The 111,244-nt window shown below is 62.3% G+C and carries 110 protein-coding genes and 3 tRNA genes (2 of these 113 running past the window's edge); 53 read left to right on the plus strand and 60 right to left on the minus strand.

The window, feature by feature from the left end:
- The 3 genes from gltB to hemE form a co-directional block, all read left to right on the plus strand.
- Window positions 1-1,115, plus strand: partial view of a glutamate synthase large subunit gene (gene gltB, locus R6G97_RS11320; protein ID WP_182817000.1) — the end only. Its footprint begins 3,331 nt before the window's first position; only the last 1,115 of its 4,446 coding nucleotides appear in the window; its start codon lies beyond the left edge, outside the window; it ends in the stop codon at window positions 1,113-1,115.
- Between the two features lie 123 nt (window positions 1,116-1,238).
- Window positions 1,239-2,657, plus strand: a complete 1,419-nt coding sequence (locus R6G97_RS11325) for an FAD-dependent oxidoreductase (RefSeq protein ID WP_043208574.1) — start codon at window positions 1,239-1,241, stop codon at window positions 2,655-2,657.
- A 238-nt stretch (window positions 2,658-2,895) separates the two neighbouring features.
- Window positions 2,896-3,960, plus strand: a complete 1,065-nt coding sequence (hemE, locus tag R6G97_RS11330; RefSeq protein ID WP_043208573.1) for a uroporphyrinogen decarboxylase — start codon at window positions 2,896-2,898, stop codon at window positions 3,958-3,960.
- Between the two features lie 121 nt (window positions 3,961-4,081).
- Here hemE and R6G97_RS11335 read toward each other — a convergent pair whose 3' ends face one another.
- The gene (locus R6G97_RS11335; RefSeq protein WP_102081437.1) at window positions 4,082-5,326 is read right to left on the minus strand and encodes an MFS transporter; all 1,245 of its coding nucleotides are present in this window, start codon (window positions 5,324-5,326) and stop codon (window positions 4,082-4,084) included.
- Window positions 5,327-5,448: 122 nt separating this feature from the next.
- Here R6G97_RS11335 and R6G97_RS11340 point away from each other — a divergent pair, with 122 nt between their 5' ends.
- Window positions 5,449-6,342, plus strand: a complete 894-nt coding sequence (locus R6G97_RS11340) for a LysR family transcriptional regulator (protein WP_043208570.1) — start codon at window positions 5,449-5,451, stop codon at window positions 6,340-6,342.
- Window positions 6,343-6,396: 54 nt separating this feature from the next.
- Here R6G97_RS11340 and R6G97_RS11345 read toward each other — a convergent pair whose 3' ends face one another.
- The 17 genes from R6G97_RS11345 to R6G97_RS11425 are packed head-to-tail and all read right to left on the minus strand — an operon-like array spanning window position 6,397 to window position 21,231.
- Entirely contained in the window at window positions 6,397-7,623 is a 1,227-nt protein-coding gene (locus R6G97_RS11345) for a beta-ketoacyl-ACP synthase (RefSeq protein ID WP_317848104.1), read from the minus strand.
- Complete coding sequence (fabG, locus tag R6G97_RS11350; protein ID WP_102081438.1) at window positions 7,623-8,351, minus strand: 3-oxoacyl-ACP reductase FabG; 729 nt, start codon at window positions 8,349-8,351, stop codon at window positions 7,623-7,625. The genes R6G97_RS11345 and fabG overlap by 1 nt, the downstream gene beginning before the upstream one ends.
- A complete protein-coding gene (locus tag R6G97_RS11355; RefSeq protein WP_197852711.1) occupies window positions 8,344-8,814 on the minus strand; it encodes a hotdog family protein in 471 nt (156 codons plus the stop codon). Before R6G97_RS11355 ends, fabG begins: the two co-directional genes overlap by 8 nt.
- The gene (locus R6G97_RS11360; RefSeq protein WP_317848105.1) at window positions 8,811-10,004 is read right to left on the minus strand and encodes a beta-ketoacyl-[acyl-carrier-protein] synthase family protein; all 1,194 of its coding nucleotides are present in this window, start codon (window positions 10,002-10,004) and stop codon (window positions 8,811-8,813) included. Before R6G97_RS11360 ends, R6G97_RS11355 begins: the two co-directional genes overlap by 4 nt.
- Window positions 10,001-10,486 carry a hypothetical protein gene (locus R6G97_RS11365; protein WP_317848106.1) on the minus strand — a complete coding sequence of 162 codons (486 nt, stop codon included), beginning with the start codon at window positions 10,484-10,486 and terminating at the stop codon, window positions 10,001-10,003. Before R6G97_RS11365 ends, R6G97_RS11360 begins: the two co-directional genes overlap by 4 nt.
- On the minus strand, window positions 10,483-12,810 hold the full coding sequence (locus R6G97_RS11370) for an MMPL family transporter (RefSeq protein ID WP_442800215.1): 2,328 nt from the start codon (window positions 12,808-12,810) through the stop codon (window positions 10,483-10,485). Before R6G97_RS11370 ends, R6G97_RS11365 begins: the two co-directional genes overlap by 4 nt.
- Complete coding sequence (locus R6G97_RS11375) at window positions 12,794-13,396, minus strand: outer membrane lipoprotein carrier protein LolA (RefSeq protein WP_043208558.1); 603 nt, start codon at window positions 13,394-13,396, stop codon at window positions 12,794-12,796. The genes R6G97_RS11370 and R6G97_RS11375 overlap by 17 nt, the downstream gene beginning before the upstream one ends.
- On the minus strand, window positions 13,393-13,818 hold the full coding sequence (locus R6G97_RS11380; RefSeq protein WP_043208556.1) for an acyl-CoA thioesterase: 426 nt from the start codon (window positions 13,816-13,818) through the stop codon (window positions 13,393-13,395). The genes R6G97_RS11375 and R6G97_RS11380 overlap by 4 nt, the downstream gene beginning before the upstream one ends.
- A complete protein-coding gene (locus R6G97_RS11385; protein ID WP_182817006.1) occupies window positions 13,811-15,355 on the minus strand; it encodes an HAL/PAL/TAL family ammonia-lyase in 1,545 nt (514 codons plus the stop codon). The genes R6G97_RS11380 and R6G97_RS11385 overlap by 8 nt, the downstream gene beginning before the upstream one ends.
- Window positions 15,336-16,274: an LpxL/LpxP family acyltransferase gene (locus R6G97_RS11390; protein ID WP_317848107.1), complete on the minus strand. Its 939-nt coding sequence runs from the start codon at window positions 16,272-16,274 to the stop codon at window positions 15,336-15,338. The genes R6G97_RS11385 and R6G97_RS11390 overlap by 20 nt, the downstream gene beginning before the upstream one ends.
- Entirely contained in the window at window positions 16,271-17,005 is a 735-nt protein-coding gene (locus R6G97_RS11395) for a glycosyltransferase family 2 protein (protein WP_317848108.1), read from the minus strand. The genes R6G97_RS11390 and R6G97_RS11395 overlap by 4 nt, the downstream gene beginning before the upstream one ends.
- Window positions 16,998-18,677, minus strand: coding sequence for an AMP-binding protein (locus tag R6G97_RS11400; protein ID WP_317848109.1), 1,680 nt, complete (start codon window positions 18,675-18,677; stop codon window positions 16,998-17,000). The genes R6G97_RS11395 and R6G97_RS11400 overlap by 8 nt, the downstream gene beginning before the upstream one ends.
- Window positions 18,674-19,219 carry a hypothetical protein gene (locus R6G97_RS11405; protein WP_090343318.1) on the minus strand — a complete coding sequence of 182 codons (546 nt, stop codon included), beginning with the start codon at window positions 19,217-19,219 and terminating at the stop codon, window positions 18,674-18,676. The genes R6G97_RS11400 and R6G97_RS11405 overlap by 4 nt, the downstream gene beginning before the upstream one ends.
- Window positions 19,216-19,470, minus strand: coding sequence for an acyl carrier protein (locus R6G97_RS11410; protein ID WP_070091934.1), 255 nt, complete (start codon window positions 19,468-19,470; stop codon window positions 19,216-19,218). The genes R6G97_RS11405 and R6G97_RS11410 overlap by 4 nt, the downstream gene beginning before the upstream one ends.
- Window positions 19,471-19,479: 9 nt before the next feature.
- On the minus strand, window positions 19,480-19,752 hold the full coding sequence (locus tag R6G97_RS11415) for a phosphopantetheine-binding protein (protein ID WP_043212500.1): 273 nt from the start codon (window positions 19,750-19,752) through the stop codon (window positions 19,480-19,482).
- Window positions 19,721-20,539: a lysophospholipid acyltransferase family protein gene (locus tag R6G97_RS11420; RefSeq protein WP_317848110.1), complete on the minus strand. Its 819-nt coding sequence runs from the start codon at window positions 20,537-20,539 to the stop codon at window positions 19,721-19,723. The genes R6G97_RS11415 and R6G97_RS11420 overlap by 32 nt, the downstream gene beginning before the upstream one ends.
- Window positions 20,515-21,231, minus strand: coding sequence for a beta-ketoacyl synthase chain length factor (locus R6G97_RS11425; RefSeq protein WP_317848111.1), 717 nt, complete (start codon window positions 21,229-21,231; stop codon window positions 20,515-20,517). The genes R6G97_RS11420 and R6G97_RS11425 overlap by 25 nt, the downstream gene beginning before the upstream one ends.
- Before the next feature lie 308 nt (window positions 21,232-21,539).
- On the opposite strand from R6G97_RS11425, the gene R6G97_RS11430 reads away from it, so the two are divergent.
- Complete coding sequence (locus R6G97_RS11430) at window positions 21,540-22,313, plus strand: ParA family protein (protein ID WP_043212506.1); 774 nt, start codon at window positions 21,540-21,542, stop codon at window positions 22,311-22,313.
- Here R6G97_RS11430 and trxC read toward each other — a convergent pair.
- The 7 genes from trxC to betI all read right to left on the minus strand — a co-directional run bounded on the left by trxC (window position 22,310) and on the right by betI (window position 33,764).
- Window positions 22,310-22,744 (minus strand): thioredoxin TrxC, encoded by a 435-nt coding sequence (trxC, locus tag R6G97_RS11435; RefSeq protein WP_043212507.1) that lies wholly within the window; start codon window positions 22,742-22,744, stop codon window positions 22,310-22,312. The genes R6G97_RS11430 and trxC overlap by 4 nt on opposite strands.
- 102 nt (window positions 22,745-22,846) lie before the next feature.
- Entirely contained in the window at window positions 22,847-24,307 is a 1,461-nt protein-coding gene (gene selO, locus R6G97_RS11440) for a protein adenylyltransferase SelO (RefSeq protein ID WP_317848112.1), read from the minus strand.
- 160 nt (window positions 24,308-24,467) lie between these two features.
- A complete protein-coding gene (gene mscK, locus R6G97_RS11445; RefSeq protein WP_043212512.1) occupies window positions 24,468-27,776 on the minus strand; it encodes a mechanosensitive channel MscK in 3,309 nt (1,102 codons plus the stop codon).
- A gap of 35 nt (window positions 27,777-27,811) precedes the next feature.
- Window positions 27,812-29,554, minus strand: coding sequence for a potassium/proton antiporter (locus R6G97_RS11450; RefSeq protein ID WP_043212513.1), 1,743 nt, complete (start codon window positions 29,552-29,554; stop codon window positions 27,812-27,814).
- A gap of 263 nt (window positions 29,555-29,817) precedes the next feature.
- A complete protein-coding gene (gene betA / locus R6G97_RS11455) occupies window positions 29,818-31,515 on the minus strand; it encodes a choline dehydrogenase (protein ID WP_043212515.1) in 1,698 nt (565 codons plus the stop codon).
- Between the two features lie 81 nt (window positions 31,516-31,596).
- Window positions 31,597-33,069 carry a betaine-aldehyde dehydrogenase gene (betB, locus tag R6G97_RS11460; protein WP_102081447.1) on the minus strand — a complete coding sequence of 491 codons (1,473 nt, stop codon included), beginning with the start codon at window positions 33,067-33,069 and terminating at the stop codon, window positions 31,597-31,599.
- A gap of 38 nt (window positions 33,070-33,107) precedes the next feature.
- Complete coding sequence (gene betI / locus R6G97_RS11465; protein WP_070571690.1) at window positions 33,108-33,764, minus strand: transcriptional regulator BetI; 657 nt, start codon at window positions 33,762-33,764, stop codon at window positions 33,108-33,110.
- A 419-nt stretch (window positions 33,765-34,183) separates the two neighbouring features.
- Here betI and R6G97_RS11470 point away from each other — a divergent pair, with 419 nt between their 5' ends.
- A complete protein-coding gene (locus R6G97_RS11470) occupies window positions 34,184-36,187 on the plus strand; it encodes a BCCT family transporter (RefSeq protein WP_070571689.1) in 2,004 nt (667 codons plus the stop codon).
- A gap of 58 nt (window positions 36,188-36,245) precedes the next feature.
- On the opposite strand, the gene R6G97_RS11475 is transcribed toward R6G97_RS11470, so the two are convergent.
- From R6G97_RS11475 to gpmI, 5 genes are all read right to left on the minus strand, one after another.
- Window positions 36,246-36,644 (minus strand): hypothetical protein, encoded by a 399-nt coding sequence (locus tag R6G97_RS11475; protein ID WP_070571688.1) that lies wholly within the window; start codon window positions 36,642-36,644, stop codon window positions 36,246-36,248.
- Window positions 36,645-36,731: 87 nt separating this feature from the next.
- Window positions 36,732-37,496 (minus strand): divergent polysaccharide deacetylase family protein, encoded by a 765-nt coding sequence (locus R6G97_RS11480; protein WP_317848113.1) that lies wholly within the window; start codon window positions 37,494-37,496, stop codon window positions 36,732-36,734.
- An 8-nt stretch (window positions 37,497-37,504) separates the two neighbouring features.
- Window positions 37,505-38,830: a S41 family peptidase gene (locus tag R6G97_RS11485; protein ID WP_043212530.1), complete on the minus strand. Its 1,326-nt coding sequence runs from the start codon at window positions 38,828-38,830 to the stop codon at window positions 37,505-37,507.
- A gap of 79 nt (window positions 38,831-38,909) precedes the next feature.
- Window positions 38,910-40,193, minus strand: coding sequence for a murein hydrolase activator EnvC family protein (locus tag R6G97_RS11490; protein WP_090343308.1), 1,284 nt, complete (start codon window positions 40,191-40,193; stop codon window positions 38,910-38,912).
- A 168-nt stretch (window positions 40,194-40,361) separates the two neighbouring features.
- Window positions 40,362-41,897 carry a 2,3-bisphosphoglycerate-independent phosphoglycerate mutase gene (gene gpmI / locus R6G97_RS11495; RefSeq protein ID WP_317848114.1) on the minus strand — a complete coding sequence of 512 codons (1,536 nt, stop codon included), beginning with the start codon at window positions 41,895-41,897 and terminating at the stop codon, window positions 40,362-40,364.
- A gap of 202 nt (window positions 41,898-42,099) precedes the next feature.
- Between gpmI and R6G97_RS11500 the strand changes: the two genes are divergently transcribed.
- Genes R6G97_RS11500 through secB form a run of 3 tightly spaced genes read left to right on the plus strand, consistent with a single transcriptional unit; the run spans window position 42,100 to window position 43,291 of the window.
- Complete coding sequence (locus tag R6G97_RS11500) at window positions 42,100-42,513, plus strand: rhodanese-like domain-containing protein (RefSeq protein ID WP_043212541.1); 414 nt, start codon at window positions 42,100-42,102, stop codon at window positions 42,511-42,513.
- A 2-nt stretch (window positions 42,514-42,515) separates the two neighbouring features.
- On the plus strand, window positions 42,516-42,770 hold the full coding sequence (grxC, locus tag R6G97_RS11505; protein WP_043212544.1) for a glutaredoxin 3: 255 nt from the start codon (window positions 42,516-42,518) through the stop codon (window positions 42,768-42,770).
- Between the two features lie 38 nt (window positions 42,771-42,808).
- A complete protein-coding gene (gene secB, locus R6G97_RS11510; protein ID WP_043212546.1) occupies window positions 42,809-43,291 on the plus strand; it encodes a protein-export chaperone SecB in 483 nt (160 codons plus the stop codon).
- A 91-nt stretch (window positions 43,292-43,382) separates the two neighbouring features.
- Here the strand turns inward: secB and trmL are convergent, their stop codons facing one another.
- The gene (gene trmL / locus R6G97_RS11515; protein ID WP_043212548.1) at window positions 43,383-43,844 is read right to left on the minus strand and encodes a tRNA (uridine(34)/cytosine(34)/5-carboxymethylaminomethyluridine(34)-2'-O)-methyltransferase TrmL; all 462 of its coding nucleotides are present in this window, start codon (window positions 43,842-43,844) and stop codon (window positions 43,383-43,385) included.
- Here trmL and R6G97_RS11520 point away from each other — a divergent pair.
- Window positions 43,843-44,280 carry a hypothetical protein gene (locus R6G97_RS11520; protein WP_043212550.1) on the plus strand — a complete coding sequence of 146 codons (438 nt, stop codon included), beginning with the start codon at window positions 43,843-43,845 and terminating at the stop codon, window positions 44,278-44,280. The two genes, trmL and R6G97_RS11520, sit on opposite strands and share 2 nt — an antisense overlap.
- A 246-nt stretch (window positions 44,281-44,526) precedes the next feature.
- Here the strand turns inward: R6G97_RS11520 and ntrC are convergent, their stop codons facing one another.
- The 3 genes from ntrC to glnA all read right to left on the minus strand — a co-directional run bounded on the left by ntrC (window position 44,527) and on the right by glnA (window position 48,806).
- A complete protein-coding gene (ntrC, locus tag R6G97_RS11525; RefSeq protein ID WP_102081450.1) occupies window positions 44,527-45,963 on the minus strand; it encodes a nitrogen regulation protein NR(I) in 1,437 nt (478 codons plus the stop codon).
- Window positions 45,960-47,045 (minus strand): nitrogen regulation protein NR(II), encoded by a 1,086-nt coding sequence (glnL, locus tag R6G97_RS11530; protein ID WP_090343303.1) that lies wholly within the window; start codon window positions 47,043-47,045, stop codon window positions 45,960-45,962. Before glnL ends, ntrC begins: the two co-directional genes overlap by 4 nt.
- A gap of 354 nt (window positions 47,046-47,399) precedes the next feature.
- Window positions 47,400-48,806 carry a type I glutamate--ammonia ligase gene (glnA, locus tag R6G97_RS11535; RefSeq protein ID WP_043212556.1) on the minus strand — a complete coding sequence of 469 codons (1,407 nt, stop codon included), beginning with the start codon at window positions 48,804-48,806 and terminating at the stop codon, window positions 47,400-47,402.
- 489 nt (window positions 48,807-49,295) lie between these two features.
- On the opposite strand from glnA, the gene thiI reads away from it, so the two are divergent.
- Together thiI and typA are read left to right on the plus strand one after the other, a co-directional pair.
- Window positions 49,296-50,750, plus strand: coding sequence for a tRNA uracil 4-sulfurtransferase ThiI (gene thiI, locus R6G97_RS11540; RefSeq protein WP_043212559.1), 1,455 nt, complete (start codon window positions 49,296-49,298; stop codon window positions 50,748-50,750).
- A gap of 127 nt (window positions 50,751-50,877) precedes the next feature.
- Window positions 50,878-52,698 (plus strand): translational GTPase TypA, encoded by a 1,821-nt coding sequence (gene typA, locus R6G97_RS11545; RefSeq protein WP_043212561.1) that lies wholly within the window; start codon window positions 50,878-50,880, stop codon window positions 52,696-52,698.
- A 165-nt stretch (window positions 52,699-52,863) separates the two neighbouring features.
- On the opposite strand, the gene R6G97_RS11550 is transcribed toward typA, so the two are convergent.
- Window positions 52,864-53,268 (minus strand): YkgJ family cysteine cluster protein, encoded by a 405-nt coding sequence (locus R6G97_RS11550; RefSeq protein ID WP_043212564.1) that lies wholly within the window; start codon window positions 53,266-53,268, stop codon window positions 52,864-52,866.
- 180 nt (window positions 53,269-53,448) lie between these two features.
- On the opposite strand from R6G97_RS11550, the gene R6G97_RS11555 reads away from it, so the two are divergent.
- The 5 genes from R6G97_RS11555 (at window position 53,449) to R6G97_RS11575 (ending at window position 58,794) form a co-directional block, all read left to right on the plus strand.
- Complete coding sequence (locus R6G97_RS11555) at window positions 53,449-55,899, plus strand: glycogen/starch/alpha-glucan phosphorylase (RefSeq protein WP_317848115.1); 2,451 nt, start codon at window positions 53,449-53,451, stop codon at window positions 55,897-55,899.
- 242 nt (window positions 55,900-56,141) lie between these two features.
- Window positions 56,142-57,152 carry a class 1 fructose-bisphosphatase gene (locus tag R6G97_RS11560; protein ID WP_317848116.1) on the plus strand — a complete coding sequence of 337 codons (1,011 nt, stop codon included), beginning with the start codon at window positions 56,142-56,144 and terminating at the stop codon, window positions 57,150-57,152.
- 3 nt (window positions 57,153-57,155) lie between these two features.
- Window positions 57,156-57,752: a DUF924 family protein gene (locus R6G97_RS11565; protein ID WP_090343300.1), complete on the plus strand. Its 597-nt coding sequence runs from the start codon at window positions 57,156-57,158 to the stop codon at window positions 57,750-57,752.
- A gap of 218 nt (window positions 57,753-57,970) precedes the next feature.
- A complete protein-coding gene (gene bamE, locus R6G97_RS11570) occupies window positions 57,971-58,225 on the plus strand; it encodes an outer membrane protein assembly factor BamE domain-containing protein (RefSeq protein ID WP_043212571.1) in 255 nt (84 codons plus the stop codon).
- Window positions 58,222-58,794 (plus strand): lipocalin family protein, encoded by a 573-nt coding sequence (locus R6G97_RS11575; protein ID WP_043212575.1) that lies wholly within the window; start codon window positions 58,222-58,224, stop codon window positions 58,792-58,794. Before bamE ends, R6G97_RS11575 begins: the two co-directional genes overlap by 4 nt.
- Window positions 58,795-58,868: 74 nt before the next feature.
- On the opposite strand, the gene R6G97_RS11580 is transcribed toward R6G97_RS11575, so the two are convergent.
- A complete protein-coding gene (locus R6G97_RS11580) occupies window positions 58,869-60,233 on the minus strand; it encodes a formimidoylglutamate deiminase (protein ID WP_317848117.1) in 1,365 nt (454 codons plus the stop codon).
- Window positions 60,234-60,379: 146 nt separating this feature from the next.
- Here R6G97_RS11580 and hutC point away from each other — a divergent pair, with 146 nt between their 5' ends.
- The 7 genes from hutC to R6G97_RS11615 all read left to right on the plus strand — a co-directional run bounded on the left by hutC (window position 60,380) and on the right by R6G97_RS11615 (window position 67,621).
- Complete coding sequence (gene hutC / locus R6G97_RS11585) at window positions 60,380-61,090, plus strand: histidine utilization repressor (RefSeq protein ID WP_177343683.1); 711 nt, start codon at window positions 60,380-60,382, stop codon at window positions 61,088-61,090.
- Window positions 61,087-61,659 (plus strand): HutD/Ves family protein, encoded by a 573-nt coding sequence (locus R6G97_RS11590; protein ID WP_043212582.1) that lies wholly within the window; start codon window positions 61,087-61,089, stop codon window positions 61,657-61,659. The genes hutC and R6G97_RS11590 overlap by 4 nt, the downstream gene beginning before the upstream one ends.
- A gap of 203 nt (window positions 61,660-61,862) precedes the next feature.
- Complete coding sequence (gene hutU / locus R6G97_RS11595) at window positions 61,863-63,077, plus strand: urocanate hydratase (RefSeq protein WP_317848118.1); 1,215 nt, start codon at window positions 61,863-61,865, stop codon at window positions 63,075-63,077.
- 11 nt (window positions 63,078-63,088) lie between these two features.
- Window positions 63,089-64,246, plus strand: a complete 1,158-nt coding sequence (locus R6G97_RS11600) for a CaiB/BaiF CoA transferase family protein (RefSeq protein WP_256664383.1) — start codon at window positions 63,089-63,091, stop codon at window positions 64,244-64,246.
- Window positions 64,247-64,248: 2 nt separating this feature from the next.
- Window positions 64,249-65,394 carry an acyl-CoA dehydrogenase family protein gene (locus R6G97_RS11605; RefSeq protein WP_043211791.1) on the plus strand — a complete coding sequence of 382 codons (1,146 nt, stop codon included), beginning with the start codon at window positions 64,249-64,251 and terminating at the stop codon, window positions 65,392-65,394.
- Between the two features lie 101 nt (window positions 65,395-65,495).
- Entirely contained in the window at window positions 65,496-66,902 is a 1,407-nt protein-coding gene (locus R6G97_RS11610; RefSeq protein WP_043211799.1) for a purine-cytosine permease family protein, read from the plus strand.
- A 74-nt stretch (window positions 66,903-66,976) separates the two neighbouring features.
- Window positions 66,977-67,621 carry a TetR/AcrR family transcriptional regulator gene (locus tag R6G97_RS11615; protein WP_102082268.1) on the plus strand — a complete coding sequence of 215 codons (645 nt, stop codon included), beginning with the start codon at window positions 66,977-66,979 and terminating at the stop codon, window positions 67,619-67,621.
- Between the two features lie 155 nt (window positions 67,622-67,776).
- On the opposite strand, the gene R6G97_RS11620 is transcribed toward R6G97_RS11615, so the two are convergent.
- A tRNA-Val gene (locus R6G97_RS11620) sits at window positions 67,777-67,853 on the minus strand.
- A gap of 201 nt (window positions 67,854-68,054) precedes the next feature.
- On the opposite strand from R6G97_RS11620, the gene R6G97_RS11625 reads away from it, so the two are divergent.
- A complete protein-coding gene (locus R6G97_RS11625; protein ID WP_043211788.1) occupies window positions 68,055-69,338 on the plus strand; it encodes an NAD(P)/FAD-dependent oxidoreductase in 1,284 nt (427 codons plus the stop codon).
- Window positions 69,339-69,439: 101 nt separating this feature from the next.
- Here the strand turns inward: R6G97_RS11625 and R6G97_RS11630 are convergent, their stop codons facing one another.
- Window positions 69,440-70,171, minus strand: coding sequence for a peptidase C39 family protein (locus R6G97_RS11630; RefSeq protein WP_317848119.1), 732 nt, complete (start codon window positions 70,169-70,171; stop codon window positions 69,440-69,442).
- Between the two features lie 157 nt (window positions 70,172-70,328).
- On the opposite strand from R6G97_RS11630, the gene R6G97_RS11635 reads away from it, so the two are divergent.
- The gene (locus R6G97_RS11635) at window positions 70,329-70,505 is read left to right on the plus strand and encodes a hypothetical protein (protein ID WP_167358087.1); all 177 of its coding nucleotides are present in this window, start codon (window positions 70,329-70,331) and stop codon (window positions 70,503-70,505) included.
- A gap of 120 nt (window positions 70,506-70,625) precedes the next feature.
- Here R6G97_RS11635 and R6G97_RS11640 read toward each other — a convergent pair whose 3' ends face one another.
- A complete protein-coding gene (locus R6G97_RS11640) occupies window positions 70,626-71,378 on the minus strand; it encodes a TerC family protein (RefSeq protein ID WP_043211783.1) in 753 nt (250 codons plus the stop codon).
- Between the two features lie 25 nt (window positions 71,379-71,403).
- Window positions 71,404-71,643 carry a hypothetical protein gene (locus R6G97_RS11645; RefSeq protein ID WP_043211781.1) on the minus strand — a complete coding sequence of 80 codons (240 nt, stop codon included), beginning with the start codon at window positions 71,641-71,643 and terminating at the stop codon, window positions 71,404-71,406.
- Window positions 71,644-71,779: 136 nt separating this feature from the next.
- Here R6G97_RS11645 and nhaR point away from each other — a divergent pair, with 136 nt between their 5' ends.
- The 3 genes from nhaR (at window position 71,780) to R6G97_RS11660 (ending at window position 74,790) form a co-directional block, all read left to right on the plus strand.
- Window positions 71,780-72,673 carry a transcriptional activator NhaR gene (gene nhaR, locus R6G97_RS11650; protein ID WP_102082266.1) on the plus strand — a complete coding sequence of 298 codons (894 nt, stop codon included), beginning with the start codon at window positions 71,780-71,782 and terminating at the stop codon, window positions 72,671-72,673.
- A 145-nt stretch (window positions 72,674-72,818) separates the two neighbouring features.
- Entirely contained in the window at window positions 72,819-74,030 is a 1,212-nt protein-coding gene (gene sstT / locus R6G97_RS11655) for a serine/threonine transporter SstT (protein ID WP_043211776.1), read from the plus strand.
- A 112-nt stretch (window positions 74,031-74,142) separates the two neighbouring features.
- The gene (locus R6G97_RS11660) at window positions 74,143-74,790 is read left to right on the plus strand and encodes a YceH family protein (RefSeq protein WP_317848120.1); all 648 of its coding nucleotides are present in this window, start codon (window positions 74,143-74,145) and stop codon (window positions 74,788-74,790) included.
- Between the two features lie 2 nt (window positions 74,791-74,792).
- Here the strand turns inward: R6G97_RS11660 and R6G97_RS11665 are convergent, their stop codons facing one another.
- The 12 genes from R6G97_RS11665 to R6G97_RS11720 all read right to left on the minus strand — a co-directional run bounded on the left by R6G97_RS11665 (window position 74,793) and on the right by R6G97_RS11720 (window position 87,382).
- Entirely contained in the window at window positions 74,793-74,984 is a 192-nt protein-coding gene (locus tag R6G97_RS11665; protein WP_043211771.1) for a hypothetical protein, read from the minus strand.
- Window positions 74,985-75,155: 171 nt separating this feature from the next.
- Window positions 75,156-76,718 (minus strand): alkyl hydroperoxide reductase subunit F, encoded by a 1,563-nt coding sequence (ahpF, locus tag R6G97_RS11670; protein WP_043211770.1) that lies wholly within the window; start codon window positions 76,716-76,718, stop codon window positions 75,156-75,158.
- Between the two features lie 126 nt (window positions 76,719-76,844).
- A complete protein-coding gene (gene ahpC, locus R6G97_RS11675; RefSeq protein WP_043211767.1) occupies window positions 76,845-77,408 on the minus strand; it encodes an alkyl hydroperoxide reductase subunit C in 564 nt (187 codons plus the stop codon).
- Between the two features lie 138 nt (window positions 77,409-77,546).
- Complete coding sequence (locus R6G97_RS11680) at window positions 77,547-79,991, minus strand: fimbria/pilus outer membrane usher protein (RefSeq protein ID WP_317848121.1); 2,445 nt, start codon at window positions 79,989-79,991, stop codon at window positions 77,547-77,549.
- An 8-nt stretch (window positions 79,992-79,999) separates the two neighbouring features.
- Complete coding sequence (locus R6G97_RS11685; RefSeq protein ID WP_043211765.1) at window positions 80,000-80,734, minus strand: fimbrial biogenesis chaperone; 735 nt, start codon at window positions 80,732-80,734, stop codon at window positions 80,000-80,002.
- A gap of 56 nt (window positions 80,735-80,790) precedes the next feature.
- Window positions 80,791-81,321, minus strand: coding sequence for a fimbrial protein (locus tag R6G97_RS11690; RefSeq protein ID WP_317848122.1), 531 nt, complete (start codon window positions 81,319-81,321; stop codon window positions 80,791-80,793).
- A 198-nt stretch (window positions 81,322-81,519) separates the two neighbouring features.
- Complete coding sequence (gorA, locus tag R6G97_RS11695; protein ID WP_317848123.1) at window positions 81,520-82,875, minus strand: glutathione-disulfide reductase; 1,356 nt, start codon at window positions 82,873-82,875, stop codon at window positions 81,520-81,522.
- Between the two features lie 97 nt (window positions 82,876-82,972).
- Window positions 82,973-83,812 (minus strand): UTP--glucose-1-phosphate uridylyltransferase GalU, encoded by an 840-nt coding sequence (gene galU / locus R6G97_RS11700; RefSeq protein ID WP_043211760.1) that lies wholly within the window; start codon window positions 83,810-83,812, stop codon window positions 82,973-82,975.
- Between the two features lie 48 nt (window positions 83,813-83,860).
- Window positions 83,861-85,222 (minus strand): UDP-glucose dehydrogenase family protein, encoded by a 1,362-nt coding sequence (locus R6G97_RS11705; RefSeq protein ID WP_317848152.1) that lies wholly within the window; start codon window positions 85,220-85,222, stop codon window positions 83,861-83,863.
- Window positions 85,223-85,316: 94 nt separating this feature from the next.
- Window positions 85,317-86,231, minus strand: coding sequence for a c-type cytochrome (locus R6G97_RS11710; RefSeq protein ID WP_317848124.1), 915 nt, complete (start codon window positions 86,229-86,231; stop codon window positions 85,317-85,319).
- Window positions 86,228-86,881 carry a c-type cytochrome gene (locus R6G97_RS11715; protein ID WP_232092076.1) on the minus strand — a complete coding sequence of 218 codons (654 nt, stop codon included), beginning with the start codon at window positions 86,879-86,881 and terminating at the stop codon, window positions 86,228-86,230. The genes R6G97_RS11710 and R6G97_RS11715 overlap by 4 nt, the downstream gene beginning before the upstream one ends.
- 141 nt (window positions 86,882-87,022) lie before the next feature.
- On the minus strand, window positions 87,023-87,382 hold the full coding sequence (locus R6G97_RS11720; protein WP_090344578.1) for a hypothetical protein: 360 nt from the start codon (window positions 87,380-87,382) through the stop codon (window positions 87,023-87,025).
- 163 nt (window positions 87,383-87,545) lie between these two features.
- On the opposite strand from R6G97_RS11720, the gene R6G97_RS11725 reads away from it, so the two are divergent.
- The 8 genes from R6G97_RS11725 (at window position 87,546) to csrA (ending at window position 93,312) form a co-directional block, all read left to right on the plus strand.
- Complete coding sequence (locus tag R6G97_RS11725; protein ID WP_043211751.1) at window positions 87,546-87,848, plus strand: DUF1883 domain-containing protein; 303 nt, start codon at window positions 87,546-87,548, stop codon at window positions 87,846-87,848.
- A gap of 8 nt (window positions 87,849-87,856) precedes the next feature.
- The gene (locus R6G97_RS11730; protein ID WP_090344575.1) at window positions 87,857-88,027 is read left to right on the plus strand and encodes a hypothetical protein; all 171 of its coding nucleotides are present in this window, start codon (window positions 87,857-87,859) and stop codon (window positions 88,025-88,027) included.
- 30 nt (window positions 88,028-88,057) lie between these two features.
- On the plus strand, window positions 88,058-89,131 hold the full coding sequence (locus R6G97_RS11735) for an NAD(P)H-dependent flavin oxidoreductase (RefSeq protein ID WP_043211749.1): 1,074 nt from the start codon (window positions 88,058-88,060) through the stop codon (window positions 89,129-89,131).
- Window positions 89,132-89,252: 121 nt separating this feature from the next.
- Window positions 89,253-90,011, plus strand: coding sequence for a molybdate ABC transporter substrate-binding protein (modA, locus tag R6G97_RS11740; protein ID WP_317848125.1), 759 nt, complete (start codon window positions 89,253-89,255; stop codon window positions 90,009-90,011).
- On the plus strand, window positions 90,011-90,691 hold the full coding sequence (gene modB / locus R6G97_RS11745) for a molybdate ABC transporter permease subunit (protein ID WP_043211743.1): 681 nt from the start codon (window positions 90,011-90,013) through the stop codon (window positions 90,689-90,691). The genes modA and modB overlap by 1 nt, the downstream gene beginning before the upstream one ends.
- A gap of 1 nt (window position 90,692) precedes the next feature.
- Complete coding sequence (gene modC / locus R6G97_RS11750) at window positions 90,693-91,784, plus strand: molybdenum ABC transporter ATP-binding protein (RefSeq protein WP_317848126.1); 1,092 nt, start codon at window positions 90,693-90,695, stop codon at window positions 91,782-91,784.
- A gap of 57 nt (window positions 91,785-91,841) precedes the next feature.
- The gene (locus R6G97_RS11755; RefSeq protein WP_317848127.1) at window positions 91,842-92,852 is read left to right on the plus strand and encodes a DNA topoisomerase IB; all 1,011 of its coding nucleotides are present in this window, start codon (window positions 91,842-91,844) and stop codon (window positions 92,850-92,852) included.
- A 262-nt stretch (window positions 92,853-93,114) separates the two neighbouring features.
- The gene (gene csrA / locus R6G97_RS11760; RefSeq protein WP_043211735.1) at window positions 93,115-93,312 is read left to right on the plus strand and encodes a carbon storage regulator CsrA; all 198 of its coding nucleotides are present in this window, start codon (window positions 93,115-93,117) and stop codon (window positions 93,310-93,312) included.
- 66 nt (window positions 93,313-93,378) lie between these two features.
- Here csrA and R6G97_RS11765 read toward each other — a convergent pair whose 3' ends face one another.
- From R6G97_RS11765 to R6G97_RS11775, 3 genes are read right to left on the minus strand one after another with little or no spacing between them, the layout of a single operon-like run.
- A complete protein-coding gene (locus R6G97_RS11765; protein WP_043211733.1) occupies window positions 93,379-93,738 on the minus strand; it encodes a response regulator in 360 nt (119 codons plus the stop codon).
- 12 nt (window positions 93,739-93,750) lie between these two features.
- The gene (locus R6G97_RS11770; RefSeq protein ID WP_090344566.1) at window positions 93,751-95,196 is read right to left on the minus strand and encodes an ATPase domain-containing protein; all 1,446 of its coding nucleotides are present in this window, start codon (window positions 95,194-95,196) and stop codon (window positions 93,751-93,753) included.
- A gap of 9 nt (window positions 95,197-95,205) precedes the next feature.
- Window positions 95,206-96,363 (minus strand): two-component system sensor histidine kinase NtrB, encoded by a 1,158-nt coding sequence (locus tag R6G97_RS11775; RefSeq protein WP_043211728.1) that lies wholly within the window; start codon window positions 96,361-96,363, stop codon window positions 95,206-95,208.
- Between the two features lie 215 nt (window positions 96,364-96,578).
- Here R6G97_RS11775 and R6G97_RS11780 point away from each other — a divergent pair, with 215 nt between their 5' ends.
- The 3 genes from R6G97_RS11780 (at window position 96,579) to R6G97_RS11790 (ending at window position 97,498) form a co-directional block, all read left to right on the plus strand.
- Entirely contained in the window at window positions 96,579-96,791 is a 213-nt protein-coding gene (locus tag R6G97_RS11780; RefSeq protein ID WP_090344564.1) for a hypothetical protein, read from the plus strand.
- Between the two features lie 107 nt (window positions 96,792-96,898).
- Window positions 96,899-96,983, plus strand: a tRNA-Leu gene (locus R6G97_RS11785).
- 101 nt (window positions 96,984-97,084) lie between these two features.
- Entirely contained in the window at window positions 97,085-97,498 is a 414-nt protein-coding gene (locus R6G97_RS11790) for a DoxX family protein (protein WP_043211726.1), read from the plus strand.
- A 24-nt stretch (window positions 97,499-97,522) separates the two neighbouring features.
- On the opposite strand, the gene R6G97_RS11795 is transcribed toward R6G97_RS11790, so the two are convergent.
- The gene (locus R6G97_RS11795; protein ID WP_043211724.1) at window positions 97,523-97,711 is read right to left on the minus strand and encodes a hypothetical protein; all 189 of its coding nucleotides are present in this window, start codon (window positions 97,709-97,711) and stop codon (window positions 97,523-97,525) included.
- A 249-nt stretch (window positions 97,712-97,960) separates the two neighbouring features.
- On the opposite strand from R6G97_RS11795, the gene R6G97_RS11800 reads away from it, so the two are divergent.
- Together R6G97_RS11800 and R6G97_RS11805 are read left to right on the plus strand one after the other, a co-directional pair.
- Window positions 97,961-98,635, plus strand: a complete 675-nt coding sequence (locus R6G97_RS11800; RefSeq protein WP_317848128.1) for a polysaccharide lyase family 7 protein — start codon at window positions 97,961-97,963, stop codon at window positions 98,633-98,635.
- A 334-nt stretch (window positions 98,636-98,969) separates the two neighbouring features.
- A complete protein-coding gene (locus R6G97_RS11805) occupies window positions 98,970-99,515 on the plus strand; it encodes a hypothetical protein (RefSeq protein WP_043211720.1) in 546 nt (181 codons plus the stop codon).
- A 208-nt stretch (window positions 99,516-99,723) separates the two neighbouring features.
- Here the strand turns inward: R6G97_RS11805 and R6G97_RS11810 are convergent, their stop codons facing one another.
- Window positions 99,724-100,053, minus strand: a complete 330-nt coding sequence (locus R6G97_RS11810) for a hypothetical protein (RefSeq protein WP_090344558.1) — start codon at window positions 100,051-100,053, stop codon at window positions 99,724-99,726.
- A gap of 856 nt (window positions 100,054-100,909) precedes the next feature.
- Between R6G97_RS11810 and R6G97_RS11815 the strand changes: the two genes are divergently transcribed.
- Window positions 100,910-101,887, plus strand: a complete 978-nt coding sequence (locus R6G97_RS11815; RefSeq protein ID WP_317848129.1) for a fimbrial protein — start codon at window positions 100,910-100,912, stop codon at window positions 101,885-101,887.
- Between the two features lie 416 nt (window positions 101,888-102,303).
- Here R6G97_RS11815 and R6G97_RS11820 read toward each other — a convergent pair.
- Both R6G97_RS11820 and sohB read right to left on the minus strand, forming a co-directional pair.
- Window positions 102,304-102,377: transfer RNA gene (locus tag R6G97_RS11820), tRNA-Cys, on the minus strand.
- Window positions 102,378-102,531: 154 nt separating this feature from the next.
- Window positions 102,532-103,551 carry a protease SohB gene (gene sohB, locus R6G97_RS11825; RefSeq protein ID WP_090344554.1) on the minus strand — a complete coding sequence of 340 codons (1,020 nt, stop codon included), beginning with the start codon at window positions 103,549-103,551 and terminating at the stop codon, window positions 102,532-102,534.
- Window positions 103,552-103,746: 195 nt separating this feature from the next.
- On the opposite strand from sohB, the gene R6G97_RS11830 reads away from it, so the two are divergent.
- The 6 genes from R6G97_RS11830 (at window position 103,747) to R6G97_RS11855 (ending at window position 108,800) form a co-directional block, all read left to right on the plus strand.
- Entirely contained in the window at window positions 103,747-104,457 is a 711-nt protein-coding gene (locus R6G97_RS11830) for a histidine phosphatase family protein (RefSeq protein ID WP_197852964.1), read from the plus strand.
- Between the two features lie 55 nt (window positions 104,458-104,512).
- Window positions 104,513-104,830 carry an SCP2 sterol-binding domain-containing protein gene (locus R6G97_RS11835; RefSeq protein WP_317848130.1) on the plus strand — a complete coding sequence of 106 codons (318 nt, stop codon included), beginning with the start codon at window positions 104,513-104,515 and terminating at the stop codon, window positions 104,828-104,830.
- Between the two features lie 197 nt (window positions 104,831-105,027).
- Window positions 105,028-106,095, plus strand: coding sequence for a phosphotransferase family protein (locus R6G97_RS11840; protein WP_317848131.1), 1,068 nt, complete (start codon window positions 105,028-105,030; stop codon window positions 106,093-106,095).
- A gap of 18 nt (window positions 106,096-106,113) precedes the next feature.
- Window positions 106,114-106,881 carry an SDR family oxidoreductase gene (locus R6G97_RS11845; RefSeq protein WP_043211707.1) on the plus strand — a complete coding sequence of 256 codons (768 nt, stop codon included), beginning with the start codon at window positions 106,114-106,116 and terminating at the stop codon, window positions 106,879-106,881.
- 131 nt (window positions 106,882-107,012) lie between these two features.
- Window positions 107,013-108,086: a PAS domain S-box protein gene (locus R6G97_RS11850; RefSeq protein ID WP_317848132.1), complete on the plus strand. Its 1,074-nt coding sequence runs from the start codon at window positions 107,013-107,015 to the stop codon at window positions 108,084-108,086.
- Between the two features lie 15 nt (window positions 108,087-108,101).
- Window positions 108,102-108,800, plus strand: a complete 699-nt coding sequence (locus tag R6G97_RS11855; RefSeq protein ID WP_197852962.1) for a YoaK family protein — start codon at window positions 108,102-108,104, stop codon at window positions 108,798-108,800.
- On the opposite strand, the gene R6G97_RS11860 is transcribed toward R6G97_RS11855, so the two are convergent.
- Complete coding sequence (locus R6G97_RS11860; RefSeq protein ID WP_090344543.1) at window positions 108,801-109,151, minus strand: hypothetical protein; 351 nt, start codon at window positions 109,149-109,151, stop codon at window positions 108,801-108,803.
- Between the two features lie 116 nt (window positions 109,152-109,267).
- On the opposite strand from R6G97_RS11860, the gene R6G97_RS11865 reads away from it, so the two are divergent.
- The 4 genes from R6G97_RS11865 to R6G97_RS11880 all read left to right on the plus strand — a co-directional run.
- A complete protein-coding gene (locus R6G97_RS11865; protein ID WP_043211697.1) occupies window positions 109,268-109,558 on the plus strand; it encodes an RcnB family protein in 291 nt (96 codons plus the stop codon).
- Between the two features lie 163 nt (window positions 109,559-109,721).
- Window positions 109,722-109,940, plus strand: coding sequence for a hypothetical protein (locus tag R6G97_RS11870; protein WP_232092072.1), 219 nt, complete (start codon window positions 109,722-109,724; stop codon window positions 109,938-109,940).
- Window positions 109,941-110,019: 79 nt separating this feature from the next.
- Window positions 110,020-110,412 carry a glycine zipper domain-containing protein gene (locus R6G97_RS11875; RefSeq protein ID WP_043211693.1) on the plus strand — a complete coding sequence of 131 codons (393 nt, stop codon included), beginning with the start codon at window positions 110,020-110,022 and terminating at the stop codon, window positions 110,410-110,412.
- 141 nt (window positions 110,413-110,553) lie between these two features.
- A protein-coding gene (locus tag R6G97_RS11880; RefSeq protein ID WP_317848133.1) for an SLC13 family permease crosses the window boundary here: on the plus strand, window positions 110,554-111,244 show its 5' portion. It continues 1,139 nt past the right edge of the window; 691 of the gene's 1,830 nt are visible here — the first part of the coding sequence; it begins with the start codon at window positions 110,554-110,556; the stop codon falls past the right edge of the window.

The raw sequence follows: 111,244 nt of genomic DNA on the forward strand, positions 1-111,244 counted from the left end.
ACTGCGCTACCGGCGTTGCCACCCAGAACGACAAGCTGCGCAAGGACCACTACATCGGTACCGTCGACATGGTGGTGAACTTCTTCACCTTCGTCGCCGAGGAAACCCGTGAGTGGCTGGCCAAGCTGGGCGTGCGTAGCCTGGGCGAGCTGATCGGGCGTACCGATCTGCTCGACATCCTGCCAGGCGATACCGAGCGCCAGCAGTACCTGGACCTGTCGCCGCTGCTGGGCAGCTCGCACATTCCGGCCGACAAGCCGCAGTTCTGCGAAGTCGACAAGAACCCGCCGTTCGACAAAGGCGAGCTGGCCGAGAAAATGGTCGAGATGGCCCTGCCGGCGATTCGCGATCTTTCCGGTGGCGAATTCAGCCTGGACATCTGCAACTGCGACCGTTCCATCGGCGCGCGTATCTCCGGCGAGATCGCCCGCCTGCACGGCAATCAGGGCATGGCCGGTGCGCCAATCACCTTCCGCTTCAAGGGCACTGCCGGCCAGAGCTTTGGCGTGTGGAACGCCGGTGGCCTGAACCTGCACCTGGAAGGGGATGCCAACGACTACGTGGGCAAGGGCATGACCGGCGGCAAGCTGACCATCGTGCCGCCTGCCGGCAGCCCGTTCGAAACCCAGCACAGCGCCATCGTCGGCAACACCTGCCTGTATGGCGCCACTGGCGGCAAGCTGTTCGCCGCTGGCACCGCGGGCGAGCGCTTCGCTGTGCGTAACTCCGGCGCCCACGCTGTGGTCGAGGGTACCGGCGATCACTGCTGTGAATACATGACCGGCGGCTTTGTCTGCGTCCTGGGCAAGACCGGTTACAACTTCGGTTCTGGCATGACTGGCGGCTTCGCCTACGTGCTCGACATGGACAACACCTTCGTCGACAAACTCAACCACGAGCTGGTGGAAATCCAGCGCATCAGTGGTGAGGCGATGGAGGCCTACCGCAGCCATCTGGCGCGGGTCCTTGGCGAATACGTGGAAGAGACCGGCAGCGAGTGGGGGCGCGAGCTCTCGGAGAACCTGGACGACTACGTGCGTCGCTTCTGGTTGGTCAAGCCCAAGGCCGCCAACCTCAAGCAACTGTTGTCCAGCACCCGTGCCAACCCGCAGTAAAAGCAGCTGCAAGTGGCGAGCCTCGAACTGCAAGTTGAAGCGGTTCGAGGTTCGCCCGGCTTAAGTGATCGTCTTGCGGCTTGCAGCGCTTAGCTTGCAGCTGCTGTTAAGAGGTTTTGAAAAATGGCTGAACGTCTGAACAACGACTTCCAGTTCATCGAAGTGGGCCGTAAGGACCCTAAGAAAAAACTGCTGCGCCAGCGCAAGAAGGAGTTCGTGGAGATCTACGAACCCTTCAAGCCCCAGCAGTCGGTCGAACAGGCACACCGTTGCCTGGGTTGCGGCAACCCGTATTGCGAGTGGAAGTGCCCGGTGCACAACTTCATCCCCAACTGGCTGAAGCTGGTCTCCGAAGGCAATATCCTGGCGGCGGCGGAGCTGTCGCACCAGACCAACACCCTGCCTGAAGTGTGCGGTCGTGTGTGCCCGCAGGACCGCCTGTGCGAGGGTGCCTGCACCCTCAATGACGGCTTCGGCGCGGTGACCATCGGCTCAGTGGAGAAGTACATCACCGACACTGCCTTCGCCATGGGCTGGCGCCCGGACATGTCCAAGGTCAAACCGACTGGCAAGCGTGTCGCAGTCATCGGTGCAGGCCCGGCGGGCCTGGGCTGCGCCGACGTGCTGGTGCGTGCGGGCGTGACTCCGGTGGTGTTCGACCGCAACCCTGAAATCGGTGGCCTGCTGACCTTCGGTATCCCCGAGTTCAAGCTGGAAAAGACCGTGCTGAGCAATCGCCGCGAAGTCTTCACCGGCATGGGCATCGAGTTCCGCCTGAACACCGAGGTGGGCAAGGACATCACCATGGAACAACTGCTCGCCGAATACGATGCAGTGTTCATGGGCATGGGTACCTACACCTACATGAAGGGCGGTTTCCCAGGCGAGGACCTGCCGGGCGTGCATGACGCGCTGGACTTCCTGATCGCCAACGTCAATCGCAACCTGGGCTTCGAGAAGTCGCCGGAAGACTTTGTCGACATGCAGGGCAAGAAGGTGGTGGTGCTTGGCGGTGGCGACACCGCGATGGACTGCAACCGCACCTCGATCCGCCAAGGTGCCAAATCGGTGACCTGCGCCTATCGCCGCGACGAGGCCAACATGCCGGGTTCGCGCCGCGAGGTGAAGAACGCCAAGGAAGAGGGCGTGAAGTTCCTCTATAACCGTCAACCCATCGCCATCGTCGGCGAGGACAAAGTCGAAGGCGTGAAGGTGGTCGAGACCCGTCTTGGCGAGCCGGATGCCCGTGGCCGTCGTAGCCCTGAGCCGATTCCAGGCTCCGAGGAAATCTTGCCGGCCGATGCCGTCGTGATCGCGTTCGGCTTCCGTCCGAGCCCGGCGCCGTGGTTCGAGCAGTTCGACATCCAGACCGACAGCCAGGGCCGCGTGGTGGCACCGGAGAAGGCCAAGTTCAAACACCAGACCAGCAACCCGAAAGTGTTCGCCGGTGGCGACATGGTGCGCGGTTCGGATCTGGTGGTGACGGCGATCTTCGAAGGCCGCACTGCAGCTGAAGGCATTCTTGACTATCTCGGCGTCTGATCCGTCAGTGGGGCTGCTTTGCAGCCCTATCTCGGCCAAAGCCGCTCCCACAGGTACAGCAAGGTCTCGATAAGGATGTGAGACGTGTGGACCTAGGCGACGAAAGGCCGCCCCCGAAGCATTTTTGTATACAAAAATGCTTGATCTACGGCACTCAATAGACAAAACGCATGGCCTTGGCCGTGCCTTTTGTGTCGGCGTCTGAGAAAATGCCCGCACTTTTTTGCTGGATGCCGACATGACTGCCCTGAAGAACGATCGTTTCCTGCGTGCACTGCTCAAGCAACCCGTAGACGTCACCCCGGTCTGGATGATGCGCCAGGCCGGTCGCTACCTCCCGGAGTACCGCGCCAGCCGCGCCAAAGCGGGGGACTTCATGAGCCTGTGCATGAACCCGCAGTTCGCCTGCGAGGTCACCTTGCAGCCGCTGGACCGCTACCCGCTGGACGCGGCGATCCTCTTCTCGGACATCCTCACCATCCCCGATGCCATGGGCCAAGGCCTGTACTTCGAGACCGGCGAAGGCCCTCGCTTCAAGAAGGTCATCAGCACCCCGGCCGACATCGAAGCGCTGCCGATCCCAGATCCGCACAAAGACCTTGGCTACGTGATGGATGCCGTCAGCACCATCCGCCGTGAGCTCAACGGCCGCGTACCGCTGATCGGCTTCTCCGGCAGCCCTTGGACCTTGGCCACCTACATGGTCGAAGGCGGTTCGTCCAAGGACTTCCGCAAGACCAAAGCCATGCTCTACGACAATCCCCAGGCCCTGCATCTGCTGCTGGACAAGCTCGCCCAGTCGGTCACCAGCTATCTCAACGGCCAGATCCAGGCCGGCGCCCAGGCCGTGCAGATCTTCGACACCTGGGGCGGCAACCTGTCGGCGGCGGCCTACCAGGAATTCTCCCTGGCCTACATGCGCAAGATCGTCAGCGGCCTGATCCGCGAGCACGAAGGGCGCAAGGTGCCCGTTATCCTGTTCACCAAAAACGGCGGCCTGTGGCTGGAAAGCATCGCCGAGGCCGGCGCCGACGCCTTGGGCCTGGACTGGACCTGCGAGATCGGCGATGCCCGTCGCCGGGTCGGTGACAAGGTCGCTCTGCAGGGCAACATGGACCCGACTGTGCTGTATGCCAAGCCCGAAGCCATCCGCAAGGAAGTGGCGCGGATCCTGGCAAGCTATGGCCATGGCAGCGGTCATGTGTTCAACCTGGGCCATGGCATCACGCCTGAAGTCGACCCGGAACACGCTGGTGCATTCATCAACGCCGTGCACGAGCTGTCGGCGCAATACCACGCTTGAGTTCGAGTATGGCCGCCTGCATCTGCTGATGCAGGTGTGCCAGCGGCTGCCTTGCAGTCGTCGCAAGGCCGAACAGCTCCAGGCCAGGGTCGAATTGGCGCTGGAGCCGGTTTGCGCGGTTTCAGGCAGGGGTCTTGGAAGGCAACCGGCTCAAATGCAGGGCCACCAGCAACGCCACGACCAACAGGCTGCCGATGAACAGGCCGATGCCGTTCCAGCCGGCCTGGTGCCAGAACACGCCACCGGCGGTGCCGGCGATGCTCGAACCTGCGTAGTAGCTGAACAGGTACAGCGACGAAGCCTGGCCCTTGGCCTTGAGCGCCCGGCGTCCTATCCAGCTGCTGGCCACCGAGTGGGCGCCGAAAAAGCCGAAGGTGAACACCAGCATGCCCAGGATCACGATCACCAGCGGGCTGGTCAGGGTCATCAGCAGCCCCGCGGCCATCACCACGATACTCGCCCAGAACACCTTGCGCCGACCCAACCTGTCGGCCAGGGCGCCGACCTGCGCGGAGCTGTAGATACCTGAGAGGTACACCACCGAGAGCAGGCCGACCAAGGCTTGGTTCATGTGGTAGGGCTCGGCCAGCAGGCGATAGCCGATGTAGTTGAACAGCGTGACGAATGCACCCATCAGCAGGAAGGCTTCGAGGAACAGCCAAGGCAGCCCGGCGTCCTTGAAGTGCATGACGAAGCCATCCAACAGGCTGCGCGGATTCAGCGGCTGGGAGCGGAAGTTACGCGACTCGGGCAATACCTTCCAGAACACCAGCGCCGCCATCAACGCCAAGCCGCCGATGGCCAGCATTGCCGTGTGCCAGCTGACGAAGTCGATCAGCACGCCCGTGATCAACCGACCGCTCATGCCGCCAATGGCATTGCCGCCGATGTACAGGCCCATGGCCAGACCGATGTGTTGCGGGTGGATCTCTTCGCTCAGGTAGGTCATCGCCACGGCCGCCAGGCCGCTCAGTGACAGGCCGACCAAGGCGCGGGTAGCGAGCACCAGCTCCCAGCTAGGCATCACTGCGCTGGCCAGCGTCGCAAGCGCCGCGCACAGCAGGGCGAAGACCATGACCGGCTTGCGCCCGATGCGGTCCGAGATTGGCCCTGTGACCAGCAAGCCGAAGGCCAGTGTGGCGGTGGAGACCGAGAGCACCAGACTGCTTTGCGCCGCATTGATGGAAAACTCCCGCGACAACAACGGCATCATCGGCTGCACGCAGTAGAGCAAGGCAAAGGTGGCGAAGCCGCCGCTGAACAAGGCCAGTACGGTCTTCATGAAGGCGGGGGTGCCTTTCTCTATCCAAGCGTCGTTCAGGACGGGGTCAGGCTCAAGGGATAGCGGGGCGACGGCGGATTTCACGGCAGGGTACCTCGGGCGCGGGGCCGGCGTTGCGATGGAAAAAAGCATATAGCTGGCTAATGATTAGATCCAATATATTGTTCGACCTGTTTAATAGGTTCTGCGACTGATTCGGAGGCTTCATGGAACTGCGCCATTTGCGGTATTTCATCGCCGTGGCTGAAGAACTGCATTTTGGACGCGCGGCCCAGCAACTGGGGATTTCCCAGCCACCTTTGAGTCAGCAGATCCAGGCCCTGGAGCAGGAGCTTGGCGCGCGCCTGTTCGAGCGCACCAATCGGCGGGTGGAACTGAGCGAGGCCGGGCGCTTGTTTCTCGAAGAGGCGCGTCAGGTCCTGGCGCAGGTGGAGAAGGCTGCCGATGTCGCCCGGCGGGCGCAGTTGGGCGAGTTGGGCGAAATGAAGATCGGCTTCACCTCATCGGCCCCCTTCACGTCAAAAATCCCCAAAGCATTGCATGCGTTCCGCCAGCGGTTTCCGGCGGTACACCTGAGCCTTCGGGAGATGAGCAGTCGGGATGTGGCCGAGGCGGTGTTCGACGAGTCCATCGAAGTCGGCCTGATGCGGCCGATGCCCTTGCCGGAGGGGTTGGTCGCCACCGAGTTGTTCAGCGAGCCGCTGGTGGCGGTGATCAATGCCTCTCATCCGCTGGCCCAGGGCAATGAGCAGGGGCTGTATATGGAAGCCTTGGCCCATGAGCCCTTCGTGTTCTTTCCGCGTAGCTACGGCAGTGGCCTGCATGCGCAGTTACTGAGCCTGGCGCGCCAGGCTGGGTTCAGCCCGCATTTTGCCCAGGAGGCAGGGGAGGCGATGACCATCATCGGGTTGGTGTCGGCGGGGTTGGGGGTGTCGGTATTGCCGGCGTCGTTCCAGCGCATGCGCATCGACGGGGTGGTCTATCGCACATTGCTGGACGAGGGCGCGATCACGGCGGTATGGCTTGTCCAGCGCCAGCTCGGCGGATCGGCCATGGCCCGTGCCTTTGCCGAGTTGTTGACGCAGCAGGTACTGGATTGAGGATGAATGCGGTCTGCGCGGGTAAACCCGCTCCCCGAGGAATCCGTGCAAGCCTCAGCGCCAGCGCCGGAAGATCAACGAGGTGTTCACGCCGCCGAAGGCAAAGTTGTTGTTCATCACATGCTCGTGGCTCATGGCGCGCATGCCCCCGCGCAGGTAATCCAGCTCGGCGCAGCGAGGGTCGATGTCATCGAGGTTCAGGGTGTGCACGTACTGGTCGCGATTCATCATCTCGATGCTGAACCAGGACTCAAGTGCGCCGCAGGCGCCCAATGTGTGGCCAAGGAAGCTTTTCTGGGAACTGATCGGCATGCGCGGGCCGAACAGCGCGTGGGTGGCCAGGGTCTCGGCGATGTCGCCTTGTTCGGTGGCAGTGCCATGGCCGTTGACGTAGCCAATGGCCTCGACGGGCAGGCCGGCATCTTCGAGCGCCAGCTCCATCGCCCGGCGCATGGTCACCTGCTCCGGGCGGGTGATGTGCTGGCCGTCGGCGTTGCTGCCAAACCCTACGATCTCGGCGTGGATATGCGCGCCCCGGGCCAATGCATGCTCCAGCTCTTCCAGTACCAGCATGCCGGCGCCTTCACCCACCACCAGCCCATCGCGTGCGCAGTCATAGGGGCGCGGCGTCAGGGTGGGGGTGTCATTCTTAAGGCTGGTCGCGTACAGGGCATCGAACACCATCGCCTCGCTGGGGCACAGCTCCTCGGCACCGCCAGCCAGCATCAGCGGCAGGCGCCCGAACTTGATTGCTTCATAGGCATAACCGATACCCTGGCTGCCGCTGGTGCAGGCGCTGGATGTCGGGATCAGGCGCCCGGTCAGCCCGAAGAAAATGCTGATGTTGGCGGCTGTGGTGTGCGGCATCATGCGCACGTAGGAGTTGGCATTGAGCCCGTCGGCCTTTGAATTGAGCAACATGTTGCCGAAGGCCTTGATCTCTTCGGTGCTGCCGATCGATGACCCGCAAGCCACGCCCATGCGTCCATCGCGGATGCTCGGGTCGTCCAGCAGCCCGGCATCGGCCAGGGCGCGTTCGGCTGCGGCGACCGCCAGCCTTGACACGCGTCCCATGCTGCGCAGTTGCTTGCGTGTCCAGTGCCCTGGCACTTGGAAGTCATCCACAGGGCCGGCCAGGCGAGTGTTGAGTTCTTCGAAGCGGTCCCACTCGTCCATGCGCCGGATACCACTGCGATTGGCGGCGAATTGCCGGGCAATGCTGTCCCAGTCGCTGCCCAGGGCAGTGATGCCGGCCATGCCGGTGACCACAACGCGACGCATCAGCATAGCCCTCCGTTGACGGCCAGTACCTGGCGGGTGATGTAGGCCGCTTCGTCCGACATCAGGAAATTGACCGCGCCGGCCACTTCCTCCGGGGTCCCCATACGTTGGGCAGGAATCATCTTGAGCAGTTCATCGACCGGTACCTGTTCATCGAGCATGTCGGTGTCGATCAGCCCCGGGGCCACGCAGTTGACCGTGATGCGGCGCTTGCCCAGCTCGATGGCCAGAGCCTTGGCGGCACCGATCACGCCCGCCTTGGAGGCGCTGTAGTTGACCTGGCCGCGGTTGCCGATCAGGCCGGATACTGAAGTGATGCAGACGATGCGACCAGGTGCGCGACGGCGGATCATGGGCATCATGAGCGGGTGCAGGACGTTGTAGAAGCCGTCCAGGTTGGTCCGCATGACCTGGTCCCAGTCGTCTTCACTCAACGCAGGGAATGCGCCATCGCGGGTCAGTCCGGCATTGCACACCACTCCATAGTAGGCCCCGTGAGCTTCGACGTCCTCGCCCAGGATGCGGGCGCAGGCCGCCCGGTCGGCGACGTCGAACTGCAGGATCCGCGCCTGACGCCCCAGCCCACGCACCTGTTCGGCGACCGCCTCGGCCGCGTCGCGGCCGCTGCGGCAATGCAGCACCAGGTCGAAGCCTGCGCGTGCCAGGCGCAGGGCAATGGCGCGGCCGATACCGCGGCTGGAGCCGGTGACCAGGATGGTGTCAGTCATGGGGTGTTTCCTCGGGTGCCGCTTCGGCCAGGTAGCCAGTGGCCTGGGGCGGACGGTAGACGTTCAGGCGCGCGCTGGCATGGAAACCCTCACCGCGCAGGTGACATTCGAACACGCCCATGCCGCTCTCGTCTTCAAGCGATCGCAGGGCATGGATGCGCAGCTCGGCGCCGGCGGGGAACTGCGCCACATCGCATTCGAAGCGACGGGTACCCAACAGAAAGCCCATTTCCACCGCACGCCCGGCGCGGCGAGCCTGGTACCCAGCATAGGCGGCCACGCTCTGGGCCATCAGCTCCAGGCCCAGCCAGGCGGGCAGGCTGCCGTCGGCGCGGTTGAACTGACCGCCCGGGCGGACCGTTGCACGGGTATGGATCTGTTCGTCGTCGCAGCTGTCGATGCGGTCGATGAGGATCATATCTGCGGCATGCGGCAGCAGTTCGGCCAGTGGCCAGGTGTTCATGGGGCGTCTCCGAGAATCAGGCTGACATTGTTGCCACCGAAGGCGAACGAGTTGCTCATCAGGCGGCGCGGCCCCTGCGGAGGCAGGCGTTGGCTGCCATCGACCAGGTTCAGGGCCGGCAACCGGGGGTCGCACTGGCCATCCCAGACATGAGGCGGCAACAGGCCCTCTGGGTTGTGCCGGCTCAGGGCAAGCCAACAGAACGCCGCTTCCAAGGCGCCGGCGGCCCCCAGGGTATGGCCGGTCATGGGCTTGCTGGAGGAGCAGGGCACGCGATCGCCGAACAGACCGTGCACGGCGAGGCTCTCCATGGCGTCGTTGTGGACGGTGGCGGTGCCGTGCAGGTTCAGGTAGTCGATCTGTGCAGGCGTTAGGCCGGCATTGTCCAGTGCTTTGCCCATGGCCTGCAAGGCGCCCTTGCCGGTGGGCTCTGGTGCTGAGATATGAAACGCATCGCAGCTTGCGCCTGCGCCGAGCAGGGCGATGCCTGGCCCGTCGCCTGCGCGTTGGCGGGTCATGAGAAACAGGGCTGCGCCCTCGCCGATGTTGATACCGTCGCGGTTGGCCGAGAAGGGATTGCAGCGCTCGGCGCTGACGGCCTCCAGCGCGCTGAAGCCGTTGAGCGTCAGGCCACACAAGGTATCCACGCCTCCGCACAGCACGGCATCGCACAGGCCCAGGTCGAGCAGGCGGCGGGCACTGAGCAACGCTCGGGCACTGGAGGTGCATGCGGTCGACAACACATAGGCCGGGCCTGACAGTTGCAGCCATGCGGCCAGGAATGTGGCCGGTGCGCCGAGGGCTTGTTGAGCGTAGTCGTAGCTATCCGGGAAGCGGCCGGTGCGCACGTACTGCGCGACGCCGTCGCTGCCTTCGGCGATCCCCGAAGTGCTGGTGCCCAGCACCACGCCCACGCGCTGTGGGCCGTGGCGTTCGATGGCGTGGCGAATGGCAGGCTCGATTTGCAGTGCCGCGCTATAGAGCAATTGGTTGTTACGGCTTTGGTGACCGGGCAATGGCAGCTCGGGCAGAGGGCCTGGCACGGCCCCGACGGGCAGACGGCGTCCGGCTACCCAACCCTCTTGCGGCTGCATGCCGCCGCAGTCGCCGGCAAACAGTGCGCGGGCAACCTGGGCTTGGCCGTGGCCGAGGGCGCAGACCAGGCCCAGGGCGTCGAGGAAGGCGGTCATGGCGTGTTCTCGCTGGGCAAGGGGGTGACTAGATAACGCAGGCCCTGGCCGAGGTTCAAGGTGAAATCATCCGGATCCTGGTAGTCCACCTGCCAACGCGTCTTTAGCGAACGCCGCTTTCCGTACTGGAGGGCTTCGGGATAGAGCTGTGTCAGCTGCGCCTCTGGGGTGAGCGCGAAGAGCAGGGCGGCGAACAGTTCGCGGGCGGCCGGGTTGGGGGGCAGCAGACCGTCTGCGTGCCATTGACGGCCGTCGAACAGTTGGCGCGCCTGGGGAATGCCCATCAGATCGAGCAACGACCAGCGCAAGCGGCCCTCCTCTCGCTGGATCACCAGCAGCCAGTCCTGGCGCTGGCCATCCTGTTCGCGTTGTACATGCAACTGACGAGGCAACTGCAACTCCGGCAGCCGCTCAGGCAGGGGGGCTCGACCGGTGCAGGCGCCGAGCAGCAGGCAGGCCAGCAGAATCCACAGATGTTTCATGGTTGCCGAGGCCCTCCATCGTTGGCGCCGGCCCAGGGCGCCAGGAGAAAACTGAACACCAGGCCCAGGCTCACGGCCATGCCGAAATTACTCACTGCCGGGGTGCTGGAAAGCGCCAGCAAACCGAACGACAGCCACGTTGTGAGTGCTGCCAGCAAGGTACCCAGCAGGCTGACGGCACTGCCGCCGACGCGCTCATGCATCAGGATTGCATAGTCCACGCCGATGGCGGTCACCAGCAGCAGGCCAAACAGGCTGAACAGGGTCAGCGGTTGTCCCAGCCAACCAAGACTCGCCAGGCTGCACAACGCCGCGAGCAGCGGCAGGGCGACGATGCGCAGGGCGCTGCGCAGGCCGAACGGCAGCATCAGCACCATCCCTATCAACGCGCACGACAGCAACTTGAGTTCGGCGGCACTGACCTGAGTGGCGGTGAACAGCTGGTTGAGCTCGCCTAGGCGATCGACCAAGTGTACGCCGGGCAGGTCCTGTGCCTGAAGGCGCAACAGCGAGACATCTGTATGGCCTTGCAGGCTAACGATCGCCGCCACGCCCTGGCCGTCCTGGCCCAGCCACAAGGGGCGCCAGGCTTCGCCCAGCGGCCCCTGCAGGGCCTCGTCGATCGACAGCGGTGCCAATGTCTGCAGTTGAGCGATCTCCGTCTGCAAGGCCTGCTCGGGCACACCAAGGGCCAGCAATGGCTGCCAATGCCCGGTCAACTGCAGCAGGGCGTGCCGCACTTGCTGCTGCGTCGCTGGGCTGGTCACCAACTGGCTAAGGGACAGGTAGCCCTTGAGCTTGCCCAGGTCGACCAACTCATCGAGCTTGCCGCTCAGCGTCTGCAAGCGGTCGAGCAATTGGCTCTGGTTATCGGCACGCACCAGGAAGAACTGGCTGGTCGGCTGGTAGCCAGTGATGCGCGCCACGGCCTGGGCCTGTTCGAGCAGTTGCGGTGGGGCGCTGATCCACTGGCGGATGTCGTTGCGGCTTTGCAACTGCCACAACCCGGCCACACAGAACACCAGCAACAGACCGAGCAGCATGACGCTGGGCACTTTGCGCAGCAGGCGCTCGCGCAGGTCGGTCAGGGCCTGGGCCACGCGCAGCGGCCAGGGGGAAGGACGCAGGTCCATGTGCTGCAACAGCGCAGGCAATAGGCAGACGGCGCACAGGTAGGCACCCAGCAAGCCTGCGGCGGAAAACGCCGCGATCTGGGTCAATGCCGGGAACGGCGTGAAGGCCAGGGCCAGGTAGCCGATGCAACTGGTCGCAAGGCTCAAGGTCATGCCGGGCAAGGTCAGGCGCAGCGCCGTCCAGCTGTGCCAGGGGCGCAAGCTCCAGCCCTTGGACAGGTAGTGCAGCGGGTAGTCCACCGCCACGCCGATCAGGCTGGCCCCGAGCACCAGGGTCATCACGTGCATCTGGCCGAACAGCGCGACGCAGGCCACCGAGCCGAACAGCATGCCGACCGCCACCGGTACGAACGCCAACAGAGCGCGCCAGCGCCGCAGGGCCAGCAACAGCAGCAGGAAAATGCCCACGGTTGCCCCGCCGCCCACCCAGGTGATCTCCCGGCTGGCCTGGCGTTGACCGGCGGCGGCGTGCAGCAGGCCGCTGGCCGCCAGCAGCTGGGCGCCTGCCTGGTCGGCCTGCCGACGGGCCTGGGCGAGCAACGCCTCTACTTGCAAGGGCAAGTTCAGGTCGAAGGCGTTGCCCACGGTGCGCGCGCGCAGCAGCACCCAATGCTTGCCGTCCGCTTCGGCCACCAGCGCGCCGCTGGCGGTGTCGAGCTGGACATTGGCGGGCCTGGGCTGGCTGGCCTGGATGCGTCCGCTCAGGCCCAGCCAGTCGTCCTGGCTCGAGACCAGGCTCAAGCCCGCAAAGGGGTCGACCAGGCTCTGGACGCGTTGCTCGATGAAGGCGTCGGGCTGTTCGGCCAGTTGCTGCCGGTCAGCGGCCGAGAGCATCGCCAGGCGGCCTCGCAGTAGCTGCGCACGCACCGCCTGCAGGTCGGTGTGCAGGTTCCACTGCACCTTCTCGAACAGGCCGCTGGCCTGCCACCGGGTGGCCAGGCCCTCGGCCAGGGCAAGGGCTTGTTGGCGATCGGGGTGGCCAACCAGCACCAGCATTTCGCGGTTCAGCGGCGCCTGCATGCGTTGTTCGGCGCGTTGCACCAGCGGGTCCTGGGGCGCGCCAGGCACCAGGGTCATCAGGTCGGAGGACAGGGGCGCACCGCGGTGCCACTGCCAGGCCGCGAGCGCGAGCATGGCCAGCAACAGGGCGAGAAACAGGCGCGGCAACAGGCGTTCAATCGGCAAAGTCACGACGCTCCGAGTCGCTCAAGGCGCTGGCACCGCGGCTGTCCTGCATGCGCAGGACCGTGCTGTCGCCCTGGGTTTCGGCCAGCACGATGCGTTCGACGAAACGCCCGCCGGTGATATCGATGCGGGTGAAGATCTGCTTGAGCAACATCGAGCGCGGCGTCAGGCGCAGTTGCCAATGCTCGGCGTCACCGCTCAGGCTCAGCTCGAAGTCCCGTTGCAGGCCGCTGCTGTCGCCTTGCAGGACCGCGAAGAACAAACGGTTCTGCTGTGCTCCGGCGCTCTGGCTGGGCAGCGGTTGCCAGCCACCCGGATCACGACGGGCGATGCCGCTTGCGTCGATGCGGTAGTCCTGACGCAGCGGGGTGCGCAATAGCCAGAGCAAGCCATGGTCGCGTGCCAGGACGAAGCGGCCCTGGCTCGTCAGCGGTTGCGCCAGGGCACGCAGGTGTTTCTCCTGCACGAAGTTGCCGCTGACCACCGCTGGCGCGCTCAACTGCTTTTGCAAGTCGGCCAGGTCGAAGGCCATCGCCATCGGGCTTGAAAGCAGCATCAGCAATACCGCCAGCAAGCGGTGCAAGCGGTTCATGGCAGCACCTTGGCCACGGCATCGAGCATCACCTGGGGCGAGGCCAACTGCATTTCGCCGCTCTCGATGTGCACCGCGACCTGTACGGTGCTGGCGCGGGTCATGCGTTCACCGGTGTCTGCGTCGCTGATCAGGTAGTGGATTTTCAGGCGGCTTTCCCATTCCACCAGACTGGCGCGGACCTTCAGGCGTTGGCCGAAGGTGGCGCCACGGATATAGCGCAACTGCAAGTCGATCACCGGCCACATGTAGCCGCTGGCCTGCATGCGCCGATAGTCTTGCCCGAGGCGTTCGAGCAGCGCGCAGCGGGCGACTTCGAGGTATTTCACGTAATGGCCGTGCCAGACCACGTGCATGCTGTCCACGTCGAAGAAGGGCACGACGATCTCACTGTCGACATGGAACACGCCGGGGTTACGCATGCAGCCTCCAATGGCGTTCGCCGATGCGCGTCAGGCACAGCCGCAGTTCGTGTTCCAGGGCGCGGTCTTCGATGACCGGGGCGAAGTCCGCCAGCAACGCCTGGTGCATCTGCGCAAGGGCAGGCGGCAGCGGGGCGGTAACGGCTTGGCGGCCGCGCAGCCAGACGCCCTGGTTAGCGGCCAGCAAGGTAGCGGCGGCGACCTGTTCGGTCAGTTGCAGAACGCGCAGCGCGTCCCGGGCGGCGATGGTGCCCATGCTGACTTTGTCCTGATTGTGGCATTCGGTGGAGCGCGAGAACACGCTGGCCGGCATCGTTTGCTTGAGCGCCTCGGCGGTCCAGGCGCTGGCGCCGATCTGCACGGCTTTGAAACCATGGTTGAGCATGGCCCGGTCGGCCTGGGCCCCGGAGAGGTTGCTGGGCAGGCCATGGTTGTAGCGGGTGTCCACCAGCAGGGCGAGCTGGCGGTCGAGTAGGTCGGCGACGTTGGCCACCAAGGTCTTGAGGCTGTCCATGGCAAAGGCGATGTGCCCGCCATAGAAATGCCCGCCGTGCAGCACCCGCTCGGCATCGCCATCGATGATGGGGTTGTCGTTGGCACTGTTGAGTTCGGTCTCGATGAAGCTGCGCAGCCAGCCCAGGCTGTCGGCCAGAACGCCCAGCACATGCGGCGCGCAACGCAGCGAATAGCGGTCCTGCAGGCGGTGCAGGGGGGCGGCTGGGGCGTCGAGGGCCAGGTCCTGGCGCAGCCAGGCCGCGACTTGGTTCTGGCCTGGGTGCGGCTTGGCGGCGAACAGGCGTTCGTCGAAGTGCTCGGGGTTGCCTTGCAGGGCGATGACGTTCAGCGCAGTGATGCGCGTTGCCAGATGCAGCAGATAGTCGGCACGGGCATAGGCCAGGCAAGCCAGACCAGTCATCACGGCGGTACCGTTCATCAGCGCCAGGGCTTCCTTGGGGCGTAGCACCAGTGGCTGCCAGCCCAGTTCGCGGTGCACGTCCGCGCTGCTGCGGCGCACGCCCTGGTACATCACGTCACGCTCGCCCGAGAGCGCGGCGGCGACGTAGGAGAGCGGCGTCAGATCGCCGCTGGCGCCCACCGAGCCTTCTTCGGGAATCAGCGGCAGGATGTCGTGGGCGAGAAAATCGCGCAGGCGCTCCAGCAGCTCCAGGCGCACGCCAGACATGCCATGGCTCAGCGAGCGCAGACGCGCCGCCAGCACCGCACGGGTGGCGGGCGCATCGAGCAACTGTCCCAGGCCGCAGCCATGGAAGGTGTACAGGTGGCGCGGCAGGGCCTCGACGTGCTCCAGGGGCACGGCCACCACGCAGGAGTCGCCGTAACCGGTGGTGACGCCGTAGATCACCCCTTCCTTGTGCAGCAGAGTATCGAGAAAACGTGCGCCGCGGGCGATGCGCTCCCGGTACTCGGCGTCGGCCTGCAGCAAGGGGCGGGCGTGGCGTTGGCTGAGGGCAAGGATGTCCTCGATGGCCAACGGCGCTTCGCCGAAGGTCACGGACTCATGCGGATGCGTCGTCATCGTCGCTCCAGAAAGGGTAGAAGTTGAACCATTGGTCCGGCGCCTGCTGGCAATAATGACCCAGGCGGGCGGCATAGCGACCGGCCCATTGGGCGATCACCTGCTGGCGCTGCTCGCGGCGCCAGTGCAGTTCCTCGGCAAAGGGCTCCAGGGTGATCCGGTAGCGCCCGTCCTGCTTGAGACAAAACAGCAGGTTGACGGGACACTTCAAAAGGCCGGCCAGCAGCCAAGGGCCCTGGGGAAAGGCCGCCGGATAGCCGAGGAAGTCCACCTCGACCGTACGGGCGCCATGCAAGGGGATGCGGTCGCCGGCAATTGCGAGCCATTCGCCGCGCTCCAGGCGCTCGGAGAGCTGCAGCATGATCGCCGGGTCCAGCTCGCTGACCTGGATCAGCCGCAGGTGGCTGGCGCCGGCCTCGCCGAGCAGACGGTTGAAGCGTTCGGCGTGGCGGGTGTGCACCAGCACGTTCATGCGCACCTGCTCTCCCAGTTCGGCAAGGGCTCGGGACACCTCCAGGTTGCCCAGGTGCGCGCCCACCAGCAATTGCCCACGTGCGCCGCGCAGTTGCTGGCGCAGTTCGCTGGTGTCGCGGATCTCGATGTCTTCCAGGCGCAGCCTGCCGTTCCAGGCATCGAGTTTGTCCAATAGGGCTTCTGCAAAGGCCATGAACTGGCGAAACACTCGCCAGTGATTGGGCGGCGGAGTTCGGCCACCACTGCATTGCCACAAACGCTGCTGGTATTGCCAGGCACTGCGCCGGGCCTTGCGACCGAACAGGAAGAAGTACAGCACGATGGCATGGATCAAGGGGCTGAGCAGACGACGACCGAGCAGGCGCGCCAGCACGGCGGTGAGTTTCATCAACCAGAAACTGCCGCGTTCACTTTGCGCCGCCCAATGCTGCGATCGGTCGCTCATCGACGCCACCTGCGCCAGAGGATCATCGGCGCACGCAGGAGCATGCCGACACACAATCTGGCGTGCATGCGCGAAATCAGAACGTTGTCATGGAGCAGACGAAAATGCGAGACGCCGTCGGCGGGGTAGTGCACCCGGGTCGGCAGCCAGCGCATCGGTTGCCCACGCCACGACAGGCGCACCAGGATTTCGGTGTCGAAATCCATGCGCCGGCCCAGGCGCACCGAGTCGATCAGCGCCAGGGTCGGCGGCAGGGGATAGACACGAAAGCCGCACATGGAGTCCGGAATGGCCAGGGATAAGGTGTTGATCCAGACCCACACGTGGGTCAGGTAGCGGGCGTAGAGCCGGCCCTTCGGGACACTGGCGTCGTACTGTGGATAACCGCACACCAGCGCCTGGGGCTGGGCACGCGACAGCGTCAGGAAGTCCCCGACCGCTGTCAGGTCGTGCTGGCCATCGGCGTCCACTTGCAGGGCATGGCTGAACCCCAGCCGCGCGGCCTCGCGCAAGCCGGTCATCACCGCGCCGCCCTTGCCCTGGTTCAGGTCCAGGCGAACGAGGAATGTCTGCGGCTGCTGCGCCAGCTCGCGCAGCACCTGGGTACAACCAGGGTGACTGGCATCGTCCACGAGAATGCAGGGCAGCCCGGCACGCAACAACTCGGCGACCACCGTGGGCACGGCGCGCTCATGGTTGTACACCGGAATGACCGCACAGGGATTATGCACCGGCGTGCTCCAGGAGGATGCGGCCACTGGAACAGGGCTGCTCGCCGTTGGCGTAGGTGAAATAGAGCTTGCCGCGCTCGGCGTCGAAACGAAGCGTCAGCTCGATCTCGTCTCCGGGGCGGACCAATTGCTGGAACTTCAGCACTTCCATGCCGGCAAACCGATGCCCGCTGGGAATCAGCGGCGCGGCGAGGTCCATGGCCCAGTCGATCTGCACCACACCCGGCAGAATAGGGGTGCTTGGAAAGTGGCCGGTGAAGCAGGCCAGATCCGCTGGTACTGCCAGTTTCACGCGCAACTGATGGGCGTCCTGCAGGGTATCGAGGACCTCCGGCGCATTACTCCTGGGCGCTGCCAGCAGGGCCTGGATCTGCGCCTGGGGCAGCTTGCCCTGGGCATTGAGCGGCAGTTGGCGCACCAGGCGCCAGCGCCGGGGCAGGGCCACGGCTTCGCAGTGCTGGGCCAGGTGCTCGCGTAGCGCCTCGATCAGGGCACGCCGCCCATGGTTGCGCAATTGGTGCAGCCCCAGAGGGGTGAGTACCAGCAAGACGCCGAGGAAGGCACGGCCTTGCTCGACCATGCCCAAACGCGCCTCGCTGACCCAGGCATGGGTGCACAGGGCTTGCTCCAGCCTGGGCAGGGCGATGCGTTTTTCTTCGAGCTTGACGATCCGGTCCAGCCGCCCGAGCAGGCGTACGCGTCCGTCGGCCTCGATGTGCGCTGCATCGGCGGTATGTTCCACGTGCCCCTCGGGCAGGTAGGGCGAGCTCACGCACAGGGCACCCTCGGCCGACAGGCTCAAGACCACGCCTGCGAAGGGCGACCAGCGCTGCTCCCCTTGGCGCCAGGCGATGCCGCCTGTCTCGGAGCTGCCGAGGATTTCCACCGGCCATTGCCCCAGGCGCTGCTGCAAGCGCTGCGCGGCATCGCCGGGCAGTTCGCCGCCCGATGAGAACACGCAGCGCACCTTGGCCAGGGCCGTCCAGTCCAGATTGTCGCCCATGCGCTTGAGCAGGGCGGGGCTGGCGACCCAGGCAAAGGCTGGCTGGGCCAGGCTGGCGCGTTGCAGGTCTTCAGGGAACGGCACCTGACGCCGCAGGAAGCCGCGCCCGGCGCACAGCGGCCAGAGCACGCGGAACAGCAGCCCATAGATGTGCTGCGAGGCGACACTGCCGATGATCCAGGCGTCGCCCAACGCGGTGCCCCATTGCTGCTCCAGGGCGCGTACCTCGTTGGCCAGCTGGCGCAGGGTCTTGCCGATGAGCTTGGGTTCGCCGCTCGAGCCCGAGGTGCACAGGCCGATGCGGCATTGGTCCGGATCGAGGTCGACCGGCGCCAGCGGGGAAGTTTGCAGCGACGCCAGGTCGAGGTCGCCGGGCTGATCAGTGAGCCACAGGTCGACCTGGTCGTTCCAGCGCAGCCGGGTCTGGGGCTGCAGGTCGGCGGGCAGCAGGACCTGGACGCCTGCGCGCCAGGCACCCAATAGCGCGATGGCCAGGTCGGCGGCGTCTTCCAGATGCACCGCCAGACGGCGCACGCCCCGCTGCTGCAGGCCCGCGGCCAGGCCCAGGGCGGCATTTCGCAGCCCTTCGTGGTCCAGGGGCGGCTCCAGGGTCACTGGGCGCGCGGTCGTCAGTGGGCGCAACAGGTGCTCGGGATCGATCCAGTTCATGAGCGTCCTCGCACATGGTGTCGTGTCAGCCATTCGGCAGCGAACAGCACGCCCATCGCCAGGTACGCGATCAGGCCGTTGTACAGCGTCCACCAGGTCAGTGGCGCCCAGAGCGTGAGCCCGGCGGCGATCACGCCATTGATCACGAAAAACAGACTCCAAACCTGCGTCACGCGCCGCGTATAGGCGACGGCCGCAGGCGGCAGGTCAGGTTCGCGCAGGCGTGCCATGCGCTCGACGACGGGCGGGCCGTACTTCAGGCTCGAGGCGAACAGGGCCAACATGAACGCATTGACCAGTACCGGGTACCAGCGCAGCAACTGCGCGCTGTCACTCAAGGCCAGCACAGCGCAGAACGCCAGGGCCACGGCGGTCATCCCCAGGTCGCCTGGCCTGCGCGCCGTGCCAACGGCGCGGGCCAGCCAAAGGGCAGCGAGCAGCAAGGCGAACTGCCAGGGTGCGAACCGGGCCAGGCCGAAGTACACGGCGAAGGGATAAAGCACCCCGGCGATGACCAGAGCGAGGCCGAACAGGCGTTTCATGCTGCGGTGTTGACCAGGCGGAAGACCGCTTCGACCACGTCATTGACGGTGCGCACCGACTTGAAGTCCTCGGCGGTGATCTTCTTGCCGGTCTGGCGCTTGATGTGATCGATCAGGTCGATGGCATCGATGCTATCGATTTCCAGATCCTGGTACAGGTGGGACTCCAGGCTGATGCTGGCCGGGTCGAGCTCGAACAGCTCGACGAGGGCGTTGCGCAGGAGGTTGAAGATGTCTTCGCGGTTTTGCATGGTGCGGTCTCAGGCGGCCTGACGGGCAGTGACGAATGCTGCCAGGGTGGCGATATTGGTGAAATGGGAGCGGGTGTCCTTGGCGTCGGCGTCGATCTTGATCCCGAAACGTTTCTGCAAGGCCAGGCCGAGCTCCAGGGCGTCCACCGAGTCCAGGCCCAGGCCCTCGCCGAACAGGGGTTGTTGGTCATCGATGTCCTGGACGTCGATGTCTTCCAGCCCCAGGGCGTCGATGATCAATTGCTTGATATCACGGTGCAGGTCTTGCTGTGGATCGCTCATCTTCGGCGAGCTCCTTGATGAAATACTGATGCAGGTAATCGTGGAGGCGTCGAGAGGCCACCGGTGCCGGGCCCAGCGCAGCGAACGAGGCGGGGTCGATATCGGCACCGACATGTAGACGAAAATGCACGCGTCGGCGCGGAATGCGGTACCAGGGCTCATGTTTGGTCAGGGTGCTGGGGCTGACGCTGATGGTCACGGGTGTAATGATTTTCGCACCGCGCAAGGCGATCGCGGCGGCACCGCGATGAAAGGCCGGGGCCTGGCCGGGCGGTGTGCGGGTGCCCTCGGGGAAGATGATCAGCGGCTGTCCCTGGCGCAGGGTGTCGGCGGCGGTTTCGAGCATCTGCACGCTGCCATCGTTGCCGATGTAGCGTGCCTCGCGCACCGGGCCGCGGGTGAAGGGGTTGTCGAACAGGCTCTGCTTGACCACGCAATTGGCGTTGCGGGCCAGGCCGATTAGAAACACCACGTCGATCAGCGATGGATGATTGGCGATGATGAGCTGCCCCGGACGGCCCAGACCCTCGGCTCCGACGACCTCGTAGGTGAGCACGCCGCTGACCCGCATGAAACGTATGAACCGCCAGAACAGCCAGCCGATGGTTCGGCGGGCGCGTTGCTGGTGGCGTTCGACGCCACCGGGCAGGCAGGCGAGCAGCGGAAACACCAACACGCGCAGGCACAGGCTGCCCACACCGAACAGGGCAAAGCTCAGTGCGGTCGCCACCAGGCGCCAGGGGTAGGCATCCCGTGGCTTGTTCACGCGAGCCGTTGCCAGTTCCATGAGCGTTGCTTTCCTGGGTGGGTGAGCCTGGACTGGTCGGTCAGCAGGGCGCGCAGCCAGCCCAAGGCGTGGGGCAAGTTGCCAGTGACGGCTTCGCTGCCTGGGGTCAGGTCCAACTGCCATTGCTCGCCAGGGGTCAATAGCAGCCCTAGGGCATAGGAGAGCGGTACGTCGCTGATCCAGGGCGCATAAGCCGCTGGCGGCAGTTCTTCGGCAACGATCAGCAATACGGCCGGCGCGCCTTCATGGAGCAGGCCGGCCGCCTCGACGAGGCCATGTTCGAATCCGTCGTCGGCCGCGGCCAGGGCGGTCATTTCGCAGCTCTGCCCACGCAGGATCGACCACAGGCCGATCACCGCATTGTGCACCGAGAGGCTGAACTGGGTGGGCGAGAGCGGCTCGCCCTGGGCGAGGTCGCTGAGGATGGAGAAGGTGCGCGGGGTTTCACCATGGCGCGAGACGTACACCAGCGGCAGCGATTCGTACCCCTCGGCAAGCGGCCAGCCGACAGCGAACGCCATGCGTGCCAACGGGCTCAGGCGCCGGCGCTGCAAGGCCGGAAGGAAGGACACGTCCGGCACCTGGCTGTCGCCTGGCGACACGGACTCACCGTTGGCCCAGGCACGCCAGTCGGCAGGCGTGTGCAGACCGGGGGCCCAGGCGCGCCATTGGCTGATGTTGAAAGTGATCACGATGTGCTTGTTTCCCGCCCTGCGGGCGACCTTTGGCGTCGGAGTGGCTCGGAGCGGCCTGAGGGATTCACACTCGCCGAGTGGCGCGCATTATCCCGGTGCAGGGGACCGCTAGCAAATACGCCTTGGACAATGACCAATGAACAACGCTCTGGCTAGTCGACCCGCTCCGATCGATTACCCGCGGTTTCCGATGAACGGTTACGAAGGTTATCGGCACCGGGGTAGGAAAGGTTGAGCGGGCGGTACTGGTCATTGTCGCTCGCCGGACACATACTCGGGCATTCGTTGATACACGGAGGTCTTCCATGCGGCGCGTGGTGTTCAATCAGAAAGGTGGCGTGGGCAAGTCGAGCATCGCCTGCAACCTGGCGGCGGTCAGTGCCAGTGAAGGCTATCGGACCCTGTTGATCGACCTGGATGCCCAGGCCAACTCCACCCAGTACCTCACCGGGCTGACCGGCGAGGACATTCCCATGGGCATCGCCGACTTCTTCAAGCAAACCCTTTCCAGCGGGCCCTTTGCCAAGAAGAACAAGGTCGATATCTACGAAACGCCGTTCGACAACCTCCACGTGGTCACTGCGACCCCGGAACTGGCCGACCTGCAGCCCAAGCTCGAGGCCAAGCACAAGATCAACAAGCTACGCAAACTGCTCGATGAGCTGGACGATGACTACGAGCGAATCTACATCGATACGCCACCTGCGCTCAATTTCTACGCGGTTTCTGCGTTGATCGCCGCCGATCGGGTGCTAATCCCATTCGACTGCGACAGCTTCTCACGCCAGGCGCTGTATGGCCTGCTCGCGGAAATCGACGAACTCAAGGACGACCACAACGAAGACCTGCTGGTCGAAGGCATCGTCGTCAATCAGTTCCAGTCACGCGCCAGCCTGCCTCAGCAGATGCTCGACGAGTTGCTGGCCGAGGGCTTGCCGGTCCTGCCGGTGTATCTGGCCAGTTCGGTGAAGATGCGTGAATCCCACCATGCGAGCTTGCCGTTGATCCACCTGGAGCCTCGACACAAGCTGACCCAGCAGTTCGTCGAGCTGCACGCGCTGCTCGAAGAGAACGCCTAGACCCCCTGGCTGCGCAACCACTCCAGCAAAGACTGGAGTGGAAACGCGCCTGCCTGGCGGGCGACCTCACGACCATTCTTGAACAGGATCAGGCTGGGGATCGAGCGGATGCCCAACTGACCGGCGAGGTTGCGGTTGGCCTCGCTGTCCAGCTTGGCCAGGCGACAGCGCCCGGCAAGCTGGCGGGCGGCTTGTTCGAAGACCGGGGCGAACGATTTGCACGGCCCGCACCAGTCTGCCCAGACGTCCAGCAGCAGGGGCAAATCGCCTTTGATCTGGCTGGCGTAGCTGCGTTCATCGAGGTCGAAGGGCGTGGCCAGCAGTACCTCTTGCTTGCAGCGTCCACACTTGGGGTGGTCCCCCAGGCGTTCGGCGGGCAGGCGGTTGAGGCCGTTGCAATGGGGGCAGGGAATCAGCAGAGGTTCGGACATTTCATCTCCTGTTCGGTTTATCGCAGGCTGTCGCAGCGCCCACGGGGCCTGATCTGAAGCAGCCACATCTTGTGAATACTGGCGACAGCCCTGGCAGGGCATTCACGAGGAACAGCTGATTTCCAGGTGCTTGCCCCACTCGGGCGGACGTTCGGCATAGGCCTGCATTGCAGGTTGTTCTTCGAATGGATTGCTCAGCACCTGATGCAACCGGCGTACTTCGCTGTAATCCCCCGCTTCGGCCGCTTCAATGGCTTTTTGTGCCAGGTAATTGCGCAGGATGTACAGCGGGTTGACCGCATGCATGCGCTCGCGCCGGCCTTCGGCGTTGGCGGGTTCACGCTGGCAGCGGGCCAGGTAATCCTCGCCCCAGGCGTCGAACCCGGCCAGGTCGATGAAGTCATCGCGCACCACCTTGAGGGCATCGGCCACGGGCTGGTCGCCAAGCCTGCGGAAGAACAGGGTGTAGTCCACGCCGCCGCTCTGCATGCGTTGCAGCAGGCGCTCCACCAAGGCCATGTCACCGTCCTCGGCTGTGGTGAAGCCCAGGCGCCGACGCATCAGATCCAGGTAGTGAGCCTGGTACAGCGGCAGGAACAGGCCCAGCGCTTCCTTGAGCGGCTCCACCTCGATCACCGTGGTCAGGGCCTGGGCCAGGGCGCTCAGGTTCCAGTGGGCGATGGGCACCTGGTTGGCGTAGCTGTAGCGACCGCGGTCGTCGGAATGGTTGCAGATGAAATTGGCGTCGAAGTCGTCGAGGAAGGCGTAGGGGCCGAAGTCGAAGGTGATGCCCAGGATCGACATGTTGTCGGTGTTCATCACGCCATGGCAGAAGCCGTAGGCCTGCCACCGGGCGATCAGCTCGGCGTTGCGTTCGACGATGGTGCGGAACATGGCCAGGTAGGGCTGTTCTGCCTCCCGGCACTCGGGGTAATGCTGCTCCAGGACATGGTCGATGAGTTGGCGCTGCTGCTCTGGCTGGCGGGTGTAGTAGAAGTACTCGAAGTGACCGAAGCGCACATGGCTTTGCGCCAGGCGCAGGAGCATCGCGGCGCTTTCGCGGGTCTCTCGCCACACCGGGGTGCTCGAGCCGATCACGCACAATGCGCGGCTGCTGGGAATGCCCAAGGCGTGGAGGGCCTCGGAGGCCAGGAACTCGCGGATCGAGGAGCGCAGTACGGCACGGCCATCGCCCATGCGCGAATAGGGGGTCTGGCCGGCGCCCTTGAGGTGCAGGTCCCAGTGCTCGCCGGCGTCATTGAGCACTTCGCCCAGCAGCAGGCCACGGCCGTCGCCCAGGCGTGGGTTGTAGGAACCGAACTGGTGCCCGGAATAGACCATCGCCCGCGGCTCTGCCTCTTCCCAAAGCTTGTGGCCGCTGAACAGCTCGGCGAACACCGGCAGTTCGGCCTGGGCCGGGTCGAGGTTGAGCAGGGCCATGGCCGATTCGCTGGCCACCACCAGGCGTGGCTCGGCAATCGGGTCGGGCAGGACCTCGGTGGAAAAGGCATCGCCCAGGCGGGCGAAGCGGTTGTCGAAGGTCAGTTGGTCGAGGGCTTTCACAGGCCGGCTCCTGGGATCGGGGGTCAGGGGCCGCTTTGCGGCCCTTCGCGGGTAATCCCGCTCCCACAGGTCCAGCGCTGTGCCTGTAGGAGCGGTTTACCCGCGAACGAGGGCGTAGCCCTCGCAAGGGTTGTGCACAGAATAAAGTATTCGAGTGCACTCAGGCCGGTGCAGTGCCATCCGGTTTCGGGTTCTCCACCGGAATCAACTGCTGTTTGCCGCCTTGCATGTCCATCAGGAACACCTCGACCTGGCGCACCGAGATCTTGATGTTGTGCGCCTTGAACTCGCGGTTGATGTAGCGGTTGATCTCGTCCAGCGTCGGGTTGCGGTCGCCCAGGTCGCGGACGTGCATGCGCAGTTCGTGGTCCAGCGAGCTTTCGCCGAAGTTGAGGAAGTACACGATCGGCTCAGGATCCTTGAGCACCCGTGGGTTTTCGTGGGCGCCCTTGAGCAGCAGTTCGCGCACCAGATCCAAATCCGAGCCGTAGTCGATGCCCAGCTTGAGCGTGACGCGGGTGACGGTGTCGGTCAGGGACCAGTTGATCAGCTGGCCTGTGATGAAGGTCTTGTTGGGGACGATGATGTCCTTGCGGTCGAAGTCGGTGATGGTGGTCGCACGGATGCGGATCTTGCTCACCGTGCCGGATAGATTGCCGATGGTGATGGTGTCGCCGATGCGCACGGGGCGCTCGAACAGAATCATGATGCCGGAGATGAAGTTGGCGAAGATCTCCTGCATGCCGAAGCCCAGGCCCACCGACAGGGCCGCCACCAGCCATTGCAGCTTGTCCCAGCTCACCCCGAGGGTCGACAGGGTGCTCACGATGCCCACACCCACGATGGTGTAGGAGAGCAGCGTGGTGGTGGCGTAGGCGCTGCCTTGGGCCAGGTTCAGGCGCGACAGCACCAGCACCTCCAGCAGGCCCGGCAAGTTGCCGGCCAGGGCGAAGGTGATACCGACGATCACCAACGCACCGAGCAGGTCGCCCAGGCTGATCGGCACCATGCTGGCCGCCGCGCCAGTGCCGCTGGTGTATTCGTACAAGGTGAAGTTGTTGAGATAGGCGAAGACCGAGATCAGGTCCGACCAGACCCAGTACAGGCCGGCGATGAAGCCGCCAAGCAGGGCCAGGCGGATCAGGCGCAGCGACTGCTGGTTGACCTGTTCGATATCCAAGGTTGGTTCTTCGACGATCACCTCGCCGTCCAGCCCTTCCTTGGCAGCCTGGCGTTTGCTCAGGGCGCGCTGGTAGGCCAGGCGCCGGGCCGCAACCGAGAGCCCGCGTACGAACGCGGCCTCGATCACCAGCCAGAACAACAGCAGGTAAAGGGTATAGATGAGTCGGTCGGTGAGCTTGAGCGCGGTGTAGTAGTAGCCGAAGCACACGGCCACGAATAGGGCGATGGGTAGCGCGGTGAAGGCCACCCCGACCGCTTTGCGGAACAGCGAGGTGTCTCGGTGCGCGGGGCTGCTCAGCAGCAGGCGGCTGAGCAACCAGGCCATCAGGGCATAGCAGGTGAGCACCACACCGATGCCCAGCACGTCATCGGCCAGGGCCGACGGCTGATGCTCGGCCACCGCCACCACACCTACCAGGGCCAGCACCACGGTGCCCAGTCGGCGCACCCAGCCGCGCAGGAACTCGACCTGCGGCTTGTGCCAGCGGAAGTGGATCTCGGCAACGCCGCCCGGCGCGAGGATGCGGTAGGCGGTGTAGAACACCAGCCAGGCCTGGGCGATCTGCCACAGGGCGGCGCCCAGGTTAGCGTTCTGGCCGCGAGCGTCGATCTGCAGGGCGTAGCTGCCCAGGGCCAGGGCCAGGGCGACCGGCATGGCCAGGAGGATATTGATCAGGATCGCCTGGGGCGTATGCCACTGGCTATCGCGACGGAAGTGGCCGATGTCCTGGTGAACCTTGCCCAGGCGCTGATAGAGGTACTTGCGCCGCCATAGCAGTGCGCCGATCACCAGCAGCAGCGGCAGGAACAACAGCGGGCGCTGCGCCAGGCCGTCGGTCAGCTCCTTGAGGCCCGAGCCCCATGGCAGGTTGGCGACCTGGTCGGCAAACCGCTCGGGCACATGGCTCAGCCACTCCCAGTCCAGCGGCTTGTTGCTGGGAATCCAGAACATCTGCTCTTCCAGGGTGGTGCGCAGACTCTGGGCGGTGCTGAGCAATTGCTTCTGGTTCAGCTGCAGGGTGATGGACTCATTGAGCAGCGCCGACAGCTCGCGGTTCAGGCGCTCGAGCAGGTCGCTGCGGGTGATCACCACCTCCAGCAAGGCCTTGCGCAGCTGTGGTGTGGCCTCTTCCTCGGGCTGGGCGGCCAGCAGCTTGTCGACGTAGATCGAGGGGCTGCTCATCTGCTCGCGCTGCTGATTGATCTCGAACTGATAGAGGCGAATGTCGGCGATCTGGTCGGCCAGGTTGCGATCGACTTTCAGGTGCGGCAGGGATTGCTTTTGCTTGTAGAGGATCTTCGATAGCAGCAGGCTGCCCTTGAGCACGTCGATCTGTTCGTCCAGAGCCTGGTCGGCCTGGGTCAGGCTGTCGAGTTGCTGTTTGGTGCGCAGGTTCTGCTGGGTGACCTCGTTGAGCCGGTCGGTGCTCTTGAGCAGGTAGTCCGAAAGCTTGACGTTGGCGGTGCTCTCGGTGGCCAGCAAGGTGCTGCTGCCGGCCTTCTGGGCTTCGAGCGACTGTTGGGTGACGGTCTGCTGGGACTGGGCCAGACGCTTGTCGTTGATCAGCGTCTGCAGCTCCTGGATTTCTTGCTCTAGGCGCGCGGCGCGCTCGATCAACAGGTCGTGGCGGGCATTGCCCAGATCCTGCAGTTGGCTGTTGCTGGTCATTTCCTGGCGGCGCAGAGCCATGCGTGCATTGAGCGCGGCCAGCTCGGCGTTGAGCTGGTTGCGTTGGTCTGCGGAAATCGGTTTGCCGCCGTCCTTGCCCGATTTTAGGCTGCTGTTGATCTGCTGGATGCGGGTCTGGCTGCTGCTGATTTCGGCCTGGGCCCGTTCAGGGCGGGTCTGGGAGTTGATGATCAGGCTGTTGGCTTCGGAGAGCGCTTTTTGCAGTTCGCCTTGCTCAGTGCTGCGCTCGCTGAGCATCTGCTCCAGCTGGGGTACGGCCAGGTTGGCATAGCGCTCAGCCACCGGCACGCTCTTGGTTTGCTTGAGCTTGGTCAGCTCGCGTTGACCGTCACGGATCTCGTTGGGCGCGCTGGCCAGCTGCTGTTTGAGCTCGGCGAGTTTCTTTTCGCTGTCTTCCTTGCTGGCGAGCAGGACCAGGGTCTGCTCGAGCACTTGCTGCAGGGCCTTCTGCTCGGCTTCCGGAAGTTTGCGCTCGGCGATCTTGTCGAGGCTGTGCTGGACGCTGGCGGTGGTCGGGACCTCGGCCGCCATGACGGCGAACGAGAGGGACAGGCACAGCCCGAGCAGGGCTGCGCGGAGGGACACACGCAGGGACATAGGCAGAATTCTTGCGAAACGAGGCAAATCGAAGTTTAGAGGAACAACCCGGGGCCGGGTCGAGTACCTTCCGGGAATCTGACGCCCACTTTCTGGATCTTGTTCCCGTCCATGGTCGCCACGGTCCAGATCGTGCTGTTCCATTCGACCTGGTCGCCTACTACTGGAGCGCCTCCGACCTTCTGTCGGATGAACTGGGCAAGCGGCATTTTCGCGTCCAATCCGTCCAGCTTAAGGCCATAAAGCGCCGCCACCGCGCCGAGCTCGGCATCGCCTTCGAGCACGAAGTCGCCGAAGAAGCGCAGGTCCAGCCCCCGCTGCGGCGCCTGGCTGAACAGTTTGCCCAGGGCCGGCAGGTTGTGCTCGTGGCCGATCACGCACAGCATGTCGCCGACCTCCAGCACGGTGCTGCCTGAGGGGTGCAGCAGTTGCTCGCCGCGGAACAGTGCGGCGATACGGGTGCCCTCTGGCATCTTCAACTCGCGCAGGGCGGCGCCGATGCACCATTTTTCAGCACCCAGGCGATAGACGAACAGCTCCCACTCGCTGGTGATGTGCACCTCCAGAGCGGAGCGGGAAATCGGGGCCGGGTCCGGCGGCACGGTGACTTTCAACAGCTTGGCCATCCACGGCAGGCTGGTGCCTTGCACCAACAGCGAGACCAGGACGATGAAGAAGGCCAGGTTGAAGAACAGCTGGGCATCGGGCAGGCCGGCCATCAGTGGGAACACGGCAAGAATGATCGGCACCGCGCCGCGCAGGCCGACCCAGCTTATGAAGGCTTTCTCGCGGCCGTGGAAGGCCTTGAACGGCAGCAAGCTGGCCACCACCGACAGGGGGCGCGCGAACAGGATCATCCATAGCGCAAGGCCCAGCGCTGGCAAGGCGATCGGCAGCAGATCGTGAGGCGTGACCAGCAGGCCCAGCACCAGGAACATGCCGATCTGCGCCAACCACGCCATGCCATCGAGCATGTGCAGAATGCCGTGACGGCTGCGGATGGGGCGGTTGCCCAACACCAGGCCGCACAGGTAGACCGCCAGAAAACCGCTGCCGTGCAAGGCGTTGGTCAGCGAGAACACCACCAGGCCGCCGGCGATCACCAGGATCGGATACAGCCCGCCGGCCAGGTTGATGCGATTGACCAGTTGCAGCATCAGCCAGCCACCGCCTAGGCCCAGCAGGCTGCCGATGCCGAACTCGCGCACCAAGTGGGTCAGCAGGCTCCAGTGCAGGCCGGTCTGGCCGCTGGCGATCATGTCGATCAGGGTGACGGTGAGAAAGACCGCCATCGGGTCGTTGCTACCCGACTCGATCTCGAGCGTCGCGGTGACACGCTCGTTCAGGCCCTTGCCACCGAGCAGGGAGAACACCGCCGCGGCGTCGGTGGAGCCGACGATGGCGCCGATCAGAAGGCCTTGGATGAGGCTCAGGTCGAACAGCCAGGCGGCGACCATGCCGGTCAGCCCGGTGGTGATCAGCACGCCGACCGTGGCCAGCGACAACGCGGGCCACAGCGCCACGCGAAAGCTCGCCACCCGCGTGCGCAGGCCGCCGTCCAGCAGGATCACGGCCAGGGCCAGGTTGCCCACCAGATAGGCGGTCGGATAGTTGTTGAAGATGATGCCGCCACCATCGACGCCGGCGACCATGCCGACGGCGAGGATGATGACCAGGATAGGAATGCCAAGGCGCGATGACAGCGAGCTGACCAAGATACTTGCCCCGACCAGCAGTGCGCCGATCAGAAACAGGCTGTTGATGGTGCTCGCATCCAAAGGCAGTACTCCGGTACATCGCGGGGAAAAAGGACTTGATAGCGTTGACTAGCAGGTCGCGTGCCAATCGATTCTAACCTGATGAATTGGCAGCCTGTAAAGCGTTTCTGAAAATGAAAAAGGCACCCCGGAGGGTGCCTTTTTCGGTGTTACCAGTACGGCGCTATCGCGGGACAAGCCCGCTCCTACAGGTACTGCGCTGCGCTTATGGGCAGCGATATCCCTGTGGGAGCGGCGTTGGTCACGGACAAGCCGGAACAGGTTCAGCCCTGCTTGACCTCGCGCATAGGCTTGCCCTTCACCGGTGCGCCATTGGCCACGTAGTACTTGGCGGTGCTGCGCGGCAGCGGCTTGCGGCCACGGATCTTGTCCGAGATTTTCTCGGCGATCATGATCGTGGTGGCATTGAGGTTGCCGGTGATGATGATCGGCATGATCGACGCGTCGACCACACGCAGGCCCTGCATGCCGTGCACGCGGCCTTCGCCATCGACCACCGCCATGTCGTCGGTGCCCATCTTGCACGAGCAGGACGGGTGGAAGGCGGTTTCGGCGTGCTCGCGGATGAACTTGTCCAGTTCCTCGTCGGTCTGCACGTGGGCGCCCGGGCTGATCTCGCGACCACGGTATGGATCCAGCGCCGGCTGGGCCATGATCTCGCGGGTCAGGCGGATGCCGTCGCGGAATTCCTGCCAGTCCTGCTCGGTGGCCATGTAGTTGAACAGGATGCTTGGATGCTGGCGCGGATCCTTGGACTTGAGTCTGATGCGGCCACGGCTAGGCGAGCGCATCGAACCCATGTGGGCCTGGAAACCGTGTTCCTTCACGCCGTTGGAGCCGTTGTAATTGATCGCAACCGGCAGGAAGTGGTACTGGATGTTCGGCCATTCGAACTCAGGACGGGTGCGGATGAAACCGCCTGCCTCGAACTGGTTGCTGGCGCCGATGCCAGTGCCGTTGAACATCCATTCAGCGCCAATGGCTGGCTGGTTCCACCACAGCAGCGACGGGTACAGCGAAACCGGCTGGGTGCACGCGTATTGCAGGTACAGCTCCAGGTGGTCCTGCAGGTTCTCGCCGACGCCTGGCAGGTCGTGGACGACCGGGATGTCGAGGCTTTCGAGCAGTTCGCGCGGACCGACGCCGGAGCGCTGCAGCAGCTGCGGCGAGGCGATGGCGCCGGAGCTGACGATGACTTCCTTGCGGGCGCGGGCTTCGACGCGCTCTTCGCTGTCGCCGACCAGGTAGGTCACGCCGATGGCGCGCTTGCCGTCGAACAGCACGCGGTCGGTCAAGGCGTGGGTGACGATGGTCAGATTCGGACGCTTCTTGGCCTGGTCCAGATAGCCGCGGGCGGTGCTGGAGCGACGACCGTTCTTGGTCACGGTACGGTCCATCGGACCGAAGCCTTCCTGCTGGTAGCCGTTGAGGTCTTCGGTACGTGGGTAACCCGCCTGCACGCCGGCTTCGACCATGGCGTGGAACAGTGGGTTGTTGCCGGCTTTAGGCGTGGTCACGCTGACCGGGCCTTCGCCGCCGTGGTAGTCGTTCGGGCCGATATCGCGGGTTTCGGCCTTGCGGAAGTACGGCAGGCAGTCCAGGTAGGTCCAGTCTTCGAGGCCTGGCAATTTCGCCCAGCCGTCGAAATCCATGGCGTTGCCGCGGATGTAGCACATGCCGTTGATCAGCGAAGAGCCACCCAGGCCCTTGCCACGGCCACACTCCATGCGGCGGTTGTTCATGTGCGGCTCAGGATCGGTTTCGTATGCCCAGTTGTAGCGACGGCCCTGCAGCGGGAAGGCCAGGGCGGCTGGCATCTGGGTACGGAAGTCGAAGCGGTAGTCGGGGCCACCGGCTTCCAGCAGCAGTACAGTGACGCCGGCATCTTCGGTCAGGCGGGTCGCCAGGGTGTTACCGGCGGAGCCGGCACCGACGATGATGTAATCGTATTCTTTGGACATGAAAGTACCCTCATGTTGGCGGTGATCAGGGAGCGGAAACGCCCGTGCGCAGCGGCACGGGCGTGGCTAGCTAGACAGGGTTCAGAAAACCGAGTTGTAGCCGCCCAGCTCGACCTGGACCGACTTGATGCGAGTGTATTGAGCCAGCGAGCTGACACCGTTCTCACGGCCGACACCCGACTGCTTGTAACCGCCGACCGGCATTTCGGCCGGCGATTCGCCCCAGGCGTTGATCCAGCAGATGCCCGCTTCGAGCTTGTGGATGATGCGGTGGGCGCGGCTGATGTCGTTGGTGCAGACGCCGGCGGCCAGGCCGTACTCGGTGTCGTTGGCGCGACGGATGACTTCTTCTTCGGTTTCGTAGGTCAGGATGCTCATGACCGGGCCGAAGATCTCTTCCTTGACGATGGTCATGTCGTCGGTGCAGTCGGTGAAGACGGTCGGGGCAACGAACGCGCCCTTGGCGAAGTCACCGGCCATCAGACGCTCGCCGCCGCACAGGACGCGGGCACCTTCTTCCTTGCCCTTGGCGATGTAGCTCAGGACGCTTTCCATGTGCGCGAAGCTGACCAGCGGACCGAAGTTGGTGTTCTCGTCTTCCGGGTTGCCGGCACGGATGCGGGCGACGCGTTCGGCGATCTTGGCTTCGAAGGCCGCTTTCATCGACGACGGGATGAATACGCGGGTGCCGTTGGTGCAGACCTGACCGGAGCTGTAGAAGTTGGCCATCATGGCGATGTCGGCGGCCTTGTCCAGGTCGGCGTCGTCGCAGATGATCAGCGGCGACTTGCCGCCCAGTTCCATGGTGACTTCCTTGAGCGTGGAGCTCGAGGCGCTGGCCATGACTTTCTTGCCGGTGGTGGTGCCGCCGGTGAAGGAGACTTTCTCGATGCGCGGGTGCTCGGTCAGCCAGGTGCCCACTTCGCGACCGCTGCCGGTCAGGACGTTGAACACGCCGTCCGGCAGGCCGGCTTCGGTGTAGATCTCGGCCAGCTTCAGGGTGGTCAGCGAGGTGACTTCCGAAGGCTTGAAGATCATGGCGTTGCCGGCGGCCAGGGCCGGGGCGGATTTCCACAGGGCGATCTGGATCGGGTAGTTCCAGGCACCGATGCCGGCGGTCACGCCCAGTGGCTCGCGGCGGGTGTAGACGAAGGAGCTCTCGCGCAGCGGGATCTGCTCGCCTTCGATGGCAGGAACCAGGCCTGCGTAGTATTCCAGCACGTCGGCGCCGGTGACGATGTCGACGTAACGGGTTTCGGAATAGGACTTGCCGGTGTCCAGGGTTTCCAGCATGGCCAGCTCGTCGTTGCGCTCGCGCAGGATCTCGACGGCGCGGCGCAGGATGCGCGAACGCTGCATGGCGGTCATTGCGGCCCAGACTTTCTGGCCACGCTCGGCGCTTTCGACGGCGCGCTCGACGTCAGCCTGGGTGGCACGTTGCACGTGGGCGAGGACTTCGCCGGTGGCCGGGTTGATGGCTTCGAAAGTGGCGTCGGTGCTAGCGTCGACGTAACCACCATCAATGTAGAGTTTTTGCGTTCCGAAACGGGCCATAGTGTCCTCGCAAGTGCAGTGTGTGGTTGGCTACCGCGTCACGCTCCTGCCTGGTTGGCAATCGCCGCGCGCGGTTGTTCAGAGGCCTGGTCGGTAGTGTCCAGACTCTGCTGTTTAGCCAGTTGTAGATCCATGTATTCGTAAGCAATCCGTATTGCCTGGTCGGTGTCGAATGCATCACCGGACAGCGCGCCACGCAGCCACAGGCCATCGATCAGGGCCGCCAGTCCGCGGGCAGCCTTGCGCGCATGGTAGAGCGGCAGGACGCGACGGAACTGGCAGCACAGGTTGGAATACAAGCGGTGGTCGTTGATCCGCTGCAACCTGTGCAGGTCTGGCTGGTGCATGCTGGAGGCCCAGAAGGCCAACCAGGTTTTCATTGCCGGGCCGTTCACCTGGCTCGCATCGAAGTTGCCCTCGATGATCACTTTCAGGTGGGCGCGCGGGCTGTCGTCCGTCAGTGCCTGGCGACGCGCCGCAACGCCTTCGTTGAGCATGCTCATGATGTAACCCATCGTCGCTGCGATCAGGCCGTTCTTGTCCCGAAAGTAGTGACTGATGATGCCGTTCGACACACCGGCCAAACGGGCAATCAGCGCAATGCTGGCATCTCCCAGTCCCACCTGATCGACCGCCTGCAACGTGGCTTCGATCAACTGCTGGCGGCGGATGGGTTGCATACCGACCTTGGGCATGTTGCATATCTCCTCAGGCCTGCGAGCAGACGACGAGCGGCTGCCTCGGCGAAGGCCAGTCTATTTTGTTTTGATTGAACGTTCAATCAATAAAGAATAAGCTCTGCGACAATTTGTGCCATTGACAGTTTTTCAGCTGATCGAGAAGGCACGGATTGACACCCCAGGAAATCGCGTAACCCCCGGAATACAAGGCGTTGACGGGCAAGAGCGATGCGAAATGCAGATTCCGCCGAGCGGTCATGGGCCGCGCGGGCAGCCACTGGAGCGGGCTTGGATCTGTTTTATTTGCAACGATTCGATTCGGGATCGCGATTTCCTAGATGCTTTTATAACACCTGATGCTGTGGGGCTATTGCACCATTTGCTCGGGAAGACTGATTAGCCTCCACTCCCGCACTGCCCGGAGCATTCGTGCAATGAGTTCTGCCTCCCTAACCAACCCTCCCGCCGAACGGGTACGGGTCAACCGCGTTGTGTTCTATACCTCCGCGTTGCTGGTCCTCGTTTTGACCGCCCTGCTTATCGCTGTCCCTGAAACCGCCGGCCGTGTGCTGAGCGTGGCGCAGGCCTGGCTGACCCGTACCTTCGGTTGGTACTACATGCTGGTGATCTGCGGATACCTGCTGTTCGTCGTCTATCTGGCCTTCTCCGACTTCGGCAAGCTCAAGCTTGGCGGCAAAGATGACCAACCCGATTTCAGCTACGGCGCCTGGGCCGGCATGCTGTTCTCCTCAGGTATCGGTATCTCGCTGCTGTATTTCGGCGCCTCCGAGCCGCTGGACCATTATTTCAACCCGCCTGAAGGTGCCGCCGCGAGCCATGAAGCCGCGCGCCAGGCGCTGCAACTGACCTTCCTGCACTGGGGCCTGCATGGCTGGGCGATCTACGCCCTGGTTGGCTTGGCCGTGGGCTACTTCGCCTATCGCCACAACCAGCCGTTGGCCCTGCGTTCGGCTCTGTACCCGCTGGTCGGTGAGCGCTGGGTCAAGGGCGCTGCCGGCAACGCAGTGGACATCTTCGGCATGTTCGTCACCTTGCTGGGCCTGGTGACCAACCTGGGTATCGGTTCGATGCAGGTGGCGTCGGGCCTTGAGTACCTGTTCGGCATCGACCACAGCAAGACCAACCTGCTGGCGGTGATTCTGGTCATGGCCGGCGTAGCGACCGTGGCTGCGGTGTCGGGCGTGGAAAACGGTATCCGCCGTCTGTCCAACCTGAACATCATGCTGTTCAGTGGTCTGTTGATCTTCGTTCTGTTGGGTGGCAACACCCTGCACCTGCTCAACGGCTTCGTGCAGAACATCGGTGACTACCTCAATGGCATCGTGCTCAAGACGTTCGACCTGTACGTCTATGAAGGCGACGGCGCCAAGTCCGAGCGCTGGCTGGGCCTGTGGACCGTGTTCTACTGGGCCTGGTGGATCTCCTGGGGCCCATTCGTCGGTATGTTCATTGCCCGTATCTCCAAGGGCCGTACCGTGCGCCAGCTGGTCAGTGGCGTGCTGTTGATCCCGCTGGGCTTTACCCTGGCGTGGCTGTCGATCTTCGGCAACACCGCGCTGGACCTGGTGGTTAACCAGGGCGCTGTGGAGTTGGGCAAGACCGCGTTGGAACAGCCGTCGATGTCGATCTATCAGTTGCTGGAATTCTTCCCGGCAGCCAAGTTCGTCATCGGTGTGGCGGTGTTCGTCGGCTTCGTGCTGTTCCTCACCCCGGCCGACTCCGGTGCAGTGATGATGGCCAACCTGTCGTGCAAAGGCGGCAAGGTGGATGAAGACGCCCCGCACTGGATGGTGGTGTTCTGGTCGGTCGTCATTACGCTGGTAACCATCGGCCTGCTGTTCGCCGGTAACTTCGAAGCCATGCAGACCATGGTGGTTCTGGCTGGCTTGCCGTTCTCCGTGGTGCTGGTGCTGTTCATGTTCGGTCTGTACAAGGCCATGAAGCAGGACGTTGCGGTCGAGCAGGAGCGTGCCGAACTGGCTGCCCGTGGCCGTCGTGGCTTCAGCGAGCGCCTGAGCCAGATGGATTTGCAGCCGAGCCAGGCCGTGGTCCAGCGCTTCATGGACAAGTACGTCAGCCCGGCGCTCAAGGAAGCTGCCGCGCAGATGCGTAACCAGGGCTTCGATGTCGAGGCACGTGCCGGTCACTCCCGTTCGCTGATGGGCCTGCGCGTGATGATGGAAGAGGGTAATCCCTTCGTCTACGAAGTGAGCCTGGATGGCTACCAGGCCGCGCCGAGCGAGGCCGCGGCAGAAGGTGAGGCAGAAGTGCGCCAGCGTTTTTACCGCGCTGAGGTCTACCTGCATGATGGCAGTCAGGAATACGACCTGATGGGCTTCACGCCGGAGCAGATCGTGCGCGACGTGCTGGATCAGTTCGAAAGCCACCGCCAGTTGCTGGGCCGTGTCTATAGCTGATAGCGCCTGAGCTTGTCATGACAAAGGCCCGACTCGCGAGAGTCGGGCCTTTGTCGTTTCAGGGGGCTTGCAGGAGCAAGAGGTCTTCGCGTGGCGCCGAGTGGTGTTTGGCGATGTCCTCGGCTTTGGTGCAGAGCTTCAGGGGCAGGTCCTGCCATTTGAATTCCTGGCTGGCATGGCGAAGCATTTGGTAGCCAGCCGGCTCGTTGCAGTCGAGGGTCCCGGGTGGGCCGTGCTTGATGCGATAGCACTGAAGGTCCGGCGGGGCGATCTTCCAGGTGACCTTCATGTCGCCGTTGTCGAGGCGCTCTAGGGTCATGTCCGGATCGGGAACGGGCGCTGGCCAGAGCATCCGCGCAGAAGGCCAGGCCTGCATACCGGGCACTGGGCCGGCCAACGCAGGCGAGGCAATCCAGGCGAATGCCAGCCCTAGGCAGATCGAATGTCGCGCGAGCATGGTGACCCTCCTTATTTGTGTAAAAGGGCCACTGTGAGTGCTGAAGGTGAGCGCAGCGCGGTACATCTTTAGTGAAGCGTGATGGCTTCAGCGGTTGCTGTAACGGCCATGCTTGCCATGGGCGGGCATGGCCTGGTTGCTCCGTTCGGCGATCATCTGGTGAAGGCTGATCAGCTCTATGCCCTGCTGCTTGAGTCGGGGAAGTTCTCGTTCCAGCACGTCCAGGGTCTGAGGGTAGGGGTGGCCGATGAGCACCGCCGAGCCTTGTCTGCGGGCCAAGGCCACGCCCTGCTGCAGCTGCGCGGAGATGGCCTCGGTGGTGCGGGTATCGTCCAGGAAGACATCTCGCGAAACATGCGCCAGTCCAAGTGCCTGGGCCTTGGCCGCGGCCACGGTGGCGGCACTGGTGCGGCTGTCGACGAAGAACAGGTGGCGCCGCTGCAACTCTGCCATCAGCCAGATCATGGGCTCGGCCTGGGAGGTCATGCGGCTGCCCATATGATTGTTGATGCCGGCGGCGAAGGGCACTTTGGCCAAGGCGGCATCCAGGCGGCGGGCGAGCTCTTCGATCGGGGTGCCTGGGTGCCAGGCGTACGGGCCGGTGGCAGGGTCCATGGGCATGTGCAGGATCACCGTGCGCCCGGCTTTGTGGGCTTGTCGGGCGAAGTCGGTGGCATGGGGCGTATCGGGCATGATCGCCATCGTGATCGGGCCCGGCAGGGCGAGGGTGCGGCTGTCGCGCTCGCTGCTCTGGCCCAGGTCGTCGATGATGATGCTCATGTAGGCCTTGGCCGGCGCCGCATGGGCGGTGCCGGCCAACAGGCAGAACAGCGTCAACAGCAGGTAACGCATGAGACGGGTCAGTCGCCCTTGGTGATGTTCAGGCCTTTGAGCAGGCTCAGGGCCTGGCTGAGCTGGAAGTCACCATCCTGCGGCCGCTCCTTGCGCTTGCTGCTGCCGGTCGGACGGTCGGCACCGCCGTTGCCGTTGCCCAGGTGGCCCTGCAGGTCGGCTTCCTTGAAGTTCTCGGTGTCCGCTTCGGCGGTGAGCTTGGCTGGGCGTACCTCGATGTCCGGGACAATGCCCTGGGCCTGGATCGAACGGCCGTTGGGCGTGAAGTACAGCGCGGTGGTGAGCTTGAGCGCGCGGTCGTTGTTCAGCGGCAACACGGTCTGTACCGAGCCCTTGCCGAAGCTGTCGGTGCCCATCAGCACCGCACGCTTCTGGTCCTGCAGGGCGCCTGCGACGATTTCCGAAGCCGAGGCGCTGCCGCCGTTGATCAGCACCACCAGCGGCACGCCTTCGCTGGCGTCGGCCCGGTCGGCGGAGAAGCGCAGCTCGGAGTTGGCGATGCGGCCCTTGGTGTAGACGATCAGGCCTTTGGTGAGGAAGTGGTCGGCCACTTCCACCGCCGATTGCAGGACGCCGCCGGGGTTGTTGCGCAGGTCCAGGACCACGCCGCGCAGTTTCTTACCGTTGTCCTTGCGCAGCTTGGCCAGTGCCTTGCCGACTTCCTCGCCGGTCTTGACCTGGAACTGGGTGATACGGATGTAGCCGTAGTCGTTCTCCAGCAGCTGACTCTTGACGCTCTTGACCTGGATCACCGCGCGGGCGAGGGTCACGTCGAAGGGCGTGCCGCCGTCGCGGACCAGGGTCAGGGTGATCTTCTCGCCCACCTTGCCGCGCATCTTGTCCACGGCTTCGGTCATGGTCTGGCCGCGGGTCGGGGCGCCGTTGATCTTGACGATCAGATCGCCCGCCTCGATGCCGGCGCGCGAGGCCGGGGTGTCGTCGATCGGCGACACCACCTTGACGAAGCCGTCCTCCATGCCCACTTCGATCCCCAGGCCGCCGAACTCGCCGCTGGTGCTTTCCTGCAGCTCTTGGAAGTCCTCTGGGCCCAGATAGGCCGAGTGAGGATCGAGATTGCTCAGCATGCCCTTGATGGCGTTTTCCAGGAGGGTCTTGTCGTCCACCGGCTCGACATAGGCGGCCTTGATGCGATCAAGGACCTCGGCGAAGGTGCGCAGCTCATCCAGCGGCAGTGGCGCCTTGGCGGTCACCTCGGTGGCCGGTACCGCCGCGCGGCTGGCCGGTGCGGCCGGCTCGGCGGCGGAAACCAGGGGCGCGCCGACCACCAGGGCGATGGTCAGGGCCAGCTGGGTGAGGCGAGACGAGTGCAGCATGTCGAACGAACTCCTGATCCTGTTGGTGCTCCCTCGAGGGAGCATCGGCGCAGCTGTGGCTATGCCGTAAAAAAGTTGACTAACCGCGGCACCACTGCGAAGGGTCGGTGGGGCGACCCTGCTGGCGAATGGCGAAATACAGGCCCGAGCTGTCCTGTCCACCGCTGTCGCCAACGGTGGAGATGGCCTCTCCGGCCTTGACGATGTCGCCGGCGCGCTTGAGCAGGCTCTGGTTGTGGCCGTACAGGCTCAGGTAACCATTACCATGGTCGAGAATGACCAGAAGTCCAGCGCCACGCAACCAGTCGGCGAACACCACGCGCCCGCCGTGTACGGCGCGCACCTGGGTGCCCGGGTTGGCGCCGATCATCACACCGTCCCACTTGGCCCGGTCATCGCCACCGCGTGCATCGCCGAAGCGTGCCAGCAATCGACCATTGACCGGCCAGGGAAGTTTTCCGCGGGCAGCAGAAAAAGCGCCGCCGTAGCTTGCGCCTTCGCTGGAAACGAGGGGGCCGAGGGTGGTGCGGGTTTTTTTCGGGGCTTCTTCTTCGTTGGCGGCAAGGGCCTGCTGCTGGCGGCGCTGCTCTTCGGCCTGCTGCTGGGCCAGCAAGGCTTTCTTGCGGGCTTCTTCGGCTTCGCGGGCCTGGCGGGCGAGGGTTTCCTCGATGGTCTTGAGGACCTTGGTCAGCTCGGCCTGATCCTGCTGGCGGGACTGCAGTTTCTGGTCGCGAGCCTGCATGTCGGTGTTGAGCTTGGCCAGGACTTGCCGGCGTTCGTTGCGCACGGCCTCAAGTTCCTGGCGGCGGCTGTCGAGGTTGCCACGCTGGGCCAGCAATTGCGCCTGTTGGCGGCTGATGTCCTGCTCGACGTTGGCCAGCTGGCGCAGGGTCTCGTTGAAGGTGCGCAGTTGTTCGAGGCGCGCCTTGCTCAGGTAGTCGTAATAGGTGAGGGTGCGGGCGAATTTCTCGGGATTCTGCTGGTTGAGCAGCAGCTTGAGGTATTCCTCGCGGCCGCTCTGGTAGGCGGAGCGGGCCTGGATGGCGATCAGTCGCTGTTGTTCAACGCGGGCGCTCTGGAGTTTTTTTTTCTCGGTATCAAGGCGCTCCAGCTCGCCCTCGGTCTTTTTTAGTTCTTGTTGCAGAGCCTCCACCTGCTTTTCCAGGTCGCCGATTTCGGTCTCGGTGGACTTGAGGTCTTTTTGCACGCCGGACTTTTCCTCCTGGAGCTTGCCCAGCATCTTCTTCAGCTCGGCGATGTCCTGGCGGGTGGCTTCCAGTTGTTGCTGGGTCTGCGCGCGCTCGTCGGCAAAGGCCGGGCTGAGCAGGCAGGACAGGGCGAGTAGGATCAGGGCGCGAAGCATGGAGTTGGGCGTACCAGGGATGGAGACTGGCCTAGTATGCCCGCCTGGGCCTGCAAAAAAAACGTCTCGCAGTGTCAGCGGTCAGCTTCAAGCTGCAAGTGTCAAGAAACAGCGAGCGCTGGCCCGCTTTTTATTGCCACTTGCAGCGTGTGCCTCGCGACGTGTGGATCAGTCGTCGACGAGGATCGACGTACCGGTCATTTCGGCAGGCTTTTCCAGGCCCAGCAGCTTGAGCATGGTTGGCGCCACGTCCGCCAGCACGCCGCCTTCGCGAACCTTGAGGTTGCGCTTGCCGACATAGATGAACGGCACAGGCTCGGTGGTATGGGCGGTGTGCGCTTGGCCCGTGCAGGCGTCTTCCATCTGCTCGACGTTGCCATGGTCGGCGGTGATCAGCGCTTCGCCGCCCACCTTGTCCAGTGCCTGGACGATGCGTCCGACGCAGCCGTCCAGCGCCTCGACCGCCTTGACCGCGGCTTCGAACACACCGGTGTGGCCGACCATGTCGCCGTTGGCGTAGTTGACCACGATCACGTCGTAGCGCTGCTGCTCGATGGCCTCGACGATACGATCGGTGACTTCCGGTGCGCTCATTTCCGGCTGCAGGTCGTAGGTGGCGACCTTCGGCGATGGGATCAGGATGCGCTCCTCGCCTTCGAACGGCTCCTCACGACCACCCGAGAAGAAGAAGGTGACGTGGGCGTACTTCTCGGTCTCGGCGATGCGCAGCTGGGTCTTGCCCTTCTTGGCCAGGTATTCGCCGAGTACATTGTCCAGGCTGGCTTGAGCGAATGCGGCCGGGGCCGGGATCTTGGCCGAGTATTGGGTCAGGCCAATATAGGCGGCCAGCTTGGGCAGACGGGCGCGAGGGAACTCGTTGAAGTCTGCCTCGACGAATGCGCGGGACAGCTCGCGGGCACGGTCGGCACGGAAGTTCATGAAGATGACGGCGTCGCCGTCCTCGACCTTGACGGCTTCTCCGATGCGGGTGGCCTTGACGAACTCGTCGCTTTCATCACGGGCGTAGGCCGCTTCCAGGCCGGCCAGGGCCGATGGCGCGGTGTAGTCGGCGACGCTGTCGACAATCAGGTTGTAGGCGGCGCTGACACGGTCCCAGCGGTTGTCGCGGTCCATGGCGTAGTAGCGGCCGATGAGGCTGGCGATGCGGCCCTTGCCCAGTTTGGCGAAGGTGGCATCGAGCAGTTCGATGGACGACTGCGCGCTGCGCGGTGGAGTATCGCGGCCATCGAGGAAGGCATGCAGGTAGATCTTGTCGGCGCCACGCTGCGCGGCCAGTTCGGCCATCGCGATGAGGTGATCCTGGTGGCTGTGTACGCCACCGTCGGACAGCAGGCCGAGAATATGCACGGCCTTGCCGGCGCCCACGGCCTTGTCCACCGCGCCGGTGAGCACCGGGTTGCTGAAGAACTCGCCATCGCGGATGGCCTTGGTGACCCGGGTGAAGTCCTGGTACACCACTCGCCCGGCACCGAGGTTCATGTGACCGACCTCGGAGTTGCCCATCTGGCCGTCGGGCAGGCCGACATCCATGCCGGAACCGGAGATCAACCCGTTGGGCTGGCTGGCGCGCAGGCGATCGTAGACCGGTGTATTGGCGGCGAAGATGGCGTTGTATTCGGGGCTTTCGCTATGCCCGAAACCATCGAGGATAATCAGGACCAAGGGTTTTGGCGTGTTCGTCATCAATCCTACTCACGGTTGCAAGATGATAAAGACACGCATTTTAGGGCAAATCGGCCAGCGGCGGCCAATTTCCTCCAAATGAACGGGCAGTGCCCGACAGGCTGTCGATACGAGGGATTTTCCAGTGGGGCCGCCGGGCTTTGGCGGGCCTGGGGGGCTGTGTATACTGGCCGGCATTTTCAATCGCGTGGAACACCCTCAGATGGTTGCTAACCTGATTCAATTTGCGACAAACCACTACATCCTGGTGGCGATCTTCGTTGTTCTGCTGGTCCTGCTGCTCATCAACGAAATCCGCCGTGGTGGCCAGAGTCTGAGCAACGGCCAGCTGACCGCGCTGGTCAACGCCGACAAAGGCGTGGTGATCGACATCCGTCCGAGCAAGGAATACTCGTCGGGCCATATCGTCGGCGCCCTGAACATCCCGCAGGACAAACTGGTCAACCGTATGGCCGAGCTGGACAAGCACAAGGGCAAGACCCTGATCGTCGTTGACAGCATGGGCCAGCAGTCCGGCACCATCTGCCGCGAGCTGCTCAAGGCTGGTTACACTGCCGCCAAGCTCAGCGGTGGCGTTTCCAGCTGGAAAGCCGATAACCTGCCCCTGGTGAAGTGATCATGAAGCCTGTCATCGTCTACTCCAGCGACTATTGCCCCTATTGCATGCGTGCCAAGTACCTGCTCGAGAGCAAGGGCGTGGCCTTCGAGGAAATCAAGGTCGACGGCAAGCCGCAAGTGCGCGCCGAGATGAGCCAGAAGGCGGGCCGCACCTCGGTACCGCAGATCTGGATCGGCACCACCCACGTTGGCGGATGCGATGACCTCTATGCATTGGAGCGGGCGGGCAAACTCGATGCCCTGCTCGAGGCCTGAATCACAGCTCTTACATAACCATTAGGAAAAGATCTGCCATGACTGACCAGCAGAACAACGGCGCCGCCGACGACAATTCCCCGCAATTCTCCCTGCAGCGCATCTACGTGCGCGACCTGTCCTTCGAGGCGCCGAAGAGCCCGCAGATCTTCCGTCAGCAGTGGGAACCGAGCGTCTCGCTGGACCTCAACACCCGCCAGAAAGCCCTGGAAAGCGATTTCCACGAAGTGGTGCTGACCCTGTCCGTGACCGTCAAGAACGGTGAAGAAGTGGCCTTCATCGCCGAAGTGCAGCAGGCCGGTATCTTCCTGATCAAGAACCTCGACGCGGCCTCCATGAGCCATACCCTTGGTGCGTTCTGCCCGAACATTCTGTTCCCGTATGCCCGCGAGACCCTGGACAGCCTGGTGACCCGTGGTTCGTTCCCGGCGCTGATGCTCTCCCCGGTCAACTTCGACGCCTTGTACGCGCAGGAAATGCAGCGCATGCAGGAAGCCGGCGAAGCGCCGACCATGCAGTAATCGCTGTAAAAAAAAGCAAAGGGCGACTTCGGTCGCCCTTTTTTGTTGGTGAGTTCCCGGTTCGCGGGTTTGCCCCCGAACAGGCTGGGCATCAACTGCCGGCAAAGCCCTGCTGGCGCCACGCCTCGTAGACGGTTACCGCCACGGTGTTGGACAGGTTCAGGCTGCGGCAGCCGGGCCGCATGGGCAGGCGCAGGCGCTGCTGCGCAGGCAGGCTGTCCAGCACCTCGGTGGGCAAGCCCCGGCTCTCGGGGCCGAACAGGAAGGCATCGCCCGGCTGGTAATCGACCTCGTGGAAGGCATGCGAGCCTTTGGTGGTAAAGGCGAACAGTCGCGGCTGGCCGAGGCTCTCCAGGCAGTCAGCCAGGCTCTGGTAGCGCTTGAGCGTGGCATACTCGTGGTAATCCAACCCTGCCCGGCGCAAGCGCTTGTCGTCCAGCTCGAAGCCCAGCGGCTCGATCAGGTGTAGGGCGCAGCCGCTATTGGCGCAGAGGCGGATAATGTTGCCGGTATTCGGCGGAATCTCTGGTTGAAAGAGGATGACGTGAAACATGCACGGCTCCAGGCGTGAAGATGACGAGCATTCTACCCTTGAACCCGACCTGCGTTCGAAGGCTTGGCCACGTGTGCTGTTGTCCCTGGCAATCGTCGGCATGATGGTGGGGTTGATGATCGGACGCCTGACTGCGCCCCAAGAGCGAGTGCTCGAACAGGTGGAAGTGGTGCAGGACGGCCTGGATTTGTGGTTCAACGACGAGCCCAAGCTGCACGGTGAAACGGTGCAGGGCACGGTGGCTGTTGTGTTCCAGGCCGAGGGCCAGCCCCAGCGAGGCCAGTTGCAAGTGCAAGGAAAGCCGGCTGGCTGGCGGTTACAGAACAGCGAGGAAGGTTTGTTGCTGACGGTGGTCGCCGCGCGCCCTCTGCACGGCGAGTGGAGCGGTGCACAGGACGCTGGGCGCTGGCGGGTGCAGGTGAGGCTGCACGAATAAAAGAGGGGATGTCCCGGCCTGCCTGTACCGAGGTCCCCGAAACTGGAGATATCTGTCTTATTGCAGATGCCGTGCCAGTTTCTGAACCTACAGAAACGCTGGGTATTGAGCGGTTTTGGCGGGGTTTTTCGAGATTTTGTGCCTCGGTGCGGTGCAGAGGGCACAGGATCGGTGCAGATGGAGCCTTTGGGGCTGCTGGGGGCCGCGGTGCGGCCCCACAATAAAAAATGGCGGATTCAGCGAGGATCAATGATCGTCGCCTTCTTCCTCATCCCCGCCATCGACGCGCATTCCCAGCTCCTTGATCTTGCGTGTCAGGGTATTGCGTCCCCAGCCCAGCAGTACGGCGGCATCCCGGCGGCGGCCTGCGGTGTGCTTGAGGGCGGTCTCGATCATGATGCGCTCGAAGCTGGGCACGGCGCTGTCGAGCAGGTTCGACTGGCCGCGGGCCAGGGCCTGGTCGGCCCACTGGCGCAGGGCCTGCTCCCAGTTGGTGACCGGTGCCGAGTCCTGCGGCAGGTTGAGCAACTCCGGCGGCAGGTCGCCGATCAGCACTTCGCGGCTGGAGGCCATGACGGTGATCCAGCGGCAAGTGTTCTCCAATTGGCGGACGTTGCCCGGCCAGGGCAGATTGCGCATGAACTCTTCGGTTTCCGGCTTGAGCAGCTTGGGCTCGACGGCCAGTTCCTTGGCGGCGCGACCAAGGAAGTGCCGCGCCAGGGCAGGGATGTCCTCGCGCCGATCGGCCAGGCGCGGAATATGGATACGGATCACGTTCAGGCGGTGGAACAAGTCTTCGCGAAACTTGCCGGCCTGCACCAGCGACTCCAGGTTCTGGTGGGTCGCGGCGATGATGCGCACGTCCACCTTGACCGGCACATGACCACCCACCCGGTAGAACTCGCCGTCGGCCAGGACCCGCAGCAGGCGGGTCTGGGTGTCGGCGGGCATGTCGCCGATCTCGTCGAGAAACAACGTACCGCCATCGGCCTGCTCGAAGCGGCCGCGGCGCAGGTTGGCGGCCCCGGTGAAGGCGCCTTTCTCGTGGCCGAACAGTTCGGATTCCATCAAGTCCTTCGGGATTGCCGCCATGTTCAGGGCAATGAAGGGTGATGCCGCCCGCGGACTGTGGCGGTGCAGGGCGTGGGCGACCAACTCCTTGCCGGTACCGGACTCGCCGTTGATCAGTACCGTGATGTTGGAATGGCTGAGGCGACCGATCGCGCGGAACACCTCCTGCATCGCCGGCGCCTCGCCGATGATTTCCGGCGTGCGGGCCAGGCTTGTCGGCACATCGAGTGCCTGTTGCTCCTGGGCATGCTGATTGGCGCGCTTGACCAGCGAGACTGCATCGTCCACGTCGAACGGCTTGGGCAGGTATTCAAAGGCGCCACCTTGATAGGAGGCGACGGCGCTGTCCAGGTCCGAATGGGCGGTCATGATAATGACCGGCAGGCGCGGGTGTTGCTCGCGGATCTGTGCAAGCAGGTCCAGGCCGCTGGTGCCGGGCATGCGGATGTCGGAGATGATCACGTCCGGTTGCTGGCGGGCCAGGCGGCCCATGACGCCGTCGGCGCTGTCGAAGCTCTGGGTGGTCATGCCTTCTTGCTGCAGGGCTTTTTCCAGTACCCAGCGGATGGAGCGATCATCATCGACGATCCAGACGGTTTCACTTCGGCTCATGAGGCGGTGGCTCCTTGTTCCAGGGGCAGGTAGATCGAGAAGGTGGTGTGGCCGGGGTGGCTGTCACATTCGATCAGGCCCTGGTGCTGGCTGATGATGTTCTGAGTGATGGCCAGGCCCAGCCCGGTGCCGTCCGGGCGGCCGCTGACCATGGGGTAGAAGAGGGTGTCCTGCAGTTGCGCGGGGATGCCCGGGCCGTTGTCGGTGATCTCGACCCGCGCTACCAGGCGATGGCGCACATGGCCAATGGTGAACTGGCGCACCGCGCGGCTGCGCAGGGTGATGCGGCCCAGGCGCAGGTCGTTCTGGCTGGCGATCGCTTGCATGGCGTTGCGCACGATGTTGAGCACCGCCTGGATCATCTGTTCGCGGTCGACCAACACATCCGGCAGGCTCGGGTCGTAGTCGCGCACCAATGTGATGCCGCCCTGGCTTTCGGCTTCCACCAGGCTGCAGACCCGCTCCAGCACTTCGTGGATGTTGGTCATGGCCAGCGATGGCAGCTTGTTGGAGCCGAGCATGCGGTCGACGAGGTTTCGCAGGCGGTCGGCCTCCTCGATGATCACATTGGTGTAGTCGCGAAGGTCGTCATGCGGTAGCTCCCGGGCCAGCAGTTGCGCCGCACCACGGATGCCGCCGAGGGGGTTCTTGATTTCGTGAGCCAGGCCGCGTACCAGCAGCTTGGTGGTTTCCTGCTTGCTCAGCTGGGCTTCTTCCTTGGTGATACGTAGCAGGCGGTCACGGGGGTGGACCTCCAGCAGCAGCAGGGTCTGGCCCTGGTGCAGGATCGGCGTCACGGCGTAGTCGACGGTGATGCTCTGGCCGGTCAGCGAGGTCAGTTGCGCTTCGCGCTTGGTGAACGGGTGCGCCTGCTCCACGGCCAGGCGCAGAGAGTTGAGCGCTTCGACCGACTCGGTGAACAGCTCGCTGATGAACTGGCCGTGACTGCGCTGACCACTGACCGCCAGCAGCATTTCAGCGGCAGGGTTCATGTACTCCAGGCGCAACTCGGCATTGAGCAAGAGCGTGGCCGTGGTCAGGTTGTCCAGGAGCAGTCGGTGCTGTGCATCGCTGATGGTCATAAGGCGTCGTCGACCTCTTTTGGCGCTTGCCAGGCACTGTTTTGGAAGGGCCGGGCGCGGGATGGATCCGCGGGTGCGATTCCGTCCTTTAAAAAATGCAAGAAACAAACCAAAGCTCTGAAAAGATGCGGCATTTACCGATAAAGGCCTGGATTTGCGCAAATCCGGACCAGAAACTCTGGGTGAAGCGTTTCATTTGAACCAGATTGGGGAACAGTCTGCGGTTAGGCGCACTGGCGTGCACAAAGATAGAGCATAGCGTGGTGGGGAAGGTTTCTGCGTGGGCAGAAACGAAAACGGCCTCCCGAGGGAGGCCGTTTTTGATCATGTCATCGGCGCGAGGCGCCGATCAGATCAGCAGCTGTAGTACAGCTCGTATTCCAGCGGGTGAACGAAGGTACGGACCTTGATCTCTTCCTCGCTCTTCAGCTCGATGAAGGCATCGATGAAGTCGTCGGAGAACACGCCGCCCTTGGTCAGGAACGCACGACCTTTGTCCAGCTCTTCCAGGGCTTCTTTCAGGCTGCCGCAAACCTGCGGGATGTCCTTGGCCTCTTCAGGCGGCAGGTCGTACAGGTTCTTGTCGGCAGCATCGCCTGGGTGGATCTTGTTCTGGATGCCGTCCAGGCCGGCCATCAGCAGGGCTGCGAAGGCCAGGTACGGGTTGGCCGATGGGTCCGGGAAGCGCGCTTCGATACGGCGGGCTTTAGGGCTGCCGACGTAAGGAATACGGATCGAGGCGGAACGGTTGCGAGCCGAGTAGGCCAGCATGACCGGGGCTTCGAAACCTGGGACCAGACGCTTGTAGGAGTTGGTCGATGGGTTGGTGAAGCCGTTCAGGGCCTTACCGTGCTTGATGATGCCGCCGATGAAGTACAGGGCGGTGTCGGACAGGCCGGCATAACCTTCGCCGGCGAAGGTGTTCTTGCCGTCTTTCCAGATCGACATGTGCACGTGCATGCCCGAGCCGTTGTCGCCGTACAGTGGTTTCGGCATGAAGGTGGCGGTGCGGCCGTAGGCATCGGCAACGTTGTGCACGACGTACTTCAGGGCCTGTACTTCGTCAGCCTTCTTAACCAGGGTGTTGAACTTGACGCCGATTTCGTTCTGGCCGGCAGTCGCCACTTCGTGGTGGTGAACTTCGACGGTCTGACCCATTTCTTCCAGTGCGTTGCACATGGCAGTACGGATTTCGTGGTCGTGGTCGAACGGTGGGACCGGGAAGTAGCCGCCTTTGACGCCTGGACGGTGGCCTTTGTTGCCGCCTTCCACGTCGGCGTCGGTCATCCACGAGCCTTGCTCGGAGAAGATCTTGAACATCGAGCCGGAGATGTCCGACTTGAACTTCACTTCGTCGAAGATGAAGAACTCAGGCTCCGGACCGGCGAAGACGGTGTCACCGATGCCGGTGCTCTTGAGGTACTCTTCGGCGCGCTTGGCGATCGCACGTGGGTCGCGGTCGTAGCCCTGCATGCTCGAAGGATCGACGATGTCGCAGGTCAGGATCAGGGTCGGCTCTTCGGTGAACGGGTCCAGTACGGCGGTTTCATCGACCGGCATCAGGATCATGTCGGAGGCTTCGATGCCTTTCCAGCCAGCGATGGAGGAACCGTCGAACATCTTGCCGACTTCGAAGAAGTCGTCTTCCAGCGCATCGCGCGCCGGCATGGTCACGTGGTGCTGAGTGCCTTTGGTGTCCGTGAAACGCAGATCAATCCACTTGACGTCATGATCTTTGATGAGTTGAACCGACTTCGACATAGTGTCCTCCGGATGGTCTAGGGCGCGGTGGGCCGCTGCCCTGGAAAAAGGGTGTCGCCGGGCGCGGATAGTCGGCCAAGCTTGCCTGCCTCACAAGGGAGCAAATTGCATGCCAGTGCCCGAAAATGGCGAAGGCGGGACAAAAGGGGGCGGTTACAGGCAATTGGAGCCCCCGGTGCGGCGAGAAATGCACTCTTGCGAGGCGTGTTTTTAAGTACGCGCACCAAATGTGTGCATTCTTTGGGTGGCGTGTTTCCCTTGAGGTCCGTTCGCGACTAAAAGCGCTCCTGCAAGGGGCGCACACCAGCTGCAATTCATGCTGACCCTGGCGGTAGGGGCATTACCCCAAAAGGGGCAGCACAGGCAGCGCAAAATGCGCCTTCGGCAATATCTGGAAGCTTCTGATCAAAAGTTGCTCAAAGCTTGAGCAATTTCCGCTATAATTCGCGCCCCTCATTTTCGGCAGGCCCGGTGCGCGCTGTTAAACCAATGAAACTTATCGTCAAAGTCTTCCCAGAGATCACCATCAAAAGCCGGCCGGTGCGCAAGCGTTTCATCCGCCAGCTCGGCAAGAACATCCGCGTCGTGCTCAAGGATCTGGATCCTGAGCTCGCGGTCGATGGCGTCTGGGACAATCTCGAGGTGGTCACCCGCGTCGAGGACGAGAAGATCCAGCGCGAGATGATCGAACGCCTGACCTGCACGCCGGGCATAACCCACTTCCTGCAGGTGGAGGAGTATCCGCTGGGCGACTTCGACGACATCGTCGCCAAGTGCAAGCACCACTTCGGCCACCTGCTGGCCGGCAAGCGCTTCGCCGTACGCTGCAAGCGCGGTGGTCACCACGACTTCACCTCCATGGATGTCGACCGTTATGTCGGCAGTCAACTGCGCCAGCAGTGCGGCGCCACCGGCATCGACCTCAAGACCCCGGAAGTCCTGGTGCGCATCGAGATCCGCGATCAGCGCCTGTACGTGATCCATAACCAGCATCAGGGCATCGGCGGCTATCCGCTGGGCGCCTTGGAGCAGACCCTGGTGCTGATGTCCGGTGGCTTCGACTCCACCGTCGCGGCCTACCAGATGATGCGCCGTGGCCTGATGACCCACTTCTGCTTCTTCAACCTTGGCGGCCGCGCCCACGAGCTCGGCGTGATGGAAGTCGCCCATTACCTGTGGAAGAAGTTTGGCAGCAGCCAGCGCGTACTGTTCATCAGCGTGCCGTTCGAAGAAGTGGTCGGCGAGATCCTGAACAAGGTCGACAACAGCTACATGGGCGTGACCCTCAAGCGCATGATGCTGCGCGCCGCCGCACGCATGGCCGACCGCCTGGAAATCGAGGCGCTGGTCACCGGCGAGGCGATCTCCCAGGTTTCCAGCCAGACCCTGCCGAACCTGTCGATCATCGACTCGGCTACCGACAAGCTGGTGCTGCGCCCGCTGCTCGCGAGCCACAAGCAGGACATCATCGACACCGCTTATCAGATCGGCACCGCCGAGTTCGCCAAGCACATGCCTGAATACTGCGGCGTGATTTCGGTGAACCCGACCACCCATGCCAAGCGCCACCGCATGGAGCACGAAGAGAAGCAATTCGACATGGCGGTGCTCGAGCGAGCCCTGGAGCGCGCCAAGTTCATCTCGATCGACCACGTCATCGACGAGCTGGGCAAGGACATCGAGATCGAGGAAGTGGCCGAGGCCTTGCCAGGCCAGATCGTTCTCGATATTCGTCATCCCGATGCCCAGGAAGACGAACCCCTGGTGATCGACGGCGTCGAAGTCCAGGCCATGCCGTTCTACGCGATCAACAGCAAGTTCAAGCATCTGGATGCCAACCGCCAGTACCTGCTGTATTGCGACAAGGGTGTGATGAGCCGTCTGCACGCACACCACCTGCTCAGTGAGGGACATGCCAATGTGCGTGTTTATCGTCCGGCATAAGACGCCAGGGCTGTATGGCGGCAGCATCCGCCATCGCCCTCCCGACCATCGGGCCCGCTGAGCCTCAAACCGTACATATTCGCCGCCTACACTGGCGGCAACCGAATCCTCTGATCGAGATACAGTTGTGATCGAAAATCTGCGTAACATCGCCATCATCGCCCACGTTGACCATGGCAAAACCACCCTGGTCGACAAACTCCTGCGCCAGTCGGGCACCCTGGAGCGTAACGAGCTCAACGACGAGCGCGTGATGGACTCCAACGACCAGGAAAAAGAGCGCGGCATTACCATCCTGGCGAAGAACACCGCCATCCGCTGGAACGACTACCGCATCAACATCGTCGACACCCCCGGCCACGCCGACTTCGGTGGCGAGGTCGAGCGCGTGATGTCGATGGTCGACTCCGTGCTGCTGCTGGTCGACGCCCAGGACGGCCCGATGCCGCAAACCCGCTTCGTGACCAAGAAAGCGTTCGAAGCCGGCCTGAAGCCGATCGTCGTGATCAACAAAGTCGACCGTCCGGGCGCGCGTCCTGACTGGGTTCTGGACCAGATCTTCGATCTGTTCGACAACCTTGGCGCCACCGACGACCAGCTGGACTTCCAGGTGGTCTACGCCTCGGCCCTGAACGGCATTGCCGGCCTGGACCACACCAACATGGCCGAAGACATGACCCCGCTGTACCAGGCCATCGTCGACCACGTGCCGGCACCGACCGTCGACGTCGACGGCCCGTTCCAGATGCAGATCTCCGCACTGGACTACAACAGCTTCCTGGGCGTTATCGGCGTTGGTCGTATCGCCCGTGGCCGCATCAAGCCGAACACCCCGGTCGTCGCCATCGACACCGAAGGCAAGAAGCGCAACGGTCGTATCCTCAAGCTGATGGGTCACCACGGTCTGCACCGCGTTGACGTCGAAGAAGCCACCGCCGGCGACATCGTCTGCATCAGCGGTTTCGACGAGCTGTTCATCTCCGACACCCTGTGCGACATGAACCACGTCGAAGCGATGAAGCCGCTGACCGTCGACGAGCCGACCGTTTCGATGACCTTCCAGGTCAACGACTCGCCGTTCTGCGGCAAGGAAGGCAAGTTCGTCACCAGCCGTAACATCAAAGAGCGTCTGGACAAAGAGCTGCTGTACAACGTTGCCCTGCGCGTTGAAGAAGGCGACTCGGCCGACAAGTTCAAGGTTTCCGGTCGTGGTGAGCTGCACCTGTCGGTTCTGATCGAAACCATGCGTCGCGAAGGCTTCGAAATGGCCGTGGGCCGTCCTGAAGTGATCATCCGCGAAGTCAACGGCGTCAAGCAGGAGCCGTTCGAGAACGTCACCATCGACATCCCTGAAGAATCCCAGGGCAAGGTCATGGAAGAAATGGGTCTGCGTAAGGGCGACCTGACCAACATGGCGCCGGATGGCAAAGGCCGTGTGCGTCTGGAGTACAACGTTCCGGCCCGTGGCCTGATCGGTTTCCGTAACCAGTTCCTGACCCTGACCAACGGTGCAGGCATCCTGACCTCGATCTTCGATCGTTACGACACCATGAAGCCAGGCACCATGTCGGGCCGTCTGAACGGTGTTCTGGTTTCGATCGAGACCGGCAAGGCCCTGACTTACTCGCTGGAAACCCTGCAGGCTCGCGGCAAGCTGTTCATCGAGCACGGCCAGGACATCTACAACGGTCAGATCATCGGCCTGAACAGCCGTGACAACGACCTGGGCGTGAACCCGACCAAAGGCAAGAAGCTCGACAACATGCGTGCTTCGGGCAAGGATGAAGTCATCGCTCTGGTTCCGCCGGTTCGCCACACCCTCGAACAGGCCCTGGAATTCATCCAGGACGACGAGCTGTGCGAAGTCACGCCGAAGTCGATCCGTCTGCGCAAGAAGATCCTCGACGAAGGCGAGCGTACCCGCGCTGCCAAGAAAGCCAAGGCTTGATGTACTAGCCTGAGCTGAACGAAAACGCCCCCGGTCGAAAGGTCGGGGGCGTTTTTGTTTGTCTTATGTTCTGGTATCGCCCTGGCTGTCGGAAACCGCGCCCACAGGGATCCCAGTGACCGCTGTGGGGGGGTGAGCCGCGAACAGGTCGTTACAGGCAAGCGATCAGCGGGTGGTCGCCTTGGGCTTGTAGGCGCAATACCCGGGGCGTGGCCCGATTTTCGGGTGATTGCGGCAGGTGTCCGGGCGTTTGTCGTAGATGGTGCACAGCCGGCTCTTGCGATCCAGGTACAGGCAGTCGTCGTTGCTCATCCGGGTCAGGGTGAAGATCCCCGACTTCTGGTTGAAGCGCTCGATGATGCCGTCCTTTTGCAGGCGCTTGGCGATGTTCTTCGGGGGTTCGTCCTTTTCGAATTCGTCCACCACGCCGATGCGGATCAGGTCCTTGATCTTGACCTCCACCGGCAGGGTGCAGCAGGTCGAGTGGCAGCCCCCGCACATATGGCTGGCATAGCGTTGCCAGGTTTCCAGGCGGTCGACTTCGGCGGCGGCGATCAGGGTCGGTTTCATCGTTGTGTGGGCGTATCACAGTTGGGGCGCGCGATAATACCGGAGTTGTTCAAATTGTGAACAACCTTTCGCCCGAATCGCCGAGTGGATGTGAAAACCGCGAACCCACGCTGTCGCTCTGTGTCGAAGCGTCTAGGCTGAACAACCTGTGCTTTCGTCAAACTTGCCCGAGGATGCCGCATGTCCCAGGAACCCAAAGCGCGTGATGCAGAAGTGGCTGAGTTCCGCGCCGCTGTACTGGCCAAGCTGACCTACGCGGTCGGCAAGGATCCGGAGCATGCCTTCGATCACGATTGGTTCGAAGCCATTGCCCTGGCTGCCCGCGACCACATGGTCGATCATTGGATGGACCACACCCGCCAGGCGTATCGACGCAGCCAGAAGCGGGTCTATTACCTCTCGCTGGAATTTCTCATCGGCCGGCTGCTCTACGACAGCCTGAGCAACCTCGGACTGCTGGACATCGCCCGCGAGGCCCTCGAAGGCCTGGACGTAGACCTCGAACGCATCCGCCTGCTCGAGCCGGATGCTGCGCTGGGCAATGGCGGCCTGGGGCGGCTGGCGGCCTGCTTCATGGAGAGCATGTCGACCTTGGGGATTGCCGCCCATGGCTACGGTATCCGCTACGAGCATGGTCTGTTCCGCCAGGCCATGGTCGATGGCTGGCAGCAGGAGCAGACCGAGAACTGGCTGGATTTCGGCAACCCTTGGGAGTTCGAGCGGGCCGAGGTGATCTACCCGATCAGCTTCGGCGGCAGCGTCGAGACGGTGCAGGACACCCACGGCCAACCGCGTCAGGTCTGGTGGCCGGGCGAGACGGTGCGGGCGGTGGCCTACGACACGCCGGTGGTCGGCTGGCGCGGGGCGAGCGTCAACACGCTGCGCTTGTGGCGCTCCCGGGCACTCGAAGAGCTGCACTTGGAGCGCTTCAATGCCGGGGACCATTTGGGCGCTGTGGCCGAGGTGGCACGGGCCGAGAGTATCTCGCGGGTGCTGTACCCGGCCGACAGCACCGAGGCGGGCCAGGAACTTCGCCTGCGCCAGGAGTACTTCTTCGTGTCGGCCTCCCTGCAGGACCTGTTGCGCCGCCACTTGAACATGCATGACAACCTGCTCAACCTGCCGGACGCGGCGGCCATTCAGCTCAACGACACGCACCCATCCATAGCTGTGGCCGAGTTGATGCGCCTGTTGGTGGATCAGCACGAGATCCCCTGGGATACCGCCTGGGAGCTGACCGTCAACACCCTGGCCTACACCAACCACACCCTGCTGCCCGAAGCCCTGGAAACCTGGCCGGTGGCGTTGATGGAGCGCATGCTGCCACGGCACATGCAGATCATCTATCTGATCAACGCCTACCACATCGATGCGCTGCGGGCCAAAGGCCTGCATGACTTCGACGTGCTGCGGGCGGTGTCGCTGATCGAAGAGGACAACGGCCGTCGGGTGCGCATGGGCAACCTGGCCTTCCTCGGCTCACACAGCGTCAACGGCGTGTCGGCCCTGCACAGCCGGCTGATGCGCAGTACGGTGTTCGCCGAGCTGCACAAGCTCTACCCGCAACGGATCAACAACAAGACCAACGGCATCACCTTCCGACGCTGGCTGTACCAGGCCAACCCGCAGCTCACCGCGATGCTGGTCGACGCGCTGGGCCCGGAGGTGCTGGACGACCCGGAAAGCAGGCTCAAGGCGTTGGTGCCGTTTGCCGAGAAGGCGACCTTCCGCAAACAGTTCGCCGCCCAGCGCCTGCACAGCAAGCGGGCGCTGGCCAGCATCATCCAGGATCGGGTCGGGGTCACGGTCGACCCGCAGGCGCTGTTCGACGTGCAGGTCAAGCGCATCCACGAGTACAAGCGCCAATTGCTCAACCTGCTGCACACCGTGGCCCTGTACCAGGCCATGCGCGCCGAGCCCGGGACCGACTGGGTGCCGCGGGTGAAGATCTTTGCGGGCAAGGCTGCGGCCAGCTATCACCAAGCCAAGCTGATCATTAAGCTGGCCAACGACATCGCCCGGGTGGTCAACAACGACCCGACCGTGCGCGGCCTGCTCAAGGTGGTATTCCTGCCTAACTACAACGTGAGTCTGGCCGAGAGCATCATTCCGGCAGCCGATCTTTCCGAGCAGATCTCCACGGCCGGCTATGAGGCTTCCGGCACCAGCAACATGAAGTTCGCCCTCAACGGCGCGCTGACCATCGGCACCCTCGACGGCGCCAACGTGGAGATGTGCGAGCAAGTGGGAGGCGAGAACATGTTCATCTTCGGCCTGACCGCCCAGCAGGTGGAGGAACGGCGGCGCTCCGGTGACTTTGGCGCCGGCGCTGCGGTCTCGGCGTCCAGTCGCCTGGCCGATGTGCTGCAGGCGATCCGCAGCGGGGTGTTCTCGCCGGATGATCCGGCGCGATACACCGGGCTTGTGGACGCGCTGGTGGCCTACGACCGCTTCCTGGTGTGCGCCGATTTCGATGCGTACTGGGACGCCCAGCGGCGGGTCGAGGCGTTGTGGCATGCGCCGCAGGACTGGTGGCGCATGGCGGTGCTCAACACGGCGCGCATGGGCTGGTTCTCCTCGGACCGGACCATTCGCGAATATGCCAGCGAGATCTGGAAGGCATTGGACTGAGGTGTCGCCATTCGCGGGTAGACCGCCTCCACGGGTGCATCGCAGGCCTGGGAGGAATGCGGTCCTTTGGGAACCGGCCCGCCCGCGAATGGACCCTAACGCCGACCACCGGCCTGGCAAGGGCTGAACTACCCACCTATTGTGCCGTCTGAGAGCCGTGGCGAGTCTCATCGCTCGCTAGCCCGCAACTCTCCCTGTAAACTGCGGGGGTTTTTCTCCCCCTTTCCATTTCGGAGCCATACATGTCCCGCGTTACCCTGAGTCGCTATCTGATTGAGCAGACCCGCAGCAACAATACCCCTGCCGATCTGCGCTTCCTGATCGAAGTGGTGGCGCGTGCGTGCAAGGAAATCAGCCACCACGTTTCCAAGGGCGCCCTGGGCGGTGTCCTGGGCAGCATGGGCACCGAAAACGTGCAGGGCGAAGTGCAGAAGAAGCTGGACGTTATCTCCAACGACATCCTGCTCGAAGCCAACGAATGGGGTGGCCACCTGGCCGGCATGGCCTCCGAGGAAATGGACAACGCCTACCAGATTCCGGGCAAATATCCCAAAGGCGCCTACCTGCTGGTCTTCGACCCGCTCGACGGCTCGTCGAACATCGATGTCAACGTTTCGGTCGGCACCATCTTCTCGGTACTGCGTTGCCCCAACGAATACCTGAGCCAGAACGAAACCCTCAACGAAAAAGCCTTCCTGCAGCCCGGCACCCAGCAGGTCGCCGCCGGTTACGCCATCTACGGCCCGCAAACCATGCTGATCCTGACCCTGGGCAATGGCGTCAAGGGCTTCACCCTGGATCGTGAACTGGGCAGCTTCGTCCTGACCCACGAAAACATCCGCGTACCGGAAACCACCGCCGAGTTCGCCATCAACATGTCCAACCAGCGTCACTGGGAAGCTCCGGTCCAGCGCTACGTGGGCGAGCTGCTGGCCGGTGAGACCGGTCCGCTGAAAAAGAACTACAACATGCGCTGGATCGCTTCGATGGTGGCCGATGTGCACCGGATCCTGACCCGTGGCGGCCTGTTCATGTACCCACGCGATGCCCGCGAGCCGAGCAAGCCGGGCAAGCTGCGCCTGATGTACGAGGCCAACCCGATGTCGTTCATCATCGAGCAGGCTGGCGGCGCGTCCACCAACGGTTACGATCGCATCGTCGACATCCAGCCAGAGAGCCTGCACCAGCGTGTGTCGGTGATCCTCGGCTCGAAGGAAGAGGTCGAGCGCGTCACCGCCTACCACAAGGAGTAAGTCATGCTCGCACCTTGGCAGCCGTTACTGGAATGGTGGTTCGGATGGGGTAGTAGCCCCCAGGCCGTGGCTGACGAGAAGAGCTCGCTGTGGTTCGGCAAGCACCATGACGATGAAGCCCGTGAGTATTTCGGCGAGCTGGTCGAGCATGCCCTGGCCGGCGGCTTGGACGAGTGGCAGCAAAGCCCCCAGGGTTGGCTTGGCCTGCTCCTGCTGCTCGATCAGCTGCCGCGCATGATCTACCGTGACACGCCGCGCGCCTTCGATGGCGACCGTCGTGCCCAGGTGATCGCCATGCAGGGCCTGCAGAAGGGCTGGGACTACCAGCTGCTGCCGATCCAGCGTGTGTTCGTGCTGCTGGTGCTGGAGCATGCCGAGGTGCTGGACTGGCAAAACCTGTGTGTCGAGCGCTACCAGATGCTGCTCGACGAGCAGCCCGAGGCCAATGCCCGGTTGTTCGAGGGTTTCCTCGATTATGCCGAGCAGCATCAACGGGTGATCGCTCGCTTCGGCCGCTTCCCACACCGCAACCTGGTGCTGGGCCGACCGAGCACCAGCGAAGAAATGGACTTTCTGCTGGAGCCGGGTTCGCGTTTCTGAGCATTTGAATCGATTGCGGGGCAGTTCGCTCCCACGCTTGTCGTGGACGTGAACTGCCCCGCAATCGTTTCCGCTGTGATCAGCGTCTCACGGCGCGCGCCAGCCGACCAATGGCGTAGGGTGAAAACCAAGGGACTAGGGAACCGAGGCGGCTTTTTGTCTTCTAAGCTGTCTGCAGGCCACCATGCCTGTGCCTTCATCTCCAGGAGTGTCCCTTCATGTCGTTGCGTTCCCTCGCCCTGTTGTCCTTGTGCGTCGTCCTGACCGCTTGCAGCAAGATCAACCAGGAAAACTATTCCAAGCTCAAGACGGGCATGAGCAAGGCTGAAGTGGAGCAACTGCTCGGCACCCCGGCTGAGTGTTCGGGCGCGCTGGGCATGAGCAGCTGTACCTGGGGGGACGAAAAGAGCTTCATCAGCGTGCAGTATGCGGCGGACAAAGTCCTTATCTATTCCGGGCAGGGTCTCAAATGAAGCGTTTGCACCTGCTGTTGGCGTTCTGCGCGGTGGTCGTCCTGGGTGGCTGCGCCACTTCGGCGACCGATCCTCTGGTACCCAAGACTGCCGGAAACATCGACCTCAAGCGCTATGAAGGCAAGTGGTTCGAGCTGGCACGCTTGCCGATGCTGTTCCAGCGTGACTGCGCCCAGTCCGAAGCCCACTACAACCTGCGGCCCGATGGCACGATGGGTGTGCTCAATCGCTGCCGCATGTTCGATGGCGAATGGCTGCGCGCCGAAGGTTCGGCCTGGCCGCAGGAGCCGGGGCACAATGACCGGCTGTGGGTAGAGTTCAACAATTGGTTCACGAAGCTGGTGCCGGGCGTGGCCAAGGGCGAGTACTGGGTGCTGTATGTGGATGAGCGCTACCGCACGGCGATTGTCGGCAGCCCGGACCGCAAGTACCTGTGGCTGCTCTCGCGAACCCAGACCCTGCCGGCGGTGGAGCGCGAAAGCCTGCTGGCCAAGGCGCGTCAGCAAGGCTATGACACCACCCGCCTGATCTGGCGTGCCTCGGACAAGCAGATCGTCGCTTCGCACTGAGTCAGGCAGGTAGAACGCAATCGCGGCGGTCCGGCATAACGGGCCGCCGCGATTGCGTTTGGGCAGGTGACGGATCAGTCCAGCAACTGACGCAGTACCTCCATGAACGCTCGAGTGCTCGCTTGCTCCTGCGCGTGGCGGCCCTGGCGCACAACCCACTGCCCATTGACCATCACGTCAAGCACCTGGCGATCGCCCCCGGCGAACAGCCAGCGATTGAGGATCCCATCACCGCTGGCTGTGGCGAGGTAGGGGTCCTGTCCATCCAGCACCAGCCAATCGGCGCGTTTGCCGACAGCCAGCTCGCCGACAGGCTGGCCCATCGCTTGGGCGCCGCCGACCAAGGCTGCGTCGTACAAGGTACGACTGACTATTGGCTGGTCGCCGCGATACAGCCGGTTGCGGCGCTGGTCACGCAGGCGCTGGCCGTATTCCAGCCAGCGCAATTCCTCCACGACGCTGAGTGACACATGGCTGTCCGAGCCGATGCCCATGCGCCCACCTTGGGCCATGAAGTCGACGGCGGGGAAGATGCCGTCGCCCAGGTTGGCTTCGGTGGTCAGGCACAGGCCGGCCACGGCATGGCTGCGGGCCATTGCGCTGACCTCGTCGGCCTCGGCGTGAGTGGCATGGACCAGGCACCAGCGCGCGTCTACCTCGACATTCTCATAGAGCCACTGCAAGGGACGGCGACCACTCCAGGCCAGGCAATCGTCGACTTCCTTCTGTTGCTCGGCGATATGGATGTGCACGGGGCACGCCTGGTCGCCGGCAGCCAGCACTTCGGCGATCTGCTGCGGCGTGACTGCGCGCAGGGAGTGGAAGCACAAACCCAGGCGCTGGGCTGGCTGGGCCGCCAGGTGCGGGGCGAGGCGCTCCTGCAGACGCAGGTACTGCTCGCTGGAGTTGATGAAGCGGCGCTGGCCCTCGCTCGGCGCCTGACCGCCGAAGCCTGCGTGGCTGTAGAGCACGGGCAGCAGGGTCAGGCCGATACCCGTGTCGGCGGCGGCGGCGCTAATACGCAGCGACAGCTCGCCCGGGTCGGCGTAGGCGTGGCCGTTATGGTCGTGGTGGACGTAGTGAAACTCGGCGACCGAGGTGTAACCGGCCTTGAGCATCTCGATGTACAGCTGGCGGGCGATGACCTGCACTTGCTCGGGGGTAATGCGCCCGACCAGACGGTACATCAGGTCGCGCCATGTCCAGAAACTGTCGTTAGGGTTGCCAGCCACTTCCGCCAGGCCTGCCATCGCACGTTGGAAGGCGTGGGAGTGCAGGTTCGGCATGCCCGGCAGCACCGGACCACCCAGGCGCTCGGCGCCTTCGGCCGAGGCGTCGGCCTCGACATGGGTCAAGCGGCCATCCTCGGCAACTTCCAGGCGGACATTGCTGGCCCAGCCAGTAGGCAGCAGGGCGCGTTCGGCGAAAAAGGCAGGCATCGGGGAAAATCCTGTTATTGTTTAACTTGTATATACATATACAGGCGTTTGCCTGCCGGGTAAACTGCGGCAAGCTACCGCTCAATCAAATTGCACAAGGATTCAACGCCGTGCCGACACCTCCTGTCTCCGCGCTGGTTGCCCAGATGGGCGAAGGGCCGGCGCCGCTCTACGCCCGGGTCAAGCAGATGATCGTCCAGCAGATCGAAAACGGCAGCTGGCCGCCGCATCACCGGGTACCGTCCGAGAGCGAGCTGGTCAGCCAACTGGGCTTCAGTCGCATGACCATCAACCGTGCCCTGCGAGAGCTCACCGCAGAAGGGCTGCTGGTGCGCATGCAGGGCGTTGGCACGTTCGTCGCCGAGCCCAAGACCCGTTCGGCGCTGTTCGAGGTCAACAACATCGCTGACGAGATCGCCGGCCGTGGCCATCAGCATAGCTGCCAGGTCATCCGTCTCGCCGAGGAGACCGCCGGTTCCGAGCGCGCCCTGGCCTTGGACATGCGCGAAGGCCAGCGGGTGTTCCATTCGCTGATCGTGCACTACGAGAACGGCGTGCCGGTGCAGATCGAAGATCGCTACGTCAATGCCCAGATCGCCCCGGACTACCTCAAGCAGGACTTCACCCAGCAAACGCCCTATGCGTACCTTTCGCAGGTCGCGCCACTGACCGAGGGCGAGCACGTGGTGGAGGCGATCCTCGCCGAACCCGAGGAATGCCGATTGCTGCAAATTGAGCAAGGTGAGCCTTGCTTGCTGATTCGCCGCCGCACTTGGTCCGGTCGCCAGCCGGTGACTGCGGCGCGGCTGATCCACCCCGGTTCCCGTCATCGCCTCGAAGGACGATTCAGTAAATGACTCATTTGCAGTTGCTGCGTGCCAAAGATTACCCGCGCATGCCTTGGAAGAACGGTGGCGGTTTCACCGAAGAGATCACCCGCGACGCCGGCGAAGGCCTGGATGGCTTCGGCTGGCGCCTGTCGATCGCCGACATCGAGGAGTCTGGTGGATTTTCCACCTTCGCTGGCTATCAGCGGATCATCACCGTGCTGCAAGGCGATGGCATGCGTTTGCTGGTCGATGGCCAGGCCAGCCGGCCGCTGCTGCCGTTCGACGCCTTTGCTTTCAATGGCGAAAGCCAGGTCAGTTGCAAGCTGCTCGGTGGCGCGATCCGCGATTTCAACCTGATCTACGCGCCGCAACGCTACCGCGCGCGGTTGCAGTGGTTCGACGGCACCAGCCGGATATTCAGCTCGGCCTCGACGGTATTGCTGTTCGCCGCCAGCGGGCAGGTAGAGGTGTCGGCATCGGGACAGGCCAAGCAGCAGCTCGGTTTGTATGACTGTCTGCACCTGGAAGGCAATGACGGATTGCTCGGGTTGGATGTGCAAGGGCGGTTCTGCCTGATCGAATTGATGCCGCGGTAAACCCGGCATTGTGAAAGGGGCTGCTGCGCGGCCTGATCGCGGGTTTTCCTGCGGTTGGGTCGCGCAGCGGCCCTTTTTGTTTTTCGGCTTCCCGAGGAACGGTACGAAAAATTTGGTTGTCCATGCTTGTACATACAAGTAAAGGTGTGTTTGTATATTCACATCGACACACCGCCGTCGACCTGACCGCAGAGGACATTCCCGTGACCGACAACAACAAATACCGTGACGTAGAAATCCGCGCCCCGCGTGGCAACAAGCTGACCGCCAAGAGCTGGCTGACCGAAGCGCCGCTGCGCATGTTGATGAACAACCTCGACCCTCAGGTCGCCGAGAATCCGAAGGAGCTGGTGGTCTACGGCGGTATCGGCCGTGCCGCACGTAACTGGGAGTGCTACGACAAGATCGTCGAGACCCTGACCCGCCTGGAAGACGACGAGACCCTGCTGGTCCAGTCCGGCAAGCCGGTCGGTGTCTTCAAGACCCACGCCAATGCCCCGCGCGTGCTGATCGCCAACTCCAACCTGGTGCCACACTGGGCCAACTGGGAACACTTCAACGAACTGGACGCCAAAGGCTTGGCCATGTACGGCCAGATGACCGCCGGCAGCTGGATCTACATCGGCAGCCAGGGCATCGTCCAAGGCACCTACGAAACCTTCGTCGAGGCCGGACGTCAGCACTACGACGGCAACCTGACCGGCAAATGGGTCCTGACCGCAGGCCTGGGCGGCATGGGCGGCGCCCAGCCACTGGCCGCGACCCTGGCCGGCGCCTGCTCGCTGAACATCGAATGCCAGCAGAGCCGCATCGACTTCCGCCTGCAGACCCGCTACGTGGACGAGCAGGCCAAGGACCTGGACGACGCCCTGGCGCGCATCGCCAAGTACACTGCCGAAGGCAAGGCCATCTCCATCGCCCTGCACGGCAACGCTGCTGAAATCCTGCCTGAACTGGTCAAGCGGGGCGTGCGCCCGGACATGGTCACCGACCAGACCAGCGCCCACGACCCGCTCAACGGCTACCTGCCGGCCGGCTGGACCTGGGAGCAGTACCGCGACCGCGCCCAGACCGACGCCGCTGCGGTGGTCAAGGCCGCCAAACAGTCCATGGCCGTGCACGTACAAGCCATGCTGGACTTCCAGAAAATGGGCGTGCCGACCTTCGACTACGGCAACAACATCCGCCAGATGGCCAAGGAAGAAGGCGTGGCCAATGCCTTCGACTTCCCCCAGCACTCGGGCATGGTCATCGTCTGTGACGGTACCGACGAAGCGGCCGCGCGTATCGCTCGCGTGCTGACCAACGACCCAGGGACTGGCGTGATGCGTCACGCCGATGCCGGCTACCAGATCGCGATCGATTGCGCCAAGGAGCAGGGCCTGGACCTGCCGATGATCACGGGCGTCAAGCGCTGAGGAAACACGCCATGACTATGCAAAACCCTGCATCAAAGCCGCTCAAAGGCATTCGTGTGCTGGACCTGAGCCGTGTACTGGCCGGCCCTCATTGCACAGCAATGCTGGCTGACCTCGGCGCTGAAGTGATCAAATTCGAAGTCCCAGGGCATGGCGATGACAGCCGTCACCTGGGCCCTTTCGACAAAAATGGCGAGAGCGTCTATTTCGGTCTGATCAACCGCGGCAAGCGTAGCGTCGAGCTTGATTTCAAGGCACCAGCCGATCTTCAGCGCTTCCATGCATTGGTCGCCGACGCCGATGTCGTGGTGGAAAATTTTCGCCCTGGCGTGACCCAGCGCCTGGGCATCGACTTCGACAGCCTCAAGGCACTCAACCCTCGACTGATATACGCCAGTATTTCCGGATTCGGTCAAAGCGGGCCATTGTCCTCCCGCCCGGCCTACGACATCGTCGCCCAGGCCATGTCTGGCCTGATGAGTGTGACCGGCTTTCCCCAGACCGGCCCAACCCGGAGCGGTGAGGCCCTTGGAGACCTCTGTGCAGGCGTCTACGCCGCCTGGGCAATCAGCTCCGCACTGTTCGCCCGTGAGTTCCAGGGTGCCGCTGCACAGTACCTGGATGTGGCGATGTTCGACGTGTTGGTCAGTCTTCAAATGACCGGCCTGTCCAATCTTTTTGCCCAGGGCCGCGCGCCCGGACTGGTGGGCAACCGGCATCCGGTCTCGACCCCTTTCGACACCTACCGCGCCGCCGATGGATTGGTCGTGATCGCAGTCGCCAGCGACAAGCTGTTCCGCCGCTTGTGCCAGAGCATGGAATGCCAGGCCTTGGCGGATGACCCACGTTTCGTCGACGACAGCTCACGCACCGCGAACGAGGCGTCATTGAAGGCACAGATCGAGGCCTGGACCTGTACCCGAGGCGTTGAACAGATCTGCTCCTTGCTGCTGGACGCAGGCGTACCCGCCTCCCCCGTATGGAATCTCGCCCAGGCCACAGGCAGCGAACAAGCCCACGTGCGCCAATTGCTGGTAGAGGGCTGCGCGCAGTCACCTTTGGTACCGCAGCCAGTGTTTTTCAATGGAAGCAAGCCCCACACCGCCTCACCCGCCCCCCGCCTGGGCGAAGCCAATGCCTTGTACGGTCTGTCCCACACAGGAGAATAAAAATGAATTTCGAACTGGACGCCGCAGAACTTGCGATCATCGAATCGGCCGAACGCGTCGCTCACGACGTGCTCAAACCGAATGCCCAAGGCTTCGACGAGGCCGAAGCGTTCTGTGCCGGCAGCCTCAAAGCCTTGGGCGAGCTGGGGTTCATGGGGATCAATCTGCCAGAGGCCTATGGCGGGTTTGGCATCACAAGCCTGGCAATGAGCCGCGTGGTTGAGGCCGTCGCAGCCGCCTGCGCCTCCACCGCATCGGCGATGACTGCGCACTTCCTGGCCACCGATTCCATCCTCATTGGCGGGACAGAGGCGCAGCGCCAGCAATGGCTGCCTCGTGCCGCCACGGGCGAACTGCTCGGCGCCTTCGGCCTGACCGAACCGGCCGCCGGCTCCAATCCGGCTGACATGCGCACACGGGCAAGCCAGGAGAACGATGGATGGCGAATCCGTGGCAGTAAGCACTACATCACCAATGCGCGCGAAGCCGATTTCATCGTGCTGTACGCCAAGACCGACGCAGACGCGGGTCATCATGGCATCAGCGCATTCCTCATTCCCAAAGGTACAGAGGGCATCACCTTTTCCAGCCCGGAGAAGACCATGGGCCTGCGCGGCAGCACGATCTATGAGCTGTCCCTGGACTGCTGGCTTCCCGCGAGCGCCCTGCTGGGCCAGCCTGGTCAGGGCTTCAAGACCGCCATGGAAGTACTGGATCGCGGTCGGGTGGAGGTGGCGGCGATGGCCTTGGGCATCGCCCGCACGGCTATGGAATACAGCCTCAGCTGGGCCCAGCAGCGCCAGATCGGGCCCAAGCCCTTGGCGGCCTATCAGGGCACACAGTGGCGTATTGCAGACATGCACACCCAATTGCAGGCAGCACGGCTGCTGACCCTGCAGGCTGCGGCCGCGCGCGACGCGGGCGGGCGCTTCAGCCTTGAGTCGGCCACCGCCAAGCTGTTCGCCGCCGAAGCGGCGGGCTTCATTACCGATGCCGCACTCCAGCTGCACGGCGGCTATGGCTACATCCGCGACCTGCCGCTGGAGCGCCTGGTGCGCGATGCACGCATCCTGCGCATTTTTGAAGGCACTTCGGAGGTGCAGAAAATCATCATCTCGCGCGCCGTACTAGACGCCGCCCGCACTTGAGGTGTCAGCCTGGAAGGCACCAGCCGACCAGGCTCACAGGGCATCCGCTACATAACAACAATAGAGGCGCCATGGGCAATGGCGCCACGGGAGAAACCCTCATGTCTGGCAAGCCCCTCATCGAAACGCGCTCCATCGACTTCATTCCTGAAAGCGAACGACACGGTCGGCTCTTCAGCCAGTTCACCTTGTGGTTCGGTGCCAACTTGCAGATCACGGCCATTGTCACCGGCGCCTTGGCAGTGGTGCTGGGTGGCGATGTGTTCTGGTCATTGATCGGCCTGTTGATCGGCCAGGTGTTCGGCGGCATCGTGATGGCATTGCACGGCGCCCAAGGTCCGCGTCTTGGCCTGCCGCAGATGATTTCAAGCCGCGTGCAGTTCGGCGTATTCGGCGCGGTGATACCGCTGGTACTCGTCTGCATCATGTACATCGGCTTCAATGCCACCGGCACGGTACTGGCCGGCCAGGCGATTGGCCGAATGGCGAACATCAGCGATACGAGCGGCATCCTGGTTTTCGCCACCGTGATCGTGGTGTTGACAGTGTGCGGCTACCGGGTGATCCATCTGCTCGGGCGGGTCGCCAGCGTGCTTGGCGTGGTGGCGTTCGCTTACCTGTTCGTACGCCTGCTGTCGATCAATGACATCGCCACCCTGCTCGAAAATCGACACTTCAGCTGGAACACCTTTCTTCTGGCCGTTTCGCTGTCGGCGTCGTGGCAGATTGCGTTCGGCCCTTATGTAGCCGACTACTCGCGCTACCTCCCCAGCGCAACTTCCCCGCTGCGCACCTTCCTCGCCGTGGGCCTGGGCTCGGTACTGGGCTCGCAAACCTCCATGGTGCTCGGCGTGTTCGCAGCGGCGCTGGCAGGCGGCGCCTTCTCCGGAAACGAGGTGAACTACATTGTTAGCCTGGGCGCCAGCGGGATGATTGCCGGCCTGCTGTTCTTTAGCATCGGCTTTGGCAAGGTGACCATCGCTACCTTGAACGCCTATGGCAGCTTCATGTGCATCGCCACCATTGTCAGTGCGTTCCAAAAACGCTTCACCGTCTCTTCCGGCCAGCGCCTGGTGTTCGTGCTCTGCATAGTCGGTATCTCCACTACCCTGGCGCTGATCGGCCAGCATTCCTTCCTCAGCGCATTCAAATCCTTCCTTCTGTTCCTGTTGGCGTTCTTCACACCCTGGAGCGCCATCAACCTGGTGGATTACTACTTCATCACTCAGGAGCGTTACGACATCGCCGCCCTGGATGACCCGGATGGCCGGTACGGCCGCTGGAACTGGGTAGGCATCGGCACCTATGGGTTCGGGGTCTTGGTGCAGATGCCCTTCATCGCCACCGGCTTCTACACAGGCCCCTTGGTGCAACACCTGGGCGATACGGACATATCCTGGTTGGTTGGGCTAATCGTGCCAGCGCTCGTCTACTACCCGCTTGCCAAGCACGGGGCGCGACGTCAGCAGCCTCTGCCTGCGCAGGACTATGCCCAGAAACAGTGCTAGCCCCTGAGCCGCTTGCCGCCCGATAAGGGCGGCAGGCCACCTGCCCTACCCGCCCTTACAACCCCCGAGCCCCCATGAACACCAACACACAACATGCCCAGCCGACCAAGACACAGGAACGCCTGTACCTCACGGCGGTGGACTTGTTCGCTGAACAGGGCTACCAGAATACGAGCTTGCGCGACCTGGCCGCCCGCTTGGGTATCGGCGCAGGGTCCCTCTACAACCACATTGAAAGTAAACAGGCGCTGCTCTTCGACCTCATCGAGGAATGCATGAGCGACCTGCTAAGACTCACTCGGGTAAAGCTCAAAGCCGCCCAAGGCACGCGCGCCCGTCTGCATGCATTCGTCAGTGCCTTCATCGAACTTCAGCAGAGCGAGCAGAAAAGAGTCCAGCTCATGTTGCGGGAGGCTCGCAACCTGACGGCAGAACACGCTCGGCTGCATGCCGCGATGCGTGATGAATACACTCAGCAGCTAATGGCTATCATTGCCTCCACCTTCCCTCGAGGCATTGATCGCTCAAAGACAAAGTTCTTCACTGACAGGGTCATCGGCATGCTTGAAAGCCTTTGCCAATCATCGGATATCGATTCGGCCCTGTCACAACGGCAAATCATCGAACAACTGACCGAGATGATTCTAGGCGCGGCGTCCCGCCTGGAACTGGAACCCTCCCCGGCGCAGACAGCCCGTGCTTCGTCGAGTGCCTTGTGAGCAAGCCTCGTGCTCTGCCACTCGATGGGTAACATGCCGGCCGAATCTGCAAGTGGTCGGCACGCTCAACAAAGCCGCACGGAGTAGTGCAAACGCAAAAAGGGCGATCCTTTCGGACCGCCCTTTTCAGTGCCCGGAAACCCGGGGCTTTTGTTTGGTAGGCACAATTGGACTCGAACCAACGACCCCCACCATGTCAAGGTGGTGCTCTAACCAACTGAGCTATGTGCCTGTCGATGAGGGCGCATTCTACGCGCTCCAAAATCGCTGTCAACTGTTTTTTTCATGCTAACTCACTGAATCTTAAAAATATTTACCTGACCCGAAGCGACGGGGGGAGTAAAGGATTTTCAACGGACGACTAGCGGGTGTTTATTATTATTGATAGCATCGGTACATTCGTTAAAAATATAAAACACGAGGTTCCCCGAGCATGGCCAATACCCCCTACCCCCAGTCCTACTACGCCGCCTCGGCCAACCCGGTGCCGCCACGTCCGGCGCTGCAGGGTGAGGTGGAGACTGACATCTGCATCATCGGCGCCGGTTACACCGGCCTGTCCAGCGCCCTGTTCCTGCTGGAAAACGGCTTCAAAGTGAGCATCGTCGAGGCGGCCAAAGTGGGCTTCGGCGCATCGGGCCGCAACGGCGGCCAGATCGTCAACAGCTACAGCCGTGACATCGACGTGATCGAGCGCACCGTCGGCCCCAAGCAGGCGCAACTGCTGGGTCAGATGGCCTTCGAAGGCGGACGCATCATCCGTGAGCGCGTGGCCAAGTACAACATCCAGTGCGACCTGAAGGACGGCGGCGTGTTCGCTGCACTGAGCGCCAAGCAGATGGGCCACCTGGAGTCGCAAAAGCGTCTGTGGGAGCGTTTCGGCCACACCCAGCTGGAGCTGATGGACCAGAAGCGCATCCGCGAAGTGGTCGCCTGCGACAACTATGTCGGCGGCATGCTGGACATGAGCGGTGGCCACATTCACCCGCTTAACCTGGCCTTGGGCGAAGCTGCCGCGGTCGAGTCGCTGGGTGGCGTGATTTATGAACAGACCCCGGCCGTGCGCATCGAGCGCGGTGCCAACCCGGTCGTGCACACCCCGCAAGGCAAGGTGCGCGCCAAGTTCATCATCGTTGCCGGTAACGCCTACCTGGGTAACCTGGTACCGGAGCTGGCGGCCAAGTCCATGCCATGCGGCACCCAGGTGATTACCACCGAGCCGCTGGGCGAGGAACTGGCCCGCACCCTGCTGCCGCAGGACTACTGCGTCGAGGACTGCAACTACCTGCTCGACTACTACCGCCTGACCAGCGACAAGCGTCTGATCTTCGGTGGTGGCGTGGTCTACGGTGCTCGCGACCCGGCCAATATCGAGGCAATCATCCGTCCGAAGATGCTCAAGGCCTTCCCGCAGCTCAAGGACGTGAAGATCGACTTCGCCTGGACCGGCAACTTCCTGCTGACCCTGTCGCGCCTGCCACAGGTGGGTCGTATCGGCGACAACATCTACTACTCCCAGGGCTGCTCCGGTCACGGCGTGACCTACACCCACCTGGCGGGCAAGGTACTGGCCGAAGCCCTGCGTGGCCAGGCCGAGCGCTTCGACGCCTTTGCCGGTCTGCCGCACTACCCGTTCCCGGGTGGTCAGCTGCTGCGCGTACCGTTCAGCGCCCTGGGCGCCTGGTACTACAGCCTGCGCGACCGTCTGGGCATCTAAGACGAGCCGGGGGCGACGAAAGCGTCGCCCCAGGTATGGTCGACCCAATCGCGGGCCAAGTCCGCTCCTGGCTGCAGGAGCGGGTTTGGCCCGCGATTGCATTACTGGCCCAGGCTGCGGACCGCCTGCTTCGCCGCGATTTCCTGGCCTGCCCGGGCCAGCTCGTCGGCGGCCTGCAGCCAACGCTGACGGTCCACCTGAGCCGGCAGCTGTTTCGGTGGCTGCACCAGCACAGCCCAACTTCCCGTCTTCGCCCACGCAGCCTCGAAATCATCGAACGCCATCAACAGGCGACGCTGCATCCCCGAACGCAACAGCACCCGCCCTTTGTAGCTGTCATAGCCAATCAGCACCGCATAGCGTGGCTCACTCCAAAAGGCCGAGCCTTCTTCGTAACGCACTAGCACCGGGTTGCCTGCCGCCACTTGGGTCAGCAAGGCCTCAAGACGCTTGTCCAGTGGGTAGACGACCATGCCGTATTCACGCGCTACCTTGGGAATGCCGGCGCCCAGCGCGTCGGCGCCCTGTGGCAGGTTAAGGGGTTTTTCAAGCAAACCCGGCGTGATGACCACGCCCTGTTGCGACAGCAGTGCCGCCAGTGCCATGGCCCCGCTGTGATTGGCCTTGCCGCGATAGAACGGCACGCCGCTGATCTCGACCCGCTGTGCCTGGCCCTTCGCCACAGGCGATGGACCACTGGCGCAACCGGCCAGGCTGGCCACGACCAGGCACGCGGCCAGCAGCCGGCGCGATGAAGTGAAAGTTTCTTGCAACATGGGCACTCGCTTGTTCCGTCGCCAGGCAGGCAGCGCCCGGCCCTGGGCTCCGATCATAGGCTGGGTGCGTGTTTGGGTATAGCCCGTCACCGGCTTGGAACGAAACGGCCCAAGGGAATAGACCTTCGGTCAATGGAACGCACCGCCCGGCGGGCTAGACTAAAGCAGTGTCTGGAAGGCGAGCCCCGTGCGCGCCTGAGAGAAGGAGGCACACATGAGCCTGACAATGGCGATACTGATGCTGGTGGGGATGTGGGTGAGCGTCGCCGCCGCCATGCTGTGGGGGGTGTTGCGCATCGTGCGCAGGCATTCCCACCATCACCTGCCACCGCAAACGTTGCCCAAACCACAGCCGGCGCGTCGTGCGCGGCGGCACGCAGGGGCGCACTGACATTCAACCCAGCCTGCCGACGCGGCCCACACACGATAGACCGCTCCCCTACCCGTCAGCCCCCGAATCCAGAAAAAGCGAAGGGGGCGCACTGCGCCCCCTCCTTTGTGCTTCGAGCGATCAGCCCTCGGCAGCTTCGCGCTTGAGCCGAGCTCGGCGCGCCATGATGTTGAGCACTTCGATCGCAGTCGAGAACGCCATTGCGGCGTACACGTAGCCTTTTGGCACATGGGCACCGAAGCCCTCGGCGATCAGGGTCATGCCGATCATGATCAGGAAGCCCAGTGCCAGCATCACCACGGTCGGGTTGTCGTTGATGAACTTGGCGAGCGGGTCGGCAGCTACCAGCATCACGACCACGGCGCTGATCACGGCGATGATCATGATCGGCAAGTGCTCGGTCATGCCTACAGCGGTAATGATGCTATCGATCGAGAAGACGATGTCGAGCATCAGGATCTGGCCGATCGCAGCGGCAAAGCCCAGGGTTACGGTGGATCCAGCCTTGGCTTCTTCCTTGGCGCCATGCGGATCGACGTTCTCGTGGATCTCTTTGGTGGCTTTCCATAGCAGGAACAGGCCACCGGCGATGAGGATCATGTCCTTCCAAGAGAAGCTGTGGCCGAACACATCGATCACAGGTTCGGTCAACTGGACGATCCAGGCCACGGTCGAGAGCAACGCCAAGCGCATGATCAGCGCCATGCTGATACCGATACGCCGCGCCTTGGAGCGGTAGGCCTCAGGCAGTTTGTTGGTCAGGATGGAAATGAAGATCAGGTTGTCGATGCCCAGTACGATTTCCATGGCCACCAGCGTGGCCAGGGCGACCCAGGCAGCGGGGCTTGCAGCGAGTTCCAGCAAATATTCCATGATTTAGTCCTGCATCGGGTCCGGGTCAGATGTCTTGGGTGTCGCTTTTTTCTTCAGCGGCCTTGGGCTTGGCGCCCTCCGAGCCGATGGCCTCGCTCAGGGCCTGTTGGGCAGCTTCGTTGGTCTTGTCGATCGCCTGCTTGGCCGACTCGGCGGCCTGATCGAGCATCTGCTGGGCGGACTTCTCGGCCTGGTCGCAGCCAGCCAGGCTGAACAGGGCCAAGGCCAGCACCAAGGGCGTACCGATGGATTTGAGTTGCAACATGGGAATCCTCGCTTTTCCAATTTCCGGCGCTGCATGCAGCGCCTTATGGGTGGGCATTCTAGAGAACGCCATACATCAGGAAAATTCGTATTTTTAGCGGTTATACTTCGGTTTTTACGAATCGGGAAAGTGTCGGATGCTCAATTATCGCCAGCTGCACTACTTCTGGGTGGTGGCCAAGACCGGCAGCATCGCCCGCGCAAGCGAGCAACTGAACCTGACGCCCCAGACCATCAGCGGGCAGATCAGCCTGTTCGAACAAGCCTACGGGCTGGAGCTGTTCCAGCGTGTCGGCAGGCAGTTGGAGCTGACCGAGACTGGCCGCCAGGCACTGGGCTATGCCGAACAGATGTTCCAGATCGGCGGTGAACTGGAAGCCCTGCTGCGCGCAGGGCCTCAGGAACAGATCCTGTTTCGCGTCGGTGTCGCCGACGTCGTTCCCAAATCCATCGTCTATCGACTGCTGGCCCCGACCATGGAGTTGGACAACGTCCTACGCATCAACTGCCGCGAAGACAAACTTGAACGCCTGCTGGCCGACCTTGCCATCCAGCGCCTTGATGTAGTGATCTCCGACAGCCCTATGCCCAGCCACCTGGACATCAAGGGCTACAGCCAGAAACTGGGCGAGTGCGGCCTGAGTTTCTTCGCCACCCCGGCGCTGGCGCGCCAGCATGCCCTGCCCTTCCCGGCCTGCCTGGACGACGCACCGCTGTTGATCCCGGGCCAGGAAACCGTGGTCCGCAGCCGGTTGCTGCGCTGGTTGGCCGAACAGCAGCTGCATCCACGGATCATCGGCGAATTCGATGACAGCGCCTTGATGCAGGCCTTCGGGCAGTCCGGTAGCGGGATTTTCGTGGCGCCCAGCGTGATCGCCGAAGAAGTGTGCCGTCAGTATGGCGTCGAGCTGATCGGGCAGACCGAGGCGGTGAACGAGTCGTTCTATGCCATTTCGGTGGAACGCAAGGTCACCCATCCAGGGATCGTGGCGATTACCGAGGGGGCGCGCCGGGATCTGTTTCATTGGTGATCCACGCCGCGGGAAATACGGATTAGTCAGCAGGAAATGTAGCTCGTGGCTATATGCGAAGCGACCCGAACGTCCGAGCTCAGACCAGGCCGGCAAAGCTCTGTGTTAGAGTTGCCGGTTTTACAAAAACGAGATTCCGCTGCACATGACCCCTGTCCTTCGTCTCATCAACCGCACCGGTCTGGTGACGCAGATCTGCATCGGCCTGGTGGCCGGCATCGCCCTCGCTCTGCTCGCCCCGGCCGTGGCCCGTGACCTGGCCTTTCTAGGCAAAGTGTTCGTCAGCGCGCTGAAAGCCGTGGCACCGGTACTGGTGTTCATCCTGGTCATGGCGTCGATCGCCAATCACCGTCACGGCCAGGAAACCCACATCAGACCGATCCTCTGGCTGTACCTGCTGGGCACCTTCGCCGCCGCGGTCGTGGCCGTGGTCGCCAGCATGGCGTTCCCGTCCAACTTGGTGCTCAGCACCGGCGATGCCTCGCTCACCGCTCCCGGCGGCATCAGCGAAGTGCTGCAAGGCCTGCTGTTGAGCGCCGTCGACAACCCGGTCAATGCGCTGCTCAACGCCAACTTCATCGGCATTCTGACGTGGGCCATCGGCCTGGGCGTCGCCATCCGCCATGCTGGGCAGACCACCCGCACCGTGGTCGAGGACCTGTCCAACGGCGTGACCCTGATCGTACGCGTGGTCATCCGTTTCGCCCCCCTGGGGATCTTCGGCCTGGTCGCCTCGACGCTGGCCCAGTCCGGCCTGGACGCTCTGCTTGGTTACTTGCACCTACTGATGGTATTGATCGGTTGCATGCTGTTCGTGGCATTGGTGGTCAACCCGCTGATCGTGTTCTGGAAGATCCGTCGCAACCCGTACCCACTGGTATTCATGTGCCTGCGCGAAAGCGGCATCACGGCGTTCTTCACCCGCAGCTCGGCGGCCAACATTCCGGTCAACTTGGCGCTGTCGGAAAAGCTCGGACTGCATGAGGACACCTATTCGGTATCGATCCCGCTGGGCGCGACCATCAACATGGCGGGCGCAGCAATCACCATCACCGTGCTGACCCTGGCCGCCGTACACACCCTGGGCATTACGGTGGACCTGCCGACCGCCGTGCTGCTCAGTGTCGTGGCGGCCGTGTGTGCCTGTGGCGCTTCGGGCGTGGCCGGTGGCTCGCTGCTGCTGATTCCGCTGGCCTGCAGTCTGTTCGGGATCCCCAGCGAGATCGCCATGCAAGTGGTGGCGGTCGGCTTCATCATCGGCGTATTGCAGGACTCGGCCGAGACCGCGCTCAACTCCTCGACCGACGTGCTGTTCACTGCAGCGGCTTGCCTGGGGCAGGAGCGCCGCAACGCCTGAGGTACAGCCCGCTCCGGCAACCGGAGCGGGTTTTCCCCGCAGTATTGTCTGATTGATTAAGCCTGCCGCATTACCTAGGCTAGTGGCCTTTTCCTCGCAATGAGACAGGGCCATGTCAGAACACGAAACCGCAGGCGAAGGCCGTTTCAACAGCATCGAGATCCGTGTGCTCGGTTCTCTGATCGAAAAACAAGCCACCAGCCCGGAAACCTACCCGCTGACCCTTAACGCCCTGGTGCTGGCCTGTAACCAGAAGACCAGCCGTGAACCGGTGATGAACCTCTCCGCCGGCCAGGTCGGCCAGGCCCTGCGTGCCCTCGAAGGGCAAGAAATGACCCGTCTGCAGATGGGCAGCCGCGCCGATCGTTGGGAGCACCGGGTGGACAAGGCACTGGAGTTGGTGCCGGCTCAATTGGTGCTGATGGGGCTGATGTTCCTGCGCGGACCGCAGACCCTCAACGAACTGCTGACCCGCAGTAATCGCCTCCATGACTTTGAAGGCGTCGAGCAGATCCAGCACCAGCTCGAGCGTCTGGTCTCACGCGGCCTGGCGCTGCACCTGCCACGCCAGCCCGGCCAACGCGAAGACCGCTACACCCACGCCCTTGGCGACCCGGCGCAGATCGAGGAGATCCTCGCCGCACGCCAGCAAGGCGCCGAGCGCAGCAACAGCGGCACCAGTGTGTCGGATGAGCGGATCGAGGCTCTGGAAGCCCGGGTCGCAGCGCTTGAGGCGCGCCTTGCCGCACTGGAGGGCTGACCTTAGGGCTGATCGGCGTCAGGAAAGTTGCGGCAACTCTTACGCTCGGCCAGCTCTTGGTCGGTGGGACGCTGGTCGACAAAGACCGTGCGCCCGTCGGCATAGATCTCCAGATAGCCCCAGTGCAGGTCCTGCTCCTTCTGTCCGGGCTTGGGTGGCTCTAGCCACCAGGGTTCGCGGCTGATCAGGGTCATGAGTGTGATTCCCGAGGGTGTCTGCAATAAATCATAGACACCTTCAGGTTTGGCTTTGACAACGCGCAAAAGCATTCACGGGTAAACCCGCCCCCAGAAGTACGGCGCAGAACCAGAGACCAGCGCTATACCTGTGGGGGCGGGTTTACCCGCGAAGAGGGTGGTGCAGGCTTATGCCGGCGCCGAGGTGCGGATCAGGTGGTCGAAGGCTGCCAACGAAGCCTTGGCCCCTTCACCCACGGCGATGACGATCTGCTTGTACGGCACCGTGGTCACATCACCTGCAGCGAACACGCCGGGGATATTGGTCTGCCCCTTGGCGTCGACGATGATCTCGCCACGTGGCGACAGCTCGACCGTGCCCTTGAGCCAGTCGGTGTTCGGCAGCAGGCCAATTTGCACGAAGATACCTTCGAGCGCCAGGTCGTGCAGCTCATCGCTGTTGCGATCCTTGTAGCGCAAGCCCGTGACCTTCTCGCCATTGCCCAGCACTTCGGTGGTCAGGGCGCTGGTGATGACCTTAACGTTCGGCAGGCTGTGCAGCTTGCGTTGCAACACGGCATCGGCACGCAATTGGCTGTCGAACTCGATCAACGTCACTTGTGCGACGATACCGGCCAGGTCAATGGCCGCTTCCACGCCGGAATTGCCTCCGCCGATCACAGCCACACGCTTGCCCTTGAACAGCGGGCCATCACAGTGCGGGCAGTAGGCCACGCCACGGGCGCGGTATTCCTGCTCGCCAGGGACATTCATTTCGCGCCAGCGGGCGCCGGTGGCGAGAATCACGGTCTTGGCCTTGAGCGAAGCGCCGCCGGCCAGGCGAACTTCGTGCAGCGCGCCATTGACGCCTGGGATCAACGCTTCGCCGCGTTGCAGGTTCATGATGTCCACATCGTACTGCTTGACGTGCTCTTCCAGCGCCCTGGCCAGTTTCGGTCCTTCGGTTTCCTGGACCGAAATGAAGTTCTCGATCGCCAGGGTGTCGAGTACCTGGCCACCGAAACGCTCGGCAGCAACGCCTGTACGAATGCCTTTGCGCGCGGCGTAGATGGCTGCCGAAGCGCCAGCGGGACCACCGCCGACCACCAGCACATCGAAGGCATCCTTGGCGTTGATCTTCTCGGCCTCACGGGCTCCGGCATTGGTGTCGATCTTGCCGAGGATTTCCTCCAGGCCCATGCGGCCCTGGCCGAAAACTTCGCCGTTGAGGTAGATGCTCGGCACCGCCATGATCTTGCGCGACTCGACCTCTTCCTGGAACAGCGCACCGTCGATAGCCACATGGCGCACATTGGGGTTGAGCACAGCCATCAAGTTCAGGGCCTGGACCACATCCGGGCAGTTCTGGCACGACAGCGAGAAATAGGTTTCAAAGGTGAACTCACCTTCCAGGGCCTGGATCTGCTCGATCACTTCGGCGCTGGCCTTGGACGGGTGACCGCCTACCTGCAACAGCGCGAGTACCAGGGAAGTGAATTCGTGGCCCATGGGGATGCCGGCGAAACGCAGGCTGATGTCAGCCCCCGGACGATTGAGCGAGAACGAGGGACGCCGGGCGTCGGAGCCGTCCTCGCGCAGGGTAATGAGGTTCGACAGGCTGGCGATTTCCACCAGCAGGTCATGCAATTCGCGGGATTTCGCGCCGTCGTCGAGGGAAGCAACGATCTCGATCGGCTGGGTGACCCGCTCCAGGTAGGTTTTCAGTTGCGATTTAAGCGTGGCGTCCAACATACGGGCGATTCCTTTTTTCAAAACTTGGATACAAAAACGCCCAGGCGAGGTCGCCCGGGCGTTTTTACGGGGCGGTGGCTACTTCAGCTTTGGCGACTGGCTACCGCCCGCGACTTACACATCGGCTTAGATCTTGCCGACCAGGTCCAGCGATGGCGCCAGGGTGGCTTCGCCTTCTTTCCACTTGGCCGGGCAAACTTCACCTGGGTGGGCGGCGACGTACTGGGCAGCCTTGACCTTGCGCAGCAGCTCGCTGGCATCGCGGCCTACACCGCCGTCGTTGATTTCGACGATCTTGATCTGACCTTCCGGGTTGATCACGAAAGTACCGCGATCCGCCAGACCGGCTTCTTCGATCAGCACGTCGAAGTTACGGGCGATGACGTGGGTCGGGTCACCGATCAGCGGGTACTGGATCTTGCCGATGGTTTCCGAGGTGTCGTGCCAGGCTTTGTGAGTGAAGTGGGTGTCGGTGGACACGCCGTAGATTTCCACGCCCAGCTTCTGGAACTCGGCGTAGTTGTCAGCAAGGTCACCCAGCTCGGTCGGGCAAACGAAGGTGAAGTCAGCTGGGTAGAAGAACACGACGGACCACTTGCCTTTGAGGTCGGCTTCGCTGACCTGGACGAATTCGCCCTTGTGGTAGGCAGTCGCGTTGAACGGTTTGACCTGGCTGTTGATGATAGGCATGGAGACGCTCCTTCATGGGTTGAAATCAGTTGACGGAGAGAATCCTAACCGCAGGCTCCGATAAAGGCTCATTGGCAAACCTCATGCTTGTGATTGGTTTTGGCTATAAGTCGCCAATCCCAATAGATGCTTTGATTCCTAAGACGCGTCGGCCTGTACACACGCCGATGCCTCGAGCCTCCCGCTGGGACCGGCGCTATAGTCCAGCCAGCACTGTTGATCACCCGCCTCCCCCCAAATGACCTTGAACCGGCCTCGCTGCGCATCGCCACGCACATGCAGGCGGCTGCCCTGGCCGACCATCCCTCGCTCACTACCCGCTTCATCCAGTACCAATGCACCGAAGGGCAATGCCTGTCCGCTCACCTTGAGCGCGTGCAGCATCAGTGGATGACCACTACGGGTTGGATAGTGCAACCAACTTGCCGCGCCTGACCGCGGCACTACCGACTGGCCAGTGAGTTGCAGCTCGACATCCTTGGACATGCCTTTGGGGTCGAGCTCCACCGTGTTCAGGCCATACGGCAGCAATGCTGGTACCACCGCGAACCCACGCTCATCCAGGCGTATCTGAGGATGCTGGCGAAGCCGCGCCGCGCTCGCACCCGGTGCATGGACAATCGCAAAGCTTTCCCCAAGCGGCGGGGCCATGGACAAGCCCCCCGGATGGGCAACCAGAGCCCCTTGGGCGCCCATTGAGGCTTGGTGATGAGTGTGCCGATTGGCGAACGAGGCGTTCAGCTCGCCAAACGAACCACGGTGCAGCAGATGGGCATCCAGCCCTGCCCCGCCCCGCGTCCCTTCCTGACGCACTGCAGCCAGCCCATACCCCCATTGCCCACGCTCCCCAGCCGTTGCACGCAAGCGCACATTCGAACGGCCCTGCCCCTGAGCCCCCCATGTCATCCCACTGCTCAACGAAGCACGACGCCGCTCCCCAAGCGGCAGGCTGGCCGTGAGCGTGAATGTGTCGAGCGCCTGGCCAGAAGGTCGCCGCTCACGGTCGAACCGCATCCCATAGTTGAGTTTCCCCAGATGGTTGTTGTAGCCCAGGCTGTAACTGCTTTGGCGTTCTGCGCCCTGCCCCCAACCCGCCATCAGCGTCAGACGACCACCTTGCGAGCCCAACGGCCGGTTGACGGTAAGTCCGACCCGCCGCCGCGCAGGGGCCAACACATGGCCTTGGCTCGCCTGGGCAAAATCGTCGAAACGGTAATAGCCTGCGTATTGCGTCAATGTCGCGCCAAGGTCGGTCTCCCATGCAGTGAGCCTGTGTCGCCAGCTCATCCGCCAGGCGTGCCCTTGTCGTTCCCGATCCAGCGAAACGCGGCTGTGGTAGCGCGTCAGGCCGACAGCACCGACGCCACTGTTTATCGCCACCCCCATGGCACTGGCCAGATAATCGCTGGCCAACCACGCACCTCCATGCACACTCAGATGGTTGTTCAGCCCTTGTTGCCAACTCCCCTGCAAATGGCCAGGCCCCATCTTCCCCAGCTCATCGCGCCAGACACCCGCTGCGAATTCGAACCGTTTGCTTCCTGGGCGCAAGGCAAGCGGTGCGGCCTGGCTCGGCACGAAGAAGGTTCGCACCTCGCCATCGGCCTCGCGCAGAGTGACCTCAAGGTCATCGTGCAAGCCGCTGGCATGGAGGTCGTCGATTTCGAAGGGGCCGGGGGCTACTGTCGATTCGTGCACCAGCACACCGCGCTGGCGGATGCTCAGTAACGCCGTGCTGTTTGCCATACCGCTGATCACGGGGGAAAAACCGCGCTGGGTCTGCGGGAGCATGCGCTCGTCATTGTTCAACAACACGCCACGCAACGCGCCGGTATCGAAAACGTCGCCACGGCTGTAGCTATCACCGAGTGTCATTTGCGATGACCACGTAGGAATGTCCCGCCTGACCGACAATCCACCCGCCTGATAGTGCGAGGCCCCGGCATCACGCCCTTGCCAGCGCCCCTCGTGACGCCAGTACCACTCCCCTGTGTTCAACCCCATGCGCAGGCCCAGGTACCCTTGACGAGTACCACTGCCCTGCTGTCTGGATCGCTGCTGATGGAGGTTGAGCCGGTAGTCGATAAAGCCCACATTTACCCCGCTGTCCCACTGGTCTGCGGGAAAGTGACCATTGGATTGGCGGTCCAGGGCTTGTTGCGCTATCACCAGATCCAACCGCAATGCGCCAAAATCCAGCGTCTCACTAGAAGGCACTTGTAGCTGGGACAAGGGCAGACACGCGTCATCTTCCTTGAGGACGCTCTGGGTCTCGCTGGCCAAGGATTGCAGATCCAGGCCCAGACGCTGCAACAAGCCCTTGCTGTAGCAAGGCGCTGCCTGGTTAGTCAGCGTTTGCTTCTTTAGCAAGACAGGCAACCGACCTTTCCACTGCTGGTTGAGCACAATGTCCAGGGTGAAGCGCCCCTCCGGGACGACCGCTTCCCTCTCGAAACGGCGCACGTCCGATGACGAGCCTTGCTTGAGCAGCCCTGCGTCAAACTCGATCGCCAGGACCGGCTCCCCCCCAAGACAGGCGAGCAGACACCCTGGCACACAGTCGACGAATGTCCTGCGGCTCATGACAAGCCTCAGCCCGCCCCGCTCGCATGTACGGCTTCTGGCCGTTCATGCACCGCGCCGTAATCGTCGATGAATGCGTAGCGCACCTGGACGATACCGCCAGTCTTCAAGCCTGGCGCGGCGAATCGAGTGTTCGAAAAAGGCGCTATATGGCCGGGCTCGATGTCGAGCACCTGGTTACCTTGATGCACCTCCAATTTGGCGAGATTGACGAAGTACGGACTGGGGTTGTCGACCTGCAGCACCCCGCCAGCCCCATCGCGCAAAACACGCCAGCGCAGCATCTGATGCGCCTCTGCGACATTGCCTGACAATCTCATGGGGCGATAGAACAGCTTGATACGGGTCCGCAGGGAAACCTGAAGCGTGTTGCCTGTGCCTTTGGGGGGGACGTCGAGCACATTGAGCCAGTACAGGCTTTCACGGTCCTGGGGCATCGTTTCGCCCGTATGGAACAGTCTAAGGCTCTGCCCCTTGCCTGGATCCAGGCGAAACAATGAGGGCACGAGGCTGAATGGCGCGTGTAGCGCCTGCGCATCCACCTGGGCAGAGCCGTCATCGACCCAGGCCTGGACCAACGATGGATTGAGCCCTTCGTTGCTGAGCTTGAGGGTAATCTCGGCCTGGTCGGCCGGATAAACGACACGCGTACTGGAGATGACCACGCTGGCGCCTGCTTCGGCGCAAGACAGCCATACAGCCAGCAGCGCCCAGCGCCTGAGGGCGTTGAGTTGAAAGAACATCGAATGCCTTGTTCTGTAAATGGCGAGGACAGGCGCTCAGGCCTGTCCGAGGAAGCTCAGAGGTAATCGAGCGAATACTGGACGCGGGTGGAGACCAGTCCTGGCGTAGCGGCCCCGGTCGCGTAGTAACGCGCGTGATAGTCGAGCGTGGCGTTACCACCGACGATCTGCACGGTCTGGGAGCGCTGGCTGCGTTTGGAGGCCGACAAGTCCATTGGTGCGAAGCTGCTATTGAGCAGTTCAATCTGGACATTGCGGCTACCGCCGGCATCCACGATGAGCCGTCCCTCGGGGCTAATGGTTGGGCCAGGCTCGAAGTAGGTCGAGACCCGGCTTACGGTTGGGGCGCAGTTGGTCAAGCGCAGCTGGAAGGACGTTTGCCCGGCCACCTGTCCAGGCCGAGACAGCAAGGTCGCATTGACGTCAGGCAGACTGACCGGCAAGTTGCCATTACCGCCATTGACGATGCAGGTCGGCGCAAGCACTTGACCACTGATGCTGATTTCGCCGTGATCCGCCTGCGCGATACCAGCATAGAGAAGCGCGCTGCCGCAGGCTGCGCACAAGGCTTTATAGAGTGTTTTCATGATCACCTTCTGATTGCTGATTGACAGCCATGCAAGTGTCAGGCTGCTGTCCGGTTGCCGGACGTGGGTGCAGTATCAGGAAGGTCTCAAGAACAATATGTCGGATGACTTACCAGCCAGGCAGGTGAAATTCACGGCAGGCAAGTAAGAATCATGGCCCCGTTGCAGCGAGGCCATGAAGGAGCTGACAAGGCGGGATCAACGTGTCGCGGTGCGCATGGTCACGAACTCTTCGGCAGCGGTCGGGTGCACGCCAATGGTTTCGTCGAACTGCTGCTTGGTCGCGCCAGCCTTCAGGGCCACACCCAGGCCCTGGATGATTTCCCCGGCATCCGGCCCGACCATGTGGCAGCCCAAGACCTTGTCGGTCTCAGCGTCGACGACCAGCTTCATCAAGGTCTTTTCCTGGATGTCCGTCAGGGTCAGTTTCATGGCGCGGAAGCGGCTTTCGAAGATCTGAACCTTGTGCCCGGCTTCCAGCGCCTGCTCCTCGGTCAGGCCCACGGTGCCGATCGGCGGCTGGCTGAACACGGCAGTAGGGATGTTCTGATAGTCCACCGGACGGTACTGCTCGGGCTTGAACAGACGACGAGCCACTGCCATGCCTTCGGCCAAGGCCACCGGTGTGAGCTGGACGCGACCGATCACATCACCGATGGCGATGATCGAGGGTTCGGTGGTCTGGTACTGATCGTCCACCCGGATAAAGCCGCGGTCATCGAGCTCGACACCAGTGTTTTCCAGCCCCAGATTGTCCAGCATCGGACGCCGCCCGGTTGCATAGAACACACAATCGGCGAACAGCTCGCGGCCATCTTTGAGGGTCGCCTTGAGGCTGCCATCGGCCTGCTGGTCGATACGCTGGATATCGGCGTTGAATTGAAGATCCAGACCGCGCTTTTGCAGTTCTTCCTTGAGGTGGGTACGCACCGAGCCATCGAAGCCGCGCAGGAACAGGTCACCGCGGTACAACAGCGTGGTATCGGCGCCCAGGCCCTGGAAGATGCCAGCGAACTCGACGGCGATGTAGCCGCCACCGACCACCAGTACACGACGCGGCAGTTCTTTGAGGTAGAACGCCTCGTTGGAGGTGATCGCCAGCTCCTTGCCCGGAATATCCGGCACCTGTGGCCAGCCGCCAGTGGCGATGAGAATGTGTCCGGCGCTGTAGCGCTGGCCTTCGACTTCGACTTCGTGGGCACCGGTGATACGGGCATGCCCTTGCAGCAGGGTCACGCCGCTGTTGACCAGCAGGTTGCGGTAGATGCCGTTGAGGCGCTCGATCTCACGGTTCTTGTTGGCGATCAAGGTGCCCCAGTCGAAATGCCCTTCCTCCAGCGTCCAGCCAAAACCGGCGGCCTGCTCCAGCTCGTCGGCCACATGGGCGCCATACACCAGCAGTTTTTTTGGCACGCAACCGACGTTGACACAGGTGCCACCCAGGTAACGGCTTTCGGCCACCGCCACCTTGGCACCGAAGCCTGCGGCGAAACGCGCCGCGCGTACACCGCCGGAACCGGCGCCAATCACGAACAGATCAAAATCGTAGGCCATGTATTCAGTCTCCTTGGCTGGCGACCAGCATAACGCCGTTACCCGCCGGGAACAAAAAAGCCACCCCGAGGGTGGCTTTCGTACCAACAGTGGCGAATCAGTACGCCTTGCCGGTCTTGTAGTAATTCTCGAAGCAGAAATTGGTCGCCTCGATGTAGCCTTCGGCGCCACCGCAGTCGAAACGCTTGCCCTTGAACTTGTAGGCCAGTACGCAGCCATCCTGGGCCTGCTTCATCAGCGCGTCGGTGATCTGGATCTCGCCGCCTTTGCCGGGTTCGGTGTTCTGGATGATGTCGAAGATATCCGGAGTCAGGATATAGCGGCCGATGATCGCCAGGTTCGACGGGGCGTCTTCCGGCTTGGGCTTCTCGACCATGTTGGTCACCCGATAGATGTCATCGCGGATCATGTCGCCAGCGATCACGCCGTACTTGTTGGTTTCCTGCGGATCGACTTCCTGGATGGCGACGATCGAGCAACGGAACTGGTTGTACAGCTTGACCATCTGGGTAAGGATGCCGTCGCCTTCCGGGTTGACGCACAGGTCGTCTGCCAGCACCACGGCGAACGGCTCGTCGCCGATCAGTGGACGACCCGTGAGAATGGCGTGACCCAGGCCTTTCATCTCGGTCTGACGGGTGTAGGAGAAGGAGCACTCATCCAGCAGACGACGGATGCCAACCAGGTATTTTTCCTTGTCGGTGCCTTTGATCTGGTTTTCCAGCTCGTAGCTGATGTCGAAGTGGTCTTCCAAGGCGCGCTTGCCGCGACCGGTGACGATGGAGATCTCGCTCAGACCTGCATCCAGCGCCTCTTCGACGCCATACTGGATCAGTGGCTTGTTGACCACCGGCAGCATTTCCTTGGGCATGGCTTTGGTAGCAGGCAGGAAGCGGGTGCCGTAGCCGGCTGCCGGAAACAAGCATTTTTTGATCATATACATCCTTAAACAAAGGCTGGGCCTGTGGAGTTCGGCGCAGTCTAATCAGGCGGCGGTCACCTTACAATGCCCCGCCCCTGGCCGACCGATGCCATGATAGAGATAACCCAGTGTAGATAGTTCCGATGGATCGTAAATATTGCGGCCATCGAACAGCACCGGCATGCGCATCAACCCCCGCACACGGCGGAAATCCGGCTGGCGGAACAGTTTCCATTCAGTCACCAGCACCAACGCGTCCGCGCCTTCGACACAGACGTAGGGATCCTGCGTAAGGCGCAGCTGGCCGCTGGCCGTCGCGTGCCGGTAGCGCTCGGCGACCCCCGCCGTCGCTGCCGGGTCGCAGGCCTGGACATGCGCGCCTGCCGCCAACAGCGCCTCGAGCAGCACCAGGCTGGGCGCCTCGCGCACATCATCGGTACCGGGCTTGAAGGCCAACCCCCAGATCGCTACGGTGCGCCCCCGTACAAAGCCACCGAAGTGCTGATGCAGCGCCTCGAACAACACGGTCTTCTGCACCTCGTTGCGCGCCTGCACTGCCTGCAGGATGGCAGGCTGGTATCCGGCCTGCTCGGCGCTATGGATCAGTGCACGCACGTCCTTGGGGAAGCACGAGCCGCCATAGCCGCAGCCGGCATAGATGAAGTGACTGCCGATACGCGTATCGCTGCCGATGCCGCGACGTACCTGCTCGATGTCCACGTCCAGGTGCGTGCAAAGCCCGGCCAGTTCGTTGATGAAAGAGATACGCGTGGCAAGGAAGGCATTGGCCGCATATTTGCTGAACTCGGCCGCACGCGGCGTCATTAGCAACACGCGCTCGCGGTTGCGCACGAACGGCCTGTAGAGGCGCTGCAGGCACTGGCTGGCCTGTTCGCTGTCGCTGCCGATGATGACACGGTCCGGTCGCATGAAGTCCTCGACGGCGCTGCCTTCCTTGAGAAATTCAGGATTGCTCGCCACCTGCACGGCGAACCGCGCACCGCGCTCGCGCAAGCCATTGGTGATGTGTCGAGCGACCCGCTCGGCCGTGCCCACCGGGACGGTCGACTTGTTCACCATCAGACACGCGCGAGAAAGATGGCGTGCGAGGCTGTCGGCAACTGCCAACACGTGTCCAAGGTCAGCAGAGCCGTCCTCCAGACTGGGCGTACCGACCGCGATGAACACTACCTCGGCGCGCGCCAGAGCGTGGCTCCAATGGTCGCTGAAACTCAACGACCCATTCTCCAGCCCGGCCTGTAGCAGCGCTTGCAGGCCGGGTTCGTAGATCGGGCATTGGCCCTGACGCAGTTGCGCCAGGCGCACCTGGTCACGCTCCAGACACACCACGTGGTTGCCCATTTCGGCGAAACAGGCTGCCGTGACCAGCCCCACATACCCCGCCCCGATCACACAGAGTTCCATGGCCGCACCCTTGTCGAAGAGTGCGGCCATTGCACACCAGGCACCGTTGCAGGGCAGTGACAGCACAGGGTCACGCGTGTGACAAGAGCGGCCGTCAGCCTCCGGTGCCCTGCCCGATCAACACGCCATCGACTTTTTGCCCATATAGGTTCACGCCATCGTTGGCATGGAACTTCAGCCGGGTCTTCTCGATGGAGCCTTCCACCAGCCGAGGATCCTGTGGCCGCTCATGGCGGTTGATCCAGGCTGCCACGTCCCAGGCCTGCTGATCGCTCAGGCTGCCGGGGCGGCCTAGGGGCATGTTGTGCTTGATGAACGAAGCGGCCGTATTGATCCGGTGCATGCCGGCCCCCCAATTGTAGGAATCGCGCCCCCACAACGGTGGCATCACATACTCGCCTGCCACTTTCTGCCCCTGGCCCTGGTCACCGTGGCAGATCGCACATTGCTCGCCGTAGACCTGCTTGCCACGCTTGAAGTCATAGCCGCCAGCCGGTGGCGCTACTTCGGGATAACCGCGCCCCGGTGTTTCCACACCCGTAGGCGCCTGGGTCGACAGCCAGTAGGCATAGACGCTGAGGGCTGTCATCTGTGGGCTGTCGGCCGCCGGCGGCGTGCCGTTCATGCTGAACTGGAAACAGCCTTGGATACGCTCGGCAAAAGTGTTGACCTTGTCGTTCTTCTTGCGATAAGCCGGATACATCGGATACGCCCCCCACAGCGGCGCGGAATACGCCAGGCGCCCTTGGTCCAGGTGGCAGTTGCTGCAGTTCATGCCGTTGCCGACCGCTTCAGGCATCAGCCGGCGCGTGTCGACGAATAGCGCGTGGCCTTCACGGACCATCTTGCCAAAGGCGTTGTCCGGCAGATCAGTTTCGGACGGCGGGGTGAACATCGCAGGCGCGTGGCTGCCTGGAACCTTGAGCTGGGACTGATCTTCCATCGCGATAGGTGCAGCCTGGGCGCTGCCCAAGGCCAACAGCAACAGGCTCGGGATCATCGGCTTCATGGCTTGGCCTCCTGACGGACGGGCTGGGCGAAGAACGCGGCGATGGCCTTGACCTCCTCCTCGGTCATGGCCTTGGCCACGCCGACCATCAATTGGTTGGGGTCGTTGCTGCGACTACCGTCGCGCCAGGCGTTGAGCTGTGCGGTCAAGTAGCCTGCCGGTTGTCCGGCCAGCGGCGGGAAGTGCTCGCCGACACCAACGCCACCAGGCCCATGGCATTGCACGCAACCGGGTATCTGCCGGCTCCAATCGCCATAGAGGGCCAGGCGGGACACTGGATCATTGGCGATCTGCTGGCGGCGAAAGTCGGGGGCCGGGTCGGCCGGCAAGCTGGCCAGGTAGGTGCTGACGGCGGTGATTTCGTCTTCGTCCAACGCCTTGGCGAGCGGCTCCATGACCGCTTGCTTGCGACTACCACTGCGAAAATCGGCCAGTTGTTTGCTCAGATAACTCGCTGGCAGGCCGGCCAGGCGCGGAAAGCCTGCGGCGGCGATGCCTTTGCCATCCGGTCCGTGGCAGCCCAGGCAAGCCATGGCGGCGGGGTTGTGCCCACCTTGGGTGAAGATCTTCTGGCCATCGACGGCATGCGCCGAAGGCCAGGCCAGGATCAGCAAACTGCCGATCACGACGCGACTCAACGGTGTGTTCACGGGACGCTCCATTTCCTTGTTATAAGCTTAGGCTTAAACGATATAAGCCCATGAAGAGTAGGCCTATCCCCGGATACCGACAACGATCACCGGGCAAGAAAATGGCATTGCGCCTGCTAACTGCTCATTTGCTGAGCTGGATCAAGTTCCGGAGATGCACTGGGTCGCAGCGGTGCGCACATCGCCCAGGCGCAGCGGGAAATTGTTCAGCCGCTCGTGAAGTTTGATGCTGCTGCCACTGCCACGTTTGTCGATGTCCACCAAGGCAGCAGGACCGACGCTTGTCGGCACTTTTTGTGGAACGATCAAGCGCAGGCCCTCGCCACGCGCCTCTTCGACCAGTGGGTCACGGCTATCTGCCAGTTTGCTCTTGACGCAATCGGCGTATTGGCGCGGCGTCTTGCCGGAGATGACATCCAAGGTTTCGCGCGATTGCTCCAGCTCCGAAACACTGACACAGCCGCCCAATGCCAACAGCATCGCGGGCACCAACCACTTCATTCGCATTACCCCTTCCTTCATCGAGAAACGCTTCGACCACTGTCGGGCTGATTTGCTCCCTGCTTTGGCAGATTTATCTTGGGCCCGACCATCTCGCGCGCAAGTCTACCCTGACATCGTGGTATCGTTCATGTTTGCAGAACCAATCCTTGCGGAGCACCTCATGAAATTCGTACACCAGCGCGAGCACCTGAACGAGGACGACGTGGTCGTCATCGAGTGCTCCCAGCGCTGCAACATCCGCCTGATGAATGACGCCAACTTCCGCAGCTTCAAGAACGGCGGCCGGCACACCTACCACGGTGGCCACTTCATCAAGTTCCCAGCCAAGATCACCGTACCCAGCACCGGCTTCTGGAATATCACCATCGACACCGTGAGCCCGCGCCCGATCTCGGTGACACGCAAGCCGACCTTCACCCACAAGATCAAGATCATCCGCCGCTCGTCGTCCAAACTCGTCTAAGGCCCGTCATGACTCAAACCATCAAATACGTGATCAAGTACAAGCTCGACGGCGAGCGCCGTTGGGACTTTGCCCTGATGCCTGACGCCTCCCATGAGCAGGCGCTCGAAGCGCTGCGCAAGATCCACGGCGACGATGCCGAGAAGATCAGCGACATTCAAGTCAGCAAGGCCCTGTAAACCCGCCACACCGTCATCAAGGAGCAGCGCATGAGCACCTGGCCCGACCGTCGTATCCTCGACCTACTGGGCATCCAGTTGCCCATACTCCAAGCGCCCATGGCCGGTGCCAGCGGCTCGGCCATGGCCATTGCCGTCGGCAATGCCGGCGGGCTGGGCGCCCTGCCCTGTGCCATGCTCACCGCCGAGCAGCTCCACGGCGAAGTACAAGCCTTTCGTGCCAGTTGCCAGGGGCCACTGAATCTCAATTTCTTCTGCCATCAGCCGCCAATGCCTGACCCGGTGCGCGACGCGCGCTGGAAACAAGCGCTCAAGCCCTATTACGACGAGGTCGGGGCGGATTTCGAGGCGCCGACGCCGGTATCCAACCGGGCGCCATTCGACGAGCAGAGTTGCCAGTGGGTGGAGCAATTGCGTCCTGAGGTGGTGAGCTTTCATTTCGGCCTGCCCCAAGTCGAACTGCTGCAACGAGTGAAGGCCAGCGGTGCCAAGGTGTTGTCTAGCGCCACTACGGTGGAAGAAGCCCTCTGGCTGGAGGCCAATGGCTGCGATGCGATCATCGCCATGGGCTACGAGGCCGGCGGGCATCGAGGCATGTTCCTGAGCGACGACATCACCAGCCAGATCGGTACCTTCGCGTTGGTGCCCCAAGTGGTGGATGCCGTGCGCATCCCGGTGATCGCGGCAGGCGGCATCGGTGATCATCGCGGACTGGTCGCCGCCCTGGCACTGGGCGCTTCGGCGGTGCAAATCGGCACCGCTTACCTGTTCTGCCCCGAAGCCAAGGTATCAGCAGCCCATCGCCATGCGCTGGACAACGCGCCGGCCAGCGATACAGCCCTGACCAACCTGTTCACCGGACGTCCAGCGCGAGGCATCAACAACCGTATCATGCGCGAGCTGGGGCCGATGAGCCCGCTGGCGCCGCGCTTCCCACTCGCCGGCGGCGCCTTGATGCCGCTCAGGGCGATCCGTGACCCACAGGGCAACAGCGATTTCAGCAACCTGTGGGCCGGCCAGGCACTGCGCCTGGGTCGGCACCGCTCGGCCAGCGAGCTGACCTTAGAGATCGCCAACAAAGCGCTGGAGCAGCTCGGGCGCTGAACTGCCCCCTGATTGACGCCATCGCGAGGCAAAGCCCGCTCCTGCATCGTGCCTCTTCCTGTCCGGCGGCCTATCGCTATATAGTCAGCACCATAACGATACCCCCAAGGAGCCCCTCTGCATGCTCATCCGCCTGTCCACCTTGGCCGCTGGCGTCCTGGCCGGCCTGATTACGCTCAATAGCGCCTGGGCTGATGAAGTCCAAGTGGCCGTCGCAGCCAACTTCACCGCGCCCCTCCAGGCCATCGCCAAGGATTTCGAGAAAGACACCGGCCACAAGCTGGTGGTCGCCTCCGGCGCCACCGGCCAGTTCTATGCACAGATCAAGAATGGCGCCCCCTTTGACGTCTTCCTCGCCGCCGACGACAGCACGCCGGCCAAGCTCGAGCAGGAAAAGGCCATTGTCCCCGGCTCGCGCTTCACCTATGCCATCGGCACCCTGGCTCTGTGGTCGGCCAAACCTGGATATGTGGATGACAAAGGCGAGATCCTCAAGCAGAACACCTTTCAGCACCTGGCCATCGCTAGCCCCAAGACCGCCCCCTATGGCCTGGCCGCCACCCAAGTGCTGGACAAGCTCAATTTGACCGAAACCACCCAGGCCAAGCTGGTCGAGGGCCAGAACATCACCCAGGCCTTCCAGTTCGTCTCCACAGGCAATGCCGAGCTCGGCTTCGTCGCCCTGTCGCAGATCTACAAGGATGGCAAGTTGCAGAGCGGCTCGGCCTGGATCGTGCCGGCGCCGTTGCACGAGCCGATCCGCCAGGACGCGGTGATTCTCGAAAAGGGCAAGGACAACCCGGCCGCCAAGGCCCTGTTCGATTACCTCAAGGGCCCGAAAGCGGCTGCGGTGATCAAGTCCTACGGGTATGACCTCTGATGCCACTGGACGCCAGCGACCTGGGTGCGATCTGGCTGACCATCAAACTGGCCAGCCTGACCACCTTGATCCTGTTGGTGCTGGGCACGCCCATCGCCTGGTGGCTGGCGCGGACACGCTCATGGCTGCGTGGTCCTATCGGTGCGGTGGTGGCCCTGCCGCTGGTACTGCCGCCCACGGTGATCGGCTTCTATCTACTGATCGCCCTCGGCCCGCACGGCTGGCTAGGCCAGGCTACCCAGGCATTGGGGCTGGGCAGCGTGGTATTCAGCTTCAGCGGGTTGGTGATCGGCTCAGTGGTGTATTCCATGCCCTTCGTGGTCCAGCCGCTGCAAAATGCCTTCGCCGCCATCGGCCAGCGTCCGCTGGAAGTTGCCGCGACCTTGCGCGCCAGCCCCTGGGACACCTTCGTCCATGTGGTATTGCCGCTCGCCCGGCCCGGTTTTGTCACCGCCAGTGTCCTTGGTTTCGCCCACACTGTCGGTGAGTTCGGCGTGGTCTTGATGATCGGCGGCAACATCCCCGACAAGACCCGCGTGGTCTCGGTGCAGATCTTCGATCATGTCGAGGCCATGGCCTATCCGCAGGCGCATTGGCTGGCAGGCGTCATGCTGGTGTTTTCCTTCCTGGTGCTACTGATGCTCTATGCAGGTCGCCGTGCAAGAGCAGGCTGGAGCTGAGATGCCTTCGTCGATCCTGGCGCGCCTGGACCTGGCGCGCGGCGAGTTCAACCTGAACGTCGACCTGAATCTGCCTGGACGCGGCGTCAGTGCCCTGTTCGGCCATTCAGGCTCGGGCAAGACATCCTGCCTGCGCTGTTTGGCGGGCCTCGAGCGCGCCCAGCACGCCTACATCGAAGTCAACGGCGAAATCTGGGAAGACAGCGCCAAAGGCTATTTCCTGGCATCGCACAAACGAGCGGTGGGTTACGTGTTCCAGGAGGCCAGCTTATTCCCTCATCTATCGGTGCGCGGCAATCTGGAGTTCGGCTGGCGACGCGTCCCCAGCGCCGACCGCAAGGTCAGCCTGGCTCATGCCTGCGAGCTGCTGGGCATCGCTGCTCTGCTCGAGCGCCGTCCCGCGACCCTCTCAGGAGGCGAGGCTCAACGGGTCGGCATCGCCCGCGCCCTACTCAGCAGCCCACGCCTGCTGCTGATGGACGAGCCGCTGGCCGCCCTGGACGCTGCGCGCAAACGCGAGATCCTGCCGTACCTGGAGCGTTTGCACGATGAACTGGAGATCCCCGTGGTGTACGTCAGTCATGCCCAGGATGAAGTGGCGCGCCTGGCCGACCATCTTGTGCTACTGGAACAGGGCCAGGCACTGGCCAGCGGCCCGATCAGCGAAACCCTGGCAAGGCTCGACCTGCCCTTGGCTCAAGGCGAGGATGCCGGTGTAGTGCTCGACGGAATGGTCGCCGGTCATGACCCGCACTATGGGCTGTTCGATCTGCGCCTGATGGGCGACTGCGCGCCCACACTGCGCATCGCCCATCCCGCCTTGGTGATCGGCAGCACCTTGAGGCTCAAGGTACAGGCACGCGATGTCAGCCTGGCGCTGGCCGCCGACAGCACCTCAAGCATTCTCAACCGCCTGCCTGTCCAGGTCGTTCAATGCCGCGCTGCCGACAATCCGGCCCATGTACTGGTGAGCCTGGACGCGGCGGGCAATGCCCTGCTGGCGCGTATCACCCGCTATTCGGCGGACCAGCTTGAGTTGCACCCCGGGCAGACACTGTGGGCTCAGATCAAGTCGGTGGCGCTGCTGGGCTGAGCATTGACCGGACAGCCGTTGTCCATTGTCCTGTGACTGGTCGATGGACATTGCCCCATGCTCGATTGCCCACTGCCCCAAGCCCTGCACTATGTCGATGACAGCCAACCGGGGCTGACTCGGCGTCGCTGGCGCGACCGCTTTCACTACTTCGACACCGATGGCAAACGCATACGCGACGCCCAGACGCTGGCCCGCATCGCCGCCCTGGCGATCCCGCCAGCCTATACCGCCGTCTGGATCTGCCCCGATCCCCAGGGCCATTTGCAAGCCACCGGGCGCGACGCCCGAGGACGCAAGCAGTATCGCTACCACGCCCAATGGCGTGAACTGCGCGACCAGCACAAGTACGATCGCATGCTGGCCTTTGCCCAAGCGTTGCCCAGGCTGCGCCGGCAACTGGATAGCCATCTGGCGCGACCCGGCCTGGACCGAGAAAAAGTCATGGCCCTGGTGGTCAGCCTGCTCGACACCACGCTGATCCGAATCGGCAACCGCCAGTACCTGCGGGAAAACAATTCCTACGGCCTGACCACCTTGCGCAACCGGCATGTACAGGTCCATGGCAGTACCGTGCGCTTTCAGTTTCGCGGCAAACGGGGCGTCGAACACGATGTCAGCCTGCGCGACCGACGCCTGGCGCGGCTGATCAAGCGCTGCCTGGAGCTTCCGGGACAGACCTTGTTCCAGTACTTGGACGAACAGGGCCAGCGACATGCCGTGGGTTCGAGCGAGGTCAATCAGTTCCTGCAGCAGCTAACGGGTGCTGACTTCACCGCCAAGGACTACCGCACTTGGGCTGGCAGCGCACTTGCCCTGGACCTGTTGCGCCCCCTGGCCTGGCAACCGGAAAGCGAGGCCCGCCGCCAGGTTGCCGCTATCGTCCGGCAGGTGGCCACGCGCCTGGGCAATACACCTGCGGTGTGTCGACGCTGCTATATCCACCCGGCGGTGCTGGAGCATTATCAGCTCGGCCGACTGGCCACCTTGCCCAAAGCCAGGGCGCGCCAAGGCCTGGAGGCGGAGGAAGCCGCCTTACTTCGCTTCCTGCAATTACTAGGGGATTAATCGGTGATTACTCGCTTCTATTTGCGCTATCAAACAGAGAAATTTCCCATCTGGGCGTAAGCCCCCTATCCTTGCCAGCGAGCACCTTCGCTGATCGGCCGCCTTGGTCGTTTCGGCACCTGCGACTAAAGACAGATAACAGAATTTATCTGCGCGGGAATTACTCTTCGCGGAAAGCGTCTTTAATGAGAAGGAAGAGGGACACGCTCCCGCCGCCGCGGTAAATGGCCGCGCGGATTTCATCATTACCAAGGAGAACTACATGCTGATACTCACCCGCAAGGTTGGCGAAAGCATCGTCATCGACGATGACATCAAAGTAACCATTCTGGGAGTCAAAGGGATGCAAGTGAGGATCGGCATCGATGCGCCAAAGGATGTACAGGTTCATCGTGAAGAGATCTTCAAGCGTATCCAGGCCGGCAACCCTGCTCCGGAGAAGAACGACGACCAGCACTGAACAACCTTGCTTCAAGTCGCACGGACGCGCTTGACCGTTCAGCCCGCTCACGCGGGCGGCCACGCCTCAGGTGTCTAGCAGTTCCCGCACCTTGGCGATCATCCTGTCCATGTCGAAGGGTTTGTCGAAAACCGCAACGAACAACTCGGGGCAAATGCGTCCCTGGTTGGCCTGTGCGCCGCTCATGAGAATCACTGGCAGGTCAGGTAGCTGCAGTTCATCGCGGATCGCCTTGACCAGTTCCTCGCCGTTGAGCAGCGGCATCATGTAGTCGGTGATCACCAACTCTACCCGCTTTTCCTTGAGCGCCTCCAAAGCCTTGCGGCCATTGCTCGCCTTCTCCACCAGAAAGCCTTCATCCTCCAACGCGAATCCGAGGATATCGGCTATCAGGTATTCATCGTCGACGATCAGGATCGTGTTCATCGTCCTATTCCATCAGTCGCTCCCCTGGGGCACGGGCGTGCCGCTCAACACGCCGCATGCACCTTCGAAGGCCTTGCGCAAAACAATTCCCTGAGGACCGATACACAGTTCGTGCAGCGCCGGGTCATGATGGCTATCGCGCACCTTGAGCACCGAGACCATGCGCCGCAGCTGCGAATCCAGTTCGACGAAACGCATCAAGAGCAGGTTGTCGACGAGGCTCGAAAGATCTGGCGCTGGTGCAGTGATCTCCGAGCCGAAGATATCGCGCATCTCCCAGGTCAGCAGCACGCTGACGTCACGGGCACGCAACTCGCCGGTCAGGGCACGGAAGAAGGCATTGAGCCGGGCAGGGTCGAACGCCAGGCGACTGAACGCGCCCAGGCTGTCGATCACCACCCGCTGGGCGCCCAGTGTCTCGACACGCTCGAGCAAGTATCCGCCAAGCTGGTCCAATAGCCCTTCGGTGGTGGTTTGCCAACAGAACGCCAGGCTGCCTTCGCGTTCACGCTTGGCGAGGTCATGCCCCAGCGCAGCGGCCTTCAGGCGCAGCCGGGCCGGTGTTTCGTAGAAGCCAAAGTGCAGGCCCGGGGCCTGGGGAGTGCAGGGCCCGAGGAACGCCAGGCCTAACGATGTCTTGCCGATCCCCGAAGGCCCCATGACCAGGCTGACCGAGCCCTTGGCCACACCACCGCCGAGCATTTCGTCCAACGTGGCGATACCGGTACCGACCCGCGTCAGCGTATCGCTTCCCGTCTGGCTGGGGTGGCTGTATAGCGCTTCCAGGCGAGGAAACACCTGCAGACCGGCCTGGTCGATCAGGCACTCATGCAGCCCGGAAAGTGCGCCACTGCCACGCGTCTTGCGCAACTGGACCTGGCGCACCGCCCGGCTGCCTAGCAGTTGTTCGCCCAACTCGATCACCCCATCGACCATGGTGTGCTCTGGACTGCCCTCTTGCAGTCGGGCGCTGGTCAACAACAGCACGGTACATCCGGCAAAGGCGGCGTGCCCCTGCAGTTCGGAGACGAACTTCTTGGTATCGAGGCTGGTTTCCGCACGGACCCGAGCGTTGAGCAGCCCATCGACGATGAGCAGGCTGGCCTGCTGACGAGCGATCTCCTGGCGTAACAACCTGACCACCGCATCGAGCCCTTCCTGCTCCAAGGTATCGAAGGCACTGACGAACTGGATTGGGTCGCCGACCAGCGCAGGATCGAAGAAGTCCAGCGTCGACAAGTATTGAAACAACCTCTCGTGGGACTCGCTGAGCAAGGTCGCCACCAACACGCGACCGCCGCTGCGCACATGATTGCATGCCAGCTGGTTGGCCAGAATGGTCTTGCCCGCACCCGGCGGTCCCTGGACGATATAGGAGGCCCCGGCGATCAGGCCGCCTTTGAGGAGCACGTCCAGTCCATCGATGCCTGTCGCCAATCGCTTGAGTGATTCTGCCATGGTGGTTACTCATTGAGACCCAGGGTCGGTGACGTCCGGGCATGCGGGCAGGTACAGACTCATGCAGGTACCCTCGCCTAACCGGCTGTCCACGCAGATAGCACCGTTGCACTGCCTGGCAAAGCCATAGACCTGGCTCAGTCCCAGACCAGTGCCCCGGCCGAAGGGCTTGGTGGTGAAAAAAGGCTCGAAGATTCGCGGCAGCACCTTCGGATCGATGCCTTGGCCTGTGTCCTGCACATCGAACCGCACAAAACGTCCCCGCAGCCCCTCCACCTCGCCGGACAGCTCGACACAGGTGACGGCAAGACGAATGCGTCCCTCGCCGTCAATGGCATCACGGGCATTGAGCAACAGGTTGAGCAAGACCATCTGCAGTTGCCCCGCGTCCGCTTCAATCGATGGCAGGTCCGGCTGCAGGTATTCCTCAAGCACGATGCCTTGGGTCAGTCCATGCTGCAGAAGACCACGCGTGGCCTCGATCAGTTCAGCGGGGGCGATACGCGCCGCGGTCAATTGGCGATGACGGGCGAACGTCAGCAGTTGCCGGGTCAATTGCGTGCCCCGTTCCCCGGCATCGACAACGTGTTCAAGCAGCCGGCGGATACGCTGCAAATCATCGCTACTCATGGCGAGCCGGGCGGCCCCGAGAATGATGGTCAACAGGTTGTTGAAATCATGGGCCAGGCCACCGGTGAGTTGCCCCAGGGCCTCGAGTTTCTGGGCTTGGAATAGCTGGGCGCGGATGGCATCCAATTGCAGGGCCGACTCACGTCGGTCGGTGATGTCCCGGGTAACTTTGGCCAGTCCGATGACCTGCCCCGTTTCGTCCCTTACCACATCCAGTGCTGCCAGGGCCCAGAATTGCGTGCCGTCCTTGCGCACGCGCCAGCCTTCATCCTGAGCCACACCCTGTTCCAAAGCCTGGTGCAACAAATGCTCCGGACGGCCTTCGGCCCGGTCCTGGTCGGTGAAGAACAGCGAAAAATGCTGGCCGATCACTTCCTCGGCACGGTAGCCCTTGATACGTTCGGCGCCTGGGTTCCAGGACACCACCGTGCCCGACAGGTCGAGCATATAGATGGCATAGTCCACCACCGATTGAACCAGCTGCTCATAACGGTTGGGCGGCATTTGCGGCTGATCGGAACGCTCATTGGAAACCATGCAGACTCCGCAGGCACTACCAGGGCCATCCACTGAGCGTAGTCAAAAGACCGGCACCCATGTAAGCCACAGACAAGCCTGGACGCGTCATGGTTCCCGTTCGGCCAGCAAAGAGTTGCAACGCGTTGGGCCTGAGCACGGACTTGCAAGGCTCAATGACAGCAAGATAGCCCTTGGCCTATAGTGCTCCGGCCTTTGCAAAGCCAGGAACGAAGATGCTCGTCAATTTGCGCATGCAGCGCCTGCAAGATGATCTCCAACGCACCGCCAACGAATTGGAAGTTGTCTGCCGCGGGCTTTCCGGACACGCCCGGTACCTTCGCCATCGTGTGCACGGACACGATGCCCAGGCAATGGATGGCCATACCCAGGGCCTGAAATCCTCTGCCTGCACGCTGCGTCAGATCGCCCACGCATTAACCCCCTGAAACGGCAGGTGCGGTTGACTTGTCTATAACGGTGGGTTATAAAGCGCGCTTGATTGTCAGGCCCTTCTGCCTTGAAGCGCGCCGGTCGTGACGACCCTTTCAAGCGTGCGAGTGTGGTGGAATTGGTATACACAGCAGACTTAAAATCTGTCGGCGTGAGCCTTGCGGGTTCGAGTCCCGCCACTCGCACCATCTCCTTCTGAAAAGGCGCCCTTGCGGCGCCTTTTTCATGCCCAGCAAAACGTGTACCGACTGCTACAGTGGAACATGTCCCCGCTCACTGGAATGCCACCATGCGCTACTCCCTCTTCGATGGTCAACGCGACATCATCATCCTGCTCGCCCGCGTATTGCTGATGATCCTTTTCATCTTGTCCGGTTGGAGCAAACTGACCGGCTTTGAAGGCACGGTCAATTACATGAGCTCCCTCGGAGCCCCTGCGCCCATGCTCGCGGCGGCCATTGCAGTGATCATGGAGTTCGCCGTTGGCATCCTGCTGATCCTGGGCTTCTATACGCGCCCGCTGGCCTTCCTGTTCGCGTTGTTCGTTCTGGGCACTGCATTGATCGGGCATCCATACTGGAACATGGTCGACCCGGAGCGCAGCGCCAACATGACCCAGTTCCTTAAAAACATGAGCATCGTCGGCGGGCTGTTACTACTGGCGGTGAGCGGCGCAGGACGCTTCTCCCTGGACCGTCGCTGACGGCCACAACACTGGCACGACGACTCAATCGTCGATGTCGTCGTGCCAGGCGGGATGCTCCTCGTCATCGAAGTCATCCCGAAGCTCTTCATCTTCCTCGGCTTCGTCCAGTACTCCATGAGCGTCGGCTTCCGGATCGACATCCTCCTCCAGAAACTCGTGGTCGAGCAGATGATCGTGCTCGGGTTCGTGCAGGTCGTCTTCGTCGTGCATGGCTGGGCTCCCAAGGTCAAAACAGGCCTGTATAGGCCGATCAACAGTCGCGGTCAATTGTTGACAGCTTAACGCTGGCTTAACCGCTCAACCGCTAGTCTCCAATCTCTCCCTTCAAACGTTCTTGCCCGCCACCTTGGCGGGCTTTTTTTGCCCATTCGGTCTCCCGGCGCAATCTTTGTGGGAACCATATGCCCTGCTTCGATGCTCGCAACTATGTGGACCTGTGTTTCATCAAGGAGAACCCGCATGACTGTGAACATCGACAACCTGATCATCACCACGCCTGCCCCTAAATCAGAAACCAACCCCGTGGCCCTGGAAGTCACCGGTGCCGTTGCCCTGGCTACGTTGAGTGAGTTTGTCGCGCGATTGCCCGATGGTTCCATTCGCCTGAACGCCCCTACCAAGGGCGCGGCCAGCAAAAGCACACACCGTACCCGTTGCGAATGGAAGGAACCTGTCTATTGGGGCTTGGGCAGCGCCGCTACCCACCGTAACCACCAAACGTTCACGCTGCAGAAGGTCAACTCGTTACAAAAAGTGGTGATTTCACAACTGCACGTAAAGGACGATGACAGCCCACCCATCAAAGTGTTCTGGAACAAAGGCAAGCTCACTTACGGCTTTCGCTCCGAATTCAACCAGGCAACCGCACCCACGACCACCCTTCTGACCGAGGTGCCGCTGGGAGCACCGTTCGAGATCATCATCGAAGTTTCATCCAGCGGCGTAGTCATCCTCAGCGCAACCTGCAATGGCCGTACAGGCCGCTCTCCAGCACTTCAGTTGGCGAGCACATGGAACGCAAGGAACTTTAACTTCCATGGCGGCGTGTACAACCAGATTGACTTTACCGACTCAACGCCCGTTGAAGACGGCTCGGTTTGCGTGATCAGTCGCCTTGAACTGACCCATTTTTGAGAGTCATCGACAGTCTGTGAACAGGCGCTTCACGAATTTCTGACAATCGACTGGGCACACTGAAACCGCTTCGTACGTTCTTTCAACCCGCCTTCCTGGCGGGTTTTTCTTTTTCTGATCCATCGCGCGACCACGCCTAAAACGCGACCTGCGTCACACCCTTTCGCTTCGTATGGAACTTTTCAGAAACGTTTTGCTCCTTTTCCGCAGGGCACCTGCGAAGCAGGCCTATTGACAGCATTGAATGTGCTGTGCATGTGGGTAATCTACACCCCTTGTTGAATCTTCTTCGAAGCCTCTACCTCTTTTAACTGTTTCGGCGGGCCTGCTCGCCATGCTTCCTCTGTGGACGAACGCACAGCAGAACAGCCCTGCATGGGAACTGGAGCCGACCTCGTTTCTGGGTATCGATCTTCAGGGCGACTTCCTCAATCAAGTTGCACCCTGCCCCGCCGATGTTGCCAGGCCAGACAAACCCTGCCGGGTCGCTACCGCCGACCCGAACCGCTTCGAGGTCCGAGGCCTGCCATACCTGCCCATTTCCCCCGGCTACGAGCTGGTCGCCACGTTGGCAGGTGGCCGGGTGCAGGAACTGGTCTTCAGTGGCAATGCCAATAGCTTGAATCTGGTAACGGACCTGCTGACCGAGCAATTCGGCCAACCCACAAAGCAGGATAGCCATTGGATCAAGATGACTTCCGGGGCCTCCTATTTGGCCGAAGTGCTTTCGTGGCAAGGCGAAAAAGTGTCGATCAATTTCCAGCGTCAGGAAAAAGACCTCGGCAAATATGCGGTGACCTTCTCCACCCTGCCCACAAAGGTGGTCAGCACCGACGAGACACCAGCCGACGCGCCCACAACTGACGTATCCAAACTTTGAACCCGATGCCGTGACATCGCCACATGGGTGGCGAGGGTGGTGCGCGTTAGTAGCCACCAATGCATTGGTAACCACTGGGGAGTCTGTCACACCCTTGTCACGCAACGTGATCATTATCGATCGAGCCAAAGGGACTTGGCCCCGTCTACCGAAACCCCGGCGCAGTGCCGGGGTTTTGCATTGGTGCACAATGCTGTGACTTAGGGCATCAATCCAGACACTCTCGTGCCGCTGTGCGCAGCTTATCGGTCGACAGGAAACTGCCTTTGTAGAACGTTGCGCGGCTTCCCTCATGGTACTTGACGATCTCAAGCACATCATCGGAAGTCACTGCGCTGGGCGCTGTGATGCGGTAACCATTGGAGATGGATTTTTGAGTGGTGAGCGGCGCCATGGCCTGCCATTTTGGCAGAACGCATGCTGCGTATACCTCGGGGGTTTTGCGGGTTAGCTTGGTGCCAGTTGGCTGACCTGGCGATGCGCACCCAGCCAGCGTAACGAGCACGGCGGAACAAACGAGGACAGGAAGTCGATACATTTACGATAGATCCCTAGTGACTAAGGGATTCTAGCAATCAACATCGAAAGGACACCAATCCACGAAGGTAGCACAGCACGACTAGCGGATTCCCAAGGATTTGAACGCGCGTTTTCACGATTCCTTCACAAAGCTGACTGTAAAGTCAACTTTGTTCATGTTGGGACATTCAGCCCGCTCCGGCGGGCCTTTTTTCTAGCATTCCGTCACCCACTGGCCCTACAATCCTACGCAGTTGAAGGATCAGCACCCGTCACAGAGAGCCCGCCATGGAGCGGGCTTTTTGTTGCCTTACGATCAGCTGACAGGCCTAGATCATCTGAAGGCGATACCGACCAGCCTCAGTGGCCACATCCTCCCCTTCATCACTAATCAAATAACCTCCACACATCATTTCCGTAGTGGAGAATCAGACTAACCCGCACCTGGGTAGAGCTTCGCCTGCTCCGGATCCAACATCTCAATCTCTCCGATTCGGTAGCGCCGAACGCGGCCAGGGCCGCATCCAACTCTCGGGAGCGCCTTCCATTCGACGCCCCGAGCACATTACAACGCGGCATGCAGCACGCAGGTAACGGCACCGTAGATAGATGAGCAAGCCACGGGCGACACACAGTAGCGGCTTTATCAGAATTGTCTGATTAAGCTGAGGGCGGACACAGCATAACTTAGATGATTCATTCATCGAGCCAATATACAACGCTTAATAACCAAGCAAGCTTTGTAACCTGCTACGCCGCCTAGAGTACGCCATACAACCTAGTTCATCAGCCCAGCGCTGGAGAACGCTTTACCTTCGCTTAAAAACCGAGCACCTAGCATTTAATTGAAAACACCCTGAGAGGTTTGGCAAATAATGAAGTCCCTCAGACTCTTGGCCACTTGGGCCTTACTAATAATTGCAACACCGTCTTCATTTGCAGCCTGCAACTTTTTTGAAGGGCACTCGCAAAAACAAATATCGATAAGTATTCCTTCAAGCCTATCCATCCCCAGGGACGCAGCAAACAACACCATTATCTATGAGTCCCCACCGCAAACCTTCTATGGAAACGCCTCATACACATGTTCCACTACATTCACAACAGGAATAAAAAACAATGTAGGAAGCGATTCCGCAACGACATCCTATTTCCCGATTGGTAATACAGGACTGTCCTGGCAATGGATATACCAAGGCTCACCCTATATAGGATTCGGCGGCGGAAGCACTAGGAATCCGGGCGGATATGGATTCAACACCACAACAAATGCCCTACGCATCATTAAAACAGGCAGTATATCACCAGGCGCAACCATACCGGCCGGAACCCTGGGTTTTATTCAGGTCGAGTCAGCAACTGTAAGCCCCCTGGCAATGATTACTGATAAAAGCTCATCCATCATACTCCAATCATGCGAGACACCGAACATTGCTGTAGATATGGGCGAACACAATCTAAGCACTTTCTCGAGCAACGGAAACTCCACCCCGCCCAAAAAATTTTATATAAAACTCAATAATTGCCCAAGCGGGATCCAGAAAGTCAACTACAGCTTATCCGCCACTGCAGATTCCCCGGCGGTGAATAGCGCACTCGGCATTATAAAGCTAAATAACAGCTCTACCGCCAAAGGCATTGCCCTTCAATTACTAGACGATCACTACACCCCCATACAACTAGACACAACCTATGTGTTTAACGAATATTCAAGCGACGGCGGAAGCTTTTCCTTACCTTTGAATGCAAAATATATCCGTACACTACCGAATGCTGATGCTGGTCAATATGATAAAGGGATGAGCGCCGGCTCCGCCAACAGCGAGGTCACATTCATTATGAACTACTTGTGATCACTGCCTGGGACGAAACACCAACAGCAAACATCACGCCAAGGGCTGAGCAGTTGCTCGGGGTTCTACGGCTTAAGCGTCAGACTTCGGGCACATAAAGACATCCTAGTTCCCGCCCTCGTGCATCAACCAAGGGGAGCGCCATGGACTTTTGCGACCTACAAGCCGCGCTGTTAGTGCGTCGCAATCAGAAAAAGGCTCGCGACTTCTATGCGGCAGACGAAATCTGGAACAAGGCTTCCATGCGCCCGGAGTACCTGGCTGGCCAGCACACCCGTCGATACGTTGAAGCGTCGGGCCATTGCCAAACCTTCAAATGAGGAGGTTTGGGACTGATGTGATTTTTCTAGGGCTTCGGTATTTTTTGCGCGCAAATAAAAACCCCGCAGACGTTAATCTGCGGGGCTTTTGAATGGTGGAGGCCGAGGTCGGAATCGAACCGGCGTAGACGGATTTGCAATCCGGAGCATAACCACTTTGCTACTCGGCCTCAAAGTTCGGAATTAGCTGCTTTCGCGTCGCTATCTCCTTGAAACTTCAGCGCTTTTTAAAGCTTGCTGCGTTTCGATGGACGCCATTATGTCTACATTCGTTGATCCTTGCAACCCCCCTGATTAGAAAAAATATTCAAGGGGCTCAAGGTGTTAGCGCAGGCGGCTCAGTTTACTCCAGAGACCGACCAATGTGTTCTCTACGGTACCGCTGGCCGCCACGCCGATTCGCTCCTGCAAGCTCTTGCGCTCGGCAAAGCGCAAGTGGAACAGATTCGCTTCACGGGCGCGCTCGCTCAGGTATTCATCACTGGTGCGCAGCTCATCGACCAGTTTTCGGTTCAGCGCGGCGACACCCAGCCAGACTTCGCCTGTGGCGACCTCATCGATGTGCAACTGAGGGCGGTAGCGGGAGACGAAATCCTTGAACAGCTGATGCGTTATATCCAAGTCTTCCTGGAACTTCTCCCTGCCCTTTTCAGTGTTCTCGCCGAACACCGTCAACGTGCGCTTGTACTCGCCGGCGGTGAGCACCTCATAATCGATATCGTGCTTCTTCAACAGGCGATTGACGTTGGGCAGCTGAGCCACCACGCCGATCGAACCGAGCACGGCAAAGGGGGCGCTGACGATCTTTTCGCCGATGCAGGCCATCATGTAGCCGCCGCTGGCGGCAACCTTGTCGATGCACACGGTGAGCGGAATGCCGGCCTGACGGATGCGCGCCAGCTGCGACGCAGCCAGACCATAGCTGTGCACCAGACCACCACCACTCTCAAGACGCAACACGACCTCGTCACGGGGGGTGGCAAGGCTCAGCAGCGCGGTGATTTCGTTGCGCAGGCTTTCGGTGGCGGATGCTTTGATGTCCCCATCGAAATCGAGGACATACACACGGCTTTTCTCTTCGGCCTTACTCTTCTTTTGCTGTTTTTCCGTCTTGGCTTGTTGCTTGCGTAGCGCCTTGAGCTGGGCCTTGTCGAACACGCCTGCTTCGAGGCGTTCGCGCAACTCCTTGTAGAACTCATTGAGACGGGTGACCTGCAAATGCCCGCCCGATTTACGCCGCCCCTTGCCCCGCAAGCCGGCAATGGCCGACAAGACCACCAGGATGGCGATCACCAGGGTGGCGGTTTTGGCGAGAAAGCTTGCGTATTCGGCAAGAAACTCCACATTGACTCCTTGATAGACCAGCGCCTGAAGGCGCGAACTGCATCAAGCATACCGTTGCGTCACAGGCGCTGCCAGCTGGGGAAAACGCTGGCAACATAGTTCAAACAACCTTTTCAAACGCTTGTATGTTTTTTCGTTGACAGCCTGTCTGTCGCATCCTAACCTCGCAGCAACTCCCTTGGACCGGACCTCTCCGTGGGCAATATCTACCTGATCCGACATGGCCAAGCCTCCTTCGGTGCCGATGACTACGACGTCCTCTCACCCGTCGGCGCACGCCAGAGCCACGCGTTGGGAGAGCATCTTGCCCAGCTCGGTCTGCGTCTGGATCGGTGCCTGGCCGGCGACCTGCGCCGCCAGCAAGACACTGCGCGCCTTACGCTTGAGGCCATGCAGGCCCAAGGCTGCTCGACGCCGGCCATTGAGACCGACGCGGCGTTCAACGAGTTCGATGCCGATGGCGTTATCCGTGCATTGCTTCCCGACCTGCTGCCGCAAGAGCCCGACGCGCTGCATATCCTGCGCAACGGCACGACCCATCGCAGCGAGTTCCAGCGCCTGTTCGCGCTGATGGTGCAACGCTGGCACGATGGCGAACACCAAAGCGATGGCCTGGAGACGTGGCAGGCGTTCACTGCCCGAGTCCAGTGCGGCCTTGCTCGAGTGCTCCAAAGCGCAAGCCGAGGCGACAACATTGCCATCTTTACGTCCGGCGGAACCATCGCCGCTTTGCTCCACCTGGTTACTCGGATCACGCCCGGCCAAGCCTTCGCGCTCAACTGGCAGATCATCAACACGTCGCTCAGCCACCTGAAATTTCGGGGCAACGACGTGACACTGGCTTCCTTCAACAGCCAAGCCCACGTGCAGCTGTTGAGGACGCCGGAGCTTGTCACCTATCGATGAGCCCGGCCTGTTGTCCCCGCCGGGGACGTGAATATCACTCTATAAGGAATGCGCCATGACCTCCGTAGCTGATGCCGTCAAGAAGATGCAAGAGAAGTTCAACCCATCCGCTGCCGCCGGCCTGGACCTGGTGTTCGGTTTCAACATCACCGACGAAGACAAGCACTATGCAATCATCGTCAAGGACGGTACCTGCAACCTGCAGGAAGGCGAAAACCCGGACGCCAACTGCACCCTGGTCATGGACAGTGAAACCCTCAAAGGCATCGTCAGCGGTGACACCGATGGCATGCAGGCCTTCATGAGCGGCAAGCTGCGCGTCGAAGGCGACATGATGCTGTCGATGAAACTCAGCGAGCTGTTCCCCGCCTGAGTGGCTTGAGCGATTGCCGATGAAAAACCGAGGCCAACTGGCTTCGGTTTTTTTTTGCCGGCGGCCATGCAAGGCCCATCAAGATGAGTGATTGAGCGGCAACACCCTTGCCTATAAGCCCCTTGGTACGCTTGTGCCAGTGACGTAGCGAAATTAGATTAGCCAATAGTTATTGCGCTGGAAAATAAGGAAAACGCATGACGCTCACCGATCAATCCACCCAGGTACGCCCCGGCGAAGAGCTCGACGCGGCCGTCATCGATCCCTATCTGAAAGCTCATATCGCAGGCTTGCAGGGTAAGCCCTCGATCAGCCAGTTCCCTGGCGGCGCGTCGAATCTCACCTATTTGCTCGCCTACCCGGATCGAGAGTTTGTCCTGCGTCGTCCGCCGTTCGGCCACAAGGCCAAGTCCGCCCATGACATGGGGCGGGAGTTCCGCATCCTCAACCAGCTCAACGATGGCTTCCCGTACTGCCCCAAAGCTTATGTGCACTGCACAGACGAGTCGCTGATAGGCGCTGAGTTCTACGTGATGGAGCGGGTCAAGGGCGTCATCCTGCGTTCGGACATTCCGCCTTCGCTGGGCCTGGATGCCAGCCGCACAGAGGCGCTGTGCAAAAGTTTCATCGATCGCCTGGTGGAATTGCACCAGGTCGACTACACCGCATGCGGCCTGGCCGACCTGGGCAAGCCAGAAGGGTATGTGCAGCGTCAGATCGAAGGCTGGACCAGCCGCTACGAAAAAGCCCTGACCCCGGATGCCCCGCTATGGAAACAGGTGATCGCCTGGCTGCACGACAAGATGCCCGCCGATCATCCACGCCCAGGCATCGTGCATAACGACTACCGCTTCGACAACGTCATCCTCGATGCCGAGAACCCCATGCGCATCATTGGTGTACTGGACTGGGAGATGACCACCCTGGGCGATCCGTTGATGGACTTGGGCAACAGCCTGGCCTACTGGATCGAGGCCAACGACCCACCACCGGTGCAACTGATGCGGCGTCAGCCGAGCAATGCCCCTGGGATGCTGACCCGTCGCCAGTTCGTCGATTACTACGCAGAACGCGCCGGTATCCACCTGGACAATATCGATTACTACTATTGCTACGGCCTGTTCCGTCTGGCCGGAATCGTCCAGCAGATCTACTACCGCTTCCACCATGGCCAGACCCAGGACAAACGCTTTGCCCAGTTCATCCACATGAACCGGCTGCTGGAACACATGGCCCTGCAAGTGATCGATAAGTCCTCACTCTGATAACAAGGAAAATCCGGCATGTCCAAGACCACGCTGTTCGACCTCGACGGCAAAATCGCCTTCGTCTCCGGCGCCAGCCGCGGCATCGGTGAGGCCATCGCCCATCTGCTAGCCCAGCAAGGCGCCCATGTGATCGTCTCGAGCCGCAGGCTCGAGGGCTGCCAAGCGGTCGCCGACGCCATCACCGCCGCTGGCGGCAAGGCCACTGCCATGGCTTGCCACATCGGTGAAATGGAGCAGATCCAGCAGGTGTTCGCCAGTATCCGTGAACAGTTCGGACGCCTGGACATCCTGGTCAACAATGCGGCCACCAATCCGCAGTTTTGCAATGTGCTGGACACCGACCTCGGCGCCTTCCAGAAAACCGTGGATGTGAATATTCGCGGATACTTCTTCATGTCGGTGGAGGCCGGCAAGCTGATGCGTGAACACGGCGGCGGCAGCATCATCAACGTCGCCTCGATCAATGGCGTATCGCCCGGATTGTTCCAAGGCATCTATTCGGTGACCAAGGCCGCAGTCATCAACATGACCAAGGTGTTCGCCAAGGAGTGTGCGCAGTTCGGCATTCGTTGCAACGCATTGCTGCCAGGCTTGACCGATACCAAGTTCGCCTCGGCATTGGTCAAGAACGACGCCATCCGCAATGCCGCCTTGCAGCAAATCCCCCTCAAGCGCGTGGCCGATCCCGGCGAAATGGCCGGCGCGGTGCTGTACCTGGCCAGCGACGCCTCCAGTTACACCACCGGCACTGCACTCAACGTGGACGGCGGTTTTCTTTCCTGACCAGAGCTTGAGCGCCTGCCCTGTACCTCAGCGGCAGGCGCCCTTCAGTCGAACGCACGCTTGCACCTCGTCAACTTCAAGTTGACAGCTCAGGTATACTCGCAGCTCGCGCTTCTGCCAGGACCCTGAACATGACGGAAAACAGCTTCGCCTTTCGCCTCAAGGAACTGCTCGAACACCACAAACTGACGCTACAGGCTGTAGGCACTGCGTTGGACATCTCTCGCACAGCCGTGCACAAGTGGACCCGGGGCGGCGAGATCGACTACGACAACCTGCGTAAGCTGGCGGACTTCCTCAACGTCAATTGGATCTGGCTGCGCTATGGCGAAGAAGCGCTGCAAAGCGTGCAGCACGCCGAGGTGGTGGAGCTGCCGATGACCGATCTACGCCGACGCTACACCGCCGAAATCATGGAAAGCGAGACGCGTATGAAGCTGGCCCAGGAAGGCGCGCGAATTGTCACCTGGGAGTGGAACCTGGTCAGCGATGAGGTGACCTATTCACCCAACGTCGAGGCCGTGTATGGCTGGCCCGTGCGGCGCAACGAGGACTTCTGGGCCCATGTGGCGCCCGAAGACGCCCAGCAGATGCATGCCATGTACACCCGCGCGGTGGCTACCGGCACTCCATGCGAGTGCGATTTTCGCATTACCCGCCCGGATGGCAGCCAACGCTGGATCGCGTCGCGCGCCACCGTGCTGCAGGACAGCGCCGGGCGCTCGGTGAAGATGGTCGGCATCAGCATGGACGACACCGAGCGCAAAGTCGCCGAGGCGGAACTGCGCCAGAGCGAGGAGCGCTTTCGCACCATTTTCGAGCTGGCCTGGGGCGCCTTGGCCTACATCGGCCCTGATGGCAGCTGGCAGCGGGTCAACAGCTCCTTCTGCGAAATGCTCGGCTACAGCGAGCAGGAGCTGTATGGCATGACCTTCCAGCAGCTCACGCACCCCGACGATCTGCCAGACAACCTGGTGCTCCTCGAACGTATGCTGGCAGGCGAAATCAACCGCTACGAAGTGGAAAAGCGCGTGCGCCACAAGGAAGGCCACTACCTCTGGGTGCGCGCACGCACTTCGCTGCAGCGACACGCCGACGGCCGACCAGAGCATCTGATCAGTGTGTTCGAAGACATCACAGCCGAACGCGACGAGCACGAACGCCTGCAAGCCCATATCGCCGGGTTGCAAGCCCGCCTGAACTGAACCGGAGAAACGACGATGCTACCAGGAAGCCAATCGGCTAATGGTCACTGCCATCGAAACGTGCAGCGCCGCGGCGCGGTGGGCCTTTATTTCGTCGCCGGCTTGTCCGTGCTGGCCGGCATGACCGATGCGATCGGATTCATGGCCACAGGCGATTTCGTTTCGTTCATGAGTGGCAACACCACACGCCTGGCGGTGTCGCTGGGCAGCGCCGAGCTGGGCCCGGTGCTGCGCCTGGTGCTGGTGATCGGTGCGTTCGTTCTGGGCAACGCCTTGGGCGTGGTCGTTGCAGCAATGACAGGCCGTCGTCCCTGGCCTTTGCTGAGCCTGATCGCCACTTTGCTGGCCCTGGCCGGCCTGATGCCCGAGCTACTTCAACTGCCCGCCTTGCTGGCGGCAGTCATGGCCATGGGCATGATCAATGCGGTGGTGGAGGAAGTGAACGGCCTGCCCATCGGCCTGACCTATGTCACCGGTGCCCTGTCGCGCTTCGGGCGTGGGCTGGGCCGCACCCTGCTCGGCCAGCGCAAGCTGGGTTGGCGGGTGCAGTTGATCCCCTGGTGTGGCATGCTCCTGGGCGCCATCGCGGGCGTCCTGCTCGAACAGCAATTCGACCGCTTAGCCCTGCTCGCCAGCGCCCTGCTGGCAGCCTTGCTGGGCCTGGCTTCGCTGAAAATCCCTAGGCGCTGGCAGCTTCGCTACATGCCCCGTTGATCATAGGCAGGTCGCTGCCGCGGCGCGGCGGCGCAGGGCCATGGTGTCGTTGTTCTGCGCGTAGTAATCCACACGAGTGCCGCCAGATTGCGGATAGATATCGGCGAACGACTCGGCTTCGCGGGTATAGACCGTGAAACCACCTTGCTTGCGTGGCTCCAGATAACCGCTGGCATCGACCCCGAACGCCGCTTCTTCCTGCCAGCTGAACTGAATGCATTGGGCGACGATCTCCGGCGCCTTGTGCGAGTCGAGTTGCGCGGTCGGCGCGTTGCCACGTGCAGCTTCCATGGTGGCTGAGGCGCAACCGACCAACACCAGAGCGGCGACCATCGGCACGAGTGCTCGCATTTTTCCATCCTCGAGACAAAAAAGAACGCGACTCTAGCATTGCAGTGACGGCAAATGAATTATCCCGCGCAGGCGAGGGTCGCAGATAGGGCATGTCCTGTTTTCAAGGAGCCCCCATGAAGCCATTGCTCTATGTCCTAGCTTTCACTGTCGCCCTCCCCCTGGCCGCCTCAGCAGCGGACACGAACGAACAGAGCGTCACCGCCCCGCACAGCCAACGCGAACTTAAAGTGGGCGATAAAGCCCCGGATCAGTACAAGCGCGACGACTTGGTTATCCACGATTGGCAGGCCAAGGGCCTGCAGCCTCCGGAAAAGGAAAGTCACTGGGTACGCCTGGCTGACCACTACGTACTGGTGCAGACCACCAATGGGGTGATTCTCGCCATCGAGCCCGCCTCGAACTAGCAAGGCGCGGACAGGCCGGCCGCCAAGCGCGGCCGGATCAAAATACGTCCGACATGCCACTCATCGCTGGAGCGGCAGATTTTTGCGCGCCCAAGAAACCAAATCGAGCGCTTCCGGTCTCAGGAGGTACCCCGTAAATCTTTGCGGATCAAGGACCTATATCGTGATGAAGCGCATTGCGAGTTTTGCGTTGATTGCCACCGTGCTCACCCTCAGTGGCTGCTACCACCACTACCACGACGATGATGATGGCTGGCGGGATCGTGACCGGGACCATCGCTACTACCGTGACCGTGATGATGACGGCTATCGCTATCGAGACCGCGACCGCCGTGATCGCTACCACCGTTATCGCGACCGCGACGACGATGACGACGACTGATACTGCAACGCCTTTTTTCCCCTGACCCGCCGCCCGTGCCGCGGCACCTTACCCTGATGATTCGTTTGAGGTTCACATCATGCGTCTGACTCTGCCTTCCCTTGCCCTCGGCCTGCTGCTCTGCCAGGGCGCATTTGCCGGCGACGGCACCGCTGCCATCGGCGGCGGCCTGGGTGGCGCCCTTGGTAACATTGTTGGCCAACAGATCGGCGGCGGTACCGGTGCCGCCATCGGCGCAGGCCTGGGCGGCGCTGCCGGCAGTGCGGTTGGCGCACGCAAGGGCAATCGTACCGAAGCCGCTATTGGCGGTGGTCTGGGTTCGGCGGGCGGCTCGATCCTGGGCCGCGCGGTCGGCGGTTCCACCGGTTCGACCATTGGCGCGGGCCTGGGTGGCGCAGCAGGTGGCGCGTTGGGCAATCACATGGGTGACAACGACGGCGGCCACAGGCATCACCGTCGTCACCGCCACTGATTGCCGCTACACCTGAGGGGCTGCTTGCAGCCCCTTCTTGTCAACAAACATTGCAACATATCAACACCACCTTCACTGCACGGTGCCACACTCGGCGCTACTCTCTACCGTGCCCCTTGAGTGAAGGAACACCCCCTCCCCATGAACCATGAGCTGCTCTGGGTCCTCTGCCTGCTGGCCATCGTCGTCACACTTTTCGTCATCAACCGCCCGCGCATGGATGTGGTCGCCCTGCTAGTGATCCTGGCCCTGCCGCTTTCGGGAATCCTCACCATCGAGCAGGCGCTGGCAGGCTTCAGCGACCCCAACGTGGTGCTGATCGCAGCGCTGTTCGTGATCGGCGAAGGCCTGGTACGCACAGGCATCGCCTACCGCATCGGTGAATGGATGAGCGAACGGGCCGGCAACAGCGAGGCACGCCTGCTGGTATTGCTGATGATTGCAGTGGCCGGCCTGGGCTCGGTCATGAGTTCGACGGGAGTGGTGGCGATCTTCATCCCCGTGGTGCTGAGCATCGCTGCGCGCCTTAGCCTGTCGCCCAGTCGGCTGATGATGCCGCTGAGCTTCGCCGGCCTGATCAGTGGCATGCTCAGCCTGGTGGCCACACCGCCCAACGTGGTCGTGCACAGCGAACTGGTGCGTCATGGCAGCGCGGGTTTCAGTTTCTTCAGTTTCACCCCGTTCGGCTTGGTGGTGCTGGTGCTCGGCATCGGCTACATGCTGTTCGCCCGCCGCTGGCTCAATGGCGAGGTGCGCAAGGATGGCCGGGTGGAAACCCGCCGCACCCTCCTTGACCTGGTGCTCGACTACAAACTCAACGGCCGCGAGCGCC

The sequence above is a fragment of the Pseudomonas sp. HTZ2 genome, from assembly GCF_033173945.1.
Classification (GTDB): Bacteria; Pseudomonadota; Gammaproteobacteria; order Pseudomonadales; family Pseudomonadaceae; genus Aquipseudomonas; species Aquipseudomonas guariconensis.

Excerpts from the sequence above, each read along its gene's own strand:
- R6G97_RS11850 (WP_317848132.1), top strand. The coding sequence starts at position 107,013 with ATGACGGAAAACAGCTTCGCCTTTCGCCTCAAGGAACTGCTCGAACAC.
- modB (WP_043211743.1), top strand. The coding sequence starts at position 90,011 with ATGCCACTGGACGCCAGCGACCTGGGTGCGATCTGGCTGACCATCAAA.
- hutC (WP_177343683.1), top strand. The coding sequence starts at position 60,380 with ATGGGCGAAGGGCCGGCGCCGCTCTACGCCCGGGTCAAGCAGATGATC.
- ahpC (WP_043211767.1), bottom strand. The coding sequence starts at position 77,408 with ATGCCTATCATCAACAGCCAGGTCAAACCGTTCAACGCGACTGCCTAC.
- secB (WP_043212546.1), top strand. The coding sequence starts at position 42,809 with ATGACTGACCAGCAGAACAACGGCGCCGCCGACGACAATTCCCCGCAA.
- R6G97_RS11800 (WP_317848128.1), top strand. The coding sequence starts at position 97,961 with ATGACTGTGAACATCGACAACCTGATCATCACCACGCCTGCCCCTAAA.
- R6G97_RS11390 (WP_317848107.1), bottom strand. The coding sequence starts at position 16,274 with ATGAGCGACCGATCGCAGCATTGGGCGGCGCAAAGTGAACGCGGCAGT.
- R6G97_RS11560 (WP_317848116.1), top strand. The coding sequence starts at position 56,142 with ATGTCCCGCGTTACCCTGAGTCGCTATCTGATTGAGCAGACCCGCAGC.
- R6G97_RS11625 (WP_043211788.1), top strand. The coding sequence starts at position 68,055 with ATGGCCAATACCCCCTACCCCCAGTCCTACTACGCCGCCTCGGCCAAC.
- R6G97_RS11410 (WP_070091934.1), bottom strand. The coding sequence starts at position 19,470 with ATGCAAAACCGCGAAGACATCTTCAACCTCCTGCGCAACGCCCTCGTC.
- trxC (WP_043212507.1), bottom strand. The coding sequence starts at position 22,744 with ATGTCCGAACCTCTGCTGATTCCCTGCCCCCATTGCAACGGCCTCAAC.
- R6G97_RS11365 (WP_317848106.1), bottom strand. The coding sequence starts at position 10,486 with ATGAAACATCTGTGGATTCTGCTGGCCTGCCTGCTGCTCGGCGCCTGC.
- R6G97_RS11780 (WP_090344564.1), top strand. The coding sequence starts at position 96,579 with ATGCTCGTCAATTTGCGCATGCAGCGCCTGCAAGATGATCTCCAACGC.
- R6G97_RS11420 (WP_317848110.1), bottom strand. The coding sequence starts at position 20,539 with ATGGAACTGGCAACGGCTCGCGTGAACAAGCCACGGGATGCCTACCCC.
- R6G97_RS11835 (WP_317848130.1), top strand. The coding sequence starts at position 104,513 with ATGACCTCCGTAGCTGATGCCGTCAAGAAGATGCAAGAGAAGTTCAAC.
- R6G97_RS11385 (WP_182817006.1), bottom strand. The coding sequence starts at position 15,355 with ATGACGACGCATCCGCATGAGTCCGTGACCTTCGGCGAAGCGCCGTTG.
- R6G97_RS11795 (WP_043211724.1), bottom strand. The coding sequence starts at position 97,711 with ATGCACGACGAAGACGACCTGCACGAACCCGAGCACGATCATCTGCTC.
- R6G97_RS11430 (WP_043212506.1), top strand. The coding sequence starts at position 21,540 with ATGCGGCGCGTGGTGTTCAATCAGAAAGGTGGCGTGGGCAAGTCGAGC.
- R6G97_RS11635 (WP_167358087.1), top strand. The coding sequence starts at position 70,329 with ATGAGCCTGACAATGGCGATACTGATGCTGGTGGGGATGTGGGTGAGC.
- sstT (WP_043211776.1), top strand. The coding sequence starts at position 72,819 with ATGACCCCTGTCCTTCGTCTCATCAACCGCACCGGTCTGGTGACGCAG.
- betB (WP_102081447.1), bottom strand. The coding sequence starts at position 33,069 with ATGGCCCGTTTCGGAACGCAAAAACTCTACATTGATGGTGGTTACGTC.
- R6G97_RS11710 (WP_317848124.1), bottom strand. The coding sequence starts at position 86,231 with ATGAAGCCGATGATCCCGAGCCTGTTGCTGTTGGCCTTGGGCAGCGCC.
- R6G97_RS11725 (WP_043211751.1), top strand. The coding sequence starts at position 87,546 with ATGAAATTCGTACACCAGCGCGAGCACCTGAACGAGGACGACGTGGTC.
- R6G97_RS11340 (WP_043208570.1), top strand. The coding sequence starts at position 5,449 with ATGGAACTGCGCCATTTGCGGTATTTCATCGCCGTGGCTGAAGAACTG.
- betA (WP_043212515.1), bottom strand. The coding sequence starts at position 31,515 with ATGTCCAAAGAATACGATTACATCATCGTCGGTGCCGGCTCCGCCGGT.
- R6G97_RS11485 (WP_043212530.1), bottom strand. The coding sequence starts at position 38,830 with ATGCTGCACTCGTCTCGCCTCACCCAGCTGGCCCTGACCATCGCCCTG.
- R6G97_RS11470 (WP_070571689.1), top strand. The coding sequence starts at position 34,184 with ATGAGTTCTGCCTCCCTAACCAACCCTCCCGCCGAACGGGTACGGGTC.
- R6G97_RS11775 (WP_043211728.1), bottom strand. The coding sequence starts at position 96,363 with ATGGTTTCCAATGAGCGTTCCGATCAGCCGCAAATGCCGCCCAACCGT.
- R6G97_RS11790 (WP_043211726.1), top strand. The coding sequence starts at position 97,085 with ATGCGCTACTCCCTCTTCGATGGTCAACGCGACATCATCATCCTGCTC.
- R6G97_RS11665 (WP_043211771.1), bottom strand. The coding sequence starts at position 74,984 with ATGACCCTGATCAGCCGCGAACCCTGGTGGCTAGAGCCACCCAAGCCC.
- R6G97_RS11400 (WP_317848109.1), bottom strand. The coding sequence starts at position 18,677 with ATGAACTGGATCGATCCCGAGCACCTGTTGCGCCCACTGACGACCGCG.
- R6G97_RS11375 (WP_043208558.1), bottom strand. The coding sequence starts at position 13,396 with ATGAACCGCTTGCACCGCTTGCTGGCGGTATTGCTGATGCTGCTTTCA.
- gorA (WP_317848123.1), bottom strand. The coding sequence starts at position 82,875 with ATGGCCTACGATTTTGATCTGTTCGTGATTGGCGCCGGTTCCGGCGGT.
- R6G97_RS11805 (WP_043211720.1), top strand. The coding sequence starts at position 98,970 with ATGCTTCCTCTGTGGACGAACGCACAGCAGAACAGCCCTGCATGGGAA.
- R6G97_RS11580 (WP_317848117.1), bottom strand. The coding sequence starts at position 60,233 with ATGCCTGCCTTTTTCGCCGAACGCGCCCTGCTGCCTACTGGCTGGGCC.
- R6G97_RS11345 (WP_317848104.1), bottom strand. The coding sequence starts at position 7,623 with ATGCGTCGCGTTGTGGTCACCGGCATGGCCGGCATCACTGCCCTGGGC.
- betI (WP_070571690.1), bottom strand. The coding sequence starts at position 33,764 with ATGCCCAAGGTCGGTATGCAACCCATCCGCCGCCAGCAGTTGATCGAA.
- glnL (WP_090343303.1), bottom strand. The coding sequence starts at position 47,045 with ATGACCATCAGCGATGCACAGCACCGACTGCTCCTGGACAACCTGACC.
- R6G97_RS11860 (WP_090344543.1), bottom strand. The coding sequence starts at position 109,151 with ATGCGAGCACTCGTGCCGATGGTCGCCGCTCTGGTGTTGGTCGGTTGC.
- R6G97_RS11610 (WP_043211799.1), top strand. The coding sequence starts at position 65,496 with ATGTCTGGCAAGCCCCTCATCGAAACGCGCTCCATCGACTTCATTCCT.
- R6G97_RS11845 (WP_043211707.1), top strand. The coding sequence starts at position 106,114 with ATGTCCAAGACCACGCTGTTCGACCTCGACGGCAAAATCGCCTTCGTC.
- mscK (WP_043212512.1), bottom strand. The coding sequence starts at position 27,776 with ATGTCCCTGCGTGTGTCCCTCCGCGCAGCCCTGCTCGGGCTGTGCCTG.
- nhaR (WP_102082266.1), top strand. The coding sequence starts at position 71,780 with ATGCTCAATTATCGCCAGCTGCACTACTTCTGGGTGGTGGCCAAGACC.
- R6G97_RS11690 (WP_317848122.1), bottom strand. The coding sequence starts at position 81,321 with ATGAAAACACTCTATAAAGCCTTGTGCGCAGCCTGCGGCAGCGCGCTT.
- R6G97_RS11600 (WP_256664383.1), top strand. The coding sequence starts at position 63,089 with ATGACTATGCAAAACCCTGCATCAAAGCCGCTCAAAGGCATTCGTGTG.
- R6G97_RS11840 (WP_317848131.1), top strand. The coding sequence starts at position 105,028 with ATGACGCTCACCGATCAATCCACCCAGGTACGCCCCGGCGAAGAGCTC.
- R6G97_RS11480 (WP_317848113.1), bottom strand. The coding sequence starts at position 37,496 with ATGCGTTACCTGCTGTTGACGCTGTTCTGCCTGTTGGCCGGCACCGCC.
- modC (WP_317848126.1), top strand. The coding sequence starts at position 90,693 with ATGCCTTCGTCGATCCTGGCGCGCCTGGACCTGGCGCGCGGCGAGTTC.
- R6G97_RS11810 (WP_090344558.1), bottom strand. The coding sequence starts at position 100,053 with ATGTATCGACTTCCTGTCCTCGTTTGTTCCGCCGTGCTCGTTACGCTG.
- R6G97_RS11855 (WP_197852962.1), top strand. The coding sequence starts at position 108,102 with ATGCTACCAGGAAGCCAATCGGCTAATGGTCACTGCCATCGAAACGTG.
- R6G97_RS11475 (WP_070571688.1), bottom strand. The coding sequence starts at position 36,644 with ATGCTCGCGCGACATTCGATCTGCCTAGGGCTGGCATTCGCCTGGATT.
- R6G97_RS11765 (WP_043211733.1), bottom strand. The coding sequence starts at position 93,738 with ATGAACACGATCCTGATCGTCGACGATGAATACCTGATAGCCGATATC.
- ntrC (WP_102081450.1), bottom strand. The coding sequence starts at position 45,963 with ATGAGCCGAAGTGAAACCGTCTGGATCGTCGATGATGATCGCTCCATC.
- R6G97_RS11640 (WP_043211783.1), bottom strand. The coding sequence starts at position 71,378 with ATGGAATATTTGCTGGAACTCGCTGCAAGCCCCGCTGCCTGGGTCGCC.
- R6G97_RS11645 (WP_043211781.1), bottom strand. The coding sequence starts at position 71,643 with ATGTTGCAACTCAAATCCATCGGTACGCCCTTGGTGCTGGCCTTGGCC.
- R6G97_RS11520 (WP_043212550.1), top strand. The coding sequence starts at position 43,843 with ATGCACGGCTCCAGGCGTGAAGATGACGAGCATTCTACCCTTGAACCC.
- R6G97_RS11380 (WP_043208556.1), bottom strand. The coding sequence starts at position 13,818 with ATGCGTAACCCCGGCGTGTTCCATGTCGACAGTGAGATCGTCGTGCCC.
- R6G97_RS11685 (WP_043211765.1), bottom strand. The coding sequence starts at position 80,734 with ATGTTCTTTCAACTCAACGCCCTCAGGCGCTGGGCGCTGCTGGCTGTA.
- R6G97_RS11815 (WP_317848129.1), top strand. The coding sequence starts at position 100,910 with ATGAAGTCCCTCAGACTCTTGGCCACTTGGGCCTTACTAATAATTGCA.
- R6G97_RS11630 (WP_317848119.1), bottom strand. The coding sequence starts at position 70,171 with ATGATCGGAGCCCAGGGCCGGGCGCTGCCTGCCTGGCGACGGAACAAG.
- R6G97_RS11875 (WP_043211693.1), top strand. The coding sequence starts at position 110,020 with ATGCGTCTGACTCTGCCTTCCCTTGCCCTCGGCCTGCTGCTCTGCCAG.
- R6G97_RS11415 (WP_043212500.1), bottom strand. The coding sequence starts at position 19,752 with ATGAGCGATCCACAGCAAGACCTGCACCGTGATATCAAGCAATTGATC.
- R6G97_RS11590 (WP_043212582.1), top strand. The coding sequence starts at position 61,087 with ATGACTCATTTGCAGTTGCTGCGTGCCAAAGATTACCCGCGCATGCCT.
- R6G97_RS11615 (WP_102082268.1), top strand. The coding sequence starts at position 66,977 with ATGAACACCAACACACAACATGCCCAGCCGACCAAGACACAGGAACGC.
- R6G97_RS11680 (WP_317848121.1), bottom strand. The coding sequence starts at position 79,991 with ATGAGCCGCAGGACATTCGTCGACTGTGTGCCAGGGTGTCTGCTCGCC.
- R6G97_RS11490 (WP_090343308.1), bottom strand. The coding sequence starts at position 40,193 with ATGCTTCGCGCCCTGATCCTACTCGCCCTGTCCTGCCTGCTCAGCCCG.
- R6G97_RS11360 (WP_317848105.1), bottom strand. The coding sequence starts at position 10,004 with ATGACCGCCTTCCTCGACGCCCTGGGCCTGGTCTGCGCCCTCGGCCAC.
- fabG (WP_102081438.1), bottom strand. The coding sequence starts at position 8,351 with ATGACTGACACCATCCTGGTCACCGGCTCCAGCCGCGGTATCGGCCGC.
- R6G97_RS11405 (WP_090343318.1), bottom strand. The coding sequence starts at position 19,219 with ATGAAACGCCTGTTCGGCCTCGCTCTGGTCATCGCCGGGGTGCTTTAT.
- R6G97_RS11660 (WP_317848120.1), top strand. The coding sequence starts at position 74,143 with ATGTCAGAACACGAAACCGCAGGCGAAGGCCGTTTCAACAGCATCGAG.
- grxC (WP_043212544.1), top strand. The coding sequence starts at position 42,516 with ATGAAGCCTGTCATCGTCTACTCCAGCGACTATTGCCCCTATTGCATG.
- modA (WP_317848125.1), top strand. The coding sequence starts at position 89,253 with ATGCTCATCCGCCTGTCCACCTTGGCCGCTGGCGTCCTGGCCGGCCTG.
- R6G97_RS11705 (WP_317848152.1), bottom strand. The coding sequence starts at position 85,222 with ATGGAACTCTGTGTGATCGGGGCGGGGTATGTGGGGCTGGTCACGGCA.
- R6G97_RS11605 (WP_043211791.1), top strand. The coding sequence starts at position 64,249 with ATGAATTTCGAACTGGACGCCGCAGAACTTGCGATCATCGAATCGGCC.
- R6G97_RS11730 (WP_090344575.1), top strand. The coding sequence starts at position 87,857 with ATGACTCAAACCATCAAATACGTGATCAAGTACAAGCTCGACGGCGAG.
- R6G97_RS11550 (WP_043212564.1), bottom strand. The coding sequence starts at position 53,268 with ATGAAACCGACCCTGATCGCCGCCGCCGAAGTCGACCGCCTGGAAACC.
- glnA (WP_043212556.1), bottom strand. The coding sequence starts at position 48,806 with ATGTCGAAGTCGGTTCAACTCATCAAAGATCATGACGTCAAGTGGATT.
- R6G97_RS11565 (WP_090343300.1), top strand. The coding sequence starts at position 57,156 with ATGCTCGCACCTTGGCAGCCGTTACTGGAATGGTGGTTCGGATGGGGT.
- R6G97_RS11755 (WP_317848127.1), top strand. The coding sequence starts at position 91,842 with ATGCTCGATTGCCCACTGCCCCAAGCCCTGCACTATGTCGATGACAGC.
- ahpF (WP_043211770.1), bottom strand. The coding sequence starts at position 76,718 with ATGTTGGACGCCACGCTTAAATCGCAACTGAAAACCTACCTGGAGCGG.
- R6G97_RS11770 (WP_090344566.1), bottom strand. The coding sequence starts at position 95,196 with ATGGCAGAATCACTCAAGCGATTGGCGACAGGCATCGATGGACTGGAC.
- csrA (WP_043211735.1), top strand. The coding sequence starts at position 93,115 with ATGCTGATACTCACCCGCAAGGTTGGCGAAAGCATCGTCATCGACGAT.
- R6G97_RS11325 (WP_043208574.1), top strand. The coding sequence starts at position 1,239 with ATGGCTGAACGTCTGAACAACGACTTCCAGTTCATCGAAGTGGGCCGT.
- R6G97_RS11500 (WP_043212541.1), top strand. The coding sequence starts at position 42,100 with ATGGTTGCTAACCTGATTCAATTTGCGACAAACCACTACATCCTGGTG.
- R6G97_RS11555 (WP_317848115.1), top strand. The coding sequence starts at position 53,449 with ATGTCCCAGGAACCCAAAGCGCGTGATGCAGAAGTGGCTGAGTTCCGC.
- R6G97_RS11720 (WP_090344578.1), bottom strand. The coding sequence starts at position 87,382 with ATGAAGTGGTTGGTGCCCGCGATGCTGTTGGCATTGGGCGGCTGTGTC.
- bamE (WP_043212571.1), top strand. The coding sequence starts at position 57,971 with ATGTCGTTGCGTTCCCTCGCCCTGTTGTCCTTGTGCGTCGTCCTGACC.
- R6G97_RS11865 (WP_043211697.1), top strand. The coding sequence starts at position 109,268 with ATGAAGCCATTGCTCTATGTCCTAGCTTTCACTGTCGCCCTCCCCCTG.
- galU (WP_043211760.1), bottom strand. The coding sequence starts at position 83,812 with ATGATCAAAAAATGCTTGTTTCCGGCAGCCGGCTACGGCACCCGCTTC.
- R6G97_RS11575 (WP_043212575.1), top strand. The coding sequence starts at position 58,222 with ATGAAGCGTTTGCACCTGCTGTTGGCGTTCTGCGCGGTGGTCGTCCTG.
- R6G97_RS11355 (WP_197852711.1), bottom strand. The coding sequence starts at position 8,814 with ATGAACACCTGGCCACTGGCCGAACTGCTGCCGCATGCCGCAGATATG.
- R6G97_RS11735 (WP_043211749.1), top strand. The coding sequence starts at position 88,058 with ATGAGCACCTGGCCCGACCGTCGTATCCTCGACCTACTGGGCATCCAG.
- gpmI (WP_317848114.1), bottom strand. The coding sequence starts at position 41,897 with ATGACGAACACGCCAAAACCCTTGGTCCTGATTATCCTCGATGGTTTC.
- trmL (WP_043212548.1), bottom strand. The coding sequence starts at position 43,844 with ATGTTTCACGTCATCCTCTTTCAACCAGAGATTCCGCCGAATACCGGC.
- hemE (WP_043208573.1), top strand. The coding sequence starts at position 2,896 with ATGACTGCCCTGAAGAACGATCGTTTCCTGCGTGCACTGCTCAAGCAA.
- thiI (WP_043212559.1), top strand. The coding sequence starts at position 49,296 with ATGAAACTTATCGTCAAAGTCTTCCCAGAGATCACCATCAAAAGCCGG.